Source organism: Saccharopolyspora phatthalungensis (assembly GCF_014203395.1).
Classification (GTDB): Bacteria; Actinomycetota; Actinomycetes; order Mycobacteriales; family Pseudonocardiaceae; genus Saccharopolyspora; species Saccharopolyspora phatthalungensis.
This window is the reverse complement of the sequence record NZ_JACHIW010000001.1, coordinates 1-115,343: the sequence shown is the minus strand read 5'-3', so window position 1 is coordinate 115,343 and position 115,343 is coordinate 1. Positions and strand designations below refer to the sequence as shown.

The window sequence follows — 115,343 nt, the reverse complement described above, 5'->3', positions numbered from 1 at the left end:
GCGCGTTCAAGGTCACCAAGGGCAGCGAAGAAGCGAGGAAGGTTCCATCCGGAAGGAACAGGGCAAGAAGTCATGGGTGTGCTCCCTTGCGTCGGCACGATTGTGCTCATGACGGTGCCGGTGCCGACCACGCCCGAAGACCCCCGAGCGCCTGGTCCTCACTGAACGCTTGCCGATGAGCAGGTACGGATCGATCGACAGTAACCCTGATTGCGGTGAGCAGCCTATGCGTTCGATACGGGGATTGGCGTAAGAGCAGGGACAAAAGGGCATGAAGACGGGATTTAAAAGGCAAGGTGGACATCCGTCGGTCCGGGCGTCACTGCCGCTTCAGAAGGCATCGGAGCAGGTGGTAGCCGAGCCATCGATTCAGGGTCACGGAGTGGACACTGAGAGTCGCCGAAATCGGTACGAGCCGGAAGGGCCGATGACCGAGCAGACACCCGAGCGGCGGATTGGCTTTGCGAAGACGAGCGCGAGCGGATCCGCGCCGCGATGGACTGCATCCTCGACCGGGTGCATCCACGGAAGACCCTCCTGGGCCGACGTATCGCCGTACGCGGCGCGCCGCTGGTTCGCGAGGAGGTTGTCCATCCACAGTGTGCGATAACAGCGTGTGCGATAACGGAGTGGACGATAACGCGAAAAGAGAGTACCTACTCCCTCCCACTCTCAACATATAGCGCACTGGGGGGCTTGCGGCAAGACCCGGGTAGTGCCGCAGAATCGCTGACCGAAGCCGGGACTTGGGGAAACGCAGAACTTGGGGAAACGCCAGAACTTGGGGGAAAGGGAGCGCGAAGTGCGTGTGTTGTTGTCGACGTATGGGTCGCGCGGGGACGTCGAACCGTTGGCGGGACTCGCTGTGCGGTTGCGGGAACTCGGCGCGGAGGTGCGGGTGTGCGCGCCGCCGGACGAGGACTTCGCGCAGCGGCTGGCCGGTGTCGGCGTGCCGCTGGTGCCGGTCGGCCAGTCGGCGCGCGCGCTGACGACTGCGGCGCCGCCGCCGTCGTCCCTGCCCCGGCGCGCGGCTGAGTTGATCGCCAGCCAGTTTGACGCGGTCACCGCCGCGGCCGAGGGATGTGACGCGCTGGTGGCGACCGGCGTGATGCCTGCCGCGGCCGGGGCGCGGTCGGTGGCCGAGAAACTGGGCATCCGCTCCGTGTCCGTGACCTTCCAGCAGCTCACCCTGCCGTCGCCGCACCACCCACCGCTGGCGTATCCCGGCCGGCCGTTCCCGCCGGAGGTGACCGACAACCGGGTGCTGTGGGACCTGGACGCCCAGAGCATCAATGCGCTGTTCGGTGCGGCGCTCAACACGAACCGGGCTTCGATCGGCCTGCCACCGGTGGACAACGTTCGCGACTACGTCATCGGCGACCAGCCGTGGCTGGCGACGGACCCGATCCTGGACCCGTGGCAGGAGACGCCGAACCTCGACGTCGTGCAGACAGGCGCGTGGATCCTGCCCGACGTTCGCCCACTCCCGGCCGAGTTGGTGGCATTCCTGGACGCTGGTACACCACCGGTGTACGTGGGCTTCGGCAGCATGCCCATGCACGCATCGACGGACGTCGCCCGGGTGGCCATCGAGGCGATCCGAGCGCAGGGCCGTCGCGCACTCGTCGGGCTCGGCTGGGCCGACCTGGCCCCGATCGACGACCGGGACGACTGTTTCGTCGTCGGCGAGGTCAACCAGCAGGCACTGTTCGGCCGGGTGGCCGCCGTCGTGCACCACGGCGGCGCGGGCACGACGACGACGGCCACCCGGGCCGGCGCGCCTCAGGTCGTCATACCCCAGGGGACGGACCAGCCGTACTGGGCCGGCCGGGTGGCCGACCTGAGCATCGGCGCGGCACATGACGGTCCGGCTCCGACCTTCGAGTCCCTGTCGGCCGCGCTCAGGACGGCCCTGACTCCCGAGACCCGGGCACGAGCAACCGCCGTGGCCGGCACGATCCGCACCGACGGAGCGACGGTGGCCGCGACGCTGCTGCTCGACGCGGTAAGCCGAGAAAGGCCGCCAGTGTCCGCGTGAACCGCGCAGGGATCGTCGAGCCCGCAATAGGAGAGAGTCCCTCGTGGTCCAGGCGACCTTGACCAAACGATGGCCTCGTCAGATCCAACGGCCGCACGAACATTTCGGCGCCGAACCGAACATCAATTTCGCCGCTGTGAGGGGCATGTGTCAAATCTGGGATACGAAGACGAATTGCGGTCCGAACGGAGCTACGTGGCCGGGCTCTACGCGCGGCTCGACGCCGAACGCGCGCGAGTGAAGGGTGAGTACAACGCGGCGTTGCGGGGAAATGGCGGGACACCCGTGGAACGGGATGTCGAGGTGCGCGCGCTGGCCAAAGCGGCGAAGCGGCTGGATGTGGCGGACAACGGGCTGTGTTTCGGTCGGCTGGACGCCATTTCGGGCGAACATTCCTACATTGGCCGGATCGGCCTTTTCGACGAGGAGAACGAGTACGAACCGGTGTTGCTCGATTGGCGGGCGCCGGCGTCACGCGCGTTCTACGTCGCCACCGCCGCGACCCCGGAGAACATGCGTCGGCGCCGCCAGTTTCACACCCGCGGGCGTCAAGTGGTCGATTTCACCGACGAGGTGCTCGGCCGCCCCGGCGGTGGCGAGCGAGGGGACGCGGCCCTGCTCGCGGCGGTCAACGCGCCGCGCGGTGACGGGATGCGCGACATCGTGGCGACGATCCAGGCCGAGCAGGACAAGATCATCCGGCTCGATCACCCGGGGGTGCTGGTGATCGAGGGTGGCCCGGGAACCGGGAAGACCGTGGTGGCGCTGCACCGCGTCGCGTACCTGCTCTACACCCAGCGGGAGCGGATGGAACGCCACGGTGTGCTGGTGGTCGGGCCCAACTCGGCGTTCCTGAACCACATCGGCCGCGTTCTGCCGTCGCTGGGCGAGTCCGACGTGGTGTTCATGACCACCGGCGACCTCGTGCCCGGTCTGCGCGTCGCCGCCGAGGACACCCCGGAAGCCGCGCGGCTCAAGGGCTCGCTGAAGATCCTGGACGTGCTCGCGGCGGCGGTCGCCGATCGGCAGCGGCTGCCGGAGCATCCGCTGCCGATCGAACTGGCGGACGTCACGGTGCGGATCGACGCCGAGACCGCGGAGTGGGCCAGGGAAGAGGCGCGCGCGAGCGGGCTGCCACACAACGAGGCCCGCGCGGTCTTCACCGAGATTGTCACGTATGTGCTTACCGAACGGGCGATAGCCCGGATCGGCCGGGGCTGGCTGACCCGGGCGGACCGCGAAGCATGGGAGCAGTTGCGGGCCGACCTGCTCAAGGAGCTCGCGCAAAACGACAAGTTCTCCGCCGCGCTCGACGAACTCTGGCCGGTACTGACGCCGGAAACACTGTTGGCGCCGCTGTACATGTCTCCCGAACGGCTGCGAGCGGCAGGCGCCGACCTGGCGTTGTTGCGCGCCGATGGCGACGCCTGGACGGTGTCGGACGTGCCGCTGCTCGACGAACTGGTCGATCTGCTGGGCCGCGACAAGTCGGCCGACCAGGCCGCCGAGCAGGAACGGCAGGCGGAGGCCGAGTACGCCGCCGGCGTGCTGGACATCCTCCAGATGGACCGCAAGGACCTGATGGACGACGAGGACCACCTGCTCGCCCAGGACCTGCTTTACGCCGAGGACCTGGCGGATCGCTTCCTTGAGCGCGACACCCGTGAACTCGTCGAACGCGCCGCCGCGGACCGGGACTGGACCTACCGGCATGTCGTGGTCGACGAGGCCCAAGAACTGTCCGAAATGGACTGGCGGGTGCTGATGCGCCGCTGCCCGAGCCGATCCTTCACGGTGGTCGGCGATCTCGCCCAACGCCGGTCGGTTGCCGGAGCGACATCGTGGGACACGATGCTGGAGCCCTATGTGCCCGGCCGTTGGGTTTACCGGTCGCTGTCGGTGAACTACCGCACCCCGGCGGAGATCATGACCGTCGCCGCCGCGCTGCTCGCCGAGTTCGCACCCGCGCTCAAGCCACCGGAGTCGGTCCGCGCGTGCGGAGTCCAGCCGTGGTCCAGGCGGGTCACCGGGGACGAACTGCCCGCTGCCATCGAGGAATTCGTACGAGACGAAGCCGGTCGCGAAGGCACCAGCGTCGTGATCGGGCCACCGGGTGTGCCGGGCACCGTGCCAGCGTCGGAGACGAAAGGCCTGGAGTTCGACGCCGTCCTGGTCGTGGAACCAGAACGGATCCTCGCCGACGGCCCGCGCGGCGCGGCCGAGCTCTACGTCGCCCTCACCCGCGCCACCCAACGCCTCGGCGTCCTGCACCGGGACCCATTGCCGCGGGCCCTGACCGGACTCGTCGAAATGGGTCCGAATCGTTACCCAATGTCATCGGTGGATCGAGGTTTGGTCTTGGGCTGGCGTGACTAAAGTCCCATGTCGCCCGCATTAATCAAATGCGCCACCCGGTGGCCAGGTTAAATAATCACGATTTATTGTGTACTCTCGGAAGGTCGCATCACTTGTTCGAACGTCGGCGGATTGATATCGGTTTACGATTACTCGGGGTGCATAATTCCGTCCGGCCGATCAAGAATGTCCTTCGATTGAGTTAGTTGCAAAGGCTCGGCGAGCGATCATTGTCTGGCGCCGCGACGATTGGGTGCGAGCGATATTGCTCCGCAGTCGTTCACGTCATTCATCATCATCAAGACATTAGGGGAAAAAATGTCAAACCACACCAGAACCTACCCGTTGTCCACCAAGGGTCAGGGCGAGTCCGTTACGACCAGCGACTGGAATGAAGCTGTCGCCGAGATTAACAATCTCAGGGGCGAGGTCGATCGACTCAGTCGAGGTGCGGAGGATGATCTTGAGGCGAGGGTAAGGGCCCTCGAAGCTAAATTCCCGCTCAAGGCGGCTAGCCTCGACATTGACTCGGTGACAACCGAGAAGATTGCGGAAAACGCTGTCACTTCCAAGGAGATCAAGGATGGTTCGGTGACGACCGCCAAGATTGTCAATGATGCGGTCACTAACGACAAGATCGGGGAGAAGGCCGTCAACACCAAGGAGATCTATGATGGTGCGGTGACCAACCTCAAGCTTGCGGACAACGCTGTCTCCACCTCGAAGATCGTGAAGGGTGCGGTGACGGAGGCCGAGCTTGCGGACTACTCTGTCCTTACCTCGAAGATCGCGGGTCAGGCGGTGACGAAGGACGAGCTTGCGAACTATTCTGTCACCAACTCGAAGATCGCGGAGAAGGCGGTGGACGAGGCCCAACTTGCGGACGACTCTGTCTCCACCCCCAAGATCGTGAATGATGCGGTGACGGAGGCCAAGCTTGCGGACAACTCTGTCTCCACCCCGCACATCATGAAGGATGCGGTGACGAAGGACCAGCTTGCGGACAACTCTGTCTCCACCTCGAAGATCGCGGAGAAGGCGGTGACGGAGGCCGTGCTTGCGGACAACTCTGTCTCCACGTCGAAGATCGTGAATGATGCGGTGACGGGCGCCAAGCTCGCGGACAACTCTGTCTCCACCTTGAAGATTGCGGATGGTGCGGTGACGGAGATCAAGCTTGCGGACGGCGCTGTCGCGGGTCAAAAGATTGCCGTCGGCGGGGTTCAAAGCATGCATATCGCTAATAGCGCGGTGACCGCTGAAAAGATCAACAACGGCGCTGTCGGGAGCGACAAGCTCGCCATCAATTCGGTGACGACCGAGAAGCTGGCCGACAAGGCCGTGGATGAGAGTAAGATCGCCGACGGTGCCGTATCGGAGAAGCAACTCAAGAACGACGCGGTCACGACCGCTAAGATCAAAGACAGAAGCGTCACACCAGCCAAGACCACCTGGACATAATTCCGGGCGAGCGAAGCCGGCCTGCGCCCTAGCGGCGAATAGCGCGTAGCCAACAGCGGGACGGCTGCTCGATCCGACTATGTCGGGTACCGCCGTTCCGTACGAAATTCCAATTGCTCGGGTATGTGATCAGTACCTAGTTGCGGCAAATTCGTCAGTCGCACACTGTGGTCCTGAGCCGGACAGTGCTAACCGGAGCGACCACCGCGTAATCGACTTCAATCAAGGTGTGTGATCTTGAAGCAGGCGCGGTGGTCGCCTCAGGATTTCGTCGCGGGTTGGGTTAGGACAAGGAAAGCGAGACATGGTGAGCATGCCGGGCCATGCCACTCGGTCGGCCGAGCGCCGGTCGAGCAGCGTGCCGGCCGCATGGAGCGTGGCGCGGTGGCGATGATCAGGCGGGTTCTTCGTCCGGTAGGCCGAGCTCCGTCGCGGCCGCGTAGAAGGCGCCCAGACCGGTGAGCAGCGCACCGCGGCTTCGTGGGCTCATGGCGCCCAGCACTTCCTTGATGTCGGCCTGGCGTTCCCGCCGGAACTGGCGGAGGAGTCGGCGGCCGTCCTTGGAAAGCCGGAGCATGACCTCGCGTCGGTCGCTGGCGCTGGCGGCGCGGACGAGCAGGCCGGCGGCTTGGAGCCGGTCGCACAGCCGGCTCGTCACGGACGGGATCGAGCCCAACTCGTCGGCGAGGCTCGTGAGGGTGATGGCGTCATGCCGGTCCACCACGACCAAGGCTCGGAGCTGCGACGCCGAAACCTTCGGCTTGATGCGCTCGGTGCTGCGTCCCCACACGACCAGCAGCGCCCCGATGCCCGCCTCCAGGTCGTCAAGGACCTCGGGGGAAAGCGGATCAGCTTGGCGCACCAGCGCAGCCCTCCTATCCGGGTGCGTCCACTCGCGCGCGGACACCCTGAAGCATTCTGTCACGTCAAGTCCCAAAGTCCTCGCCATCGACGCGGGTTCGCCGCGGATTTGGCGGGTCCGCGCGGGAAAGCGTCAAGCAGATCGAACTGGACGCTGAAACGGGTTATGCGGGTCCTTGGTTTCGTTGTGCCGCTTTTTTCTCGGCGGTAGTGAGGATGTTGCGTGCCATGCCACCGAAGACCAGGCCGTGGAACGGTGCGACCGCCCACCAGTAGGCGTGCCCGGCGAGCCCGTGCGGGGTGAAGATCGCGCATTGCCGGTAGCGGGTCCCGTGTGGATCCCCGGGCCGCACCGACATCTCCAGCCACGCCCGTCCCGGCACCTTCATTTCGGCGCGCAACCGGAGAAAACGGCCTTCGTCGAGCCGCTCGACGCGCCACCAGTCCAGTGCGTCCCCGGTCCGCAGCCGGCGCGGGTCGCGCCGTCCGCGACGCAGCCCGACACCGCCGGCCAACCGGTCGACCCATCCCCGCACGGCCCACGCCAGCGGGAACGAATACCAGCCGTGGCGGCCCCCGATCCCCTCGATCACCGGCCACACGTCCGCCACCGGAGAGTCCGTCCAGTGCTCGCGCACGTCCCGATACGCGGTCCCGCCGGACCACTGCGGGTCCGACGGCAACGGATCGGCCGGAGCATCGCCCGGGGACGCGTCCGACCACCTCGTCGCCACCTCGCCCTGCCGGATCTTGTGCAGGGCGAGGTCCACCGACCGCCGGTAGCCGGTCAGCCCGCCCTCGGGCCTGGCGAGGTAGTCGTCGATGTCGCGCTCCGAGCACACCGCCTCGTTGATCAACGACTCGATCAACGGTGCGCCGATGCTGAAGGGCACCGGCGTGACGATGTTGATCCAATGTGAGCTGAGCTTTGGTGAGAGGGCCCGAACGGGGAGCATCCGCCGCCTCGGCAAAGCGGCCACGGCCGCGTACCCGTTCATCATCTCCGCGTAGGTCAGCACGTCGGGACCGCCGATGTCGAAGCTCCGGTTGACCTCGGCGGGCAGCTGCGGCGCTGCTGCCAGGTAGTGCAGCACGTCCCGCACCGCTATCGGTTGGACGCGGTTGCGCACCCAGCGGGGCGTGACCATCACCGGCAGCCGTTCGGTCAGATAGCGCAACATCTCGAAGCTGGCCGACCCCGAGCCGATGATCACGGCCGCCTGCAGGACCGCGGTGGGCACGCCGCTGCGCAGCAGGATCTCGCCGACCTCGGCGCGCGAGCGGAGGTGCTCGGAGAGCCTTCCGGAAGCGGGATGCACGCCGCCCAGGTACACGATGCGCGCCACGCCCGCCTCCCGGGCGGCTTGCCCGCTGATCAGCGCGGACCGCCGGTCGCGTGCGGCGAAATCCCGGCTCGTCAACGAATGCGCCAGGTAGTAGAAGACGTCGACGCCCGTGCAGGCGGCGCGGACCGATTCGGCGTCCAGGAGGTCGGCGCGAAACACTTCGACCTGGTCTCGCCACGGCACGTCGCGCAGTTTCTCCGGGTTGCGGACCAGGCAGCGCACCTGATGCCCTTCGGTGAGCAGGCGAGGCACCAGCCGCCCGCCGATGTAGCCGGTCGCGCCGGTCACCAAGCACAACGACACGCCACAACCATAGGGGCGGGGCACTCACTCCTCAAACGCGCGGATCGCCAACGGGATCAGTCGAACACAGGTTTCGCACCGACGTCGGCCGATTTTGCCTGAAGTCGGGATCTTCGTACAGACCGTCCACATAGGACCGAACAGGCACACGGGAGCACGAACCGCGCCCGAGTGCAACACTGGGACCGCGCTCGGCGCGGTGACCCGGCCCAGGACGTTCAACCGGGTTGCGATGAACCGGTGCTCAACCTGTGCAAACAGTCACGATGTCGAGGAAGTCCAGTGCGCACAGCGATCTCGTTGTTCACCCGCGATCTCCGGGTGCATGACAGCCCCGTCCTGCGGCAGGCCGCCGAGGCCGACCGCGTGGTCCCGCTGTTCGTCTTCGACGAGCAGGTGCTTTCGAGCAGGTTTAACCGGCCCAACCGGATGGCCTTCCTGCTGGACTGCCTGCGCGACCTCGACCGGTCGTTGCGCGACCTCGGCGGCAAGCTGGTCATCCGACGGGGCGACCCCGTCGCCGAGGTGGCCGAGCTCGTCGATTCCCAGCACGCGACCGAGGTCCACATCGCCCGCGATGTGAGCACCCGTGCGCTCACCAGGGAGCAAGAACTGCACCACGCCTTGACGGAGCGGGACTGCTCCCTGCACGTGCACGACGCGGTGATCACTGCGCAGCCACCGGGGCGGGTCGTTCCGGTGGGCAACGACCACTTCGCGGTGTTCACCCCCTTCTTCCGCAGGTGGGCCGAGTTCCCGCTGCGGCCGGTCTTGGCGCCCCCGCGCGCGATCCGGTTGCCCAGCGGCATCCGCACCAGCCGGCTCCCCGCGCGATCGAAGCTCTGCGCCGGCGACGTGTCGCCCCGGCTGCCCTCGGGCGGCGAGCGCAGCGCCCGGGACCGGGTGCGGCAGTGGTTCGACGCCGGGATCGGCGAGTACTCCGAAGGCCACGACGACCTGGCCGGCGACGCGACCTCGCGGTTATCGCCGTACCTGCACTTCGGCTGCATCTCGCCGGTGGAGCTGATCGAACAATGCGGGCCGAGCGAAGCGGAACGGGACTTCGTCCGCCAACTCGCCTGGCGGGAGTTCCACCACCAGGTGCTGGCCGCCCGGCCAGCCTGTAGCCACCGCGACTACCGCCCCAGGCAGGACCGGTGGCGGCACGACCCGCAAGCCCTGCAGGCGTGGCGGGACGGCCGGACCGGCATCCCGATCGTCGACGCCGGCATGCGTCAACTGGCGTGGGAAGGCTGGATGCACAACCGCGCCAGGCTGATCACCGCCAGCTTCCTGACCAAGACGCTCCACCTCGACTGGCGGCTCGGCGCGCAGCACTTCCTGGACCTGCTGGTCGACGGCGACATCGCGAACAACAACATGAACTGGCAATGGGTGGCCGGCACCGGCACCGACACCCGGCCGAACCGGGTGCTCAATCCGATGCGCCAAGCGGCCCGGTACGACCCGAACGGCGACTACGTGCGCAAGTACGTTCCCGAGCTGTCCGGCCTGCCGGTGCGGGCGCTGCACGAGCCGCACCGGATCAGCGCCGACGAACTCGCCGACCGGGGCTATCCGGCACCGATCGTCGATGTCGACGAGGCAAACGCCCGTTTCCGCCAGTCGCGCGGCAAGCTCTAGCGCCGGCCGTGATCGAGGCGCGACGCAAACCACTTCGAATCCCGCTCTAGGTGGCTGGTGTCGAACGGGGTTTTGAGGTGTTTGCTCTGGTCTTAGCGTGGCGGGCGGTGGGTGTGATTGCCGATCGTTTTCGAGTGTGGTCGGTGGGTTTGTGTGTCGCGTGTGCCGGTTATCGGTGGGGAGGACGTGTGGTGTTGGTGATGGGCTGGGCGTTGGTCTGGTCAGGCGGTCGTCACGGCCCATCCGCCTGCCTTGCGGGTTATCCCGAGCACGCCCAGTCGAGCGAGGTTGACCGCGGCGGCCAGCAGCGAGAAATCAGCGGCCACTTTCCGCAGTCCTCGGACACGGGCCCGTCGTCCGCCGTGGCGGTGGCGCATCAGGTGGCCGATCTTGCGTTCGACTTTGGGCCTGGTGGCGCGGTAGTCAGCCTTCCAGGCGGGGTCGGTCTGGCGGGCACGACCGGCGGCCAGTGCGGCTTCGTGGGGGCTGATGGTGATGGTGCGGCCGGTCTTGGCGGTGGTGCACTGTGCGGCCAGCGGGCAGGTGGCGCACACGACGCCGAAGTTGGCCGCCCCAGCGTGACGCTCACGGGCGCGAATGGGTGCGGTATGCCCGGCCGGGCAGGTCACGGTCTGCTGCTCAAGGTCGATATCGAAACGGTCCTTGGGAAAATGGCCTTTCACCGCAGCCGGCGGTTGCACCTTGAGCCCATTGTGGATCCCATTCTCGTCCAGCCTTTCCAGCAATTCCCCCGCCCCATAGGCCGCATCCCCATATACCGCGGCCTGACCCTCATCCCCGGCTTCGGCTTCGGCTTCGGCTTCGGCTTCGGCTTCGGCTTCGGCTTCGGCTTCGGCTTCGGCTTCGGCTTCGGCTTCGGCTTCGGCTTCGGCTTCGGCTTCGGCTTCGGCTTCGGCTTCGGCTTCGGCTTCGGAGGGCAGGATGTCGGACAGGAGGGTCTCGGCGGTCTCGGCGTCGCCGCTGTTGCCGGGGGTGACTTCGGTGGCGGTGACGATCTCACTGTCGGGGTCGATGGCGAGATGTCCTTTGTAGCCGTCGAAACCGCGGGCCTGCGTTTTGTGGCCATGGCGGGTTTCGGGATCGACGGTGGAGATGACCCGGTCCGGGGCGACCCGGCGGGCGATCCGGAACACCCCGTCGCTGTCTTCGGTCAGGTCCTGGCCCAGCACCGTGGCCAGCAGGCGCGCGGCCTCATCCACGCACTTGGTCCACTTCTGGCCTTCCATCAGGGTCAGCATCGCGAACCCGTCCCGGGCCCGGGAGTCGATCAACGCCTCCCGGGCGGCCTGGTCGTCCCAGTCGATCAGGGGTTTGCCCGCTCCGGCGTAGTCATCTCCGGAGGTGAGCACCGCCCGCAACCGGGCGGCCAGTCCGGCCTCAGCGGTGGCCAGCAGACCACGGATCGCCGAGCGGATCAGGGTGATGGTGTCCATCGTCGCGACCGCGTCATACAACGGGGTCGAGTCCAGCACCCTCCTGCACCCGACCAGACCCGCCTGACGCGCGACATCCAGCACCGTCTCGAAGATCCGGTCCGGCCGAGCCGAGCGGGCCAACCGGGCCCGCATGTCCACCAGCACGGTGTGCACGAACCCCGGATAGTCGAAATCCAGGCCACCGGCGGCGTACTTCCAGCGCGTGTCAAATGCGAACCGCTCCACCGCCTCCCGATCCGACAGGCCCTCGACACGCTGCAACACCATCACCACCGCCACGATCATCGGCGGCACCGACCGGCGACCCACATCGGTGAACAGATCCGCGAACATCTCATCCGGGAACAGACTGAAGCACTCCCGATGCAACACCCCATAAATCGAACCCGCCGCGACCCGGCCCTCACAGTAATCCACCGTCGATCGCAGCAGATCACCCTGCCGCGGCGCGCGTCCCAACGTCACCCCCGACATCCTGCCAAACGATCACCCCGACGGAACACCGACACACCCCGATCCTTAGCAACCCAAAACACCAGCCACCTAGGGGGTCGGGTATTCCTCGACGAGGGCTTCGGGGGCGGACAAGCGCCACGCTTCGTAAACCAGCTCGGTGAGCTCGTCGGCGTCGATCTTTGGCAGGTGCACGACGACCCAGCCGAAGCCGCCGGCCGTGAACTGCACCTCGAACACGTCCGGTCGCTCGGAGACCAGGGCGATCTGCTCGGACAGCGTCTGCTTCAGCCCGACTGTCTTGGTCCGCGGCCAGTAGTAGCCGAACCGCTTGCCGCGCACGCTGAAGGACGTGTAGTCCCTCGCCTCGGCACACTCGACCTCGGCGAGCTTGTCCACCATCCGCAAGAACCGACTGCTGGCCACACCCATGACGGTCATTCTCGCGCACGCCTCCGACATCCCGTGCCGACCAGAGCCCTTGGCGCACCCGGCGCACCAGCAGTCGCTTGCACGACACAAGTTTGACCCGGCGGGGTAAAACGTATCAACCACCGGACCGGCACAGTAGAAAAATAATTCCCTTGCGCTCGCCGGAGTTGGTGAATCGTTTTACCGGGCAAGGTAGGTCGCCGCGAGCCGTTGTGCGGTGAAAACGCCGAGGTCGCTATCGGTGCGTCCGGCCCGAGACGCCTCCACGGCCGGTCCGGTGACGGCATCGGCCTCGATGGCTTATGGCGGACGTGATTGCGCGCGCGGCCGTTTTGAATCGTTTCATTAATGGTAGGCTCTCGAAGAGTCGCGGGGCAGGGTGAACATGGTCGGCATCAAGGATGTGGCCCGTCGGGCCGGAGTTTCCATCGGCACGGTGTCCAATGTGGTCAACCGGCCCCACGTGGTCTCGGCCGCGACCCGGATGCGGGTGCTGGCGGTGATCGAGGAACTGGGCTACGTCCGCGACGAATCCGCACGCCAACTGCGGGCCGGCCGCAGCCGGATCATGGCGTTGCTGGTGCTCGACCTGGGAAACCCGTTCTTCGCCGACCTCGCACGCGGCGCGGAGGAGGCGGCGCAGGCCGAAGGCCTCGCCGTCATCGTCTGCGAAAGTGGTCAGCAACCTCAACGGGAGGAGTCGCACCTGGCGATGCTGGCCGAGCAGCGGGTGCGCGGGGTGCTGCTGAGCCCGGTCGATACCTCCGGTGACACGCTGCAGAGCTTCCGCCGCAGCAGGACCCCGTACGTCTTCGTCGACCGCAAGGTGCCGACCGACGAGGCCAGTTCGGTGTCCGTCGACGACGTGGCCGGGGGCGCGTTGGCGGCCCGGCATCTCCTGGACACCGGGCACACCACGATCGCCTTTGTCAACGGGCCGGCGATCCTCGACCAGTGTCGCGACCGCGAGGCTGGGGTGCGATCCGTGCTCGACGGGGCGGGTGTGGAACTCTCCGTGCTGGAGTCGGTCGCGCTCGACGTGCCCTCGGGACGCGACGCCGGGGCGCGGCTGCTCGGCATGAGCCCGCGGCCGACGGCGGTGTTCTGCGCCAACGACCTGCTGGCCATGGGGGTGCTTCAGACGATGGTCGGCGCGGGCGTGCGGGTCCCGGAGGAGATGGCGATCGTCGGCTACGACGACATCGAGTTCGCCGGCGCCGCCGCGGTCCCGCTCAGTTCGGTCCGCCAGCCGGCCACCCGACTGGGCCGCACCGCGGCGGAGATCCTCATCGCCGAAACCTCGGGCGGCGACGAACGCCCGGAGCGCCAACAGATCGTCTTCCAGCCCGAGCTGGTCGTCCGGGCCTCCACGCGCGCCAGGTGATGCGGACGCAGCCCCGCCGAAGTAGAGGTAACGCCCGCCGGGCACTGCGCCGCAGTGGTACGAATGCCTCCTGGCGGCTGGCTGCGGCCGTGGTAGCCGCAAAGCCCAGGGCGCCGGTCAGCTGACCGCCGCTTCGGGACGCGAGCGGCACGATTCGCCCGCCGGGTCCCGCTGGGTGGGGATGAGGTCCCGGAGGTGTTCGCGGTGCTGGGCAGGCAGCGCCTTGCCGCCTGGTCGCGGTCTTCGGTCGATGTCCACGGTGGACGGTGGGATGAAGACGGGTCTGCCCTCGCGCATCTGGATCTCCCACCGCTGGCTGTGCACGGTCCGGTGGTGGTGGCCGCATAGCATTGTCATGTTGGCCAGTTCGGTGGGGCCACCATCGATCCAGCTCACGAGGTGGTGCGCGTCGGGGGTCCCCGGCGGCCGGTCGCAGCCGGGAAACGAACAGACACCGTCGCGCTGAAGCAGCGCGGCGCGCAGGTGCGCGGGTGCGGTTCGCCTGGCCCGGCCGACCTCCAGAGGCAGTCCGTCGCCGTTGAGAACCATGGGCAGTACTTCGCTGTCGCAGGCGATGCGCCGCGCGTTCTCGGCGGTGATCGCACGCCCGGTGTTCAGCGTGCCGGGCATACCCTGCTCATCGAGGAAACCCAGCCCGCGCTTGAGATCTTCGAAGTCGATGGCGATCGTCAGGTGCGGCCGCTGCCCACCGGCACGCGGCACCCCGTCGGAGTCGGTGGCAAGATCGAGCAACGCGGCGAAGCCGTCGGCATTGCGCTGCCCGACACTGCGAGGATCCTTCTCCCCGTCGACCTCCGGGCACGGGGCGGCCAGCGGCTCGATGAGCGCAACGAATTTCGCGCCGGTCTCGCGGTCCAGCCGGGCCTTGATGACCGTCATCCCGTCCCGGGCGGTCGCGTAGTGCAGTTCCCGAGCGTCGTGCTGGTCGGCTTCGTCCTGGTAGGCGCCGTCCTGGTCGAGTAGATACCTGATTCGTTCGGCGATTGTCTCCAGTTCACGCGGCGGCATCTGGCGGGCGTAGCCGGCCAGGGTCGCTTCGACCTCCCCCACCCGGTGACAACGGGCGTACTCGGGCAGCCGGTGAATGCCCGCCACGATCACCCGCGCATGCTCAAGACTGATCGCCCCTTCCGACAAGGCCGCGGCGGTCTGGGGAAGCTCGGCGGGCATCGTCTCGCCATACAGCGAGGCCCGGTCCTCAACGTTATGGGCGACCGTCACCCGGGTTGTGGCGTCCCAGTGGTCGATATTAAGCAGTTCCCGCAACCACACCTGCATCGACCTCGCGCCACGCTCGGCGTGCAGTCCTCGGCGGTCCGCCTCGGCGATGACCTGCAACTGCTCCATCATCGCCATCCGCATGGCCTGCTCACAGCGCTGAATGCGGGCGATGAGCTCGGCATCCGAGCACGACACCACAGACGACCGTGAAGACATCATCTCCACGTTCGCGTCCTGGGTGTCCGTCAACGGTGCCATGCCTCCATTCTCCCAGATTCGAACACCCATTCGCACCCATTTCAGCATCGCTTGATCAGGTGAAAACCCCCACCAAAACCCCGAAAACCCCCACCCAGCAACAAAAACCCTCCACGACACGCCGAAGGCGCCCGCCAGCACGACCGATCAAAGCCTTACGGAACAACCCCAAGCCGACCGGCACCAGTCCCAGCCACGGCCGAATCCGCCAACCCGGCAACGTAACCTGCCGGTTGCGCCAGCCCAGTCCGGGGCCATCCCCGCGATATAAAGCCGAACCGGGGCTGTGGGCCGGATGTCAAGCCTGAAACCTCGAAGAGGCGGCCGCCAGGCCGGGCTTGACCTCCGGAACACAGCCCCCACACTCCACCGATCGCGGGGATGGCCGATCCAACACGGAACCTCCCACAGCCCCAACCCCCTCCAAAGGCGCCCATTCCCCCGAAAACGCGCCCGCGAACCATGCCAACACGGAACCTCCCCCAGCCCCAACCTCCTCAAAAGGCGTCCATTCCCCCGAAAACGCGCCCGCGAACCCTGTCAACACGGAACCTCCCACAGCCCCCACCCCCTCCAAAGGCGCCCATTCCCCCGAAAACGCGACCGCGAACTCTGTCAACACGGAACCTCCCACAGCCCCCACTCCGCTCGAAAGCGCACTCACCGCTCGGTTCGAGTATTCCGTCAAATCCTGCTATTGAATGGGACGCGGCCTGAACGCGGCGGGCGTATGCCGACCGAGGTACGGACTGGCGGAATACTGGCGTGCTCAGGGCTTCGGCAACCGAACGAAAGCGAATTATAGTTCCTCGTCCAGGAACCTTGATTGCGGTATAGATCACCTTGGGCGCGCACCCACTGCACTGTTCGGGTTGCCCTGGGGCCGTGTTCGTTGCCTGGGGCCGTGTTCGTTGCCAGGGGGCCGTTTTTGCGCGAAATCGTCGCCAGCTCCGCACCAGGATCGTCGGTCTCGCGTGAAAACGCCACGGCGCACGACGGTCGACGGTGGGCGCCATGAGCGAACGGTCCGGACGCGTGTAGCACGCCTGCGGGCGCACCGGCAGAGCATTCTTTCTGTTTTTGGGGTTGAACGTGCATAGTTGTTGCACGCGTGGCGATCTTGGTTTGCGGGTGTGTACGGCGGGTTCATACTATCGGCGTATTGATCTGTTGGTCTTGTCCGCGTGCGGCGTAGCTGAATGGGTGTTTTCGCGTGTCCTTGATGGTGCCGGAGGAGGTGAGGCGGCTTTTTCAGGTATTGACCGGTGAGGACATGACGGATGCGGATGAGGATGCGTTGTTCGCGGTGGCGGGGCGGTTGGAGTCGGACGCGGCGACGGTGGAGAGTTTGGCACCGGTGGTGGGGAATGTGGTGGAGCGGGTGCGGGGTGGGTTTTCGGGCAAGGCGGCGGACCGGTTCGCGCAGCGGTTAGCGGCTTTCGGACCGGTTTTGGAGGCCGGTGCAGTGGGTGTGCGGCAGTTGGCGGAGTTCGTGCGGAATCTGGCGTTGCAGGTGCAGTATTTGAAGTTCGTCACGGTGGGGGGTTTGCTGCTGCTGGTGGCCGAGATCGCCTGGGCGGTGGCGATGGCGGGGCCTACTGGTGGGGCGAGTATGGCGTGGCTGGCGGCGCGGTTCGCGGTGATGCGGTTGTTGCTGACCCGGTGGTGGGGCCAGTTGTTCATGCGGCTGGCGATGAGCCAGGTGGTGGGTATCGGGTTGCAGGTGGTGATGGATGCCGGGGCGCAGGGATTGCAGTTCGCGTTGGGGACGCGGAAGAAGTGGGATGCGGCGATGTCGGAGATGGCGGTGGGGGTCGGCTCGTTCAGCGGGTTGCTGGCGGTGCCGCTCTCGGCGTTGGGCAATGTGGTGGGCAACGCGATCGCCAAAGTCCTGGTGCGGGGTTTGGGTGACAAGATCGATGCTGAGGTGTTGGCGGCGGCGGCGCGGCAGGTGGCCGAGGAGCATGCGGAGCAGTACCCGGTGGCTTCGATGGCGAGATTCGCCGATGTGGTGTCGAAGAACCTAGAGGATTACACGGGTATGTCGGTGCGGGCGATGTGGGTGGCCCGGTTCGGTCACGGCCTGGGCGAGTCCCTGGAAGAGGGCCTGACCGAGATGCTGGGCGAGGCGGGGTATGGCGCGATCAGTGGTCAGGGGGCGCAGTGGAATCCGTTCTCGTTTACCGCCGGGGTGTCGGAGGCGATCGGTTCGGGTATCGGGAATCTGGCGGGCTTGGCGGTGCGGGGCGAGCTGATCCCGGCGGGCCGGGCCCGGGAGGACACGGTCGGGGAGAAGGATTCCGCCAGCACCGACACCGACACGGCCGGCGAGTTGCAGGCCGAGTCCGGGGCGCAGGCGGGCGAGAAGCCCGGTTTTGCGGAGACTTTCAGCGAGAAGCCCGGATCCGCAAAGGAAATGTCCGATGTGGATTCCGGGATTCCGGCGCCGGGTTCCGAAAAGGTGGTGGCCACTGAGCTGGAGAAGGGTTCGGTGGGGCCGGGTGTTGCGGTCACCTCGGCTGTCCTGCCAGACGGCTTGGCCCCCGGGAAAACGTCGCCGGGCGATTCCTCCGGCGCGGCGCATCAGACGTCGGTACCGGATGCCGGGATTGCCACGCCCGCTGGCGCAGACCCGTCTGGCGGACCGGGCCAGGTGGGCGCGGGCGCCGTGGCGGGTGAGGACTCCGAGACCGGTGTGCCCGGGACAACGGTCGTCCCGCCGGTGCCGCGATATCCGGGCGAGGCAGGAGCTCCGGGTGCTTTGCCGGGCCCCGGCAGACTGGGCACCCCGCCGCCGCTCTACAGCTCCCATCAAGGGCAAGATCACGTCCACGGCGAGGCACCGGATACCGGCGAGCCGACCGGGTTTTCCCGTGCTGCTACGTCTCCACCGCCCTACAGCCAGGCCACCGGCGACACCGGTCCCGCTCCGTCTGATGTGGACGGTGTTGATGGCCCGGCGGGACACTCGGCTCCGTCCTCGCCGTCCTCGCCGTCGGGGCCGGAGTCGGTGCCGGGGTTGGGTTCGGTCAGCCAGGGAGGTACGCCGGTCTCTGCCGGCGGGGCAGCGGCCGGGGATTTCCGTACGGACACTGGATCGTCTGGTGTGGACAGTGAAAGTGACAGTGACGGCCGGGCCCGTTCCCCGGCTGCTGATGGCGGGGTAGCGGCGGGGGGCTTTCGTGCCGGCGCACCGCCGATGCACGGCCCGGCTGCTGGGTCCGGCCACGCGGATGCTGGCGGGGCTGGTGCGGGCAGCGCGGGTGCGTCGGTGCAGCATCCGGCACCGGTTCCGGGGGCCGGATCGTCCGGTCCGGGCGGTTCGCTGGTCTCTGACGGTGAACTGACCCGCGGGGAGTCGGGTACCGGTTCACCGCCGCGCAGCGAGCACACGGACACAGGACTGTCTAGTGTGGACAGACCTAGCGCTGGTGTGCGGGCGGTCGAGCCCACGGAGAGCGCGCACGGCCCGCTGGTGGACAAACCGGCAACGGGCGCTGATGTGCCCGGTGTGTCTTCTGGCGGCGTGGTGCCGGAGACGACGTCCCTGGTCGCCGGGTCGGTTGCGGCCACTGACGGGCAGGAATCCACCCGGGGCGGGGGCGGTATTTCCGGTGCGTCGGCGGGTGCGGGTTTGGTTGCGGGCTCTGCGGATCCGGCACGCGGTGGCACGCCGCACTCGCCGATATCGCCGCAGTCGCCGCAGTCGCCGCAGTCGTCGATATCGCCGCAGTCGCCCGTGCAGCCGGGGCCGGTGTCCCCAGGTGGCCGTCTGCCGGTTGCGGCGCCGGTGGGGTTGCCGGCAGACGCCGTACGGGTGCCGGTGCCCGCTGAGGTGGTGACCGGCGGTGGGGTTGCGGAGTTCGTGCGTGGCCAGGTGGGTGATGCGGAAGCGGACCTTATCGTGTTGGCCCCGGGAGAGGGTTCGGGCTCTGGTGTCGCGATCTCGCCGGGTCAGGCAACGGAGGTGGCGCTGGGTCTGGGGCGTGATGTCGTGGCGCTGGTGCCGGGGCGTGGCAGGCGTGGTCCCCGGTGGATGCGGTTCGGGTCGGACGGGACTCGCCCCCGCCCGGTCGGCAGGCCGGGACCGGTTGTGGCCCCGGAGCAGACCGGCCGAGGCCGCGATGAACTGAGTGCCTTGACGGGTTCCTCGGCCACTGTCCCGGCAAGTGCGGCGGAGGTGGCACCGCGTCCGGCGGGACAGGAGCGTGGTGCCGAGACGGTGCCGGCGGTCGCGGAGGCCCAGGCCACGGCGACCGGCCCTAAGGAAGAAACCCGAGGGCACACCCAGGACGAACCGACGGCCCGGCCTTCGGTGCCCGCCGTGCTGGCGGTGCGGGGGTCGGACGAGTCGGTGACCTACCCGGAATGGACAAGATCACCGGGATACGCGGAAGCCGCACCGGACCGGGAGCGGTTGCTAGTGGTGCTGGGCGGTGACCGTGCGGCGGTGTCCGGTGACTCGGTGGCTCAGGCACGGCGCTCGGGTGCGGATGTGCTGGCCCGGACCGGCACCGCAGGCGGTCCACAATGGATGTTGTTCCGGGCGGACGGGCGCGAGCCGCAGCCGGTCGAGCCGCCGGCGGAGATAGCTCGCTTTGCGACTCCGGAACCGTTGTTGGTCTTCGGACCGGATGATGGCGCGGTGGCGGCCGAAGCGGCGGCGCTGGCCTCGGACATGCCGGGCGTGCAGGTGGTGGGCATGCACGTGACCCCGCAGGGGGGTGCGCGGTGGCCGGACGGAGTAGTGGATCCGGAGGAATCCGCCAACCGGATACGGCGGGACCGGCGTTTCGTGGCGGGGTTGCCGGTGGCGTTGTTCGGATGCGGTGCGGGGCGGCGTTCGAGGCCGGTTGCGGCGTCGTTCGCGCAGCGGTTCGCCACCGGGCTGCGCGCGCAGCTATGGACCACGGAGGCCAGTGGGGTCTGGCAGACCGACGATGGCGCGGTGCACGCCACCGAAACAACGGTGACCGCCGATGGGCGGATGCTGCCGGTGTTCGTCGACGGCCAGGGGACCGGCCAGTGGTCGCTGCTCGGTCCCGACGGACAAGAACTGCGCACCCATGGCCCGGAATTGCGCGCCGCACTGACCGGAGCGGCCCAGCCGCGCTATGCCGACCACACCCGCCCCGAACCGGTGATCAGGTGGGCAGACGACGAAGATGTCGCGCTTACTGATGCCGATGAGGGTGGGACGAGGGGCAACGAGCTGTTGAGCGGGTGGTGGGACGCGACCGATCGCGAGGATGCCGCGGCGTTCGTTAGGCGCAGGCTATCGGATGAGGATGTGCGGAGGCTGGCTGATGAGGTGGAGTTGCGTTACCGGGATGGCGTGGGTGGGCCTGGTACGCGCAGTGGGCAGCGGTTGCGGGGCAGGCTTGTTCACCTTCTCCAGCTGACCGAGGAGTTGGGTGGGCGACCGGACGTCGCGCAGGCGCGGGATGTCCGGTTGGTGGCGGACTGGATTCGGGATGTCGGTCGGATGCGGGGGCCGACGGTGTTCCCTGCGGATGTGCACGGTCTTTTGCAGGAGCTGACCGGGACCACCACGAACGCTCGCCTGCATGAAGTGCGGTTCTTGGCGGATGTTGTTCGGCGAGCCGAGGAGGGTTTGGAGCAGCGGCGGGCGACGGTGGACGAAGTGCGGGAGCAATGGCGGCGTGGGGCCACGCGGGCCGTGACATTGCGGATGGGGGGTCAGGCCGAGAACACCGTGGTGTATCCGGTCAGTATGGCCTCGTCGCGGTGGTGGCGAGATTTTCACGGTGGCCGGGTGCAGATGGATCAGGTGCGGCGTGAGATGGGGATCCCCGGTGATCGGGATCCGATGGTCGTCGTGGTGGAGGCGAGGCGGCGGACGGCTGGTGCGGAGAAATCGTTCCTGATCGGTGATGCGGTTCGCGGTTCGACCGCGCATCTGGAGACGCCGTGGGAGCTTGGCCAGGGGGTCGCCGGCACCGAGCAGTACCAGCGGATCGCCGGGAACAACGCGGACAGTCCGGTCGTCTTGGTGGTGTTGGGCGGCAACGCCGGGCTTGGGGTGCATTTGAGTCGTGACGAACTCGCTCGGAGATTCGCCGCGGGGCTCAGTGCGGGCGGGGATGGTGTCCGGCAGGTTCTTTTGGCGGAGGGCTACATTTCGCATGATCCTGCCGGGTTCGGGTTGGCCGCCGTGGGGCCACCGACCGGTGCCCGCCAGGATCCGGGAGTGGTGCTGCCCTCGGGTGTGCGGCCGAACGTGCTCGCGCTGCGGCTGCGTTCCGCGCCGGGGCACACGATCGCCTATCCCGCCGATGCTACGACCGAGGGTCGACTGCTTTCAGCGGCCCGCGAGGGTTCGGGAAGGCAGGCTATTGACGCTGGTTCGCCCATCTCGGTGCTGACGTGGATCGCACCTTGGGGCGGGTTCATCGTCGCTGACCGGCACACGTGGGAAACGCAGGAGGTAACCCCACGGGAGTTCGCTCGTTGGGTGGTCGAAGACGCGCGATCCCACGGGATCGTCGGGCACGACGACGACCGCCCGGTCGTCGTCCGCACTTTCCTCAGAGAGCGTGTGCAAACGCTGCCAGCGGCGGCGCGGCGTGAGCTGTTCCGGCAGCATGAGCGGATCTGGCATGAGTTGGCCGAGGGCTTCCGTGAGGCGGGATATCACGGGCCGATTCACGTGACCTCACTAGACAGAGCGACACACGGCCCCGAGGCCGATCTTGTGGTTCCGTGGTCGCCGCAATTGCGGCTGACAATCCGGAATGGTGTAGACGTGATCGACGCGGTCGCGTACCCGCGCGACAGTGCTGAGGAAGCCGCTTGGCGGCGGTGGGCGCAGTCGGCGGGGCCTGGCCTGGATTGGCTGCTGGCACAGATGGGTTATGAACCACCGATCCTCGTGCTGGCGTGCCGGGCGGATCGTGACACTTTCGCCTACGTCGATCCCGAAACCCGCGAGACCAGCCGCCTGAGCGCCGGGGCGTTCGGCCGGATCGTGGCTGGAGCAGTGGGCGAGATAGCGGCCTCGAATCCCAGCAAGACCGTCGTCGTGTTCGCCGTGCGTCCGGATTCCGGGGGTGCCCTGCGCGAGCAAGAGCGTCGGCAACTCGCGAGCGGGATACACCGATACGGCCACGAAGGGCCGGTTTATGTTGCTTCCGTTGTAGAACGCCATGTGGGCGAGAATATTCGGTTTGTACCGTGGGGCATCACTCTCGCCGGAGGGCATCCGCACGCCGCCGAACTCCAAGTGCGGCTTGTGGGTCAACACTCCCGGTCGGAGCATATCGTGTTGGCGGCAGGCGGAACCTCGGCGGATGTGAACTGGTGGTCCCAGTGGAACTCCGGCGATTTCCAGGTGAATGTTCGGCAACGGTTCGGGTTGCAAGAGACGAACGTTGTGCTCGCGCGGTTGTGGGGTGATGAGTTCGTCACGCCGTCGGGCACCGTGTCGGCCTTCGAATTCGGCCGCCGGCTGGCGCTCAACGCGAATTACAACGACTATATCGTCGATATAGCCCCTGTCTTGTTGGCGACGTTCGGAGCCGAGACCGGGCTCGGCGAGCACGCCGCGCGTGAGTTCGCCCGTGGTGTGTGGAGCAATGACCCGGATCGTGAGGTTTGGGTGACGGATCGGGATTTCCGGGTGCGGCGCGATGCGGACGACGTAGCCGTCATACCCCTCGATACAGATCCACCGAGGTTCGTGCCGTCACGGAACTGGTCTCCGGTGGCTAGGTTGAGCCGGCCCGCGGACGACGACTTCGGGCCGGTGCTGGTGTACCCGTACCGCCCAGGATGGGCGCCACCGCTTGCCGTGGATATGGACTGGTTTGTCTCGGAGGCCGGCCACCGGCGGCCGGTGGTCGTGGTGGCCCGGTCGGTGCGCGGACGCTTCCATGTGGTTGATCCGTCGACTGACGAGACGAGGGTTCTCGGGCCTTCGGACTTCGGTACGAGTGTGCTCAGGAACGAGGAGTTCCAGCAGTCTGTCAGCGATGACCCGGCCCGTCCGGTGGTGGTGGTGTTCGACTGGTGGCCGTCGGGTTTGACCGAGGGGGAAGCGCGGGCCTTGGCGGAGGGGTTGCGCGGCGACGGGATCCGGCGGCCCGTTTTCCTGTCGATGGGCCAGTTCCGGGTACACGAGTCCGGGCGGCGGCCGTACGCCTTGGTTGAGGCGCCGTCAGCGCAGTCCGCCCTGCTGACACATCCGGCCAGTGCTGTCGATGCGCAGCGGCCGCTGCTGCTCTCCTATGTGGATGATTCCGATGCGGGTGTTGCCGACCAGGTTCGCTCGTTCGGGGTTTCCCGGTTGCTGTCGGAACTGGGGTATCGGGGTCCCCAACAGCCGATTGTCATCCTCACGAGCACGATTTCCGGTTCTTTCCTCGCCTCAGCATCAGGGCTATCACCTGCGAACTTTGGCGAATTCCTGGCGGCAGAACCGAAATACCTTGAGGCGACCCGAGGTGACTGGCGGCGACCGGTCGTGATCGTCCCATTAGGGGGACGGTTCGACTCCGTTTCGGTGGAGGATCTCACTCCATTCACCGCACGCCTGCTGGGCACCCCCGACGCCGACCGGCCTGTCTACATTTCACACGACAACATTCCGGCGGACGGTCTCGCCATGCTGGAAGACGGGGTCGTTGCGTTGCCCGGTCTGAGACTGCTGACGCCCGACCGAATGCAGCTTCCCCGGATGCGGGAGGAATTGGAGTCCCAGCCCTTGCGTGTTGGCGTTGCCGAGGAGTCGGCGCTCAACGCCGTGGGTTTCCCGGTGGAACCGGAAGACGCGGGCCACTGGGAACAATGGGGCTCATTGAATTTCGCCGGGTACGGGCCCATGCTGCGGCGCGCAGTAAGCGAGTTCGATCCGGATCCGCTGTTCGTCTTTGTGAAGGTGTCGGGCGAACGAATCGTAGTAATGGCTCACGATTCTGACTCGGAGCCGGAGCCGGAATTCGAGGCTGCGTATGCCCCTGAGGCCGGGCGTAGGCGCGAGTCGCCGGATCCTGTGGAGGTGGGCATGCTCATCCAGCATTCTCCGTATTTCCAGGACCTTGAGTACCCGTTTTCCGACCCGGTGGATGCCGGGCAGCTCGGGCGGACGGTGGTAATCGTGCCGATGTCGTATGGTGAGTCACTTCCGGACTGGTACGAAAGGGCTCTCGCCGAAGGTCTGCGCCGGGTTGGTGGGCCGCCGCGACCCGTGTACGTCTACGACGGCTACCGCCATGAGGCTTTCGGCATCGATGACGTGCTGGATCGGTTGCGGAATGTGACGCCGGAGTTGCATTGGCGGCGGGCTGGGGAAGTCCGTGATCTGGAGGAGCATCGTGAGCTCGTGCCGCGTTATGAGCGGGATTCCCCGCCGAGTTATGCCAGTGCCGGGGAGGTGGCTTCGGCGGTCGCGGCGGTCGACAGGCGACGCGCGGCGGCCGTGCCGGGTGCCCCCGCTCGACCCGCTGAGGTGACGGAAACCGAGATCGCAACCTTGCACCAGCGGTGGAGCGGGGAGTTCCGGGAGGCCGAGCGGGTGCTGAGCGCGCTGCCGGCTGATGGGGTGGCGGATCTGCAGGCCCGGGCCGGGACAATCCTCGAAAGCCTGTGGGAACGCCCGAGGCAGGGCGACACATCCTCGGCGATGGCGATGCAGGCGTTGTGGGACCGGATGGCTCAACGGATCGCGTTCCGGCTCTCCGGCGACGCGTCGGAGACGAGAGCATGGGCGGAGGCCGCGGCGATGGCGGCGAGCGTTCCGTCTTTGCCTGTGGTGCTGGCGGTGCGGGGGTCGGACGAGTCGGTTGTCTACCCGGAATGGACTAGATCGCCGGGGTACGCGGCGGTTTCGCCGGAGCAGGGGCGGCTGTTGGTGTTGGGTAGTGACCGCGTGGTGGTGCCTGGTGAGTCGGTGGCTGAGGCACGGCGGTCGGGTGTGGATGTGCTGGCGCGGACCGACACCGAAGGTGGTCCACAGTGGATTTTGTTGCGCGCGGATGGGGGTACGCCGTTCCGGGTGGAGCCCTCGGCGGAGGTGGGGCGGTTGCCGAGTCCGGCGCCGTTGATGTTCTTTGCCGATGATGAGGGCGGGGTGGCCGTTGAGGCGGCGGCGTTGGCTGCGGATGTGCCGGGTGTGCAGGTGGTGGGTCTGCATGTGACACCCGAAGGGGGTGCTCGGTGGCCGGATGGGGAGTTGAGTCCGGAGGAGTCGGCCGAGCGGGTGTGGCGCGACCAGCGCTTCGTCGCCGGGTTACCGGTGGCGTTGTTCGGGTGTGGTGCGGGGCGGCGTTCGGGGTCGGGTGAGCCGTCGTTCGCGCAGCGGTTCGCGGCAAGGCTGCGGGCGCAGGTGTGGACGGCGGATGCCAGCGATGTCTGGCAGACCAGGGATGGTGCGGTACACGCCACGGAGTCGGTGGTCTCCGGTGATGGGCGGATGCTGCCGGTGTTCGTCGACGGCCAGGGAACCGGCCAGTGGTCACTGCTGGGTCCAGATGGGCAGGAGGTGTTCTCACGCGGTCCGGAGTTGCGGGCCGCGCTGACCGACTCGGCCGCGCCGCGCTATGCGGAGGGAGCTAGCCAGGAGGCGCTGATCAGGTGGGCAGACGATGCCGATGCCGCGCCGGCCGCTGGAGGACGGCCGATCGATGAGTTGTTGAGGGAGTGGAGGGCCGCGCGTGGGCAGGAGGATGGTGAATTAGCCGCTGGGCGGGGGCTGGCTGATGAGGATGTGTGGCGGGTGGCTGATGCGGTGGAGTTGCGTTATCGGAGTGGGGTGGGTCAGCGGCCGGGGACGCGTAGTTGGGAGCGGTTGCGGGTTCGGCTTGTTCATGTTTTGCGGTTGACCGAGCAGTTGGGCGGGCAACCGACCGTCGCGGATGCGCGGGATGTTCGGTTGGTGGCGGACTGGATTCGGGATACCGGTCGGATGCAGGGGCCGATGGTGACGGCTGCGGATGTGCACGGCGTCGTGCAGGAGTTGACAGACGATCCCAGGAACGTTCGTTTCCACGAGGCTCGCTACCTGGCCGGTGTTCTCCGTGATCAGGGCGTGGAAGGAAGGCGTGAACGGCAGGCGAGTGTGGCCGAGTTGCGGGCGCAGTGGCGGCGTGGGGCCACGCGGGCTGTGACTTTGCGGATGGGTGGGCATGCCGAGAACACCGTGGCGTATCCGGTCAGTATGGCGTCGTCGCGGTGGTGGCGGGATTTTCACGGTGGCCGGGTGGATCTGGATCGGGTGCGGCGGGAGATGGGGATCGCCGGTGACCGGGATCCGGTCGTCGTCGTGGTGGAGGCGCGGCGGCGGACGGCTGGTGCGGAGAAGTCGTTCCTGATCGGTGATGCGGTTCGCGGTACGACCGCGCACCTGGAGACGCCGTGGGAGCTTGGTCAGTGGGTGGCCGGTACCGAGCAGTACCAGCGGATTGCCGGAAGCAATCAGGACGGTCCGGTCGTCTTGGTGGTCACGGGTGGCAACGCGGGGCTCGGGGTGCATCTGAGTCGTGACGAGCTCACGCGGCGATTCGCCGAGGGGCTTACCGCGGGTGGGGACGGCAGCCGGCAGGTTCTGCTGGCGGAGGGCTATATCTCGCAGGATCCTTCCGGGTTCGGGTTGATCGCTGTGGACTCGGGGACTGGTCGTGCGCAGGACGCGGGGCTGATGCTGCCCTCGGGTGTGGGAGCGAGCGTGTTGGCGTTGCGGATGGACTCGGCTCACGAGAACACGATCGCTTATCCCGTTAACGCCGAGAACAGGGACGACTTCCGCGCGCTGGCTGGCTCGGATTCTCTTCGCATGGATTCGGTGCGGCAGGCTGTCGAGGCCGATTCGCCGATCTTCGTGCTCGCATGGACCACACCGCAGGGCGTATTCATCGTCGCCGACGAGGATACGGGGGAAATGCGGGATCTGACCCCACGCGAGTTCGCTCGTCAGATGATCGAGGACGCGCGCTCCCACGGGATCGCGAGCCGCTACGACGACCGCGCCGTCGTTGTCTTCACTTATGCCAGCACATATCGGGTACCAATGCCGAATCAGGCACGGGAGGAGCTGGCTAAGGCCATGCGCGATGCGGGGCATCGCGGACCGGTGCACGTGGCCACCTGGGACAGTGCGACGAACGGCCCCAGGCTGGGTCCCGAGAGCGAACCGGTCCTGGATCAGTCCTTCGAACTCGTGGACCCGTGGTCGCCGCGATCGTGGCTGGCGATACCGGCGGAATCAGGCGTGATCGATGTGGTCGCGTATCCCAAGGACAGTGCCGAGGCGGCGACTTGGCGGCGATGGGCGGAGTCGGGGCCCGACCTGGACTGGCTGCCGGCCCAGGCGCGTGATGATGGAGCACCTGTCTTCGTGCTGGCGGGCCAGGAGTCGGACGGAATGTTCGTCTACGTCGACCCCGCAACCCGGCAGACCGGTTGGCTGAGCCCCGGGGCGTTCGGCCGGGAAGTGGCTGGAGCATTGGGCGAGATAACGACCTCGAACCCGGGCAAGGCCGTCGTCGTGCTTGCCGTGCAGCAGGATGTAGGGACTGCCATGAGCGAGCAGGAGGGCTGGCGGCTCGCGAGCGGGATACGTCGAAATGGTCACGACGGCCCGCTTTACATCGCCAACGTCGAGGATAACCAGGATACTTGGCTTGCGGTTAAGGACATCGCTCTTGCCGGAGGACTTCCGCGGGTCGCGGAACTTTCGGTGTCGGAGCTGAATTCCGCCAACCCGTCGCATGTTTTGCTGGCAGCCGGTGGGACCTCGGCGGATGTGGATTGGTGGTACCGGTGGTCATCGGGTGGCTTCCGGGTGACCGCTGCCCGATGGGTCGGGCTGGGTTCGACGACCGTTGCGCTGGCCCGGTTGTGGGGCGAGGAGTTCGTCACGCCATCGGGCACCGTGTCGGCTTTCGAGTTCGGCCGCCAGCTGGTACTCAGCTCGAATTACGGGATCTCGGCTCTGCGCCCGGGTGTTCCCGTCCTGTTGGCGACGGTGGGAGCCGAGAGTGGGCTCGGTGCGGACGCCGCGAGTGAGTTCGCCCGTGGCGTGTGGAGCAACGACCCGGATCGGACGGTCCTGGTCACGGATCGGGATTTTCGGTTGCGGCGCGATGCGAACGGTGCGGCCGTTCTCCACTTCGACGAAGATCCTCCGCGGTTCGTGCCATCGCGGAACTGGTCGCCGATGGCTGCGCGGATCCGGGCCGGGGACGAGGACTTCGGGCCGGTGGTGACGTATCCGTCCCGCCCGGGACCGGTGCCACGGCTTTCCGTCGACATGGACTGGGTTGCTTCGGAGACCGGTCGCGGGAAGTCATTCGTTGTGGTGGCCCGGTCGGTGCGCGGACGTTTTCACGTGCTTGATCAGACCGGCGAGACAAGGGTTCTCGCGCCTTCGGACTTCGGTAGCTGTGTGATCGGCAATGCGGGATTCCCGCATTTCTTCCGCGATGATCCGAACCGGCCGGTCGTGGTGGTGTTCGATCGGTGGCCATCGGGTTTGACCGAACGGGACGCGCGGGCGTTGGCGGAGGGGCTGCGCCGCGACGGGGTCCAGCGGCCCGTTTTCCTGTCGATGGGCGAGTTCGCGGAGCGTGAGAGCGGATGGCGGTCGCATGCCTTGGTTGAGGCGCCGTCGGCGCAGTCGGTGATGCTAAGGCATCCGGCCGGTGCCGCCGGTGCGCAGCGGCCGCTGCTCATCTCCTATCTGGACCCGTCCGAAGCGGATGTTGCTGACCAGATTCGTTCGTTCGGGGTTTCCCGGTTGGTGTCGGAGTTGGGGTATCGCGATCCCCAACAGCCGATTGTCGTCCTCGCAAGCGCGGGGGGAAGTAGTTTTTTCCGTGGCGGGGTGCTGTCGCCTGCGCGTTTTGGCGATTTACTGGCGGCGGACCCGGAATACCTTGCGGCGACGCGAGGGGACTGGCGGCGACCGGTCGTGATCATTTCATTGGCGCGGCGGGACGACGTCCGCCTTGCTGGGATGGCGGATCTCACCCCCTTCACGTCGCACCTGCTGGGTAGCCCTGACGCCGACCGACCCGTCTACATCCCGGAAGACAACGTTACGCCGGCCATGCTGGAAGGCGGGACGGTCGGTTTGCCGGGCCTGAGACTGTTGACGCCCGACCGGATGCGGCCTCCTGCCGTGCGGGACGAATTGAAGCCGGAGTATCTCAAAGTTGGCGGCGTGTCGACGCCAAACGGCGTGTGTTTCCCGGTGCAGCCGGAAGAGTTGGGAGCCTGGGCAAGCTGGAGCTCGTTGGACTACCAAGGGTGCGGGCCCATGCTGCGGCGTGCGGTGGGTGAGTTCGATCCGGATCCGCTGTTCGTCTTCGTGAAAGTGGTGGACCAACAAATCGAGGTCATCCGCCACCTAGCGGACGAGTCTGGGGCTGAGTCCGACTCCGGGTCCAGGGCTGAAGGTGGATTCCGCCGTGAGTCGCCGGATCCTGTCGAGCTGGGCATGCTCATTCAGCGTTCCTCGGCTTTCCAGGTTCTGGAGAACTCGGCCTCCAGAATTGCGGATGCCGGTCAGCTCGGGCGAACAGTAGTGCTCGTAGCGGACTCTTTAGACAACGTGCCGCTTCCGAACTGGTACACCAGAGCACTCGCCGAGGGCCTGCGCCGGGTTGGTGGGCCGCCGCGAGCCGTGTACGTCTACGACGGCTTCAGCCACGAGGCCGCCGACACCGACGCCGCGCTGGACCGGCTGCGCAGTGCGACACCGGAGTTGCATTGGCGGCGGGCTGGCGACGCCCGTAACCCGGAGGAACCCCGGGAAATCGTGCCACCCTATGAGCGGGATTTGCCGCCGGATTATCACAGTGCCGGGGAGGTGGCATCCGCGGTCGCGTCGGTCGACAGGCAACGTGAGGTAGCCGGTGTCGCTCGCCCGGCCCTGCCCGCTGAGGTCACGGAAGCCGAGATCGCGAGCGTGCACCGGCACTGGAGCGGGCAGTTCGAGGAGGCCGAGCGGGTGCTCAGCGCACTGCCGGCTGATGGGGTCGCGGATCTGCAGGCCCGGGCCAGGGCGGTCCTGGGCAGTATGTGGGAGCGCCCGAGGCAGGGTGATACGCCCTCGGCGATGGCCGTGCAGGACTTGTGGGACCGGATGGCCCAGCGGGTCGCCTTCCGGCTGTCCGGCGAGGGGGCGGAGACGGGAGCATGGGCGGAGGCCGCGGCGATGGCGGCGAGTGTTCCGTCTTTGCCTGTGGTGCTGGCGGTGCGGGGGTCGGACGAGTCGGTTGTCTACCCGGAATGGACGAGATCGCCGGGATACGCGCAAGTCTCACCGGACCGTGGTCAGGTGTTGGTGGTACAGGGCAGCGATTCCATGATCGTGACCGGTGAATCGGTGGCTGAGGCGCAGCGGTCGGGCGCGGATGTGCTGGCGCGGATGGACACCGAAGACGGTCCACAGTGGATGGTGTTCCGAGTGGGCGGGGGTGTGCCGCTCCGGGTGGAGCCGCCGGCGGAAGTGGCGCGCTCGGCGAGTCCGGTGCCGTTGCTGGCCTTCGGCCCGGATGAGGATGCGGTGGCGGCTGAGGCGGTGGCGCTGGCCTCGGACTTGCCGGGTGTGCAGGTGGTGGGTGTGCATGTGACACCCGAGGGGGGTGCGCGGTGGCCGGATGGGGAGTTGGGTCCGGAGGAGTCGGCGGAGCGGGTGTGGCGGGATAGGCGTTTTGTGGCGGGGTTGCCGGTGGCGTTGTTCGGGTGTGGTGCGGGACGGCGTCCTGGGGCGGGTGAGGCGTCGTTTGCGCAGCGGTTCGCGGTGGGGTTGGGGGCGTATGTGTGGGCAGCGGGTGCGAGCGATGTGTGGCAGACCCGTGATGGTGCGGTGCATGCCACGGAGTCGGTGGTGTCTGGTGATGGGCGGATGCTGCCGGTGTTCGTCGGGGGCCGGGGAACGGGTCATTGGTCGCTGCTTGGCCCCGACGGGCAGGAGGTGTCCTCGGGTGGTCCGGAGCTGCGGGCCGCCCTGGCCGGGGCGTCACAGCCGCAGTATGCCGAGCAAGCACGCCCCGAAACGGTGATCAGGTGGGCGGACAGCGAGGCTGCGGTGCCGGGCCCGGTGAGCCTGTCGGTGCCGGGGGCGAGGCAACGTGCCGAATACGTCGGGTGGACGCTATCGCCGCATCATGCCGCCGCCGCCCCGCAGGGCGCTCGGCCGCTGCTGGTGCTCGGGCACGAGGAGACGGTCGTTTCCGGTGACGCCGTTGCCGAGGCGCGCGATATCGGGGCGGATGTGTTGGCGCGGGTCGACCTTGGCCGGGGACCGAAGTGGATGCTGTACCGGGCGGATGGAACCCGGCCTCGGCCGGTTGATCCGCCCACCGAACTGAGTCCTCAACCCGTGCCTGGAACCGTTGCCGACCCCAAGGTCCGGTGATTCCCGCGAGCATGCCGCGCGCGATGTGGGCGTGTCAGTGGGCGGGTGGCAGGGGGTACTGGGGCGGCGTGATGATGTAGGCGATGCCGCCGGAGTCATCGGCCACATTGCCGGTGGGGTCGTGGCGCTTGGTGCGTTGCCAGACGTTCTCGAACTGGTTGCGGGGATAAATGTTGCGCACCGCCGCGTCGTCGGAGGATGCCGGGTCGTTGGCGATGACGTCCCCGTTCGGCGTGAACCCGACGATGACCATGATGTGGCCGTCGGTGTCATAGTCGGCGCCGGTGAGCTCGCCGGCGCGGAACGACTGCGAGGTGATCACGGGGATGCCGCTGCGGATGTATCGTTCCGCGTCCGCCAGCGAATGCAGGCGGGTGATGTGCGCATCGAGCCCGTAGCTGGCGGCATAGGCGGCGTTAAACGACCAGTTCCCGGTTCCGTCGTAGGCGTCGTCGTAGGTCTGGCGTGCGGCCTGGTCGACAACGGGGTCGGGGTGCTGCGGTTCGATCCAGGTCATGTCCTGCTCGGATGGCCGCCTTCCCCAGTACTCGACGACCATTTCCGTCGACGTGGGGCTGCACCACGCCTCGCCGCCGCCACCGTACTGCGGGAAGTGTCCTTTGTGGATGTTCTGGGAGTAGCGCGGCACCGGGAGTTCGATGCCCCAAGCGCCGCCGGGCCCCGAGGTCGGCACCTCGAAGCGGTCCGGGATCCGCGAGCTCATCGCGCCGACCATCGACAAGGCGGGTGAGGCGGGCGTGCCGACGGCGCGGTAGAGCGTGGCGCGGAGCTGGTAGCCGGAAAGCGTCGTGCCCGGGGTCGCGGTGAAGGTGTCCACGTTGACGCTTCCGTGTGCGTCGGACTGGCCGTCGATGCTGGTGCGGTGGATGTCGGTATCGCCCGACGCCCACTGGCCCAGCGTGTACCAGCCGGTCTCCGCGCCGGTGTCGGTATGTCCCCGCATCTCGACCTGCAACCAGGTGCCGGGAGGCGTCGACGCGTTCCACGAGGCGACCAGCTGGGTCGCCTTGAAGTCGGTGCGACGCGGCGGGGACGTCCAGCGCGCGTACTCGTAGTCGCGTGGCGTTCCGCCATCAGGGGCGGGGTGGGCGACGGTGCCGACGGGCCCGTCGATGTGGATGCCGGCCCCGTCCTGGCCAATGCCCTCGGCAGTGCCCGCCTGGAAATCCTGCGCGGAGCGCCACTGGTGGAAGTCGATGGCGGGCGGAGCCGGGGGAGACGCGGGCTGAGCGCAGGCGGTCATCGTCAGCGCCAGCACGCCTGTGAGCCCCGCGAGTGCGCCGCGATGGATCGTTCTGTATATGCGCATGCCGAAACCTCAATCGGCCCGCCGCCGGGTGGGCGGCTCTTCCGGATCGGTTCGGAGTGTAGGTATCGCAATTCCTATCGACTATGCGGCGTCCCACAGCACAGGTTAGGGGGACCGCTGCGACGGCCGTGGTGTGTCGTGGTGGGTGTTAATGCTGGGGCTGCGGTGGCTGCCGCTACGTGGTTTGCTCGCGGCACCTGATCGAACGTGGCATGAATTCCGCGTGGGTCGCGGAATGCCGGCGCGGCCGCAATGCCGCGCAACATGCCGCTATTTTCGAGTTCTGCGGAGGTGGTCGCCCGGCAAACAAATATTTCGAGCACGGCCGACTTGACGGCACCGAAACCAACTATTGCCGAAACCGGAAAATGTGCTGGTCGAAGGGGTCCTCGATGTTGCGGGGCGAAACAGTCGAACTCACTAGCAAAGTGCGGGGAGCTGAAACCGGGCTGCGGGCGCTGATTCGACGTCGCTCGCACCTGAGCCCAGTTTGCAACCGGGACAACCGCGATTCGTGCGGCAATTGGAACAAGCGCTATAGCTATAGTATCTCCAGACGAATACGAGGCCGCCTGCACACCCGCCAGGCAGCCCAGTCCGAGGCAGCTACGATCTGTCAACGGCGTCTGAATTTTTCACCCGCCGCCGACACGATCGCAATGTCCCCGATCGGAACCAGGTAACCAACCCTCCGAGTCCCCGGGGAAACCTCAGCGACAGTAGAAGGCCGGTTCGGGTTTGGCCTCTCCTGGACGCCGGATGATCACCGCTACCTCGTTTACCAGGTGCTGCGCTTGGGGATTGAAGCGTCCTTTGCCGCGTCCGTGCTGGCTCGCGCTTCCGGCTTTCATCGCTATCGCTCTCGGAGCACGGGACGCGTGGGCCGCAAAGGGCACGGGAACTGGTGCTTATCGACGAACTCATAGACTTAGCACAGCTGCTCTGCTCATGATCCCTGTGCGCCGTCGAAGGCTTCAATACCGCATGAGATCGTCTCGGAGAGGCCCCAGGAGGCATCATCGAGACGAAGGTCATTTAGGATCGGATTCCAGAGAGCCTTCCGTGTGGGCCCTAGGTGGGCGGTAAGGCCGTAAAGTTCGATCAGGTAGCCCGGCATGGCGCGGCCCCAACACTGGCTGTTGTCGTTCCACTCCTTCAGGACCTGCTCCAGCTCGGATTTGTTCAGGTACTCGGCGCAGGGAAGAACCGCCTCCCTGGCGATGGCCTCACCACAGTCGTAGCTTGTTGCGGCCTTGAGGAGGCCGGGGAGGTACGACGTGAAGTAGCGACAGGGGTGCTGCTCGATGACCTGAGCTTGCTTGCTGGCCGGAAGGCGGTCGAAAGCTTCGATGAGCGCTGGCAGCGTTTCACGAAGCTCGGGGTGAGCGACGAGCGCAACAGCTTTGGCCTCATCTGTAATGAGTGTTACGCCCCAGGTCTCCTGAGCCTTTCCGATCTTTTCGATCTTCGCATTCAGTCGGTTCTGCCTTCTCGAAGCGGCCCATCTGCTTGGCGACGGCCTGCGTGGCGAGGTAGGCATCGCGGCGAGCGAAGCTGCGAAGGCACTTTGCCATCCGGTTGGCGAACTCCTCTGGTGAGATCGTGATCGCATCATCGTCGATCGCCAGGACAGCGAATTTGGCCGCAGCTTCGACAACCTTGAAGCGGCTCGATGGTCGTACGCGGTCGAAGAACGTGTACGTCAGGTACTCGGTATCGAAGATGAACCCGGGATCGACTACGTGAGTAAGAAAGCTTTGAACGATCTTTCGGCCCTGGCTCGGCGGGTGGACCAGCACCGCTTCCAGCGCAGCGACCAGGTGGGCTCGGGCGTATTCCATCGTCGGCTCGTAGAGTTCACCGAGCGGCCGGATGGACGGATGTGCGCACAGATGCCGGTCGTCGCGGATCCTCTCCAGCTGCTTGCGCTGGGTGAAGTCGATCAGCTCCAGCTTCTCCGTAATGGCGAGCAGAGTCTTTTCGAGGTTCAGCATGATCGGGATCGCTTCGCTTTCCTCGCTACTCTGCGCCTTCTCAACCTGGGACACCAAGTCCGCAGCCTCGCCCTCACCTTCTTCATGGAGGATCTGTGCCTTTGCGATGAGGTCGGCGCAGATCGCTGTCCAGGTCAAGACAATGGCCCCACGGGCCGAGCCGGAGACGTAGCAGCGGTACGCCTCCTGCACCAGCGGCCGCACATCCGGGTTGAACACCCGGTTGACCCGGTCCTCAAGGTCGAGCATCGTGCCTCCCGCTTGTGAATCCGGGGTGATGCCTATGCATCCCCTTCGACATAACACATCCCAGGTCAGTCGGGTTGCCTTCCCTTCGCGATGTCCGCCTGTCCGACTCGAGCTCGGGGCGGCGGTTTCGTAGTGGTCGAACTGATTGTGACCCGCGAAAAATTGGTCGCTTTGCCGTCGTCTGCCACGGTCATGGGACCGGTTTGAGCTCGGTTTGGCCATGAGCATGGGCCCTGGTGCGATCTTGGTGGTGTGCCTACCCGTTGCGCGTGTCTTGATCCAATTGGGCGATGTGTGCAGAAACCGGCCTGGGGCTGGCGGGCTGTCTTTAGCTTTTAGGGCGATCAGATTGCACAAGCGTAGGGAGATCGGAACCTGTGGCGGATGGATTCCGCGTCGATCTAGCGGCACTGAAAGATGCAGCGGATGGGGTGTCCGGAACGCTGGAGCAGGTGAGCCGCCGCAGGGTCAGCGATATCGACTGTGACAAGGCGGCGATGGGCCACAGTCGGCTCGCCGACACGGTCGAGGATTTCTGCAGTCGCTGGTCTTTGGGGGTCGACAACCTCGCCAAAGACGCAAAGGAGATCTCCGGGCGGCTCACCGAGTGCGTCAAGTCGTACGAGGAAGTGGATCAAGGGGCGCAAGACCGCTTAGACCAGATCCTCCAAGGCGGCGGCCCCGATCCGGCGGCGCGGTGATGGCGGAACTCGGCGAGACCAGCGATCCCAAGGCCCTCGTGCCGGGGAACGCGGAGAGCATCCACAAGACAGCCTGGTCGATGACCGTGTACGGCGACCTGCTGCACGAGGCCGGAGTGGGACTCCAGCGCATCGACACCACCGAGGGCTGGAGCAACCCTCGGAAATTGCATCAGATGGGCGACAAATCACTGGTCGCCTGGTGAGCGTGCTGACCTGAGGCTACCGCATCTCGCTGGGCGAGAGTGCTGTGACCTGCCAGTTTGCCTCGACGATCCCGTTTGATGCATGATCCGCTCATTAAGTGGGCGGATCGGAGGCTTGGTTTTGGGGCCGTCGAATCTCGCGGGTGCTGCGCATTTGGAGCTGGTTTCCGGCGTGGTGCACTTGCGACCGGAGGATGCGATGGTCGAGGCGATGCTGCGCGGGTTTCGGGCCCAGCAGGCCTCTCGCGGGCTGCGGGAAGAGACGATCGCTGCTCGTGAGTGGCTGGTTCGCCGTTTTCTGATCTATACCAATGAGTTCCCGTGGCGTTGGACGCCATCTCATGTGGATGAATGGTCGTCAACGCTGACCAGCGAACACCATCTGGCTCCCTCTACGATCCGCGGCTACCAATGTGACCTGCGCTTGTTCACCGAGTTCATCACCGACAACGCACGGTATGGCTGGGGCGATGCGTGCGAGAAGGCGTTCGGGCCGGGGGTGCATCCGATGCCGATCGTGCACGAGTGGAACTCGATCGCACACCTTAACGGCTACGAAGGCAACCCGGAGGCGCGTCCGTTTACGCGGGAGGAGTTGCAGAGGTTTCTGGATTACGCCGACGACCAGGTCGATCGGGCTGTTCGCGCGAGACGCAAGGGCGCGCTGGTGGCGTACCGGGACGCCACGCTGTTCAAGGTCATTTACGCCTGGGGCCTGCGGCGGACGGAGGCGTCGAAACTGGATGTGGTGGACTGGGGTCGCAATCCGGCAGCGCCGGAGTTCGGCCGGTTCGGGATGCTGCATGTCCGCTATGGCAAGGCCAAGCGCGGTCAGCCGCCGCGGCGGCGCAACGTGGCCTCAGTGATGAGTTGGGCGGTGGAGGCGGTGGCCGACTATGTGGAGAACATCCGGCCCCGCTTCGGCTGCGCCGATCACCCGGCGCTGTGGGTGACAGAGCGCGGTGGGCGGATCAAGCCAGCGGAGATCAACGCACGATTCGAATCTTATCGGGACGCGTTGAAACTGCCGAAAATCCTTACACCCCATAGTCTTCGCCACTCGTATGTAACGCATCTGACCGAGGAGGGGGTGGACCGCAGGTTCATCCAAGTCCAAGTAGGACACGAGTGTGACAGCTCGACGGCGATCTACACACACGTCAGCGATGACTTCATGAACACCGCACTGCGTAACGCTATCGCGCCAGCGCTGGAGCCAACCGCACCGTATGGGAAGGGGCGTTGATGGAGCAGAAATTGGACTACCGATGGCACCTGCGCCGGGTCATGGCAGATCGAGGCATGTTTTCCACCACCGATCTGATCCCGCTGCTGGCCGAATGCGGGATCACCCTGTCGTCGAGCCAGGTCTACCGGTTGGTCACCGAACGGCCCGAACGCCTGAGCCTGAAAGTTCTGATGGCCTTGCTGGACATCCTGGACTGCTCAATGGAGGACCTCATCGAGCCCGCCGCCACGGGCGAAACCGCAAGGAAACCTAGAAAGGCCGCTGCAGGCGGCACCTCGGCTGGTGAAGGTGTCGGCTTGTTGAGGCCGAAGAGGGCCCGGATCACTGCGGTGGACCAGTGACCAACACCGACCACGAGGTGCTGCCCGACCCCATCGGGCTGATCGTCGAGCTGATCAACACCATCGAACCCCGCATGGATGCGGCGGCTATCCGGCAAGCTGTGTGCTCCGTTGTTCGCGAGCGAACGAGTCAACGACGCCTGGCCCGGGCTCTCCGTGACGATCCATCGGTGTTGCGCACAGGCCGGCCACCGGCGCCCTACTGCGTGGCCAGGATGCTGGTAGCACTGCACGACGCTGGCGCCCAGGAGATTTCCCTTCCTCACTGCGGTGTATGCGGACAGACTCGTCGTCGAGTCAGCGGTCGGCAATGGAGATGTTCGTCCTGTTCGGACACACGCACCACCTGCGCAGGTTGCGGCCAGCGACGCCCCGTCGCCGGCCGGGATCGTCACGGCAGGCCTCGCTGCTCCCGCTGCCCTGACACTGCAGAGGACTCGCTGGCAGATCTCACCGAACTTGTCACCGAACTGGATCCAGCACTCGAGGCGGACATCGTTCGCGCGGCGCTCAGCGCCGCCGCGAAGCGCCCAGCCGAGCAACGACGAGTGGTCTGGGCCGTGCTCGCCCAGCCGACCCTGCTGACCGGGGCCGGTCACAACGCGCCCACTCCAGGGGTACTGCGGTTCGTCGACGAGCTCGTTCAAGCAGGCGCTACGAACGTGATCAAGCCAGCCTGTCCGCAATGCCAGCAGATCAAGCCACTCGTCAAGGTGCGCAACGGCCAGCGGCTCTGTCGCAGCTGCTTCGCCCGAACCACAGCACTGCCCTGCGCCCGCTGCGGCGCCGTGCGAACGCCTGCCGCCCGCGACGATCAAAACGCACCCCTGTGTCACACCTGCTGGGTCAAAGACCGTACCACCTGGGAAAATTGCGTCGAGTGCGGACGCCACAAGCCCGTCTCCGTCCGCCAACCCGACGGCCCGCGTTGCAGTGTCTGCCGGCCCAGGTCCGCAACCACGTGCGCGCTCTGCGGGCGCACAGCACCATGTGACATCTCCCGGGCCACCGGGCAACCATGGTGCCTGCGCTGCAAACAACGCTGGGCGACCTGCACCGGCTGCGGCAACACCGCGCCGGTGCGCGGAGGCACCATGCAGCAGCCGTTGTGCGCCCAATGCACCAACCCCGACCCCGAGTTCTGGGACCGCTGCCCGGTCTGCCGCACCACATGGCAGCTCAGCCAGCAACCCTGCCAACGATGCATCCTCGACCAGCGCCTACGCCATTTGCTCAGCAACGAAACCGGCACGATCCGTTCCGAGCTGACATCACTGCACAAGGCAATTGACCGGCGTTACACGCCCCGACAGCACCCTGACCTGGCTCTCCCGATCGAAAGTCCGCGAACTCCTCGCGCAGATCGCCGGGAACACCGGCCCGCTCACTCACGAGATCCTTGACCAACTACCCGACGGCAAGACACTCGCGCACCTCCGCAGCATCCTGGTCGCAACCAACGTCCTGCCCCCACGCGACGAACGCCTCACCGCGCTGGAACGCTGGATCACCACGACCGTCCAAAACCGCACCGACCCTGCCGAGCGCCGGATCCTGCACAACTACGCCGTCTGGCACCACCTACGCCGACTGCGGCAACGCCTCGGCGAAAACCACACCACCCGCCTCCAGGACCTGAACGTGCGCTGCCATGTCACCGCCGCGACGAACTTTCTCAACTGGCTCGGCGACAACGCACTGACACTCGACACCTGCACCCAGGCCGACCTCGACCGCTGGATCACCGCGTCCACCTCCAGCCACCGGGACGAAACCAGCCATTTCCTCCGCTGGGCCGTCAAATACCGGCACGCCCACGGACTGACCTACACCACTCCCTATTGGACAGCACCCCAAGGGACCCCGGACACCGAGAAACGCTGGACCGACGCTCGCCGACTGCTCCACGACGACACCCTCGCCACCTCCGACCGCGTCGCCGGGCTCTTACTTCTTCTTTACGCCCAACGCATCGCCACCATCACCCACCTCACCATCGACCACGTCCGCTTTCACGAAGACCGGGTCGAGATCACGCTGGGCACCTCCCCGATCCACCTCCCGGAACCACTGGGAGCAATGGTGCGCAGGCTGGTCAGCACCCGCCGCGGCCATGCCATGACCGGCGCCCCCGATCACGCCCCGTGGCTGTTCCCCGGCGGGCACCCTGGCCGGCCGATCAGCGACGAACGGCTCGGCCAACGTCTGCAGGACATCGGCCTCAATCCTCAACAAGACCGCTCCACCGCGCTGTTCACCCTCGCCGGCGAACTCCCGGCCGCGATGCTGGCCCGTATGCTCGGAATCAGCGTCAAAGTCGCCGTCGCATGGCAACGCGCCTCCAGCGGAGACTGGACCAACTACGCCGCCGACGTCGCCAGCCGCAAGCACCCGTGAGCCTCGCCTCATGCATTTGACCCGAGACCGCCATTGCTCTGGAGAAGCTGGCCGTTGATCCATCCGCCCTCCGCCGAGCAAAGGAACGTGACCAGATTCGCGCAGTCCTGCGGCACACCGAGACGTCCCAGGGGTGTGGAGCGAGTCATGTCTGCCTTTTGCTCTTCGGTCATCCACCCGGTATCGGTCGGCCCGGGATTGATCGCATTACAGGTCACTCCCAGATGAGCGAGCTCACGGGCAGAGGCCAGCGTGATCCGGTCCATCGCCCCCTTACTCGCCCCATAGGGCAAGTTGCCTGCGGTGTGGTCGCTGGTCAGACTGACGATACGCCCGCTTCCGTACTGCCCGCGGAATCGCAACCCGTACTCCCGGATCAGCAGCCACGTTGCCCGTGCATTGACTGCAAAGTGCAGATCGAAGCTCTCCACCGTGGTATCCAACAGACCAGAGTCGACCGACTCGCAGTGGCAGAGCACCAACGCGTTGACGTTTCCCAACTCGCGCTCAACACTGTCGAAGAGCCGAGCCGGCGCATCCGAGTCGCTCAGATCCGCCTCAACCGCAACTGTTCTCGCTCCGAGGGAAGCCACCTTCCTCTGCAACTCTCCAGGTGCGCCCGGCTCCATGCCCCACTGCATCCGCGCGTCATAAGGCGTCCAGTACGTGAAGGCCACGTCCCAGCCAGCCTGCGCCAGATTCAGTACTACGGACGCCGCGATCCCGGCCGAACGTCCCGCCCCCGTGACCAAGGCGAGCGGACGCCCCGCCTTCTCCACGTCCTGCTGACTCCCCACGCGCGTCCCGCCACTCATGATCCTCATACTGACGGGCCGCCCCTCACAAAGCACCCGATTTCTCAGACACGCCCACGTGTCAACTTTGAGGCGGCAACGGCCGAGCCACCACCACGCGGCACCGAGGGCTCGAATCAGGCAGGTATTCGGACCGTTCCAATAACCGACTCCACCATTAGGGGAAGCCGCCGACCAGTTCCGGTCGGCCTTCGACGGCGAGCCGACCAAGTGGCTGGAGGCCGGGGACTGCTTTCACGCGGCTAGCAAGGCACTGGATGCCTACACCTTCACGCTGACGTGGGCTCAGGGCCAGGCGGTCGAGGCGATCCGGTTGTGGGACGAGGGGCAAGTCACCACTCGCCAAGCCGCCGCCGAGCACGACAAGGCCGTGCAGCAAGTGCCACCCGGCCTCCCAGCGGTTCCGTTCACCGATCCTGGCGAAGCCAAACGACAAGCCGCACGCGAGACCCTCGACCGCGCCCGGACCCAACTAGCCACTGCGGGCGAAGTCGCGGCCGACGCTGTGGGCAAGGCCCGCGACCAAGCGCCGGAGGAACCCGGTTGGCTGGAGCAAGCGGCGAGCGCGGTCGGCAGCGCCGGAGCGCATGCGCTTAACGCCCTCGCATCACTAGGCAACGCCGCAATCCAGAACCCCGAGTCGGTCGCCGCGATGGCGGCGGGCATCGGGCTGACTGCCCTGAGCTCCACGGGTGAGGTCGTCGGGGTCGCATTGGACGCGACCGGGGCAGGCGCGGTCGTCGGCGTCCCGCTGGGCGCGGTCTCGACTGCCGGGATCGTCACGGGCGTGGGAATCGCCGGTGCGGGCATGGGCAACATCGCCTACCACGCGACCGGTGATGACGCGGTTGAGCTGATCGACACCGACGACAGCGACGACCTGCCGAGCCAGTCGGTCGAGGCCACTGCGTGGGACCATGTCATCGGCGACACGCCGAATCCGGCAGACATCCATACCCCGGACCTCAAACAAATCCACATCCTCGACGGTGAGGGCGACGGAAGTGGTGGCCACGTCGCAGGAACAGGAAACCCGAACAAGACAGAATTCCCCGAATCCTGGGACGACGACAAGATCATCAATACTGTCGAGGACGTGGCCAAGAATCCGGACCGCCCGCCAGTCATGTCGGATGAGAGCGGGAACTACAAGTTCAGCGGAACCAGGGACGGCGTGGAGATCGAGGGTTATGTAACCCCGGATGGACAGGTCCAAACTGGCTACCCGGTGCGTGGCGAGGGCGTTCTTCGGAACGATGAGTTCGGCAATCCGCACCCCGTACCCTGAAACGAGTGAACGGAGACAGAACGACAATGGATGCTGCCAGGCTGAACGAGGCGGCACGCGAGTTGCTGGAGCAACTCGCCGATCGGCTCCCGCAGCGTCGGTTGGCCCCGTACCGCGCTCTGGGCGAAGCTGGCGAGTCGGCGTCGTTGCTCAACGAAATCTGCAAGATCCTGGTCAATCGTCACACCGAAGTGACGCCCGCGGAGAAGGAGACGCTGACGCGGCTGCTTGACGTGGTCCCCGCCGACGCCGGCGACTACGACTACATCAACCACCGTGACCGGACGCTCGCCGCGATCCACGTCGCCGATCGACCACGGGTCGTTACCCATGACGACATGCGCAAACTCAGTGCGGATTCACGTGCCCTTTTGGAGCGGTTTGCCGATCGGCTGCCACCTAACCGGTTGGAGGAGTACCGCACGCTGAGCGACGTTGGTGAATGGGGGATGTTGCTCCACTTGTTGTCGGCGAGTCTAGTCACCCGACAGATCCCAGTGAATCCTGCGGAGCGGGATGCACTAGCTGCTCTGCTGAACTGGTTCCGCCCGGCCACGGTCGCCAATCTCGCATACATTCGCGACCGCGAGAACACGCTCGCCTCGCTGAATGTCACCGACCAGCCTTGAGTGGTTTTGGCAGCAACCAGCTACCGAGATCGCTTGCTCTGCGGTGACCCGTGCGCCCCGCAGGCCGATCAAAATTCGAACGGCGACAACTGGGCACCCGACAAGTCGACGGACCGCACAAAGCTATATGCGAGAGACCCCGCACCCTTGAGGTCGGTGAATTCAGCGGGCTGAGCGCAGGCGCTCATCGTCAGCGCCAGCGCGCCTGTGAGCCCCGCGAGTGCGGCGCGACGGATCGTTCTGTATATGCGCATGCCGAAACCTCAATCGGCCCGCCGCCGGGTGGGCGGCTCTTCCGGATGGATTCGGAATGTAGGTTCGGAGTGTAGGTATCGAAATTTCTATCGGCTATGCGGCGTCCCGCAGCACGAATTAGGGGGACTGCTGCGGTGATTGCCGTGTATCGTGGTGGATGTGAATGATTGGGGCTGTGGTGGCTGGCTAGGTAGGCGGCGAGATCGTCGCGCACAGAGCCGCTGAGAGGCACGGTGCGGATCTTCTCGCCCTTCGGGAGCGCGAACACGCGCCGGTTGCGGACGATCTTCACAGTCGGCGGATCGTCACCGTGCCGCGAAGCCAGTCGACGTCATTGGGCGACAGCCCATACACCTCGCCCGCTCGCAGTCCGAGCCCGGCGCCGAGCGTGATCAGCGGCCGGTCCGCTCCGCGATGTTGGCGCGCATCGCGGCGACCTGAGCGTGTGTCCAAGGGACGATCGGCTCGCGGGTCCGCTTCGGCGGCTTGACCGCCTTCGACTTGCACGGGTTGCGCCCGATGATCTCGTCGTCGACGGCGGCGGCGAGGATCGACGAGACGTGATCGAAAACGACACGCTTCGTCGAGTCGGCGAGCGGCTTGGAGTCCGCACCCTTCAGCCCCTCTAGCCATGCCTGCACCGTGCTCGGCCGGATCTTGCCAATCGGTCATTTGCCGAGTCGCGTCCCCGTTACGTATCGGCGGAGTCGGGCTTCGGTGTTCTGAATGGTGAGCGGGTCCGAGGTTCGGTCGCCGACCCATTTCGCCGCGAACGCATCGAAGGTTATTTCCCCGGCCTTCGGATCGACGTATTTGCCGCGCAAAAGGTCAGCTTCGATCTCCTTGCGCTTGTTGTTGGCGTCGGTCCATTTCTCAAACGACAGGTTGTCGGGTTTGCGGTCCGGGCCGTAACACCGGACGCGCCAGCGCATGCCCTTCCCGCACCGGTCGGTTTTGACCTTGACGACGACTTTGCCGTCTTCGTCTTTGACCTCTTTCCACCACCGGTCTTCAATGCTGGCCACTGTTTCCCTTTCCAGTTATCGCGTTCTGAAGTTGTGCGACGAGCTCGCGGACGCCGCACCATCGCCGACGCGACCGTGCAGGTCGACGTGAACGTGCAACGCGGGAACGGTCGCGCCGATGTCTGACCAACTGCGCTCGTGGCTACGCACCGTCGTGCCTGCCGCATGGTCCGCCCTGATCGCTTGGCTGATCGCGGTCGGCGCCCCCGAGTGGCTTACCAGTCCGCTCGGCGAAGCCCAGGACGTGATCGTGGTGCCGCTGGTCCTTGCAATGGTCTACGCAAGTCTTCGCAAGTTGGAGCCGCACATGCCGCCTGACTCGCGTTCTGCTCGGCTCCAACACCCCGCCGAGCTACCCGACCGACGACACCAGCAACGGGCGGCACACCGCCGCATGAACCGACGCGCCCCGCATCCTTCCGGTTCGCCGGTCGGGTGCGGGGCGCGTTCGTCGTTTCTGGAGGCGGTCAGTTGGTCAGGCTCCATTGGTGCTTGCCGTGTGGTTCGTCGATCCACACCCATTGGGTATCAGCAGTGACGGTGAGACCCAGCCGCGACCAACCGGGGCTGCCGAGATCGCGCCAGAGCTCATGGGCCCGCTCGACGATTGGCCACAGCGGCGTTGGCCCGTGCTCAACCAGTGGCCAGGATCCAATGCTGGTGTCGGTGAGCGAGATCTCGACCGTGGATCCGTCCGCTGCGGTGAGGGTGGCGGCCGTGGGCTGCCTATTGGCGGGATCCAGCACGTAGCCGATGGTCACCGACGGCATGCCGATCAGGTCGGCGAGGAACCACACCACCCGGTTGTCTTCCCAGGGACGCGGTGAAACGTCCGTGGCCCGCGACCGCGGCTCGCCGCCCGGCTGGTGCGTCGCTGGTGCCTGCACGTCGTCGGCCTGGTTGTGCCGCATGGCCATGAACGACGCCCACCGGGCCGTGAAGCGCCCCTGCAGGCAGTCCTGGTGTCTGTGCAGCAGGGCGAGGTTGCCCGCGTTGAAGTTCCGCTTGATATCGATGAGTGCCAGGCCGCCGTGACGAAGCTGCTCCGCCCAGGCCCACGGAACGGTGGGGACCGCGCAGGTCGCGATTATTCGGTCGTAGGGAGCGTGGTCGGGCAGACCGTCCGCGCCGTCCTGGGCGGCGAGCGTTGGGTGCAGTCCAATGGTGGCGAGGCGTTCCCGCGCCAGGCCGACGAGCTCGGCATCGACGTCGACTGAGTGCACCAGGTCGTCACCGAGCCGGTGCGAGAGCAGCGCGGCGTTGTACCCACTGCCGGTGCCGATCTCCAGCATCTTGTGGCCGTCGTGGACGTCGAGCTGGTCGAGCATGCGCAGCATCAGGCCCGGAGTGGTGCTGCTGGAGATCGATGCCTCGTAGTCCCCGCGGGATTCGAGTGCGGTCACCAGCGTTTGCGCCGCGTACACGCGGTCCAGGTGATCGGCGGTGTCCCAGCCGATCCACGCGCCGGTGTGGTCCTGGTCGTAGGCGCGGGGCACGAGGACGTGCCGTGGCGTGGCTGCGACTGCCGAATGCCAAGCGGCGGACCGGATGTCGCCCGCCTGCTGCAACTGATCTGCCAGGCGCCGCGCGTGCGCCGGCCATTTGAGGTCTATCGTCGTGGTCACGGCTGTCCCTTCATCAGGAGATCGGCCAGTTGGCCGGTCAGATCTACTCCGGTGTGGTGCTCCAGCCATCCGTATTGGCCGGCGGGATTCAGTTCCAGCAGCGTCCACTCGCCGTCCGCGCCGATGACGAAGTCGAACGCGCCATAGACCAGGCCGAGTTCACGCAGCATGCCACGGACTCCGGTCGCGACGTCGGCCGGCGGTTCGGCGACGGCGTAGCTGTTGGTGTCGTAGTCGGTGCGCCAGTCGACATATCCGGCGTCGCTGCCCGCGTGGATGGTGAAGGCGTTGATGCGGTTGCCGATGACGACGACCCGTGCTTCGTGGGCTTTGTCGACCCACCGCTGGAACTGGTGGGTGGTGTGCTCGACGCCGTGCAGGTCAGCGAGATCAGCATCGGTGAGAACTGCGGTGTGGGCGAACTTCCGCCGCCCGTCTTCCACGATGGAGACTGCGCCGAGCATCTTGGTTACCGTCGGCTCGGCGGCGAATTCGCGCACGTCGTCCGCTTCGTTGGTGATCAGGGTTTCCGGCACCCGCAGCCCGTGAATAGCGCCGATCACCAGCTGCAACGGCTTGTAGGCCGCGGCTGCGGTCCTCATTGGATGGTTGACCCACAGCACCAGCAACGACGCCAACACCCCGCCAAGTCCGTATTTGGCCTCGGTGCGGGCGTGCCGTTCTTCGACGGCGTTGAGCGCATGGAACTGGTAGGAGCGAGGGGCGCGATACCACACCGCCGTGATGGCCTGCAGATCAATGACATGGTGCTCGGTGCGGAGATTGCCGACCCAGCGGCCCCCGCGCAGCCGAGCGGAGATGCTCAGCTGCGCGGGAAACCAGGCTGTGTCGACCCTGTGCACCTCGGTCTCGCGCTCCTGGAGCGCCAGGACCATCGCGTCGGCGCTGGGATCGTGTTCACCAGCCAAAATGAGAATGGACATCAGTCGTTGTGGTAATCCTCGGACGGGTCACCCTCGGAACCGTCCTGGCTTCCGGTCGTGGGCGCCGTCGGCGGCCCCGCCACGATGACCGGACGACCATCACCGTCGACTCGGATCTGGCGGACCGGGTTGTAGGTGCCCTGCGGGCCCGGGGCGCACTCCGGCGGAGTCACCGTCGTCATGCGGCGTAGGCCCCACGGACGTACACCGGTCTCTGATGGCACCACCTCGGCGGTGGCCGTCTCGTCGGTCCGCAAGGGGAACTGGGCGCTCTCGGGTGCGATCGGGTCATCCCCGAATCGCGTCAACATGCTCGTCATACAACCTCCATTCACATCTGACCGGAATGCGGCCAGAGTTCTTGATACGGCCAGTGGTGTCGTGTTCACCGACCGGGTTCTCTTGACGTGCTGGTCGGCGTGCGAGGGGCGCACGCCGACCAGCGTCCGGCGCGGTGGGGCCGGTTGCGGCGAATGCCGCGCGTCGACCCCGTGCCGTGCCGGAGATCGGGGGATGACCGGACCGTTGCTGATCCGATCCGGTCATCCCGTGCCCCGCGCGCTGCGGGCGCTTCGCGCGCTGCTAGGGCACAGCGGTGCGCACACCGGGCGGAGGAATGACGGACGTCCGGTGCTGCTCGCACCGCGTCTAATGGTCGCTTCCCCTAGATATAATTACGGTAGATGTTTTCGACATGAAGGCTTGGCCGTGCACCTGGTATTCGTGCGGCCCCATCACATCCGGGTCTTGGTGCGAAAACGGGCAGCCACTTGCAGGGCACTCCCACACTATGGGTTCATCGGTATCGATCGTTTCAGCTTGCTCAAGCATGAAGCCCCTCATCATCGACTTGTGGCGCGTGCGGTAGAGTCCTTGACGGTCCCTGGCAGGTAAGAGCTGTCAGGGGCCTTTTTAGCCCGGTCTTTCACGTCTCTCCTTTCCCCGCCTCAAGGTGTCGCTTACACTTCGAGCACATCTTGATATGCGGCAAGGGTTCCGTTTTCACAACTGGTGAGCCGCATAGCGAGAAGAGGGAGACCCGGCCGTCTAAATTCACTTCGTAGGAGTCGGGGCCAAGCCGGTGTTTGAGCGCCTGGAATACACCGGGATACCAGGGGCCGCCGTACAAGTCCCCGGACACAGAGAGCCATTCGCTCACGGCGGGTCTCATCACAGCTCTAGGTTTCGGAGCCTATCGGCTATCTCGGTCAGAGTGTTAGCTAGCGTGCTCCGGTCATCCTGAGATGGGGCCGGATCATCGATGATCCGGTAAGCAACTCGGATGAGATCCCAGGAGATTTGATCCAGGACTGCATTGGCCAAAGCAACACCTGCCTAGTGTCGTCTATTTGGGTGAGCGGACCCGGTCCGGCCGGGGGGAAGGCGCCGGTTCGCTGCTGTCTCCGTTGACGCAGCTCCCCGGTTTTGTGCGAACCGGGTCCGCTCAGGCTTACACAATGATCAGCTGCCGTTATCCTGGGAAGTGGACAAGTGTTGACAGGGGTTTGCAGAGGGGGAGCCTTGGCCCATATGGGTGCCACACTCAGGGCGGCGCGCGAAGGCGCTGGAGTCAGTCTCCGCGAGATGTCGCAGCGAGTTCACATGGTTTCTTCATATTTGTCTCTGCTTGAGACCGGCAAGCGACCGGTACTCCACAAGCACATAAAGGCGTACGAGCGGGCCCTAGGTGTGAAAGGACTAGCAGACGACATGGACAGGAGAGCACTCCTCACGGCGCTTGCCACAGCTGCGGCGAGCGAACCGCTTGCGCGGCTTCTGGACGGGCTAGTCTCCCCCGGGGAAACCGGTCAAGTCGGTAGGATCGAGGTCGAGGCAGTTAGGGAATCTGTCCAGCACCACTCAGCGATGGATCTCCAGTACGGCGGCAAAGTCGCAGCCAGTGTTGGCGGGGATTCTCTAAGGTGGGCCGTAAGCCTCCTAGGCCGGCCGATGACATCCGGTACCCGCAAAGCCCTTTCGAGCGCCGTAGCATCCCTCTCAGACCGTCTTGCGTGGTCTTTCCACGATTCCGGACTTAAGTACCAGACTCGGCGTCTGTCTGAGTTGGCGATCCGTACCAGCAACGAGGGGAACGATCCAACCCTTACCGCGCATATTCGGCTGAACGTTGCCGCGTTCATGGAGACGATGCCGCGAGACGCGGCTGCGATGCTTACGGGGATTCCCCAAGAGAGCGGGGTGCATCCGTTGGAGCGTGCCAACGTGGCTGCTGGAAGTGCCCTCCACCTTGGCAACGCGGGGGAGATTCGAGAAGCCAAGAATCTGCTGGGGCTAGCTGAAGACCTGATCGGCAAGGATTACCCAGACGAGTTGCCTTCGTGGGCAGGATTCCTGTCGGAACCGCACCTGTGCGCGATACTGGGCCACTCGTACAAAGCGATAGGGGAGTACGAAAAGGCTGCCTCGTACTGCCAGCAAGCCCTCAGGGGCTTCGGCCCAGAGAGGGGCCGGGGGAGGGTCACGGTCATGGTCCGTCTCGGCCTGGTCCGTCTAGCGCAGGGCCGGGTCGAGGATGCACGAGAGCAGGCAGAAGCGGCCCGGCGGGCGATGACCACCGTTAACTCTGTACAGACGCAGCGGACCCTAGATCAGCTGACCCGCCGGCTCGATGTGTTGACATAGCCGCAGTTCAGGGGGATGTCACATTGCTTAGGGACGTCCGTATCATCATGCGGGGCACTGCTGTACGTGCGGTTCGCCCTGCGCGCTTCTCGCCGCGGAGTCTGCCGGACGCGCCCTGATCGAACGGTCTTAAACAACAGCACCCCCGGCCGAGTGCCAGGGGCGCTGTCGTTCGTGGCTTACCAGCGCCAGTAGTAGCGGCCGTGCGCCGTCCACGGGGTCGGGGCGTACTGGAAGATGTGGAACGCCATGCCCTTGCGCCGCGCCGCTGGTCAAGGGGATTTCCCCGGAACTGCTGTTTTGGTTCGACGAAAATGGTTGCTACTGGCACAGTGCCCGGTATGTCTCCCGCAATTCGCCCGCCACGTGCAGGCCACGCGTCTCGATAGCACGCACGACCTCGTCGGCCCTCCAGTAGTTCGAGGGCGCAACTCGACCGGACTCCAGAGCCTTTCGCGTAACCTCGGCGGCTTCGTCGAGACGATCGCTGCCCAGCAGCGACAACCCCAGGTCGATATGCGCCGAGGCGACGCGGCGGGGCCATCGGTGGTGGTCATTTTCCGCGCCGAGTCGATCAATGACCGTGCGAGCGTAGCCCTCGGCAGCGGGGTCGGCGATCCAAGCCAGGGTGGTGGCGGTGTACGCGATGGCCTTGGTGGGGTCGTAAATGTAGTGGTGGTCTGGTCGCTCCGGCTGGGGTAGGCACTCGGCCATGCGGTGGACCTCGCCCAGGACGCGGCGGGTTTCCTGAGCATTGCCCAACCGAGCCCACGAGCGGCCTTCCTGGGCCGTCGCCTGAATCATCGCTGAGGATCCCGTGGGCGCATGGTGTCGGGCAGACTGTGACAGTGCGACCGCTTGCCGGTAATCACCGTTGGTCAACACGCGCCATGCAGCGGTCTCGTAGCACCATGCGATGATCTCAGCGTGGCCGGTGTCGCTGGCGAGGCTCGCGGCCGTCCGCAGGTACGCCGTCGCCGCCGGTTGCTGGTCAAGGTCGACATAGACGGTGGCAGCCAGCAGGGACAGCCACGCGCCGACGTTGAGCAGCCGTGTGTGTTCGGACAAAGATGCCCGGGCATCGAGCAGGTTGGTCACATAGTCGATGTGGGTGCGCAGACGGGACTCGAGTTCACCGGGTGGGGTCGCCGGGTAGGCGCTTGCGAGCTCATCAACGGTGGCCTCCAGGTGCGCCAGCGTGGTGCTACCGACGTTGCTGGACGCGGCGCGGCGGGCGAGTTCAAGGGCGCCCAGTTCGGTATCACCGTGGGATTCCAAAGCGCTGTGCTGCGCTGAAGCGCTCTGTCTCTGGAGTGTGCGGGGTCTCTGGAGTGTGCGGGCGAGTGCCCCGTCCGCACCGACAAGTTCATCGAGGCGTCCGGCAGTTGCTGGATCGACGGTCTGGAGACCGGATTCATACCGCGAAATCGTGGCCTGGCTGATCGGCACGAGGCGGGCCAGCTCCCCCTGGCTCAACCCCGCAGCACGCCGGAAGCGGCGCAGCTCAGTGCCAAATTCGGTGCTCATGGTCCGCTGCCCCCGGTTGGTCGGCGTCTAGTCTGCCCCGGTGCCCCGGTGCCCCGGTGATCAGCTGGGGCGCGTGAGGCTTGGGGCAGGGTCAGCACCGAGCGTATCGACGCCATCACCATTGGTGAACCACTGACCGACCACCCACTCCTCATGCGTATGCCCATGCGCATGGCGTACCTCCTACACGCGCAGTGATCGGGTGACGACGGTTAAGGCATGCCGCAATGGTCACTGGTCACCCTCGATGGCTCGCCTGCCGTGCTGGTTCTCGACGGCAGTGGCGTCACCTTGCGCGGATCGGTGAACACCGGCGCGGCTCGCCGATGCCGCTTCTCCGCCCGTCCCTCCCAGTGCAGGCGCAGCGTCGGCACGCGGCGGGAACCGGTCCGGCATGGATCACACATGCCGCCGGTTCTCGTCGCCCACTGTCGCGACCACCCAGGGAATCGTCGTGGCCGTCCAAAACTTGTGTCCGCCAACGGGATTGAGCATTGGACCCGCCGCGCTGTGCCGCTCGGGTTACTGGTGCCGCCCGACCGAGCCGGAACAGATGGCACGAAATCCGCTGGTGTTGCAGAGCGTTCTCGCCGGCGTGCGGCGCTAGTAGACCCGGTGTTCGGTGTCGATGCCCCGACCTTCGGCACCGGGTCGCACGGCTGGTCTGGTGCGTGGCCCTTCGACGCACCAGCCCAGCCGTATCCAACCTGGCAACTGCAAGGGAAGGACATCGTCGTGCCAGGACAAGGACGAGTTACCAACACCGTTCCCGTCGCCCAGCCCAACAGCGTCATCATGCAGCCTACGACGTTGTGCAACCTTGATTGCCGCTACTGCTACCTGCCGCACCGCAAACAGAATCGGCAAATGACACCTGCTGTCGCGCGGGCGGTCGCCAAGTCCGTCCGGCCGTGGACGAAGGACAGGGCAGTAGACATTGTGTGGCACGGAGGCGAACCGCTAGCCGCCGGGCGAGAAAGGTTCGCCGCTCTGCTCGGTCAGTTCGAAGAGGTCGAGGTCTTCCACAGCGTGCAGACCAACGCCGTGCTGATCGACGCGGCATGGTCGGCGTTCTTCGCGGAACGTAGAGTACGGGTCGGTGTGAGCGTGGACGGTGCAGAGCACGACAACACCGGCCGCGTCGATCTCGCTCGCCGGCCCGCATTTCCGCGCATTGAACGCGGCATTCGTCGGCTGGTTGCTGACGGGCATTCGGTCTCGGTGATCGCTGTCGTGTCCGACCCGACCCCGGAGCGAGCACGACGCCTGTACTCGACCGTTGCGGACCTCGGTGCACGGTGGCTCGGTGTGAACATCGAAGAATGCGAGGGGGTTAACAAGCGCAGTAATGCGCACCACTTACCGCACGTCCGTGCGTTCTGGTCAGCGTTGCTAGAAGCGTGGTCGCAGGACGGGCGAGTGGGGTTGCGTGATGTGGACCGTGTGCTCGGCTACGCCGTTTCCGTTCTAGACGCCCCGACCGTGGACAGTCGATCACCGCTCATTGACCCGTTGCCGACGGTCGCATGGAACGGTGCCGTGACGTTGATTTCACCGGAACTCGCGGGGTTCCATTCGGAAAGGCTTGGGGCTTTCGAGTGCGGCAACGTACTTGCGCATGATCTCGATTCACTGATCGAACGTGGCCTGAATTCCGCATGGGTCACGGAATACCGGCGTGGCCTCAATCGGTGCCGCGCGATATGCCGTTATTTCGAGTTCTGTGGAGGTGGTCACCCGGCAAACAAATATTTCGAGCACGGTCGACTTGACGGCGCCGAAACCAACTATTGTCGAAACGGGAAAATCGCGTTAGTCGAAGGGGTCCTCGATGTTGCAGGGCGAAACGGTCGAACTCGCTAGCAAAGTGCGGGAAGCTGAAGCCGGGCTGCGGGGGCTGATTCGCCGTCGCCCGCACCCGAGCCCGGTTTACAACTGGGACAACCGCGATTCGTGGGACAACAAGACGGGTGGGGGCGGTTTCGATAATCGCCCCGGCTGGGACAACTGGAACAAGCGCTAATCGCTTACCGTGAGACCGGCCTCGGCGGCAAGCTGAATTGCTACCGAGGTCGCTTGCTCTGCGGTAACCCGTGCGCCCCGCAGGCCGATCAATCCACGGGCACCGGTGATCTGCGAAGTGGTCAAGTCGCAACCCATAGCCTTGGTCGACTCGAACTCGACCCCGTCGAGGGAGCAATCTTGAAACACCACATTGGACAGATCTCCGCTGATCGTGGCCTCGCGGAACAGGCACTCATTGAACGCAAGCGCACCCTTGACCGCCTCGACATGAATGCTCGCGTAGTCCAGTCGGCAACCATCAATGTAGACGTCACTCGCCGACTCAAACGACAACCGGAACCCCATCGCACGGCTACGGATGATCTCGATTCGGCGAGCCTTCACCGACTGCCAAGAGGCGCTAGAAAGTTCGACATCTTCAAACCGCACGTCCGACAATTCCAACGGCGACAACTGGGCACCCGACAAGTCGACGGACCGCACAAAGCTATGCGCGAGAGACCCCTTGCCCCTGAGGTCGGTGAATTCGCCGGACTCGACACGGATTTCGTCGCCATCGAATTCTCCGTGAAAGGTGAACGTTGCGTTGCTCAAATAATCGGGATCAAACGAGGGGCGCTGAACGGTTAGACCGTTTCCCAGTTTGCGGAAGTCCATATCGGGACCATACCGGAGCCGGCTGATCGCCAAACATCGGGACACGCCAGAAATTCGCCAGCAACATATGCCGAATGCGACACCACCGACGCAGCCAACGCAACGACGAACCAGGCTGACGAGCCGCCACCCGCACAGCGGCCACCGCAGCCAGCAGGCACAAGCGCGACCCTGCGGACAGGACCGTTCGTGGCAGTTGACAGGACAGGTTGACAGGACAACGAAGAGGGTGTCGAAGGTCTCCGAAAGCTCGCCGTGATCGGCGACCGGCTCACCACCCGTCACGGCGGGTGCTCGGGCTGCACCGTTCAAAAATCTTGCGGGACGTGTATGCCGCTGGCGAATCTCTACCGGCAGGCACAGGCACCCCTAGAGACCTACTGCCAGCACGGCAGTAGTGGCCCGCTGAGCGCGAAAGACATCCCAGGAGCTGAAATGTCAAGCCGCAACGTTCTCGGCGTGATGCGACCAGGCAGTCGTCTCGTCGTAGAGGGTGCCGGTCTTGAGGCATCCGTGGAGGATGCCGACGAGTCGGTTGGCGAGTTGACGCAGGGCGGCGTTGTGGCTGGAGCCGCGGGCTCGTCGGTCGTAGTAGGCCCGGGCTCCGGGCGAGGCTTTCAGCGCGGCGAACGCCTGGGTCATCAGTGCGTCGATGAGCCGGTCGTTGTGGATGAACCGGGCCAGGGCGACTTTCTTCTTGCCCGACGCGCGGGTGATCGGGGACGTGCCCGCGTAGTTCTTGCGGGATTTGGCGCAGGCGTAGCGGTGGGGGTCGTCCCCGAACTCGGCGAGCACCCGGGCACCGCACACCTCGCCCGGTCCGGGCTGGGAGAGGATGATCTGGAGCGGCCGGGTGCTGCCCAAAATGGACCTGCACCTGCCCTTGCAGGGCCGTGATCTGGGTGTTGAGCACGGTCAACACGGCGATCAGCGCCTGGATGGAGGCGGCGTAGGCGTCGGCCACGACCTCGGGCTGGCCCAGATGCTCGGCGCGCAGCGCGGCCTGGATCGCGGTCGCCTTCTCCGCGATGTCGCGGCGGCGAGCGCGCTTGAGCGCGGCGTTGATCTGCGGAAGCGTCAACCGGGCGGCCTTCGCCGGGATCGGGGCTTTGGCCAGCAGCTCCAGGGTGTCGGCGGCGTCGAGGTCCTCGAACGCGACCAACGCGGCCGGGAAGTAGTCCCGCAGGGCGTGGCGCAGCCGCTGGGTGTGCCGGGTGCGTTCCCAGATCAGGGTTTTGTGGGTGCGGGCCACGACCTTGATCGCCTCGGCCTCGGCGGAGTCGCCCGCGACGGGGCGCAGCTCGTGGGAGTGGGTGCGGACCATGTCGGCCGGCACGTGTGCGTCACCGGCGTCGCTTTTGGCCCCGGAGACCCCCAGCCGGCGCCGGAATTCCGCTGCCTGCAACGGATTGACCGCCATCACCGTGTAGCCGGCCGCGACCAGCGCCGCGACCCAGGGGCCCCGGTCGGTCTCGATCCCGATCACCACCTCCACGTCCTCGTCGGGTTCCTCGCCGACCTGGTTGCCGATCATCGCGTGCAGCCGGGCCATGCCGACCACGCCCTCGGGCGGCCGCGCTTTGGCCAGCCGCCGCCCCGAGGTGTCCATCAGCTCGATGTCGTGATGGTCCTCGGCCCAGTCATCACCCACGAACAGTCGCAACGGTCCTCCCGCTCTCGAACCCGGTCACCCTGTCGATCACCTACGTGCAGCCAGCGGGAGAACTCTCAGCGACCTAATCAAGCAGTGCTCACACCACCAGCGGGTGGGCACGACATCCCAGCAGCGATCAACTCTCCCGGCCTACCGGCAGGGGCACTGTCTTTCGTCAGGACTCGAAGTCCAGGAGGCAAGAGTGCTCACCTGCCGGCCGGCTACCACCAGGAGTTTGCCGGATGGCTCACTCCCAGAACTGATTAGGAGGTGAATCATGACCGCTGTTGCCGTCGAACTGCTCCCGGCTCCGCCGGAGTCCGACATGCTGGACCCGGACGCCGTGGAACTCACCGGGGAAACCGATGGTCTCATGACGATGTGCGCGTGCAGCTCATCCAGCGACGCCCCCTACCAGTGATCGAGTGACCAACCGCTGCTGGCGACCCGGTGATCATGCCGGGCCGCCCGTCCTATTCAGCAGGGACCACCGTTGGCAAAACGTATCCAGTGGGCCGACCTTCCCGGCTCTCTCATCGAGTCGATCAGTGCCCGGACGGGGCCGATCATTGCGGGACGCGCCGTGACTGACGGGCAGAACTCGCCGCTAGCCGCCGTGCTGGAGACCCGCAACGGCCGGGTATTCGCGAAGGGCTTGCCGTCTGATCACCGGATGGTCATCACTCAGGCTCGTGAGGCCGCCGCCGCGCCGCTGGTCAAGGGGATTTCCCCGGAACTGCTGTTTTGGTTCGACGAAAACGGTTGGAAAGTCAACGGTTTCGAGCATATTGACGGCCGGTCGGCGCACTACCAGCCGGGCTCACCTGACATTGATCTGGTGGTTGATCTCATGGGCGTTTTGAGCGCCATTGAGATCCCGGCTGGTCCTGGTCCGTGGAAGCCCATAGAAACGCGCATGCGGACCTACGTCGATGATCCTGCCGACGCGAAGATTTTTGCCGGGTCGGCACTTACCCACACGGACTGGGTGCCGGACAACATCCTGATCTCACAAGGACAGGCGTGGCTGATCGACTGGGCATGGGCGACCCCGGCGCAATCCTGGACCGACCCGGCATTCTGGCTGCTGCGACTCATGGCCCGTGGACACAGCATTGCGCAGGCCGAAGCGATCGCGGCACGACTTCCCGCCTATGCCGTCGCTGATCCTGAGCATGTTGCCGTGTTCGCCCACGCGAACATGAACATGTGGAACGAGATTGATCGGGATCACCCCAGTCCGTGGGCAACGACGATGGCGGCGACCGCCCGTGCCTGGGCTGAGCACCATAGGGCGTAGCAGCAGCACCACGTCGAAACGCCCCCGGATCTCCCCGCGAAGCACACGGGAAATCTGGGGGCTTTTCGTGTGCCCGGTCGATATGCGCAGCTCAGAGCCGTTGCGACCTAATGCCGGCGGCAACCGCGGGGCCGATCATGAAATCGGGTGTCGGTGATCCCCGGCATGATCGACCGTCCGACCGTGACAGCGACAGGATCGGGGCGCACGGATGTCGGTGGAGGATGTCGACCGGAAGCTAGCGACGGCCGTCGGCAAGCTCGACGAGGCCGCCGAGAAGATCACGACGGCGGCGCTCTTGTGCTCGGAGGGCCAGGATGCTCTCGGGTACGCGTTGACGGGTGCGACCGATCCGGAAGCACTCGAAGCACTCGGCTTGCAGGAGACGGCAGCCGACCAGCTCGACGAGACGCGGGCGAAGGTGAAGGCGATCCGGGAGCGGATCGAGCAGTACCGCCGGAGCATCGGCGCGGGGACGAGTTCAGCCGCCGTGAGCTCGCCGCCAGAGCCAGAACGCCCGAAGCCGTCGGCGCGCCCGCCCGACGCCGTCGGCGTCGACGGGTCGCGGTACCCGCCCGAAGCCGCTTGGGCGGTGCCGGAACTCCCGCCAAGGGTTCAGCAGGGCGGAGATCGGACGGTCGCGAAGATCAAGATTGGCGATCAGCCGCTCCCCGGCTCGTTCCAGTCCGGTCAAGGCGACGTCTGGTCCGACGAGGCGCGGCAACGGATCAACGATCTTGGCATCCGAACGGCGCGGTACGTGCCGTACCACGTCGAAATGCGCGCCGCTGCGATGATGGTTCGTAGCGACGTGACCTCCGCCGAAGTAGTGATCAACAATGTGCCGTGCGGCTACCAGACGCGCCCGCCAGGGTGTCACCAGACGCTAGGTGGCTGGTGTTTTGGGTTGCTAAGGATCGGGGTGTGTCGGTGTTCCGTCGGGGTGATCGTTTGGCAGGATGTCGGGGGTGACGTTGGGACGCGCGCCGCGGCAGGGTGATCTGCTGCGATCGACGGTGGATTACTGTGAGGGCCGGGTCGCGGCGGGTTCGATTTATGGGGTGTTGCATCGGGAGTGCTTCAGTCTGTTCCCGGATGAGATGTTCGCGGATCTGTTCACCGATGTGGGTCGCCGGTCGGTGCCGCCGATGATCGTGGCGGTGGTGATGGTGTTGCAGCGTGTCGAGGGCCTGTCGGATCGGGAGGCGGTGGAGCGGTTCGCATTTGACACGCGCTGGAAGTACGCCGCCGGTGGCCTGGATTTCGACTATCCGGGGTTCGTGCACACCGTGCTGGTGGACATGCGGGCCCGGTTGGCCCGCTCGGCTCGGCCGGACCGGATCTTCGAGACGGTGCTGGATGTCGCGCGTCAGGCGGGTCTGGTCGGGTGCAGGAGGGTGCTGGACTCGACCCCGTTGTATGACGCGGTCGCGACGATGGACACCATCACCCTGATCCGCTCGGCGATCCGTGGTCTGCTGGCCACCGCTGAGGCCGGACTGGCCGCCCGGTTGCGGGCGGTGCTCACCTCCGGAGATGACTACGCCGGAGCGGGCAAACCCCTGATCGACTGGGACGACCAGGCCGCCCGGGAGGCGTTGATCGACTCCCGGGCCCGGGACGGGTTCGCGATGCTGACCCTGATGGAAGGCCAGAAGTGGACCAAGTGCGTGGATGAGGCCGCGCGCCTGCTGGCCACGGTGCTGGGCCAGGACCTGACCGAAGACAGCGACGGGGTGTTCCGGATCGCCCGCCGGGTCGCCCCGGACCGGGTCATCTCCACCGTCGATCCCGAAACCCGCCATGGCCACAAAACGCAGGCCCGCGGTTTCGACGGCTACAAAGGACATCTCGCCATCGACCCCGACAGTGAGATCGTCACCGCCACCGAAGTCACCCCCGGCAACAGCGGCGACGCCGAGACCGCCGAGACCCTCCTGTCCGACATCCTGCCCTCCGAAGCCGAAGCCGAAGCCGAAGCCGAAGCCGAAGCCGAAGCCGAAGCCGAAGCCGAAGCCGAAGCCGAAGCCGAAGCCGAAGCCGAAGCCGAAGCCGAAGCCGAAGCCGAAGCCGAAGCCGGGGATGAGGGTCAGGCCGCGGTATATGGGGATGCGGCCTATGGGGCGGGGGAATTGCTGGAAAGGCTGGACGAGAATGGGATCCACAATGGGCTCAAGGTGCAACCGCCGGCTGCGGTGAAAGGCCATTTTCCCAAGGACCGTTTCGATATCGACCTTGAGCAGCAGACCGTGACCTGCCCGGCCGGGCATACCGCACCCATTCGCGCCCGTGAGCGTCACGCTGGGGCGGCCAACTTCGGCGTCGTGTGCGCCACCTGCCCGCTGGCCGCACAGTGCACCACCGCCAAGACCGGCCGCACCATCACCATCAGCCCCCACGAAGCCGCACTGGCCGCCGGTCGTGCCCGCCAGACCGACCCCGCCTGGAAGGCTGACTACCGCGCCACCAGGCCCAAAGTCGAACGCAAGATCGGCCACCTGATGCGCCACCGCCACGGCGGACGACGGGCCCGTGTCCGAGGACTGCGGAAAGTGGCCGCTGATTTCTCGCTGCTGGCCGCCGCGGTCAACCTCGCTCGACTGGGCGTGCTCGGGATAACCCGCAAGGCAGGCGGATGGGCCGTGACGACCGCCTGACCAGACCAACGCCCAGCCCATCACCAACACCACACGTCCTCCCCACCGATAACCGGCACACGCGACACACAAACCCACCGACCACACTCGAAAACGATCGGCAATCACACCCACCGCCCGCCACGCTAAGACCAGAGCAAACACCTCAAAACCCCGTTCGACACCAGCCACCTAGAGCCATTCCTTCCGGAAGGCTCACAGGTGACCGTGATGGGCACGGACAACAAGGGGCGGCCGTACCGGCGGACCTATCAGGGGAAGGCGAAGCGATGACGACAAGACTCGAACTCGACGACGGGACGTCGCTCGACGCGGCCGACGTGCGGGAAACGCTGATTTCCCAGTCGACGCGAGACCGGGCGGTCGTCTACCTCGTCCACGACAACGAAGCGGAACTCGTCGTCGGCTTCCGTGGCGACCGGGGCGTGTGCCTCTGGGAGAGCGACGACGGCATGGTCACGACCGGCGGAACGAATGCCGAAACGATCATCTACGGCGGGAACGAGATCCCGTTCCCGCCGGGCTCGGAGATCGACGCGGCGACCGTGATAAATGCGGCGGAGGAGTTCGCGGTGACCGGGGCTCGGCCGACGGGCGTCGATTGGACGAGCTACCACGAGGCGATGCCCGTCACGGAAACGACCATGACGCCGGAGGCGCTGCAAGCGTTGCTCGGTGAGCCCGACGCCGGTCGGTAACCGGCCGCCCGGCCGCGCAGAAACGCCCCCACCCGCACCCCGCGAAGCGAGCAACAACACGGGTGCAGGTGGGGGTGTTCTCGTGCCCGGTGCAGCCATACCGGGCGGGCGCCGAGCGTCCCTCACTCGGCGAGTCTGGTAGGCGGCGGCGCCGGAACGAGCGGCGTCCCGTCCGCGTCGCGTGGGCGGGCGGCCGGAGTACGGGTCCACCACGTCAGGCTGACCGACACGACGAGCCCGAGCACGGTCGCGCCGACGGTGTACGTGTTGGCCTGCCCGGCGGTGATCCACCCGGCGCCGACGGCGAGCCCGACCAATACCCACACGGACTGGATGCCGGACAACATCCTGATCTCACAAGGACAGGCATGGCTGGGTTGCAACGGCGACAGGATCGGGGCGTACGGATGTCGGTGGAGGATGTCGACACGGGGTTAGTGAACGCCGGCGCGCACCGTCGGGCGCTGGAGAGCAAGCGGCGCGTGCTCGACGCGATCGACAAGCTGATCGAGGCCGACCCGTGCGAGGGCATGCCGGGCTACCAGAGGTTCTGGGATCTGCGCTGGGTGGTGTTCGGCTTCGCCGCCGAGTACGAGGACCACCCGGACTTCCACGACGATTACCGCTTCTACCAGCGGTGACGCCGAGCTAGACCAGGCAAGACGAACCCCCGGCGCATGGGCCGCGCCGGGGGTTCGTCGCGTGCAGGGGTGATCAGCCCGCTTGCTGATTACATCTCGCCGCGTTCCCACGCCTTGATCTCGTCGTCGAGATCATCCGTGGTGTAGGTCGGCGGGTGGGCCGCCACGTACCGCGCCCAGTCCGACAGCACCTGCGCTGCGCCCTCGATCTCGTCATCGGTGATGCGCTCGTTGAGCGTGAAATACGCGCTCACGCCCTGTACCTCGGGCGCGGGGTGGTGACGGTCGCAGTTCGGGCACACCGTTGCCGTGACGCGGTGCGGCGCGGTGTGCTCGGTGTCGCGCACGGGCACGGTGACGGCAGCCAGGATCGGCGACCCGCAGCGCACACACCGTTGCTGCGGTGTGTCCGCTCGACCTTCGGCTCGTTCGTCATGCTGCTCCCACGCGTTCGATCGCGATGCCCCGCACGGACTTGAGCTCGGACACGAGCTCGGTGCAGACCTTGACCCGCCACGCGGGTAGTTCGAGTCGTGTTGTTCCCAAGTGGACGTGCACCGGGGTCGCGCCGCGATAGGCACCCAGCGTGTTGCGTAGCTCGGCGATCGTGTCCTTGCTGAGTTTCTTGGCGTCGGCGCGCAGCACCAACGGCGGCTCGGACCCAGGCGCGTGCTCGGCCGCGGCGATGTCCACCAGCACAGCGTCCGAAGCGAACACACTGATCTCGCCCTCACGCTCGTTAACCCGACCCTTGACAGCCAACGCGTTGTCCTCGATCAGGCAGTCGGAGAACATCTCATAGGACTGCGGGAAAAACAAGACCTCCACGCTGGCGTCGAAGTCCTCAAGCGTGACGATCGCCCACGGCTTCCCGTTCTTGTTGAGGCGCCGCTGAATCCCCGAGATCATCCCCGCGATCTTGGTCTGTTCCTTGCCGTCGCCGCCGGGCTCACGTTCCCCGCCAACGAGCGCGGCAATGCTGGTGTCCTGATACGGCGCCAACAGCCGCTCGGCCCCGTCCAACGGGTGAGCCGAGACATACAGGCCGAGCATTTCCCGCTCATAGGCGAGTAGCTGCTTACGCGGCCATTCCTCGTCAGTGAATTGCAGATGCGCGAGCGGTGAGGTGTCCTCGCTTGGCGCGGTGTCGTCGGCACCGCCGAACAAGTCGAACTGGCCCATCGCCTCGTGCCGCTTGAGACCGATCACAGCGTCAACCGCGGCCTCGTGATGCTGGACCAGCGCCATCCGAGTGTGCCCGAGCGAGTCGAACGCACCCGCCTTGACCAGGGATTCGAGGACCCGCTTGTTGCATGCGGTGATCTCAGCCTTATCGAGGAAATCGGTGAACGAGCTGTAGCGTCCCTTGTCCTCACGGGTCTTGACGATCGACTCGACCACGTTCGAACCGACGTTGCGGATCGCACCCATCCCGAACCGGATCCGGCCGTCGACCGCAGTGTGCTCGACAACGGATTCGTTCACATCCGGCGGCAACACTCGGATGTTCATCCGGCGGCACTCGGACAGGTATACAGCGGTCTTGTCCTTGTTGTTCGCGTTGGCGGTGAGCAGCGCGGCCATGTACTCGGCCGGGTAGTGCGCCTTGAGGTAGGCGGTCCAGTACGTCACCAGGCCATAGGCGGCGGCGTGGGACTTGTTGAACGCGTATCCGGCGAAGGGCAGCACCGTCGCCCACAGCTGATCGACTGCTGCCTTCGAGTAGCCGCGCTCGCTCATGCCGGCCTCGAACCGGGCGAACTGCTCGTCCATCACCTCTTTCTTCTTCTTACCCATCGCGCGCCGCAGCAGGTCGGCTTGTCCGAGGGTGTATCCGGCGACTTTCTGCGCGATGGCCATGATCTGCTCTTGGTAGACGATCAGGCCGTAGGTCTCGCCGAGAATGTCATTCAGAGGTTCGTCGAGTTCGGGGTGGATCGGCTCGACCGGCTTCCTGCCGTTCTTGCGGTCGGCATAGTCGAGGTGCGCGTTGACGTCCATCGGGCCCGGCCGGTACAGCGCGTTTGCGGCCACGACGTCCGGGAACTCGGTGGGCTGCAAGCGTTTCAGCAAGCTCTGCATTCCGCCGCCTTCAAGCTGGAACACGCCCAAGCTATCGCCGCGGCCCAACATCTCGTACGTCTTGAGATCGTCCAGGGGGATATCGAGCGGTTTGACCTCGACGCCGTGATTGGCCTTCACCATTCGCACGGTGTCGTCGATGGTGGTCATGTTGACCAGCCCAAGAATATCGATCTTGAGCAGGCCAACCGCCTCACACTGCGGACCGTCCCACCCGGTGATGATCTCGCCGTCGTCCCGCTTCCACAACGGCAGCACGTCTAGCAGCGGCTCGCGAGAGATGATGTGCGCGCATGCGTGTACACCGGCGTTGCGGATCAGTCCTTCAAGGCCGCGAGCGGTGTCGAAGATCTTGCCGATCTGCGGGTCGTTCTCGATCAGGCTGCGGACCTCGGCGGCCTCTGAGTAGCGCTCGTGTTGCGGGTCGACGATCCCGGACAACGGGATGTCCTTCGCCGCGATCGGTGCCGGTAGGGCCTTGCTGAACTGGTCGGCGAGCTGGAAGCCGGGCTGGCCGAGGTGCACGCGGGCAGCGTCCTTGAATGCCGCCTTGGTCTTAATCGTGCCGTAGGTGATGACCTTGGCGAAGTACTCGGTGCCGTACTTTTCCTTCGCGTACTGGATGACTCGTTCGCGCAGACGCTCGTCGAAGTCGATGTCGATGTCCGGCGGCGAGTCACGTTCGGGGTTGAGGAACCGCTCGAACAGCAGCCCGTGCTGGAGCGGATCGATGTCGGTGATGTGCAGCACGTACGACAGCAGCGCACCGGCCGCCGAGCCACGACCCGGGCCGACGCGGATGCCGTTGTTCTTGGCCCACCGGATCATGTCGCCGACGACCAGGAAGTACGAGCTGTAACCCTTCTCGGTGATGACCTTGAGTTCCCACTCCAGCTGGTCGCGGTACTCCTGTGTGAAGCTGTCGCCGGGGAACCGGGTCGGGATGAACTCCTCGACCTCGTCGCGTAGCACCTCGACGTCGGTACGACCGGGCTTGATCTTGGCCTGGGGCATGCGATTGGTCGCCGCGAACGCGTCTTCGTAGCCCTCAACCATCTCGGTGATCAGCAGCGTGCTGTCCGCCGCGCCGGGCACCTCGGTGTCCCAGTATTCGCGCATCTCAGCCGACGACTTGATGTGATAGCCGTCACCGTTGAATTTGAACCGCTCGGTGTCGGCCAGCATCGACCGGGTCTGAAGGCACAGCAGCGCGTCATGATGCCCGGCCTGATCCGCGGTGACGTAGTGGCTGTCGTTGGTCGCCACCGTGCGCAGTTCGAGCTGCGTGGCCAGGTCCAGCAGCTCGCCGCGGATGTTGCGCTCCATCTGGATGCCGTGGTCCATGACCTCGATGAAGAAGCGGTCGGCGCCGAAGATGTCTTTGTAGTCCGAGGCGGCCTGCAACGCCTCTTGCTTCTGGCCGAGCCGAAGCCGAGTCAGGATCTCACCGGCCAAGCACCCGCTCGTCGCGATGATCCCCTCGGAGTGCTCGGCGAGCAGTTCCTTGTCCATGCGCGGCTTGCGGAAAAAGCCCTGCATGGACGCCAGCGAAGACAGCTTGAACAGGTTGCGCAGCCCGGTCGAGTTTTGGGCGAGCATGGTCATGTGGGTGTAGGCACCCGCGCCAGAGACGTCGCCGCTCTCGCCGTACTCGTCTACCTCCCGCTTCCCGGTCCGAGCTCGCTCACCCCAGAACACCGGCTTCTTGTGGAACCGGCTCTCCGGAGCGAGGTACGCCTCAATGCCGATGATCGGCTTGACACCGGCCTTCTTGGCGTGCGAGTAGAAGCTGTGCGCGCCGAACATGTTGCCGTGGTCGGTCATGGCCACAGCGGGTTGTTCGAGCCGGGCGACCTCGGTGAACAACGCGTCGTGCTTGGCAGCACCGTCGAGCATCGAGAACTCAGTGTGCACGTGCAGGTGAACGAACCGATCAGACACGCCGTCATCTCCGGAAGCATCAGATAGGGAGCGGGATGGGTAGCCGGTTCCCGCGACTCTAGTCGGCCTACTCGGTGTAGCCGGGGAGCGTCGGGCTCGTGTTGCTCCCCGGCTACACCGAGCCTGTGGGCGGGCGGTTAGATCTCGCCAGTGCCGCCGCAGGTGTTGCAGTCGTCGTCGCCCTGCTGGCCGCTGCCGCCGCAGTTCGGGCACGTGTCCGCCATTCGTTCACACCTCCTTTCCCAGCATCGAGTTGATCAGGCTATGGCCACATGTGCAGGTGTTGGCACCTCCACATGCCATGCCCTCTGATCTTGTTGGGCACCCTCGCGGCTACGCCTGGTAGTAGGGCCACCCTCTGGGGTCGAAGTCCTGCTTCTCGTCCGCCGTGGACTCGGCCTCGGCTTCGTCTTCGGGCATGCACACCGCCTTTCGTCGTTCTGGGTCTTTAGATCTGCTCCAGGACGGTGAGGACTCGGCGCAGCATGCCCGGATGGCGCGCGCAGTCGGCTTCGCCCAGCGGCAGACCGGTTTCGACCAGCGGCAGGAACCTCGTATCCACAACGGCGAGGTCGTCAGCCAAGTCGCCGCGAAGCGTGACCGGTTCGCGAAGTAGATGCCGGGGTCTGCGCGCTGACTCGGCAGCTGCCTGTCCAGCAGGTGGCGCACCGTCAGCGCGCCTTCGCCAGCCCCGCTGTGCTTGCCCCTCTCGACGTAGATGCTCAGCCACTGAGCATCGTGGCCCGTTCGTTATGATCGTGTTTAACGCTGCGAAACCCTTGCCGCACAGTGGTTTTCGACCACGGGGTCCAGTGGAAGAAAAGATGTCACAGCTGGGGTATTGCGGAAGGCAACGAGTTCTGCCTGCTCAAGGCCCGCCTTAGCCAGCTCTGACGACCCTTGTCGGCAGGAGCAATCCGTGCCTGTGCCTCGTGAGCGCGGTCATCGTCCCCTCATAATCGGCCTATGGGAAAAAGCTACGAGCGGTTAGACGGCAGGCTGCGTGCCTTCATCGAGGCGCAGCACATCTTCTTCACCGCGACGGCGCCGCTGGACGGCGACGGCACCGTCAACCTTTCGCCGAAAGGCTTGAACGGCTCGTTCGCCGTGCTTGACGAACTCACCGTGGCTTACCTCGATTTCGCTGGCAGCAACGCCGAGACAATCGCCCATTTGCGTGAGAACGGCCGCATCACGCTTATGTGGTGCGCCTTCGATGGTCCGCCCAACATCGTGCGTGTGCACGGCCGCGGAGAACCGGTCTTCCGGGACGATCCGCGTTGGGCGGAGCTGATGGGGTATTTCCCCGACATCGACCCGACCCTGCACGGCCTGCGCGCGGTGATCGTCGTGACCGCAGACAAGATCCGCGACACGTGCGGGTACGCGGTCCCGTTCATGACCTATGACGAGGACCGCCCGCTGCACGCGTCGCGCTTCGGGCGCGAGACCGACGAGTCGCTCGACGTGTACTTCCAGAAGAAGGAGCACGTCGCGACCAGCATCGACGGCCTGCCGGGGTTGCCGTTGCCGCTGCCGCCGCTGCCGCGCACCGAATAAGACCCAGCCCATCGAGCACACCAACCGGTTTCGCAGCTAAACCGGACCACGGGTAACGCATGGCGCCCGATCACCTGCCATCGTCATAACGGTGTCAGAACTGAGGTATTGCGGACGCTTAAGGCATGCCGTAATGGTCACTGGCCCTCGATGGTTCGCCTGCCGTGTTGGTTCTCGGCGGCAGTGGCGTCACGGTTCTCGGATCGGTGAACACCGGCGCGGCTCGCCGACGCCGCTTCTCGCGCCCGTCCCTCCCAGTACCGGCGCAGCGTCGGCACGCGGCGGGAACCGGCCCGGCATGGGTCACACATGCCGCCGGTTCTCGTCGCCCACTGTCGCCGACCACCCAGGGGAATCGTTGTGGCCGTCCGAAAATTTTTGTCCGCCAACGGGCGCCAGCGAGCAGTACCACCGACCCCGCCAGCACGGGCAGCCAGGCACCAGAGCAGCAGGAAGCAGAGCAGCAGGGCAGGTTCCAAAACGACCGATCCAGGGGCAATGAACCGAGCTAGCTAGGCGACCACCAGCAGCACCGCGCGCGTCACATACGCCACGTTGTCTCCAGCCCTTCACTTGTGGACTGCCGTTTTCCCTGGTCAGGATGCTCGGCGTCGATGAGGAGGCCCGAGGTGTTCGCGAGGGTGCATGACCCTGCGGACAGGACGGTTCCTGGCAGTTGACAGGACAAGTTGACAGGACAACTGCGCGGAGCCAAAAATTCGGCAGGCCCTACTGGCCGAGCCACGGAGGCATCTCATGGAGACTGCGTCCACTGTTGATCAGACCACGCGTACCCAGCGACGCCGGGCGGTGGTCGCCAGCGTCGTCGGCACGACCATCGAGTGGTATGACTTCTTTCTCTACGGGACGACCGCGGCCCTGATCTTCCCGAGGGTGTTTTTCCCGCACTCCGATCAGAACACCGCGATCCTGGAATCCTTTGCCACCCTGTTCGTGGGGTTCGCCGCGCGGCCGGTCGGCGCCGCGGTGTTCGGGCACTTCGGCGACCGCATCGGCCGCAAGGCCACGTTGATCAGCACGCTGGTCCTCATGGGCGTGGCGACCATGCTCATCGGCGCCGTCCCGGGCTACGCGACCATCGGGCTGGCCGCCCCAGTGTTGCTCGTCGTGCTCCGGGTCCTGCAAGGAATCGGCGTGGGCGGTGAGTGGGGCGGATCGGTGCTGCTGGCCATGGAATGGGGCGCGAAGAAGCGCCGGGGCCTGATGGCCAGCTGGCCGCAGATGGGCGTGCCCATCGGCCTGGTGCTGTCGACCGGCGCGGTGCAGTTGTTTAGCGCCACGACCGGTGGCGCCTTCGAGACCTGGGGTTGGCGCATCCCGTTCCTGGCGAGCTTCGTGCTCATCCTGATCGGCCTCTACGTGCGGTTGCGGGTACTGGAAAGTCCCGATTTCCGCGAGGTCAAGCAGGCTCGCGCGGTGGTGAAAATGCCGGTGTGGCGCGCGCTCCGCGATCATCCGTTGGAGGTGTTCACGGCCGCTTTCGTGCGTCTGTCCGAGCAGGCTCCGTTCTACCTGTTCGTGACCTTCGTGCTCACCTACGGGACCGTGGAACTGCAGATGCCGCGCGGCCAGATCCTGAACTACACGCTGATCGCCGCGGCCATCGGGTTGATCAGCATCCCGTTTTTCGGGCACCTGTCCGACTGGCTCGGGCGCAAGTGGGTTTACGGCGCGGGCATCGTGCTGACGGCCCTATTCGCGTTCCCGTACTTCGCGCTGCTGGACACCAGGATTCCCGCGCTGGTGCTGCTCGGGATCGTGGTTTCGCTGATCGTGCACGACATCCAGTACGGACCGCAGGCGGCGTTGATCGCCGAAGCCTTCGGAACCAATGTGCGCTACAGCGGAGCGGGCCTCGGCTACCAACTCGCGTCGGTCATCGCCGGTGGCCCGGCGCCCCTGATCGCCGCGGCGTTGCTGACCAGCACCGGTTCCAGCACCAGCATCAGCTGGTACATCGTCGGGTGCTGCGTCCTGGCGTTTGGCGCGCTGCTGCTGATGCCCGGGCCGGCGATCGGCAGGGTGGCGAGCTCGGGCCCGCTCGGCCCGAGCGCCTGACGCGGCCATCAACCCCCGCCCGCACCCGCCGGGATGGTGCTGGACTCGACCGCACGGTTTAGTTAGGTTAGGCGTACTTAACTTCTCCGATGGGGTGTTGGATGCGTTTCTCCGGGCGGCGAGTGCCAGTGTTGATCATGTCGGCTTTGTTGGGGGCGGTGCTGGCGCTTGCCGGCTGCGGGGGACCCGAACCAGAGCACCGGGACGCGGGCGCCGCCGACGCCGGCGGCCAGTTCCCGGTGACCATTTCCACCGCGTTCGGTGATGTCACCGTGCCCAAGCGACCACAGCGAGTGGTCGCCCTTGGTTGGGGAGACGCGGAGGTCGCGCTGACGCTCGGTGTGCAGCCGGTGGGTGCGGCGGACTGGCTCCCGGTGGGCGGTGATGGTGTTCCCGCGTGGGTGCCGGGGGACAAGAAGTACACGACCCCGCCCAAGATTCTCGGCACGATGGAAGTCGATATGGAGGCGGTGGCCGCCCTCGACCCCGATCTGATCCTGGACACCCGCGCCAGTGGCGAGCGGGATCGCTACGACCTGCTGGCCAGGCTGGGCGTGCCGGTGGTGAGCATTCCGCGCGACGGGCAGGCGTACCGGACGAGCTGGGAAGACCAGCTGGCCATGATCGGCAAAGCGCTAGGCAAGTCGGCCGAGGCCGAGCAGGTCCGGGCCGACGTGGAGACGTCATTCCGCGAAGCGGCGGCCGCGCACCCGGAGTTCGCGGGCAAGACGGTGGTCGTCGGCTCCAAGATGCCCGGTTCCTACGGGGCCTACGTCAACGGCGGCTCCCGCATCGATTTCATGAAGCGCCTCGGTTTCTCGCCGTCGCCGCAGGTGGAGTCCCTGGCCGGGAACAGTTTCTCGGTCACCATCTCGCGGGAGCGGATGGATCTGTTCAACGCGGATTTCGTGCTGATGTCCCCGATCGGCGTGAGCCCCAACGAGATCAGCGATGATCCGCTGTTCCGGTCGGTGCCCGCGGTCCAGGCCGGACACGCGGTCGTGCTGTCCGACCCGGAGATCGCACGGGCCTTTTCCAGCGGCACTCCGCTGGGCATGTCCTACGCGGTGGACAAGGTCGTCCCGCTGATCGCGCAAAGCCTGGCTTGACCGCTGCGGAGAGCCGAACTGCGGAGCGGCGGCTAACTCGCCTGGACCTCCTCCTGGGACTGATCGTGGTGGTTCTGGTGCTGGCGGCCGTGGCGAGCGTCTCGGTGGGGGCCAAGGCGCTCCCACCGGCAGCCGTATTGGACGCGTCGTTCCACGGACGCACTTGCAATCCGGACGATCTGATCATCTGACAAGTGCGCATCCCCCGGACATTGGTGGGCCTGCCGGCCGTGGTCGGTTCGCTGACCACCGCAATCCTCGTCGCCGACAATGCGACCTTCGAGCAGTTCCGGTTCTGGTAGGTGGGTTCGCTCTGGGGGCGGGAGGCGAGCATCGTCTGGCAGGCTTTGCCCTTCCTCGTGGCCGGTTTCGGTCTGGCCTTCGCGTGCGCGAGAATCCTCAATGGACTCAATGGACTCTCGATGGGAGATGACGTGGCCCGTGCGCTGGGGCACAACATCGCGGCAGGGCGAGCGATCTGCGCGCTGGCGGTGATGATCCTCTGCGGGACCGCGATGGTCGGTTCGCGGTGCCGGCCGCAACCGCCTTTAGTGCATCGGTTAGGAACCTTGGTTGGGGTATCGATCACCTCGGGCGGCAACCCACCGCACTGTCCGGGTCGCCCCTGGGAACGCCGTTTTCGCGCGAAATCGCGCCAGCTCCGCACCAGGACCGCCGTTTTCGCGCGAAAACGCCAACCCTGCCGGGCATGAGCAGCCTGCGCAGCATAAATATAGGCTGGCAGCATGAGCGTGGAACTGCGGCAACTGCGCTGCTTGGTCGCGATCGTCGATGCGGGCACCTTCACTGACGCCGCCATCGAGCTGGGCATTTCGCAGGCGGCAGTCTCGCGCACACTGGCTTCCCTGGAAACCGCCCTCGGCGTGCGGCTGCTGCGCCGCACCAGCAGGGAGGTCGTTCCCACCGCAGTCGGTGTGCAGATCCTCGGCCGCGCCCGAAGACTGCTCGCCGAGGCCGATGATCTGGTGCGAGAGGCCACCACGGGCCACGCCCGGCTGCGCCTCGGTTACGCCTGGTCCGCGCTGGGGCGTCATACCTTGACGTTCCAACGCCGTTGGCCCGACCTGCATCCCGACGTCGAGTTGCAGTTGGTGCGGACGAATTCGGCGACCGGTGGGCTCGCCGAAGGCGCTTGTGACGTCGCCGTCGTGCGCACTCCTGCCGACGAGCGACGCTTCGACAATGCCATCATCGGACTGGAACGCCGCTTCTGCGCGATGGCCGCGGACGACTCGTGGGCTCGTCGGCGGTCCGTGCGGTTGGCCGAGATCAGTGACCGCACCCTGGTCATCGATCGGCGCAGCGGCACGACCACCACGGAGCTGTGGCCGCCGGGCAGCAGACCCGCCGTGGAGTACACCCACGAGATCGATGATTGGCTGGCGGTCATCGCGACCGGCCGCAGTGTCGGTGTCACCACCGAGAGCACCGTGAACCAGTATCGACGCGCCGGCATCGTCTTCCGGCCAGTGCGCGATGCGGCGCCGGTACCGGTGCGGCTCATCTGGTGGCGTGATGACCCCCACCCGGCCATTCCCGACGTCGTCGCGCTGCTGACCGAGCTGTACCGACGGGACGGGTGACAACTCTGCCGCAGGGCCTCCTCGAAGGGGCCGGTGTGGCAATACCGCGAAACTAACGAGAAAACGCGGGCAATGAGCCGTGTACTTCTGGGCAAGGCTCCTCGGCGGGGCCTTCATGTCGTTCCGCGGACAGCTCAGAATGAACCCGCGAGCGGATTCAAATTATCTTGAAACAATTCGATGGTATTTGCGAAAAACCCATCTGCTTCACTTCTTTCGTGCTGCGCACCGGTGCCTTGAAGTTCCAGAAGGGTGGCGATTGACGGGTCAGGATCTTCCACCCGGGCTGCGCACCTCCGACGAAATTCCGCCCCAGGCGGGCGGAAAATTGCGCGAAGCGCTGGAGCGCGACGACGAATCAGCGGCGGCGGAGCACCCGTACGTGGTCGGGGTCGCGCTGCCGCAGCAGGCGCTGGATCGCTTGGGTGGGTTGGTGTGCGGCGGCGAGCGCACCGAACTGGACGGAACACCTGTCTTCGTCCAGCCCACGGTCGTGCGCTGGACGGTCTCACCGGTGCGCGCGTACTACCCGATTCTCAAAACCTCGCACTTGCAAGGCGTCCGCATCGCCGCCGATGTCAGCCCGAGGCACGAGATCTTCGTACGGCAGCGGTTCCACCCGGCTGAGGAGAATCCGCTCGGCCGACCGCATTCACCCCGGTTGATCCAGGAGAGCGAGGCAGGAGCGAGATGAGGCACGTCGAACTCCAGATAATCTTCGAGCGGGAGCAGCTCAGCGACGTCTTCGATGCGATTCTGCGCCGGGAGCCGCCCAACCCGGACGGCGGATCGAGCTGGGAGTGGAGCTCCGCGGCATCGCCACCGCCGCCGCAGATCACTTCGGGAGTCCGGCCACGATGGCTCGAATTCCGCACCGGAACGCTGCGGTGGAACGAGGAGATCAGTTCCGTGCGGCCGGAGTCGAGGATCCGGTTCACGCTGACCGACGGTGACTTCGCCGAGTTCTCCGGGGCGTGGACCTTGTCCCAGGTGGGCGACGACGTTTCCGTGGCTTTCGAGGCCGACTTCGACTTCGGCCTACCCAGCATGGCCGGAATTCTCGACCCGATCGCCGAAACGGCCATCAAGGAGACCATCAGCCGTGCCGTAGCGGGGATGTTGCCCCGCGTGCGCGTCGTGCACGAGCCTCAGATGGCTTGACTCGGTGCCCTCAATGGACAGACGTGCGCGCTTGTGGCTGGAAATGTCCCGCTCCTACCATCAGAAAAAGGACAGCTTGGCCGCATTGCAGACCCTTCAGCGCGCCACCGATATCAGCGAGGAATCCATGCGCTGTCACCCGCTGAGCAGGGGTATCGCGGGCGAACTGGTCGCTAGAGGTGGCCGCTTGGTGGAGCGCGACGCACGCAGTCTCGCGACCCGCCTGGGGCTCATCGTGTAGCCCACCAGACGCCGACCAGGCAGTGCTCTCGCGCGAGGGGGTTTACCGTTTCTCCGCGGTGACCGAACGGGGCCAGCCAACTCAGGGCTCTTGACCGCGACGGTCGCCACTCGATCATGTTGCCGATACGCTTCTCTTCGCCGAGGCCGAAGCCCCTGAGGCAGCTCGCAGGGGGCGCGGCGAAGGGAACCACACGGCGAAGTAGGTGGCTCATGGAAACGTTCGGCCAGGCGCTGCGCAGGTTGCGCAAGTCGGTCGGCTTGTCCCAACCCGGACTGGCCCGGCAGGTTCCTGTAGACCAATCCACCCTGTCTCGGTGGGAAAACGGGCGCATCATCCCCGACTCGGCGAGCATGGAGCGACTCGATCAGCTATTGAACGCACGCGGCCAACTGGCCAGCTTCGGCGCACCAGCCGCGCTAACCGTGCTCGATCCGCCGCCGGATACCGCAGAGCCCGTCACTGCGGATTACATCGACTGGTTGCGGCACAGCATCACCCACTTGGTTACGCTCGATGGCCAGCACGGCGGCGCCGAACTCGCGCCGATGGCGGCACGGCTGTTCCGAACCGCGTCCGGCCGCTTGGCATCCGGCGAATACAGCCAGGCAATCGAACGCGACTTCGCCGCAGTGGTTGCCGAGCTTGGCGAAGTGGCGGGGTGGCTGGCGTTCGATGCCCTACAGCACGAGCAGGCCAGGAGCCTGAACTTGGAGTCGCTGCACCTGGCCCGCCTCGCCGGAGACCGTGACATGGAACTGTTCCTGCTCGGGAACATGGCCATGCAGGCGCAGGAAACCGGACGACCGCGAGAAACGCTGCGCACAGTGCAACTGATGGAGACATTCAATCTGTCGCCGCGAATGCGAATCATGACCGGGATACGCCGCGCCCGCGCTGCCGCTGACCTAGGCGACGAACGCGCGTTTGAGGTGCTGCATCGCGCACAATCCGACCTATCCAGCAGCGTGCACCGTACCGAACCGAGTTGGGCATGGTGGATCAATGCCACCGAGGTCCAAAGTCACGAGGGCGGAGTGTGGCGTGCGATCGGTGAACGTTCCCAGGCGGTGGACTGCTACAGCGCTGCCCTGGAATCCATAGCGCCTAGGTACAGGTGGGGGCGGTTTATCACTGGCGCGAACCTGATCAACGCGTTGGTCGAGGTGGCCGACTGGCCCGAAGCGGAGCGAATCGCCGCCGAGGTCTACACCCTCGCCAGCGAAGTGTCATCAGCCCGCGCTATGCACCGTATCCGTACCGCAGCCGACACCGCTTACCGCAGCGGCGCCCCCTCCACGCTGGAAGGCATGTTGACCGCGCTCGCGCGGCGCACGACGTAGCGAGCACGCGGCCCATGCACACCTATGCGCATAGCCCGCAACCCCTCCACTGGCAGTGATCCGGTGACGACGTTGAGGGCATGTCGCAATGGCTGTTGATCCTCGCCGCTGTACTTCTGTGGGCCGCCATGCATGGCACTGGGCTGCTGCCGTGGTGGTTGGTTAGCCGTCCTGGCGCGACTGCCCTCGCTCTGACGCGACGCGGCTCCTTCGTTCCCATCACAGCGCGCTGGTACCACCGGGACGGTGGCGTGATGTACCAACCCCATCCGTTCCACTGGGTGCGTGCAGACGGGAAGCGGCACGCCAGCACCGACCCCAAACCCCGCATGGGCTACCCGACAGGTTGCGTGGTGGGCACCCTGTGCGGTCACCAGTTGGCAGCGGAAAACACCGATCCGGCGTGGTTGTGGGAGACGTGCCGGACCTGCGACGACAAGGCCCACGCGCTTGCTAAGGCCTCGACGCCGCCTGCGGCGAGTGCGCGATGAGTGCGGAGGATGCCGACCGGGCGGTTGCTCTCGCCACGCTGTTGACTAAGGCGGCCGTCGAGCTGAACAGCTTGGCCACGTCCGTCCTCATGGGACGAGCGACGGATGACGCTTATCTGGACACCGAACGGCTGTTGTCCGAGTTGGTCGACACGCTGAGGGACCAGTGCAAGAGCTATGTGCCGCCGCGTGTGGTCGACTCGAAACGGGGCGAGCGGTGACGGCCGCGCTCGTCTCCCTCGGCCTACTGGCTGTCGGTGCGCTCGGGGTGTGGGCGGGGTTCTACTACGCCCCGCGCCGTCACTCCGGAAGCGGCGAAGGCGCGTTGACGGTCTCCTACCTGATCGAGCGGGCGGAGGCAGAAGCCGGCGGCGGCCGGCACCGGCTCCGTGAACGCGAGCCGCGCACGCTTCAGCTGCGCGGTGATCTCGGCGAGGCGCTGGCGAACGAGACCACCCGGATCTTGCCGCTGGCCGAGTCCGGTCTGCCGGTTGAGGACTATGCCGCGCTGGCCAGGCATCCGGGGCTGTTGCGGCGAATGCTGGTCGGGCTCGACCGTATTGAGGTGGATTGATGAGCGATGCGCGGGAAAGGCTCATGGCAGTGAACGCGGCGTTAAGGGGCGTGCTTGAGCACGCCGAGCAGTTGCATCGGATCTATGAGTGGGCCCGCCAGGAGGTAGCGGCGGTGATGTGCGATGAACCGGGCGCGAACACCGTGGCAGGTCATGTCCTGCTGGCACACCTTGATGTGGGAAGCCGCGTCGGACTGCGACTTTTGCGGCATGAGGTTAAGGCGGACGAGCTGGTGATCGGTGTGCTGAAGGGATTGCCGACCGAGGAATAGACCCGGTGGGAGCACCGCTGCCGACTCGCTCACTCCTGGCGCGTGCTCTCACCACTATGTGCCCTTGCGGCGCCGACCCCAGCGGCGCGCGGGGGTACGGGATGACCGGACCGCTCCCATCACCTGGTCACGGTCCGGTCATCCCCCCGATCTCCGGCGCGGCACGGGGTCGACGAGCGGCATTCGCCGCAACCGGCCCCACCGCACCGGGGCAGCTGCCACGCTATCCGGCGCGGCGAATTGCAAGAGGGGGCGACATGTCGGCGGTCGGTGATCTCGATCAGGCATTGGCGCAGGTGGTTGATCGGATCACTGCCGTCCTCGGCCTTCTGGTCACCGCACAGGACGCGTGCGATGAAGCCGGTGAAGTCCTGGGGTTCGCACTGGACGGCACCGCCGACCCGGAAGCGCTGGAAGTCCTCGCCGCGGTGGAGCCAACCAGCGATGAGTTGATCCACGCCTACCAGGCGGCACACCACGTGATTGAGCTGATCGTGACCTACCGCCGATGTCTGGAAGTACAGCACGCCATCGACACCACCCCGCCCAGCGCCGCACATCCCTCAACCGCGGGCCGGATCCCCACCGACGCCGCCCACGACCGGTGGTGGGTAGAGCAGCTGCGCCAACGGCTACCCCGGTGGGAAGGCGGTCAGACCGTCGGGTTCGGCTATGACCGGGAAGGCACCGAGTTCCGCATCGCCAGTGGGCGGGAGGACATCTCCGAGCGGGTGCGGTTGACACTGCATAACTCCGACGTGTTCCCGCCGACCGACGATCGTGGCCCGCCCGCCGTGTTCACCCACGTAGAAACGAAATACGCCCAAATGATGAAGGAATCGGGGCAGACGTACGGTGTCGTGGTCGTCAACAATCGCATGTGCCCTGGTGACCAGGGCTGCGAAGCGGCGGTGCGCGCGATCCTGCCGTGCGGTTCGGTTCTCGTGGTGTGGACGCCGGGCCGTGATCGACCGATCGAAATCCATGGAAAGGCGAGACCATGAAAACCCAGGTGCTGCCTGTGGTGACGGGCATCCTTGGCTACGAGTTCCGCTACGCGCAGGCTGCCGAGGAAGTGCGGGACCTGGTCGAGGCGATCGTCACCGAGGCGCCCGTGCGGTACTCGCAGGTATATGTGTGGGATCGTCCCTGCCGTCAGTCCGATGACGGCAGCGTGCACGAGTTCCCGCGAGGTCGCCTGCGCATCACGACCAACCGAACCACCGGGTGGGGCGCGCTCAATTACATGCATCCCGGAGCCCCGTACGGCGCCCTGGTCGACTCGCTCAATCCCGACGCCACCGAGCACACCCCGGCCCTGTTGTTCGATCCGGTGGGCGACCTGTGGTTCCCGGCCTCGGCGTCCCTGCCGCTGGAGAAGGTGCGCGAAGCGGTCGCCGAGTACTGCCGCACCAGTGCACGGCCGACGTGCGTGCAGTGGCAGCCCGGCGCGTGGTCTTAACCCGGATACGACGAACGCGCCCCGCACCCGATGAAGAGAGACGCTGTTGGCGAATTGCGACACGGCAACATCCCGCTGTGACCGCCCCGCTGTGCTGAGCGCTGCGGCGGGCTGTTATTGCTGGTGGGGTGGGCTGTGGTCGAGGGCCGAGGGTGGCGGCGCGCCTTCGTCGGGATGGGGCGTCGGCGGGCTGAAGACGCCGTGAAGGCGGTATATATGCGAGGTGGGCATGCTTGAGCTCGGCAAGGAGCCGAAGCCCGAGGAGCGTGCGACATGATTGCCCACGACCACAGGACCGTCCGTACCGACATGGTGTTCAGCCTGGTGGCGGCGGAGGGGGCAGTCGCGCCGGTTGCCGTGCAACTGCGGTATGACAGCCGCAACCCGTACGAGGTGTGCCTGAGCTTCAACGCTGGTAAGAGCGGCCGGGTGGACTGGGTGTTCGGCCGGGACCTGCTGACCGACGGCTTGGTGGTCAACAGCGGTGAAGGCGATGTGCGCATCGGTCCTCGCTTGGATGCTCCCGCGCTGGTCAACATCTCGCTTCGGTCGCCGAGCGGGCAGGCCACCTTCGAAGCCGACGCCGAGCGGCTGATGAAGTTCGTGAACGAGACCTACGAACTCGTCGCGCCAGGTGCCGAACACCAGTGGATGAGTGTTGACGAGGCGCTGGTTCGGCTATTGCCGCACGACCTGTGAGCGATCGCCGGGTTCACCGGCGGTGCAGTGTACGGGCCAGGCTCGGGGCATTGTTGATGATCTTGGCTGCCGACCAGCATTCCGGGCAGCTGTCCCAGAACCAGTCGGTCTCGTCCGGCCGAACCAGCACGATCGCCTCGCCGCAGAGTGCGACTACCCTGGTACCGAGCTCGTTTTGGTGTTGCTCCTTGCGCATGGCATGTCTCGCGCCATTCACCGGCAGCCACCGAACATCACTCACGCTGATCGCCTCCACATGTCAATGTTTCGCTGCCAACGTCTTCCGGCCGTACCAGACGAGCCGACACGCCACCGTTGCGGGGTTCAGGTCTGTCCAGTTTTTTCCCGATACCCTTGCGCAAACAGGGTCGTGGGCCAGACGCTACGCAGCAGGTGCACGATTCGCGACGGCTGGGAGCATATGTGCACTTTCACACCGCGCAAGATGACCCGGTTGTGGTGCCGCCGCGGCGGTGGTTTCCGGGTTTGTTAAAAATGGGGTACTCTGACGTGGCGTAGATCACCTCCGCGAGTTTGCTCGAAAAACCCGACCGCCCCAGGAGATCTAGGGCAAGGCGACCACGTCAGGCGCATATATCAGGGGCTTGTCGGCGTCCGGGATTAGGGCGGCGTCGGCGCACAGGTAAATCAAGGGCAACTGTCGATGTTCTTCCGGGCAACCGCGCGGGGACGCATGCCGGGTTTGCCCATTCCGGTGCCTTCGCGTGCTAGTAGGATTGCCCGGAAGTCCTGCCCTTGCGCGGGGTTCTTGACGGAGTGCGACGTGAGTCTCAGCATTGCTTTCCATCCGCCATGAGCGAAAATGATCCTGGCGATCCGCCGTGCGTCACATTCGTGCGTGAGGAAATAACACCAGAAACGAGTGGACTTCAGTGACTGACCGAACTGTGCAGGGCGAACCCCAATCAGAACAGCGGGAACATGTCGACGTCGGCGACATCGGATACAGCAAGTCCCTGAAAGCCCGGCACATCAACATGATCGCGATCGGCGGTGCGATCGGCACCGGGCTTTTCCTCGGAGCGGGTGGGCGGTTGGCGCAGGCTGGTCCGGCGCTGGCGATCGCATACGGCGTCTGCGGCCTGTTCGCCTTCTTCGTGGTGCGCGCGCTGGGTGAGCTGATCCTGCACCGGCCCTCGTCCGGCGCCTTCGTGTCCTACGCACGGGAGTTCATGGGCGAGAAGGGCGCTTTCGTCGCCGGGTGGATGTACTTCCTGAACTGGGCGACCACCGGAATCGCCGACATCACCGCGATCTCGCTGTACGCGCACTACTGGAGCCTTTTCAGCCCGATTCCGCAGTGGGTGCTGGCGCTGGTGGCCCTGGTGGCGGTGCTCGCGCTGAACCTGGTCTCGGTGAAGCTGTTCGGCGAGATGGAGTTCTGGTTCGCGATCATCAAGGTCGGCGCACTGGTGGTCTTCATGGTGATCGGCATCGGCCTGCTGGTCATGTCGCATCCGATCGGCGGCACCGTTCCCGGACCGCAGCTGATCTTCGACCACGGCGGGGTGCTGCCCAACGGCCTGGTGCCCTTGATCCTGGTGATTCAGGGAATCGTCTTCGCCTACGCCGCCGTCGAACTGGTCGGTGTCGCCGCGGGGGAGACGGAGAACCCGGCGAAGGTCATGCCCAAGGCCATCAACTCGATCATGTGGCGAATCGGCATCTTCTACGTCGGTTCCGTGATCCTGCTGTCGATGCTGCTGCCGTGGAACGCCTACCAGAAGGGCGAGAGTCCGTTCGTCACGGTCCTGTCCCAGCTCGGCATCCCCGCCGCCGGCGACGTGATGAACCTGGTCGTGCTCACCGCCGCGATGTCCAGCCTGAACTCGGGCCTGTACTCCACAGGTCGCATTCTGCGGTCGATGGCGGCAGCCGGTTCGGCGCCGAAGTTCACCGGCCTGATGAACCGCAACCAGGTTCCCTACGGCGGAATCCTGTTGACCGGCGCGGTCTGCGTGCTCGGGGTGGGGCTGAACTACGTGGTGCCCGCCGGGGCGTTCGAGATCGTGCTGAACTTCGCGGCGGTCGCGATCATCTCGACCTGGGGCATGATCATGCTGTGCCACCTGCTGTTCGTGCGTAAGTCGAAGACGGGCGCGGTGTCGCGGCCGACCTACCGGCTTCCCGGATCGCCGGTCACCCAGATCGTGACGATCGCGTTCCTGCTGGGCGTCGTGGTCCTGATGTGGTTCGACGTCCCGGCCGGCCGCGTCACCCTGTATTGCATCCCGTTGATCGCGGCCGCTCTGGTGATCGGCTGGTTCGGCGTCCGCAAGCGAGTAGATACGGCGAAGGCTCTGGAGGAAGCCGGCGAGCGTTTCTAGCCGGATTCATCCAGATCGTCGGCATTCTTCACCGCGCCCAGAAGAATACCGGCACGGAACGCGATCACGATCGGCTCGTTGCCACTCGTGATCGCGTTCTCATTTGCGGTGATCAGGGGCCGCGTGCGGGCCACCGGGCCCCGGTCCGAGCGGGTGCCTATTTGGCTGCTGAGTGGTGGGTGCTATACTTTCAGGGTCATTATTGGTGTTGCGGCACAGCGGGTTTGAGGGGCTGAAGCGGTGGAAACGGGTACGATAGTTCGCTTTGATGGAATCAAGGGTTACGGGTTCATCGAGCCGGACAGCGGTGGCGAGGACGTCTTCCTGCACGCGTCCATTCTGGACGATGCGGTGAAGCAGGTGCTCCGGGGCGGCATGCGAGTCGGGTATGCGTCGGCCCCCAGTGGCCAAGGCACCAAGGCCCTGGCCGTGCAACTGCTCGGTGCGACTTCGCCGGCTCCGACGGCTGTCCAGGCTCCGAGTCCGGAAAGGCCCGTGAGGCGCGAAGACGATGAGCTGTGCGACGTTCTTCGGGAGACCGAGTTCGCGCAGAAGATTACGGATGTACTGATCGAGGCGGCGCCCAGCATGACGGGCAGTCAGATCCTCCAGGTACGCAAGCAACTCGTCACGTTCGCGCAGCGCCACGGCTGGGTGGAAGCCTGACAACGGCCGTCAAGGCGCATTCGAGCTGATCAGCACGGCTGATCGCGCTGAAGTAGATCCGCATACCCGGTCGGGGCGCAGTGCGCTCCGACCGGGTATGCGGCGTTGCTGGCCCGGTCGGGGCCGCTAGGCGGCAGTGTGGTCGCCTAGACGGGTATCCCGTGGCCGGTCGAGTGATTCGCGGTCGAACCGCGCCCGCTTCGCCCGGGCGATCTCCGGGCTCTTGAATCCGGGACGACCAATCCGTCTTGGGCCGAAGCGCGTATTCCCTGTGACTAGAACGGTCCCTGCATTCGCATTAACGAAATCTGCGTTCGTATCAACGAAATCCGCATTCGCATCATTGCTTCGCACGTTCCTTGCGCGAATGGGCAAAGAAACCGGGCCCCAGTCCCTGAAACCTCGCTCGGAACTGTCGTCGGCACTCGCCTGGGCCTTGAATGGCCCGGCAATCATGTTGGCGACGTTGTGCGCCGGTGCTCAGGTGAGCGCGATTCCGGATGGTGCCGGACCGACAACGGTGTTGAGGAAGGTGCGTTTCGTATGCGGGCTGCGATCGTCAGCCAGCCGCAATCGATCAGCGTCAGAGAACTCCCCGATCCGGAACCGAGTTCAGGGCAGGTCGTCGTCCGAGTCCGCGCCTGCGGGGTCTGCGGAATCGATGCGCACCTCGCCGACGGGGAGTTCCTTCCGGTTCGATACCCCATCGTGCCGGGCCATGAGTTCAGCGGCGAGATCGTCGAGCTGGGCCCGGATGTGCCGGGACAGTGGCAACTCGGGGACCGCGTGGCGGTCGATCCGATCCTGTCCTGCGGGCAGTGTCCGAAGTGCTGTTCGGGTTGCGCGACGGAGTGCGAGAAGCGGGGTGCCATCGGCGATTCCGTGAACGGCGCGTTCGCGGAATACGTCGCGGTGCCCGCTGCCAACTGCTACCAGTTGCCGGACCGGATGACCTGGGAGCAGGGTGCCATGGTCGAACCCACCTCTCGCGCGCTCACCGCCGTACGCCGGTTAGGCATCGCGGCAGGCCAGCGTGCACTCGTGGTGGGGGCGAGCACGACCGGGCTGCTGTTGCAGCAATTGCTGCTACTCAGCGGAATCACGGTGACGATCGTTGATCGTGACGCGGCTCGGCTCGACCACGCGAAGTACCTCGGCGCCCATCACGTATCCGCGGAACTGGCCGACGTCACCGGCGAGAAGTTCGATGCGGCGATCGACTGCACCGGCGATCCGGACGTGATCGAGGTGGCGTTCGAAGCCGTGCGGGCCGATGGCCGGTTGTTGATGTTCGGCACGCCGCATGCGGATGCGCGATGTCAGTTGTCGCGGTTTCCCTTTTATGAGGAGGAAGTCAGGTTGAACGGTTCGATGGCGGTGCTTGACGACTTCGGTGTTGCCACCGGTCTGATCGCATCGGGTTCGGTGAGAACTGATTCGTTGCTGTCCCATGCTTTTCCGTTAGCACGTGTTGGGGAGGCGTTGATGTTAACCAGTAGCGGGGCTGGGGCGAAGGTCCAGGTGCTGCCGGACTTCGAGGTGCTCGGGCCGGTGCGCTCCGGTGTTGTGGGGTGGTCGCATGTTTAGGCGCATGTTTAGGCGTGGTGTGCGTGTGGTGTCGTTGTTGTTGGTGGTGTTGGTTGGGTTGAGTGGGTGTGCGGGTGCTGGTGCTTTGGGTGGGGGTGATCGGGTGTTGGTGGTTGGGATTGTGGCGAATCCGCAGATGAAGGATGCTATTGCGTTGTCGCGGGGGTTTGAGCGGGATAATCCGGGGATTCGGTTGAAGTTCGTGCAGTTGCCGGAGAATCAGGCGCGGGCGAAGATTACGGCGTCGACGGCGACGGAGGGGGGTGAGTTTGATGTGGTGATGATCAGTAATTTTGAGGCTCCGCAGTGGGCTGCGAATGGTTGGTTGGAGAATTTGCGGCCGTTTATGGATGCGAGTCCGGGTTATGATGCGGGTGATTTTATTCCGTCTATTCGTGATTCGTTGTCGTATCGGGGTTCGATGTATGCGGTGCCGTTTTATGGGGAGTCGTCGTTTTTGGCGTATCGGAAGGATTTGTTCGCTAAGGCGGGGGTGACGATGCCGGAGCGGCCGACGTGGCGGCAGGTTGCCGAGTTGGCGGCTCGGTTGGATGATCCGGCGGCCGGGGTTGCCGGGATTTGTTTGCGTGGTAAGCCGGGGTGGGGGGAGAGCCTGGCGGTGTTCGATACGGTGGTGAACACGTTTGGTGGGCGGTGGTTCGACCGGGATTGGAATGCGCGGTTGACCTCGCCGGAGTTTCGGGCTGCCGCGCGTTTTTATGTTGATCTGGTTCGGGCGCATGGTGAGGTGGGTGCTTCGAGTGCGGGTTTTTCGGAGTGCGGCACTCGGTATGCGCAGGGTCAGGCGGCGATGTGGTATGACTCGACGGTGATGACCAGCACGAATGAGAAACCGTCGGATAGTGCGGTGGTGGGTAAGTCTGGTTATGTCCCGGCGCCGGTGGAATCGACTCCGGCCAGTGGCTGGTTGTATACGTGGGCGTTGGCGATGCCGAGGGTGGCGCCGGATAAGCAGGCGGCGTGGCGTTTTATGCGCTGGATGACGGATAAGGAGTATGTCCGCACGGTGGGCCGGTCTTTGGGGTGGAGTCAGGTTCCGCCGGGTTCCCGGGTGTCGACGTATCGGATTCCGGAGTATCAGGCGGCCGCGGGTGGTTATGCCCGGGCGACGCTGGAGGGGATCGATTCGGCGAATCAGCGGGCGACGATGACCGGGCCGGTGCCGTATCCGGGGATTCAGTTCGTGGGGATTCCGGAGTTCCAGGATTTGGGGACCCGGGTTTCTCAGCAGCTTTCGGCTGCGATCGCGGGGCAGATTTCGGTGGATGAGGCGCTGGAACGGTCCCAGGAGTATGCCCAGACGGTTGGTAAGTCGTATCAGGAGACGCGATGACTTCGACGTTGTCGGGCCCCTCGGCGGGGGCTGCGCAGGTGGTGGGCCGCCCGGCGGGTTCGCGTGGTGGTGGCGGGTCGGTGTGGCGGCGCAGGCTTCCGTTGTTGCCGGCGTTGGTGTTCACGATCGCGGTCACGCAGGTCCCGTTCGTGGTGACGGTGTTCTATTCGTTCCAGTCGTGGAATCTGGTGCGGCCGGGTTCGCGGCATTTCGTGTGGTTGCGGAACTATCTGGATGTGTTCGCCGATTCCCAGTTCCGGACCGCGATGCTCAACACGGTGGTGTTGACGGTGGTGTGTGTGCTGGTGGCCTTGCTGCTGGGGTTGGGTCTGGCGTTGTTGCTGGACCGGTCGTTTCCCGGGCGGGGTGTGGTGCGCACGTTGTTGATCACTCCGTTTCTGATTCTGCCGGCGGCGGGGGCCCTGTTGTGGAAGACCACGATGTTCGATCCGACGTTCGGGTTGCTCAATTTCGTGCTGGAGCCGTTCGGGGCCGGTGAGGTGGACTGGTTGTCGGAGTTCCCGCTGGCCTCGGTGATGGCGCAGGTGATCTGGCAGTGGACGCCGTTTATGATGCTGCTGGTGCTGGCCGGGTTGCAGAGTCAGTCCCGGGAGGTGCTGGAGGCCGCGCAGGTCGATGGTGCGGGGCGGTGGCGGACGTTCGTCTCGATCACGTTGCCGCAGTTGTCCCGGTATCTGCAGTTGGCGGTGTTGTTGGGGGCGATTTACATCGTCAACAGTTTTGATGCGATCTTTTTGATGACCCAGGGCGGGCCGGGGATCGCGAGTACGAATCTGCCGTATTACATCTATCAGCGGGCGTTCGAGGGTTTCGATGTCGGGCAGTCCTCGGCGATGGGTGTGATCGTGGTCGCGATCACGCTGGTGGTGGCGACGTTCGCGTTGCGGTTGATGTTTAGGGCCTTTGATATCAGTGACGGGGGGAAATAGCGATGAGCGCGCAAACAATCGCCCGAGCCCGGGGTCGGGGTGGGCGGGGGTTGGTGACCGGGGTGACCTGGCTGGTGGCGGTGCTGTTCGTGTTCCCGTTGCTGTGGATGGTGATCACGGCGTTCAAGCAGGAGGCCGATGCCTACACCGATCCGCCGCGGGTGATCTTCTCCCCGACGTTGACGCAGTTGGCGGGGGTGCTGGAGCGGGGGTTCGTGCCGTATCTGGCCAACTCGGCGTTCACCACGGTGGTCTCGACGGTGTTCGTGCTGCTGCTGGCGGTGCCGGCGGCGTATGCGCTGTCGATCGCGGCGGTGCCGGGCACCCCGAACGTGCTGGGGTTTTTCCTGTCCACCAAGATGCTGCCGGTGGTGGCCGCGATCATCCCGTTGTATGTGATCTCGCAGAATCTGGCGTTGCTGGACAATGTGTGGATCCTGGTCATTCTCTACACGGCGATGAACCTGCCGCTGGCGGTGTGGATGATGCGGTCGTTTTTCCTGGAGATGCCCAGGGAAGTCATCGAGGCCGCCCGGGTCGACGGGGCCGGTCTGGCGGTGATGCTCTACCGGGTGATCCTGCCGGTGGTCGCGCCCGGTATCGCCGCGACCGCGTTGATCTGTGTGATCTTTTCCTGGACCGAGTTTTTCTACTCGGTCAACCTCACCGCCGCCCAGGCCGGCACGGTGCCGGTGTTTCTGGTCGGGTTCATCACCAGCGAGGGCCTGTACTGGGCGCAACTGTCGGCGGCGGCGCTGCTGGCGTCGCTGCCGGTGATGATCGTGGGCTGGATCGCCCAGAACCACCTCGTGCGCGGCTTGTCCATGGGCGCGGTCAAATAACCCCCCCACACACCCCACACCTTTTCCCGGACGCCCAGGGGACAGCCGAACGTCCCGGGCACAGACTTGGAGGCAGCACATCATGGCAGAAGTCGCCTACGCGGAGGCTTCCCGCATCTACAGCGGCACCCACGCCGTGCGCGCGGTCGACCGCCTCAACCTCTCCATCGACGACGGCGAGTTCCTGGTCCTGGTCGGCCCCTCAGGATCGGGTAAATCCACCGCCCTGCGCATGCTGGCCGGGCTGGAAGCCGTCGACGAAGGAGAGATCCGCATCGGCCACCGGGCGGTGAGCACCCTGGCACCCAAAGACCGCGACATCGCGATGGTCTTCCAGTCCTACGCCCTCTACCCCCACATGAGTGTCGGGGAGAACATGGGCTTCGCCCTCAAACTCCGCCGCATGCCCGCCGCCCAGATCAAAGACAAAGTCGCCGAAGCCGCCGCGATGCTGGATCTGACCAAATACCTCGACCGCAAACCCAAAGCCCTCTCCGGCGGCCAACGCCAACGAGTGGCCATGGGCCGGGCCATCGTGCGCGAACCCAGCGTGTTCCTCATGGACGAACCCCTGTCCAACCTCGACGCCAAACTCCGCGTGGAAACCCGCGCCAACATCGCCGCACTCCAGCAACGCCTGGGCACCACCACCCTCTACGTCACCCACGACCAGGTCGAAGCCATGACCATGGGCGACCGCGTCGCCGTGCTCGCCGACGGCGTGCTCCAGCAATGCGCCAGCCCCCGCGAACTCTACGACCACCCCGCCAACTCCTTCGTCGCCGGCTTCATCGGCTCACCCGCCATGAACCTGCTCACCCTGCCCCTCGACGCCACCGGCGTGCAGATCGGCGGACTGAGCATCCCCCTGCCCCGCACCGTGCTCACCCACGCCACCACCCACCAACTCGCCGAGGTCACCTTCGGCATCCGCCCCGAATCCCTGCGACCGGCCACCGACACCGAAAACGGCTTCGACCTCACCATCCGCCTGGTCGAAGAACTCGGCTCCGACGCCTACCTACACGGCCTCATCGGCGACACCGACCACAAAATCGTCGTCCGCGTCGACGGCCGCACCCCACCCCAAATCAACCAGAAAATCCGCGTCACCATCCGCAACACCACCGAAATCCACACCTTCGACCCCAACACCACCCAACGCATCACCGGCTGACCAGCGGTGCCCGGTTGCCGGGAATCGATGTCGCTTGCCGTGCGGATCCGCGGTAATTCCGCCGCGGATCTGTTTACCCACAAGGAGGAAACGCTCAGATGGCCGCGTTACAGTTCATAGGTCGCTTGTTGGTGGCAGGTGTGTTGTTATCCGGGGGCAGTCAGCTTCCCGCTTCGGCGGCCCCTGGCCCGGCGAGCCGGATCATCCTGTCCTCGCACGAAGAGGGGCAGAGCAAGCCATCCGTCGTCACGCTCACCTGCGACCCCGCTGGTGGCTCGCACCCGAATCCGGCTGACGCCTGCGCGGTTCTCGCTGAGGTTTCCGGGGAGTTCAACGACATCCCCAAGCAGTCGCCGGACGCCATTTGCCCGATGATCTGGCATCCGGTGGATGTGACCGCCACCGGCCGGTGGGCCGGCAAGCCGGTCAACTACTCGCACACCTTCGGCAACGACTGCATCAAGCAGTCCGAACTCGGCGTGGTCTTCGATTTCTGACCCACGCCGTGCGCGGCTCGGCAGGCTATCCCCGTGGCATGCCGGGCCGCGCGACCACAGGCCTGATCGGCATCTCCGCGCTGCGTCCACACGCGCGCGACGAGGCAAGATGGGTTACTCGAAAGGTCAATGCTCGGCACCGGACCTTCTCTCGCTCCTGACTATCAGGCATGGTTAATCGACAGTATCGGAGAGGGAGGTACCTGTTGGTCACGACCGATCTGTCCGAGGAAATCGGGCCCGCGCTGCGGCGGTTGGAGTCGGAGATGGCGGACGCTCGCGAGTACGTCCGATGGTGCCGTGCCTCGGGCAACGATGAGGCGGCTCAGCTCCACGTCGTCTGGATCGACCTCCTGCTCGATGAGTGGAAACGTTGCTCGCTGCCCGACAGAGGGGCCTGATCAGGGCAAACGCGCGTATAGGCGACGTAGAGATTCCATGAAGACGGTCTTCGCACACTGAGATCACAACATCACGGAACATGTGGGAGACCCTGATGGACCGAGTGCGAGTGGCCGTCCAAGCCGCAGATCCGATCACCCTGGCCGGTCTGACGAGCTACCTCAACACGCGATCGGAGCTGTATTTGCTGCCGAGCAACGCGGAGGCAGACGCAGACGTGATCGTGTACGCCGTGGATCGCGTCAACGCCAAGGTCCTGGCCGAACTGCGCCAGTCGGCACAACAGGTGTCAGTGCCCCGGGTGCTGGTGACCAATGAACTCAACCCCGCCGACGTGCTGGCCGCGGTGGAATCCCGCGTGGTGGCGGTGCTGCCGCGAACGGCCGCGACCGGGACGCGCCTGATCAACAGCGTGGTCGCCGCCGCCGAGGGCGGCGGTGTGATGCCCCCGGATCTGCTGGGCGAGTTACTCAAGCAGATCGACCACTTGCAGCGGGAAGTGCTGACGCCGCGCGGTTTGAGCGCTTCCGGGCTGACCAACCGGGAAGTCGACGTGCTGCGGTTGATGGCCGATGGCATGGACACCGCGGAGATCGCGCAGAAGCTGTGCTACTCCGAACGGACCGTCAAGAACGTCATCTACGGCGTGACCAGCCGCCTCAACCTGCGCAACCGGCCCCACGCGGTGGCATACGCGATGCGTGCCGGCGCGATCTGATCGCATTCCGTTGACCACGTTGTGTGCAGGCGGCCTACCAGCGACCCTGGACGTCGCCTCGCTTCCAGATTCCCGGCGCGTGCACGAACGTCAGCACGGCCGCGACCGGAAACTGGCGCCCGCGTTCACGCGGGCGATCGCTGGACCGCCGCGGAGCACACCGAAGCGGTCCAGTACTCCTCGGCAGGTCGCACGGTTACGCGCGACCTGCTGCCGGGCATCGAACCGAGCCACCATCAGTGGCGTCGGGCTACGAGCCGACCGCGACGTGGCTGCGGACTTCGTCGACGATGGCGACCCGGGAGTGCGCGTTGAGCTTGGCCAGCACGCGGGCGACGTGGCCTTGCACGATGCGTCTCGGCACGGCCAGTTCGGCCGCGATATCCGGGTTGGAGCGGCCTTCGGCGACCAGGGTCGCGATCCGGACTTCCTCCGGGGACAACGCCTCCCATCCCTCGGCGGGACGGACGAGCGAGGTTTGCGCACTCGGGCGAATGTCGAACGAGCGCAGCCGGGACTCGGCCCGGCGGATGTCCCAGTGGGCCGACAGTTCGGCGAAGTGCAGAACCGCCTCGTCCAGCGCGCACTGCGCGTCCTCGCGCAGATTCCGCTGTGCCAGCAGCAAAGCGGCGTCTTCCAACGCTGCCGCGAGTTCGACCACGCGGCCTACTTCCCGGTAGTGTTCCACCGCGACCATGATCGGTTCCGGATCGCCCGAGATGAGCCCCTGGCAGCGCGCGACCGCGGTGAAGGCCCGGCCCGGCCGGCTTTCCTTGGCCGCTTCCTCCTGGCACACCTCCAGCGCCTGGTTCGCCCGGTCGAGGTCACCGATTTCAACCGCCAACCGCACCAGATCCGGCAACCACTGGTGGCGCAGCATCAACGGCGCGAAGCCAGGATTGAGCACCGGGTCCAGAATGGACAGCGACTTGTCCGGCTCGCCGCGTTGCTCGGCCGCCAGCGCCTGCGCGACCAAAAGGAAGTCGCAGCTTTCCCGCTCGGCGCCGGTGGACGGCGAGTATTCCTCGGCCGCGTCGAGATGACGCGCGGCCGTCTTCCCGTCATCCCGACGCCCGGCGATCAACGCGCTGACGCCGTGCGAAAGCAGTGTGGCCGGACCGGGCTCACGCAACCCGTAGAAGGAAATCGCCGGACCGTCCTCGGTCGAGGTCTGCAATTCGAGCACGGCTTCGTCCCAGCGGCCCACCCAGTAGTAGTGCACCGCTTCGGTCACCTGAAGGCCGCTGGACGAAAGATGCTGTGCCGCGACTTCGCGCGCCGTATGCATGGTCTCTTCGGCCTCGGTGAGGCGGTCCAGGTTCTGCAACGTGAACGCGCGGTTGTCGAGCAGGTCGAAGCGGAACTCGGAGAGATCGGCGTCAGCACCGACCACGTCGAGCGCCTTGTCGATGTGCTTGAGCGCTCGCGCATGGTCCCGGCGCACCGTGTCCACCAGCCACATGGTCTGAACCGCGTGGGCGATGGGGTAGCGGTCGCCGGTTGCCACCGCCTCCTCGTATGCCTCATCGGCGCTTTTCTCGGTTGCCTCCAGATCGCTGAGGTTGCCGCGCCGGAAGTTCGCCAGCAGGGATCTGTGCCGGGCACGCCAGATCTCCGGCACCGTGGGATTGTCGGCCGCATCCCCGAGAGTGTCGATGGCCGCGGGTGTTTCCCCTCTTCGATGCAGCATCGCGGCCAGCAGTTGGCGCATCTCCGCCGACCGGTGCGGGTCGGTCGCGAGGACGAGAGCCTGCCGCGCCTGCTGTAGCGGATCGCGTCCCGCCCGGAACAGCACCTTCACCAGCGCGACGAGCAGCAACTCCCGGTTGGGGTCGCCTATCGGGCAGCTTTCCAGCGCCCGTTCGAACAGGTCGATGGCGATCAGCGGCGCGCGGTTGGACACCGCGGCGTTGTTTTCCGCCAGCCACTCCAGCACCCAGCGGTCGTCGGCGTTCGGCGCGGCCAGGAGCTGTTCGGCGACCTGCTTGACCGGCGCGCCACCACGGGCTAGTGCCTCGGCAACCTGCCGGTGCAGCGCGCCCCGCACCGCCTTCGGGATTCCGTCGTAGAGGGCCTGCCGAAGCAGCGGGTGGCGGAACGCCAGTTCGGACTCGGCATCCACGAGGACGTTGGCGACGACGGCCTCTTCGAATGCCTCCAGCAGTTCGAACGCTTGCCGGCCCGTGGCGGCGGCGACATCGGCGACGGAGAATTCCAGACCAAGCAGCGCGCCCCAGCGGATGACTTCCCGCGTCGAAGCGGACAGCAGGTCGAGTCTCCTGCCGACCGCGGCCAGGAGTGACCGGGGGGCGTCGGAAACCGACGACGCGGGGACGTCGGCGGTGCCGTCCGCGATCTCCACGGCATCGGCGCGGATCAAGGCATCGGTCATTTCCTGCACGTACAGCGGGTTGCCCGCCGCACGCCCGGCTATCTCCCGCAACACCGGACCCGGTTTGGCCCCGACCATCTCGCCGAGCAGCTCTTCGGTCTCGTGGTCGGTCAGCGGCCCGAGGTGGAACACTTCGCCGTCCCGCGATTCGACGGCGCGACGCAGCTGCCCCACCTCGACCCGGTCCGGTGCCGGGCGGGTCGCCGCCACCAGCAACAGCGGCAACTGGCGCGTTGCCGCGCAAAGCCGATGCCACACCAGCACGCTGGCTTCGTCGGCCCACTGCAGGTCATCGATGACCAGGATCAGCGGCGAGATCGCACACAACTCGTCGACGAGTTCCAGCAGTAGGTTGACCGATTCCGTGGAACGCTCCCCGTGCAGGGCGGCGGCCAGCTGTGCCCGCCGCGTGTCCGGGGCTTTCGTCTCGACGCCAAGGCATTCCGTCATGACCTGCAGCGGAAATCGCTGGCTCAACTCGTCGGCGACCGCCCACGCGAGTTGGCAACCGCGGCGGCCGGCGTCGGCGAGGGTGGTCGCGAGCAGTTCCGACTTGCCGATGCCGGCTTCGCCCTCGATCCACACCGGTCGGCCGCGGCCGGAGAGCACCTCCGAGACCAGTTCCCGCAGTCGCGCGGCCTCCGACGCGCGTCCGACGAACCGGTCCTCGTCGCTTCGGTGCAGCGCACGGGCGATGTGCGCCGGAACGATCGACAGCGGTGCCGTGCCCGCGGAGGACTTCGGCGGCTTCGCCGGCGTCGGGTCCAACGCGGGATCATTGGCCAGGATCTGCTCGTGCACGCCGCGCAGCTCGGGCCCGGGTTCGATGCCGAGGTCTTCGACCAGCACCCGGCGGGCGTCCCGGAACGTCTCCAGCGCCTCCGCGGGTCTGCCGCTGCGGTAGAGGGCGATCATCAGCGCCGCGCGCAGGGACTCGCGCAGCGGGAATTCCGCCACGAGCCCGGAAAGTTCGGCCACCAGTTCCACGTGGCCGCCCATCCCGAGCACCGCTGAAGCCCGGTGTTCCATGGTGGCCAGGCGCAGCTCCGCGAGCCGTTCCCGGTGGAGCTGGGCGAAGGGGCCGGGAATCCCGGATAGCGCTTCGCCGCGCCACAAGCCCAATGCCGCGTCCAGGGATTCCACCGCGCCCTGGTGGTCGCCGGCGGCGAGCTGCTGGCGCCCCTGCTCACGCAGCCGGTTGAAGACGCTGACGTCCAGGGCTTCCGGGGGCTGCAGCCGAAGGGTGTAACCGGTGGATTCCGAAATCAGGACACCGTCGTTCGACCGGGGCGACCGCTCCGGCTCCAGACAGCGGCGCAGGCCCGAAACATAGGTATAGACACTGCCTTCGGCGCTGGCCGGCGGCGACTCGCCCCACAGGGCATCGATGAGTTCGTGCCGGGACACAACGTGGTTGGCGTGCAACGCCAGGACGGCGAACAAAGCTCGTTGGCGTGGCGGACCGAGAGCGATCTCGTCCTGCCCGAGCCAAGCGCGCGCCGGTCCCAACAACTCGACCTGAAGCGGGCCGCTCACGCTCGCAGGCATCGCCACCTCTCTCCCAGAGTCAAGGAAATCCCGCTCTTATCAGGGTAGTGCAAGCGCCGGTACCGTTTTGGGCCCGTGCTCGCTGATTGTCCGGTTAGTTGCCCATCTGTACACGTGTTGGGCGACCAAGCTCTCAATTTCGTTTCCGAACCAAGCGTCGTTGAAACGATTAATTGCGACAAAGGCGACCTGGCGTCCTCCCGCGATGATCGCACGGGAGTCCGGCTTCGGGTCGGCGGGGCGCTGCGTCGGCGGAGGTGCCGACCTGTCAGGGGGTTGCTCAGGTGCGCGACGCCTGGCGTGGTGTAGTCCACGCCGGTGCGTAGCGGTGGCGTCGCGCAAAGCTCCAGGCTTCAGACGCGCCAGAAAATGTTCAAGGCGGGCTAAATATCTCTTGTGGACGATCCGCCCATTAGCCGTTCGGCACTGCGGCCGTTCGCTGCATTAGCCGTTCGCCGCTGAGGGGGTTCGTCGCTGCCGCCGTTCGGGCTGTCGGAAATATCGGCATTGTGCCGCACGGCTTGGTGAACGGCTCAACTCGCGAGTTCGCTCGGCTCCATCGCCGTGCGCAACTTGCGGAGTGCGTGGTGCACGCGGGATTTGACCGTACCGACCGGAATTCCGAGCGAGTCGGCGGCACCGGCGGCGGTTCGGTCGGCGAAATAGACCTCGTAGAGCACGCTGCGGTGTTCGGGGAGCAGCGTTTGCAGCAAATCGGCCACCGACATCGAGGTGATCACATCGTTCGAGTGGTCTTCCAGCGTGCCGACTCCGAGGCCGGCGGACTCCTCCACCTCGGCGGGGCGCGCGCGGCGGGCGCGAACCTTGTCGATGGCGATGTTGCGCGCCACCTTCGTCAGCCAGCCCCACGCCGAGCCGAGTTCGGGACGGCTCAACGCGTCGGCATGCCGCCAGGCGCGCAGCATCGTCTCCTGGACGACGTCTTCGGCCTGGTGCGGATCGGAGAGCCACCGGCAGAGGTAGGCGTGCAGGGCCGGTGAGTAGTCGGCGTAGAGCTTGCGGAGCACGGCCTGCGGGTCGGACGCAGGCTCCTTCGGCGCACTCACGCTGATGACGCATCCCTTCTTGTTCGCGCTCTTCCCGTACTGGGCGAGGGAATTCACCGTGTTCACCGTCCCTGGTCCGATCAGTGGCAGTTGTCCGCGAGACCGATCGCGCTCGATCACCGTCTGCTTGATGACCAGGTTTCCTCTTGTAGTGCGCCGGGGAATCCGTGGACTCACGTACACCGCGAAATCGGGTAGATAAGGGCAACGTGAACCCTGGCCGGGGTGCGCGCCGTGATACCGAATGTGATGGTCCTGGCGTGCGGAGGTCACCTAACCGGCCCTCCTCCCCGGCCGCAGCACCGCACGGAGGCGCTGCGCGTCGCAGCCACCCTGACCTGGGCAAGGGTGGCAGTCACGCGCAGCGCCTCCGGGAACGTGCAGCGGTCAACGGTTCAGGACGAGGTCGGCTTCGAATCAACCGCAATATCGGTCCTTCTGCGGCAGCGGTCCGGATTGCCCGGAACGGGGGTGCCGGGTGGCCTCGATGGCGATCTCGACCCGGGAACGCACCCCGAGCTTGGCCAGGATGCGCGAGACGTGCACCTCGATGGTCCGTTTGGACGAGAACAGCATGGCCGCGATGTCCGCGTTGGCGTGGCCGTCCGCGACGAGCCGGGCGACCTCAAGTTCGGTGGGAGTGAGGGCGTCCCAGCCGGTGGCCGTGGTGCGGCTCCGGGCGCGCAGCCGGCGCATGCCGTGCGGTCGCAGCCGGGCGTCGGCGCGAAGCAGGTCCCAGTTGGCGCCCAGGTCGGTGTAGATCCTGGTCGCTTCGACGTATGCCGCGCGGGCGGCGCCGAGATCGCCGCGCCGGGCGAACAGGACGGCGGCGTCTTCCAGCGCCTGGGCATGCCTGGGCGGCTGATCCACCCGCCGGTAGGCCGTTTCGATCAGGAGGGGGTCGCCCTTGAGCAGTCCTCGGCAATGCTGGGCCGCCGCTTCGACTCCCGGAGCCGAGCCCCGGGCGGCATCGGCTTCGCAGGCATCGGTGGCGCGGACCGCGGTGTCGCGGTCGTCGGCCGCCAACGCGAGCCGTACCAGACGTGGCAGCCAGGTGTGCCGCGTACCCGGGTGCGCCCCGGACGCCAACGCCGTGCGCAGACACGCCACGGCATCCTCCGGGTGGCCGTTGCGCTCGGACTGCATCGCTTGCGCCAACAGCGCGAAATCGGTCCCGTCGGCGAGGTTCCCGGGCGACAGCTGTGCCCCGGGAGCGGCGCGATCGCCGCGGTGATTCGCGATGATCGCGATCAGCTCGCGCAACCGTGCCTGGTGCGTGGTGGCCATCCGGTCGTAGACCTGCATCGCCGCTTCCAGTTCGGCGACCGCATCGTTCCACCGCCCGGTGGCGTGGAAGTGCTCGGCTACTGCGAGCCGCGCCGCGCCGAGCCTGGGCGCGGCGGCGCTTCGCTCCGCGACGACCAGCATTTCCCGGACGGCCTGCTCGGCCTCGTCGACCTTGCCGAGTTCGAGGAGAACGGGCCGCTGATCGGCGAGGATCTGCAACCGCAGGCCGCCGTATTCGGGCTCATTGCCCAATTCGGTCAGGGCGCGATCGAAGTCGGCAGCCGCCTCCGCCAGGTCGTACCGCCCCGCCGAGACCATGCCCCGCACGTGCAGCGCCAAGCCGATCGCCAATCGATCGCCGCCCGGCCGCCCCGCCTCCAGCGCCTGGCCTGCCGTCGCCGCCGCGGGTTCGACATGACCGAGGCGAAACCTGATGGTGGCGAGCAAGCCTTGCAGGCGGGCGGTCCAGCGACTACCCAGTTCGGGCGCGCCGATGGCGTTTTCGAGCACGGTCCGGGCCTGGTCGTGCCGGTTCCGCGTGGTCAGCGACCACGCGAGGTGCCAGCTCGTCTCGGCGGCGGTCGCGGGGTCCTGGGTTTCGGCCAGCAGCCGCTCGGTCAGTTCCTGGGCTTGCTCCGGGCGCCCGAGCAGGAGAAGCACGGAGGCCAGCGTGAGTCGCAACGGTTCCAGGCGAGCGTCGTCGGGATCCAGCGCGGCAGAGCACGAAGTAAGGAGGTCGACGGCGATTTCGGGGGCACGGTCGGCCAGCTTGCGCGCATTGCGCACCAGCCAGTCGACGATCCGGTCGTCGATGCTGAGGGCAGCCTCGCCGGGCAGGGCGGCGAGCAAGTGCTCCGCGATGTACTCGATCCGGGCGCCGGTCGCGTCCAGCGCTCGGGCGGCTTGGTTGTGCAGCGCGAGCCGAAGCGCGTGCGGAATCCCTTCATACAGGGCTTGCCGGACCACACCGTGGCGGAACTCCAGCCGGGCACCGGATTCGAGCAGGATGCCGCAGGCCAGGGCCTCCTCGACGACGCCGACCAATTCCACCACGGGACGGCCGGACACCGTGCTCAGATCGGTGACCGAGAACGCCGGGCCGAGCAGTGCCGCCACCCGCAGCACTTCCCACGTGGTTTCACCGAGGAGGCGCAGTCGGGCGGCGATCAGCGCCGCCACCGGTTCGGGCAGCGTCGACCACTCGGAGGTCAGCTCGACGTCGTCCGCCGACCGGGTGAGGTGGCCGTCGCGGTTGAGCGCGTCGACGATTTCGCGGACATACCTGGGGTTTCCGGCCGCGCGTTCCAGGAATTGCCGCAGGGCCGGTCCTACCGCCGCGGTGTCGAGCAGGTGCCCGGCGAGCTCCGCCGTCGCGGCGGCGCTGAGCGGATCCAGCACGATGACCGATGCGTGCGTGGCGATCTGCCCGCGCCGAAGGCAGGCCAGTTCCGGGCGGCGGGGAGCCGGACCGGCGGCGGCGATCAGCAGCAGCGGCAGGTGCCCGATCATCCGGCCCAGGCGGTGCCAGACCTGCAGGTCCGCCTCGTCGGCCCACTGGATGTCGTCGATCATCAGAATCACGGGTGACGTGGTGCACATGCGGTCGACCAGTGCCAGCAATCGTTCGCTGACGACCGCCGACGGATCGGGGCAGGCACCGGACAGCATCTCGCTGATGGCCCGCCGGTCGGGATCCGGCGAATTCGCCGCGACACCGAGGCAGTCCAGCATGACGCGCAGCGGATACCGCTGCGCGAACTCATCGGCGGTGCCCCGGAACACCTGGCAGCCGAGTTCCTCGGCGTCGGCCAGACCGGCCGCCAGCAGCGCCGACTTGCCGATGCCGGGCTCGCCGTCGATCCATACCGATCCACCGCGCCCTTGCGAGACCTGCCGGACGGCGTCCTGGAGAGACCGGACTTCGTCGTCGCGGCCGATTAGGACGCTGTCGTCAGCGAAGGACTCCACGACCCGCTCCTCGCTCCGACCTGGGTGAGAGGACCAGTGCCTGCGCGGCGAGACCCACCCAGGTCGGCGATCGCTTCGCGTGCCGGGCGCTGTCGTTCCCGCTGGCGTTGAATCCGCGCGTCTTCCGGCCACGAAGGCAGCCCGAAACACGCCCGGTCCCAGCGGCACTGCTTTGAGGTCCCGGCCATGACTTTGCATCGCAAGATTCTGCCGCGGGCACGGCGGAGTCAAGCTCAGGCGGGATCTAGTACACGCACTCTGCCCCAACGGGCACGATCACTGATCGTTTCGGGAATCACCGCCGCTTATCGAGGGTCGCTGTGAATAGTCGCTGTGAATACCGGTCGTTCCTGCGGTCCGTCTAGTCGGTGGCCGGGGTCTCCGGCTTGCTGGCCGCCCAGGCAGAGCGCCAACCCCGTTTGCGGCCACGTCGGATGACCGCGGCCGTCGAAGCGCCGAGCACCATTGCGGTGACCACCACGATGGCGAGCGCCACCGCGATGTACTCCGGGGTGTGGTCGACGATCGGCACCGGAGGCACCCGGACCGGCGGAGCCGGCTCGCCCAGCGGCTTTTCCCCGGACTCCTCTGGCAGCACCCGCGCCACCGCCGCATACGGGTCGACAACGCCGAAACCGAGCGCGGGGTCCGGCAGGGCGGAGCCAGGGTGGTCGGCGGTGGCCTCCATCCGGTGCCGGACCTGGTCGGCGGTCAGCCGCGGGTGGTAGCTGCGGACCAGCGCCGCCGCACCCGCGACGAATCCGACGCCGACCCCGCCGCCGGAGCCGGTGATGTGCCCGGGACCGCTCGGGCCGATGCTCACCACGTTGTTCCCGGGCGCCGCCAAGCCGGGCGTCATGGCGGGTGCGGTGTTCGAGCCGCTGTGCCGCGGCGCCCCGGTCTCGTCGATGCCGGAAACCGCCAGCACGGAGGGAAAAGCGGCCGGGTAGGGGGTTTGCCCTTCATCCATGTCCAGGTCGGCCGCGGCGATCACGAGCACGTCACGCGCGGCCGCATAATCCACGGCCGAGCGCAGCGCCGGCGCCGGACTGGGCGTACCCATTGACACCGCGATCACTTTGGCGCCGCCATCCACGCCGCGCCGGATTCCGTCGGCCAGCTTCGACGGATCGACCTCGCTGGGACTCTGGGCGACCCGGATCGGCAGAATGGTGGATCCCGGCGCGATACCGGCGAAACCGACACCGGGGGTCGGAGCGGCCGCGATCAGGCCCGCGATGAACGTGCCACGGCCCGCGCAGTCGTTGTTCGCCGGGCCGGAACCGAGCAGGTCCGCCCCCGACTGCACCCGGCCGGCCAGCGTCGGCGCCGTCGCGCTCACTCCGGTGTCCACGACCGCTACCAGGATCGAGCCGCCCCGGCTGAGGTTCCACGCCCGTTGCGGCCCGAGCCGCTTTTGCGACCACGGCAACTCGCGGACGACGTTGTTCGCCGGCGCGGCGCAAGAGCCGGTCTGTGCGGAGGCCGGAAACGGCACGGCGACGAGCCCGGCGAGGATCAGCAGCGCGGTCGCCACTAGACCCGGCCGCCTCATGATGCGCTCCGGTCCGCCGCTCCGGCCGGCTCCAGCCAGGCCGTCTGCAGCAATGTCGCACTGCGCCGCGTGACCATGTACGCGCGTCCCGCGGGAAGAGTGCGCGGACGCATCCCGTTGAGCAGCGGCATTTCCGTGGGCGGGCAGGACAGCGCCAGATCCGGGGTGTTGGACTCCTGCATGCGCCGCACCACCGAATCCATCGACAACCGGCCGGAACCGGCGGCGCTGCGGGCCAGGATGACGTGCAGGCCGATGTCGGCGGCCTGCGGCAGCAGGTCCAGCAGGGAGTCGAGCGGGCCGCCCATCGAACTGGCGAGCAGGTCGTAGTCATCGACGAAGATGTAGACCTCCGGCCCCGACCACCAGTCACGGCGTTTCAGCTGCTGCGGTGTGACGTCCGGACCGGGCAGCCGCTCCCGCAGTTCGGCCGCGACCGGGCCGACGAGTTCGGACGCCGCGGCGCCGGAGAACGCGAAGCCGCGGCGGTATTCGTCCGGCACGGCGTCGAGCAGGGCCCGGCGGGAGTCGATGAGGATCATCTGCGCCTCGCCGGGCGCGTAATTCTGCGTGACCGCGTGCGCGATCAGCCGCAGCACGGCGCTCTTGCCGCTGGCGGTGTCGCCGAGCACCGTCAGGTGCGGCTGGCTGGAGAAGTCGTGCCACACCGGCTGCAGGTCGGATTCGCCCAGGCCCAGCGGCACCCGCAACTGGCCATCCGGCGCGGGCATTTCCACCGCCGGAAGCACGGCGGGCAACATCCGCACCGGCGGCGCGAGCGGTCCGCCCCAGCTGTCGGCGACCGTCTCGCTCAGCGAGCGGGCGGCCTCGGCCAGATCGTCGGTGCGCTGCCGGCCGTCGATGCGCGGCACCGCGGCCAAGAAGTGCAGCTTGTCGGGGGTGAGGCCGCGACCGGGCTGCTTGGGCACCCCGGCCGCCGCGCGCATGTCGATCACCGAGTCGATCGCGTCGCCCAACCGCAGCTCCAGCCGGGTGCCGAGTTGGTCGCGAAGCGCGCTGTGGATGTCCGACCAGCGGGCAGTGGTCAGCACCACGTGGATCCCGTAGGTCAGGCCTCGCGCGGCTATCTGCCGGATGGTCTCGTCGTGCTCGTCGAAGTCGGAGCGCACCGTCGACCAGCCGTCGACGATGAGGAACACGTCGCCGAACGGGTCCTCGGTGATCCGGCCGTCGCGGCGCATCGCGCGGTACTCGGCCATGTTTTCCACGCGGTGCTCGGCGAACAGCTTCTCCCGCGTCGCCAGAACGCCCTGCACCTCGGCCACCGTGCGGCTGACCCGCTCGGTGTCCATGCGGCCGGCCACGCCCCCGACGTGGGGCAGCTCGCTGAGTGTTTGCAGCGTCCCGCCGCCGAAATCGAGGCAGTAGAACTGCACTTCCACCGGGGTGTGGGTGAGCGCGAGCCCGGTGATCATCGCTCGCAGGAGCGTGCTCTTGCCCGACTGGGTACCGCCGGCGATGCCCACGTGCCCGCCGGACCCGGAAAGGTCCACCAGGTACAGGTCGCGAGCCTGCTCGAACGGCTTGTCCACCACGCCCACGGGCACCGACAGCCGGCCGCGTCCCGGCCAGCCGACCGCGCATTGCCCCAGCACCGGGTCGGGCGCCAACGGCGGGAGCAGCTGGTCCATCGTCGGCGGTTCGTCCAGCGGCGGCAACCAAACCTGGTGCGCCGGCGGGCCTTGGCCGCGCAGCCGGCCGACCGCGACCTGCAGAAGCGTCTCCGACGACTCCTCGGCACCGGAAGCCTCGGGTTCCACCTCGACCGGTTCCGGCGCGGCCTCCCGGTCGGGCAGCCGGGTCGCGCCGAACGGCACGACCTGCCGGCGCACCTCCTCCTGCCGCTGTTCGACCGTGCGCCGCTTGAACGGCGCGGAGACGTATGCCGCCTTGAACCGGATCAGCGTGGCGACGTCCGACCGCAGGTAGCCGTTGCCCGGCGCGCTGGGCAGCTGGTAGGCGTCCGGGACACCGATCACCGACCGGCTCTCCATCGCGGAGAACGTGCGAAGCCCGATCCGGTAGGACAGGTGGCTTTCCAGCTTGTGCATGCGGCTGTCGTCGATGCGCTGACTGGCCAGCAGCAGGTGCACGCCGAGCGAGCGGCCCAGCCGGCCGATCATGACGAACAGCTCGGAGAAGTCCGGGTGCGAGGCCAGCAGCTCGCTGAACTCGTCGACCACCAGGAACAGGCTGGGCATCGGCGCCAGCGGCGTACCTGCGGCGCGGGCCTTCTCGTACTCCAGCAGGGAGCTGTAATTGCCCGCGCTGCGCAGCAGTTCCTGCCGCCGCACCATCTCGCCCTGCAAGGCGTCCTGCATACGCGTGACCAGGGGCGCTTCGTCGGCCAGGTTCGTGATCACCGCGGAGGTGTGCGGCAGCTCGTCCAGGCCGAGGAACGTCGCCCCACCCTTGAAGTCCACCAGGACGAAGTTGAGGATCTCCGAGGAGTGCGTGACCGCCATCGCCATCACCAGCGTGCGCAGCAACTCGCTCTTACCGGAGCCGGTGGCACCGATCAGCAGCCCGTGCGGCCCCATTCCGCCCTGGGCGGACTCCTTGATGTCCAGCTCGATCTTGGAGCCGTTCTCCGCGATGCCGATGGGCACTCGCAGCCGGTCCGGGCCGTTGGTCCGCGGCCAGACCCTGGCCGGGTCCAACTGGTCCATCTCGCCGACACCGAGCAGCGCGCCGAGGTCGAAGTCGGTGACCATCGGCTCGACGATGTCGGCGGTCGCCCCCAACCGGAAAGGCGAGATGTGGCGCGCCAGGGCCTCCGCCTTGCGCACGCTGAGCGTGTCGGGTGTGGCCAGCTTGGTGCGGACCTCGGCACCGGATCGGTCGTTGCGGATCATCTCCAGCAAATCCGGGCTGACCTCCAACCGCAGCGTGGTCCGGTTGGCGGCGGTCGGCCAGCGCTCGACCAGGTTGATCACGATGGCGTTGCGGTATCCGGCGCCCATCAGCCTCGACTCGGTGGGTAGGTCCACGCCGTCGACGACCACCACGACATAAGCCTCGTCCCGGGACGGCGCGGCTCCCGCCTCGAATCGCCCGCGCTCGCCCAGTTCGCTGGCGAGCAGCGCCTCCAGGTCCGCGGCCGAATGGGCGGTGAGCCGCACGTTGCCCGCCCCGTCCTGTTCGGTGCTGTGCTGCGAGTGCGGCAGCCACTTCACCCAGTCCCAGTTTTCGGCTTGGTCGTCGCTCGTGCAGACCGCGACCTTCAGGTCATCGGGGGAGTGGAAGGTGACGAGCTGGGCCAGGATCGCGCGCATCAGCTTCCGGCCGGCCTCGGCGTCCCCGCGCAGCTGCACCTGCGCGAACCCGCGCAGGAAGACCGCGGTCGGCAGGTCGTTGACGGTGCCGTACGCGCGGATGAAGCGGCGCAGCCCCTTGGCCGAGAGCGGTTCGAGGTCCTCCACTGGCTTGCTCTGCGGCGGCGTGATGGTCATGGCCAGCTTCTGGGGGATCAGGCCGATCCGGATCTCGGCGAAGTCGGCGTGCGACATGCGGCGCTCCCACAACCGGCCGCTCATCGCCACCGACCACAGGCCGGCCGGGTCGGGGTGCCGCCACACCATCGCGGTGCGCTGCTCGGCGGCGGCGTCGCGCACCTGCTTGCGGACTTGTCCGAGGTAACGCAGGTAATCGCGGCGCTCGCCGCGCATTCGCCGCTTGCGTTCTCCCGCGGATCGGCCCATCTGCCCGAATCCCATGGCCAGCATGCCGACCGACATCAGGGCCACCGCGACCAGCGCGATGCCGCCGCGGTTGCCCATGAACATCAGCATCATGGCGCCGGAGCCGATTGCCATCGGCAGATACATGAGAAGGCCGCCGATGCCCCCGCCCGCCGATTCGGAAAGCGTCGGGGGTTCTTGCAGGGAGAGTTCTCCGCTTGGCATGTCCGGCGGTCGCTGCCGAGCTGGTCGGCGGAACAGCGTCACGCTCACCGCGATCGGTCCTTTCTCTCCGCCGCCGGCGGGCTCGCGGACCTCCGCGGAGAACGGCGACAGGTAGTCGGTATTCGTTACCCGTTACTTGAGACACGGATATAGAGGTCTCTGCGGATCTGCCCGTTTCTACCCGTCTTCAACTACGTGCGCCGTTGGGGTGAACTTAGCGCCGAGCGGCCTTCGTGTTTTGGGCATGACGGGAACGACGCAGCCCACAGTCGGCGCCGGCGAGGTGTGCCGGCTGACGGTCTACGGCCCGAAATCGCGCATCGAGCTGGCGGTACCTGCGCACGTGCCGGTGGCCGACCTGCTGCCGACCTTTCTCGGCCACCTCGGCCACGAGTTGGGCAACGCCGGTCTGGAGCACGGCGGCTGGGTGCTCCAGAAGCTGGGCGAGCCGCCGCTGGACGAGGACCTCGGCACCGCTGCGCTCGGCCTCTACGACGGTGACACCCTTCACCTGCGACCCCGCAACGACCAGTTGCCGCCGGCGGACTTCGACGACCTAGCCGACGGGATCGCGACCGGTATCTCCGAGCGCAAGGACGCCTGGCGGCCGGAGCTGACCCGGCGGTTGTTCCTCGGACTACTCGGCGCGGTCCTCGGCTTTGCCGCGCTGCTGTTGCCGGTCATCGCGATCGGTGGCGGTGTCGCTATCGCGGCCGGCGTCATCGCGCTCGTGCTGGTGCTCGGCGCCGCGGGTGCCTCCCGCGCGATGGGGGACAAGACCGGGAGCGTCTTGCTGTCGGCCGGTGCTATCGGCTTCGCTCTCGTGGCGGGACTGGCATTGCCCGCGGTCGGACGGTCGTTGTTCGACGGTCCAGGCGTGCTGACCGCACCTGCGATTCTTTCCGCCGGTTGCTGCATGGCGGTGGTCGCCGTGCTCGGAAGACTTGTGGTGGGCCCCGGTTCGGACCCCGGGTTCCTCTCCGCCGGGGTGTGCGCTGCGCTGGCGGCGACCGCCGGCGGGCTCTCGCTGTGGGACGTGGTCGGGGCGAAGGGTGCCGCGGCGATCGTGCTCACCTTGACGCTGGCGCTCGGCATGCGCGTCCCGGTTCTCGCGGCCCGCATGGCGGGCTTGGTAGTACCGCCGCTGCCCGACACGGCCGAGGAATTCCAGCAGGACATCGACCCCGAACCGAGCCGGGAACTGCTGGCACGCACGGCCCGCGCCGATGATTTCGTCACGGCCCTCTACATCGGCCTCGGAGTCGTCGGCGTCGGCTGTCTCGCCGTGTTGGCGTCGAGTCCCGGCTGGGCGCCGCTGACGCTGGCATCGGTGGCATCGGTACTGCTGATGTTGCACTGCCGTGAACTGCTCAGTGCCCGGCAACGTCTCGCCGTGCTGATCCCCGGAGTTCTCGGCCTCGCGATGGTGCTGACCGCGCTCTGCGTGTCGGGGACCCTGGTGCTGCGACTCGCCGTGATCGGGGCGCTGATCGCGGTCGCCGCGCTGCTGTATGCGATTGCCCGTCGGATGCCCGGACGCAAGATGCTGCCGCACTGGGGCCGCGCCGCCGACTGGAGCCACACCGTCCTGGCTATCTCGATCATCCCCCTCGCGCTGGCGGCGATGGATCTCTACTCCCGGGTGAGGGCCGGATGGTCGTGACCCGGATGGTCCAGACATCGAGGTGTCCCGAATCGGTGAAGGAGGTGTGCCATGCATTCGCGCAGTGATCAAGTCCAAGCGCACTCGTTCATGACCGCGCGACTGGTTGCCGCGCTGGTGCGCGCGGAACCGGACATGGCCACCCCGCCGCTGCGCCGGACCCCGGTGGGCATGGTGATCGGGTTCATGCTGGCCGTGCTGATCGTGGCCGGGTTCGCCGTGGTCTCGATGATCTGGCCCGGCGGCGCGACCCAGTGGACGCAGCCGGGAACGCTGGTCGTGGAGAAGGAAACCGGCACGAGGTACGTGCTGGCCAACGGCGTGCTGCACCCGGTGTACAACCTCGCTTCCGCCCGGCTGCTGCTTGGCGCGAAGATGACCGTCGCCAGTACGCCGCAGGCTTCGCTGGCCGGTGTGCCGCGTGGGACGCCGATCGGCATCATCGGAGCACCGGACTCGCTGCCGGACCCCCAGTCCGCCGGCGGTAGCTGGCTGGTCTGCGCGGGATCCACAATGGACCAATCCGGTTCGACCCGGCCGGTGCTGTCCCTGGGCATCGGTTCCCCGGCGGACGCGCCGCCCATCCCGGACGACCGAGCGGTCCTGGTGCGCGTTGCGGACGGCACGGATTACCTGGCGTGGCACGGTCGGCGCCTGAAAGTGACCGCCCCCTGGGTGGGCCGGGCGCTCGGCTACAGCGACAACGCGGCCATCCGCGTTCGCGATGCCTGGGTCAACGCACTGCCCGCCGGACCGGACCTCGGTGCGCTCCAAGTGCCGGGCCAGGGCCAACCCGGACCCGTGCTGGACGGCGATCCGTCGTCGGTCGGCCAGGTCTTCGTGGTTGACGGTGTCGGTGTGCAGGACCGGTATTTCGTCCTGACCCGGGACGGGCTGCTCCCGGTGACCAAGACCGGAGCGGCTATGGCGCTGGGCAACCCGGCCACCGCCGCCGCCTACGGTGGTGGCAAGGTGACGGCGAAGAAGCTGACCTCGGCGGCGCTGGCGTCTGCCACGGTGTTGCCCGCGGGCGACACGATGGCAGAGTGGCCGCCCGCTCCGCCGGACCTGATGACCGACCGCAAGCCGTGCGTTCGCGCCGTCACCAGCGGGCATGACATTTCCCAGAGCCTGGTGGCGATGCCGAAGTCGTGGCATGCCGCACCGGTGGACGGCCCCGGCCTCGCCCGCACCGCGCTGACCGCGGACCGAATCGCGGTGCAGCCGGGTAGCGGCATGCTGGTGCGCACCATGCCCGCTCCCGGGACGGACGGCGCGGGTCTGTACCTGATCGCCGAACCCGGAGCGAAATTTCCCGTGGCGGACGAGAAATCGGCCGAAGCACTCGGCTACTCGGCCTCGTCCGCCATCGGGGTGCCCGCGAGCCTCCTGGACCTGCTTCCCACCGGTCCAGTGCTCTCCGGAACGGGTGGGGGGTGACGCCGCTACATCAGGATGAACACTGAACAGCCCGGTGTCGGGCGACGCAGACCCACCGGTTCTTCAATTCCCAGTTAAAAGGAGCAAGAGGAATGCAAGACGCCTACGGCCTTAATGCCGAGCAGATGACGAAGATCATCCGGGCCACCGAGGACGCGCTGGGCAAGATGCGCCAGCTGAACAACAACGTCACGACTCAGGGCGCCGCCCTGGCCTCGGCGAACCAGTCGGACTCCGGTCGCATCTTCCAGGACAAGTTCAACATCTGGGCCCAGGACTTCTCCCAGATTTCGGGCAACCTGCAGAACCTGAACGAGAAGGCGAAGGCGCTGCTGAACATCCAGCTCGCCAGCACCGGCGACGCCATGGGCATCGCCAGCAAGGTCGACTGAAATCTTTCCGAACCCCCTACGTTGAGAGGGAAATACCTTGTCTGATTTCTTCGTTAGGCACAGCCAGTACAGCGACGTCAACCAGGTTCTCGCCCAGGCCGTCGGCTTCATGGGCAGCGTCCTTGAGGAGCTGAACACGTTCCTCAAGGGCATGGGCGAGGCGACCCAAGGTCAGGCCGCGCCCCTGTGGCAGGAACAGCAGGTGCAGTGGAACAAGACCTACACCGACATGCACCACCGCCTGAACACGGGTCACAAGGCGTCGAACGAAGCTCAGCAGATTTTCCAGGATGGCGACCGTCGCGGGGCGGCCATCTTCGGCTGATGCATTCCCCTTTGTGAATGCAGGGGCTTGGTCCGGGGCCTGCGGCGCAGCAGGCCCCGGGCTAGGCCCTGACCCACCCACCATCGGCGCAACGAAGGAGTAAAGCCATGCCGGATCCCAATGTCCCAGGTGCCCCGATTACCGCGTTCGACCGGGGGCAGTACGAAAAGCTCATCAAAGCCATCGATTCCGTCGACCATTCGCTGTCCCAGCAATTCCTGAAGCCCGGCGTGGACATCCGGCTCGACGGCACGTTGGGCAGCCGGATGCACGTCGGCGACCAGGCATGGTCGGCGGTGACGGACTTCATCAACTCCGCCAAGGAGTTCGGCTCGTCGGTCGACAAGGTCAACCGCCAGTACAGCAACGACTGGCGGGGTTTCATCGATGCGCTCAACAAGGCCAAGGACGTCTTCGAAGAGACCAACGACCTCGCGAATTTCAGTGCCGACAAGTTCGTGAACGAGTACCCGGACATCGCGGGCTCGGCGGGCGCCGGCGGGTACAGCAGCTACGGCGGTGGTGCCGGCGGCGGTGGCAGCAGCACTTACGGCGGCGGTGATACCGGTGCCGGCGGCGGTGGCGGCGGCCCGGCCGGTGCCTGATCAAGTCCGTCTGTGGGGCACGAAGACCCCGCGGCCGATCCGGAATGATGTGCTCGGGCACATCGTGATGTCCCCGGGCGACCACGGATGCGCCGGTATTCGAGCCCCACGGCGCGGGCCGTCGTTTTCCGGTGAAGCAGTACTCTTAACCAGCTAGCCGAACGGGCCATCGTTGTGATCGAGGAGAATCAATGTCTGAAGAGGAATCAGGCAATCTGAACGTTCCCGGCAACACCCACTGGACAGAGTGGAACTTCGGGCAGGTACTCCTCGCTCTCACCGGTGACAAAGTCGACTTTGGAGCTGCGGACAAGCAGTGGCTCAAGTACACCGCCGACACGGCAGGGAAAGAGTACGACAAAGGCTCGGGCATGGCCGATCAGATCGGCTACCACGCCTGGGACAAGCAGTACTTCGGCGCCAATTACAACTACGACGCCTACCGGGCATGGCGAGACCTGTCCAGCAGGATGGACACGATCGCACAGGATCTGTATTCCCTTCGGCGTGGTTCGCTGGATCTCCCGAGTGTTCGGGACGCGCGGCGGAAGGTCGAGGAGTACGAGCAGTGGCTGAAGCAAGCCTCTGACGATTACCGCGCCTGGGCCAAGAACCTTGAGGCGCCGGACTCGAACGTCAAGGGCCAAGCGGCGAACGTGATCCAGCAGCGGATGGAAACCAACGCCGATTCGCTCCAAGACCTGCACGAGCAGGTCACAAACAATAACGGTGTCAAGGTCTCCGATGCATTGTACGAGATGGAGACCCAGCTGCGGTTGGCCGCGGAAAAGCTCGCGCAAACGTGGTTTCGGATCAGCAGCGAGGGTATCGGCTCGATGCCGGAAACGGGGGCCGCGAACCACGCGCGAGAGGTAGTGCAACACCTCATCGACGGCACGATCGTGCACGGCCAGCCCAACTACTCGTTGGACATCCTGGTCGCCCTGGACGGGCGCAAGGGCGCGCAGAATCGCATTACCGAAGTGGTGAACACGTTCCGGCTGGGGAGTCTCGCGAATGCCGAGACCTGGACCAAGATGAACGACGAGATCAACAACCGGATCTCGCAAATGATGGACGAGCTGGACAACGCCGCGCGAGACGCCATGCGGGACCTGCACCCGGCCATGCTCACCGCGACCACTGCCCTGACCGCGCTCACGGAGCCGTCGACCAGCAACTCGGGCGGTGGCCCCGGTTCGGAGGTTCCGCCTGGTGGCGATACGAGCCTTCCGCCGCTTGACGGTGGCTTGCCGCCCGGTGGTGATTTGACCGTTCCGCCGCCCGGTGGTGACCTTGGCTCGAATGTCCCGCCGCCCGGCGGTGATTTGGGTGGTGGCCCTGGCGCCGGCGGTGGCTTGGGTGGTGGCCCTGGCGCCGGTGGCGGTTTGGGTGGTGACGTGCCTGCGCCTGGCGGTGATTTGGGTGGTGGCCCTGGCGCCGGCGGTGGCTTGGGTGGTGGCCCTGGCGCCGGTGGCGGTTTGGGTGGTGACGTGCCTGCGCCTGGCGGTGATTTGGGTGGTGGCCCTGGCGCCGGTGGCGGTTTGGGTGGTGGCCCTGGAGCCGGCGGTGGGGCGACTGTTCCGCCGCCTGGTGGCGGTTTGGGTGGCGGCGTGCCTGCGCCTGGCGGCGGCTTGGGTGGTGGCCCTGGCGCCGGTGGCGGTTTGGGCGGTGGCCCTGGCGGTGGCTTGGGTGGTGACGTGCCTGCGCCTGGCGGTGGCTTGGGTGGCGACGTGCCTGCGCCTGGCGGTGGCTTGGGTGGCGACGTGCCTGCGCCTGGTGGCGGTTTGGGTGGCGACGTGCCTGCGCCTGGCGATGGTTTGGGCGGCCCTGGAGCTGGCGGTGGCTTGGGTGGTGGCCCTGGCGCTGGTGGCGGCTTGGGCGGCGACCCTGCGGCTGGTGGCGTCGTTCCGCCGCCCATTCTCGGCGGTGGCCCTGGCGCTGGTGGTGGTTTGGGCAGCAGGCGGAACGTGCCGGATCCGAACGGCGGTGGATCCACTGGGTTGGATGCGAATGGCAACCCGCTGCCCGGGTTCGATCAGAACGGCAACCCGTTGCCTGGGCACGATGAGAACGGTAAGCCGCTGCCTGGATTCGACCAGAACGGCAAGCCGCTGCCCGGTTTCGACCAGAACGGCAACCCGTTGCCTGGGGGGAATCCGGCCGATGGTGGTCTTGGTGGCGGCTTCGTGCCTGGCTTGGACGCCAACGGCCACCCGCTGCCCGGCTTCGACCAAAACGGCAACCCGTTGCCTGGGCACGACTCCAACGGCCAGCCGTTGCCCGGCATGGATCCGGCTGATGCCGGTCTTGGTGGCGGCTTTACGCCTGGCTTGGACGCCAACGGCAACCCGCTGCCCGGTTTCGACCAGAACGGTCATCCATTGCCTGGGCACGATTCCAACGGCAACCCGCTGCCCGGACAGAATCCGGCCGATGGCGGTCTCGGTGGCGGCTTTACGCCTGGGCTGGATGCCAACGGCAACCCGCTGCCCGGCTTCGATCAGAACGGCCACCCGTTGCCCGGGTTCGACTCCAGCGGCCACCCGCTGCCTGGATTCGACCAGAACGGCAACCCGCTGCCCGGAAGCAGCCCGGCCGATGGTGGCCTTGGCGGCGGCTTTACGCCTGGGCTGGATGCCAACGGCAACCCGCTGCCCGGCTTCGATCAGAACGGCAACCCGCTGCCTGGCTTCGACTCCAACGGCAACCCGCTCCCCGGCTTCGACCCTGCAGGGGGCGGCCTCGGGTCCGGCGCAGGCGCGGGTGCAGGCGCAGGGGTGCCAAGTCCTGGCGGCGGGCTCGGCGGCGGCTCCGGACTCGGTGCCGGCTCCGGACTCGGCAGCGGCGCTTCCTCTGGCCTGAGCACCGGTGCCGGTTCGGGCCTGGGCGGTCCGGGCAGCGGCTCCGGGCTCGGCGGCGGCGCAGGCGCGATGCAGATGCCGCCCGCGCAGATGTCCGGTGGTTCGCCCGGTGGCATGGGTTCGCCCGGCATGATGCCCCCGATGATGCCGCCAGGCATGGGCGGCATGGGCGGCCAGGGCAGCGATCAGAAGGAACGCGAGCGCGAAACCTGGTTGTCGGAGGACGACGAGGTGTGGGGCGCCAATGAGGCCAGCGGGCTGAGCGTGATCGGTCGGCCCGATGAAGAAGGCTACGAACTGGACGAGGAGATCGTGGCCGCCGGGCCGGTTCGCGGTGCGCGTCAGCCGGCGCAGCAGCCCACCGAGGGCCAGCGCGAGGAGGAGACCGCGACCGGAAGCGCGTAGCGCGACAGTCACCAATCCCGAGCGAGGAAAGGACAAGTGCCATGTCATCGCCCATGTTCAATGAGATGGAGACGGCGCTCCAGGAGCTTCAGAGTCAGCAGAAGCGCATTCGCGAGGCTCAGGAGCAGGTCGAAAAGGAAACCACGTCCTTCCGTACCAAGGACCGCATGATCACGGCCACCGTCGATCACCGGCAGCGGCTGACCGGGCTGAAGCTGTCGGGTTCGCGCTATCGCAGCCTGGCGCCCGCGGAGCTGGCCAGCCGCATCGTCGAGGCGGTGCAGACGGCGCAGGACGAGGCCGCGAAGAAGTCCATGGACGTGTTCAACCAGCTGGCACCGACCGGCGTCGGTCTCCCGATCGGGGAGATCTTCAATGGTGACTTCGACCTGAAGCAGATGTTCGAAGAGGCCGTCAAGACCGCGGAAACACCGCTGTTCCCGGATAACAAGAAGCCGAGCGGCAACAACGAGGAGGCGGATACCAATGGCAGCAAGTGACGACTCGGCCTTCTGGGCCGACATACAGGGGATGCGGACCGGCGCCGGCACTGTCGGGGATCTGGCGGGGTCCGTAACGGCCAAGCTCCACAGCCTCCGCGTGACCCGCGAGCAGCTCAAGGAAGCCGCGGGGACGACGCCGGCCATCGCGAATCCGGTGGAGAAGCAGTTGGCGGTGCTCGACGGGGTCTTGCATGCTCTCGAATCGTTCGGTGAGGTGCTGCGCGGATCGGAACAGGATCTGGGCGACCTCAGCAAGGTCTACGACGACATGAACTCCGATGCGACGAACTCGGCTTCGAAGCGGACGTAGTCCCGTTGCCGTTTGTGACCGTCTCGGCGCTGCGCCACGGTCACGCGGCTGCGCTAAAAGTCGATAGCAGCATTGCTGACCGGGATCGGCGTCAGGGCGGGATTGATCGGATCCGCCCTGGCGCCGATCGGCGATATCCGGTCGGTATCGGGTGCGCGTGGTTCCGGGTCGCGCGTGCCCTTTTTTGCGTGGTTTTGCTATCAGAACGCGCAAAACCCCTGCGCATATGGGGGCAAATGGGTTAAGGGCGGGAGGGCTGGTTCATACTACCGGCGCGGCGGTCGTGTGACTTGGGTCGAGCGTGATCTGATTGGGTGGTTTGTGTGTCCTTGATGGTGCCGGAGGGGGTGAGGCGGCTTTTTCAGGTTTTGACCGGTGAGGATATGACGGATGCGGATGAGGATGCGTTGTTCGCGGTGGCGGAGCGGTTGGAGTCGGGTGCGGTGGCGGTGGAGGTGTTGGGTCCGGTGGTGGGGGAGGTGGTGGGGCGGGTGCGGGGTGGGTTTTCGGGGAAGGCGGCGGATCGGTTCGCGGAGCGGTTGGGGGCGTTTGGTCCGGTGTTGGAGTCGGGTGGTGTGGGTTTGCGGGAGTTGGCGGGGTTTGTGCGGAATTTGGCGGTGCAGGTGCAGTATTTGAAGTTTGTGACGGTGGGGGGTTTGCTGCTGTTGGTGGCGGAGATCGCGTGGGCGGTGGCGATGGCGGGGCCTACTGGTGGGGCGAGTATGGCGTGGTTGGCGGCGCGGTTCGCGGTGATGCGGTTGTTGCTGACTCGGTGGTGGGGTCAGTTGTTCATGCGTTTGGCGATGAGCCAGGTGGTGGGGGTGGGGTTGCAGGTGGTGATGGATGCCGGGGCGCAGGGGTTGCAGTTTGCGTTGGGGACGCGGGAGAAGTGGGATGCGGCGATGTCGGAGATGGCGGTGGGGGTCGGTTCCTTTAGTGGGTTGCTGGCGGTGCCGCTGTCGGCGTTGGGCAATGTGGTGGGTAATGCGATCAGCAAGGTGTTGGTGCGGGGTTTGGGTGACAAGATCGATGTTGAGGTGTTGGCGGCGGCGGCCAAGCATGCGGCGGAGGAGCATGCGGAGCGGTATCCGGTGTCTTCGGTGGCGAGGTTTGCTGATGTGGTGTCGAAGGATATTGATGATTTCACGGGGATGTCGGTGCGGGCGATGTGGGCGGTGCGGTTTGGTCATGGGTTGGGGGAGGCGTTTGAAGAGGGCCTGACCGAGATGCTGGGCGAGGCTGGGTATGGGGCGATCAGTGGTCAGGGTGCGCAGTGGAATCCGTTCTCGTTTACCGCTGGGGTGTCGGAGGCGATCGGTTCGGGTGTCGGAAACATCGCGGGTCTGGCGCTGCGTGGCGAATTGCTTCCGGCTGGGAGGGCCCGGGACGCCTGGGAGAAGGATTCCGGCAGCGCCGAGAAGCAGACCGAGGCGGAGACGTTCGAGGAGTCGAGGGCGGATTCCGGTTCGCAGACGGGCGAGAAACCCGGGTTAGCGGAGATCAACGGTCTTCCGGAGGCCTACCGCGAAAAGCCCGGCTACCTGACCGAAACGTCCGATGTGAACAATGACATTCCGGCCACACCCAGCGTGCCCCGTGATGTGCATGCCGGTGCCGCAGCGGGGCAGGACGCCAAGACCGCCGTTCCCGAGCAGGACATCGCGGCGGTGTCGCGGGATGGGGACGAATCAACGGTATCTGGTGCGCTACGGGGTCACGACAGACCGGGCACGCCGCCGCCGCCGTACAGCCTGCCGCAGGGCGCCAGCCTTTCTCGCGGCGATTCCCGGGGTTCCGACGGTACGGCAGGGGTGGGTGACTCCCGTGCTGGCATGCCGCCGCCTGCCTACAGTCCGGATACCGGAGATGGCCGCGCCGATGTCGCACCGTCTGGTGTGGACAATGCTGCGGGGTACCGCAACGGCCCGCTGGCCGCTGACGGTGGTGTCACAGCCGGAGCTTCTCGTGCCGATTCGCCGCAGCGTGACGGCCTCGGAACGGCTGGTATAGCGGAGTACCGGGGCGATCGGTCGCCTTCTGATGGAGCGGGCCCGGCGGGGAGCCCACGTGCCGGTGCACCGCCGGTGCATAACTCGGTCGCCGGCGGTGACCACGCGAGTGTTCTGCCTTCTGCTGCCGACGGCTCGGAGGCGCGTTCGGCTTCGGAGCCGGCGCCGGGTTCGCCTAGCCCGGGAGACCCGGCTGACCGAAGCGCCGCGCTCGTGGATTCCCGTCCCGATTCGTCGGCATACGACGACCACTCTGCCGAACTGTCCCAAGTGGACAGTGTTCGGATGGGAGATGGTGCGCCGCAGTCGCCGGTGCTTCCTGACACGTCGGTGCTGCCGGAGTCGTCGGGCGCGGTGTCTTCCGGTGGCGTGGTGCCTGGTCCGGTGGGGTTGCCTGCGGGTGCGGTGCGGGTGTCGGTTCCGGCGGGGGTGGCCTCGGGTGCCGGGATTGCGGAGTTCGTGCGCGGTCAGGTGGGCGATGCCGGTACGGGTCCGGTGGTGTTGGTGCCTGGGGAGGGTGCGGGTCCTGGTGTGGTGTCCTCGCGTCAGGCTTCGGAGGTGGCGCGGGGGTTGGAGCGTGATGTTGTCGCCTTGATGCCGGAGCGTGGCCGGCGTGGTCCGGAGTGGATGCGGTTCGCGGCCGATGGGTCTCGTCCGCGTCCGTTCGGCGCGCTGGGGCAGCTTCAGGGTCCACAGCAGACCAGTGCGCGTGCCGGGCTGGGCGGTTTGGCGAGTTCGTCGACTGCTGTCCCTGAACGGGAAACGGTGGTTGCGGGTTCGGCCGAAGCGAGTAGCGCGGCGACGTCGTCGGCGGGTATGCAGAGCCATGCCGAAGAACGACCGGCTTCGGCTTTTGTGGCTGGGTCGTCGGAAGAGGACTTGCGTAGGCAGGTTGAGTGGGCTCGGTCGGTGGGTGGGCCGCGTGCGGTCGCGGTGGGGATTGTGCAGGGTACGCATGATGTGGTGGCGCTGGCGCGGGGTGATGCGGGTGTGTCGCTGGATGATGTGGTGGCCCTGGTGGCGGCGCGGGCTGGTGAGATGGGTCGTGATGGGGCGGTGCGGTTTTCCCGGGAGTTGGCGGACAGGCTTGGTACCCGGGGGTCGGGGTTGGGCGTTCGTGCCGGTGCCGGCTCGCTGAGTGAGAGCAGAGGCCGCAAGCGGGGACGTGACGATGGTTCGGTCGATGACGGTGCGGCGCGCAGGCCCCTGGGTCCGCGGGATTTCACGATTACGCCGGAGTTTAGCGTTACCAATGCGTCCGATTCGGGGTTGTCGCTAGGGCCTGGGGGCGCGAGGGTGGATTCGGCGCCGGTTGCGGTGGACGCGGCCGGGGCGGCGTACGGGGAGTATGGGGAGTCGGTGAACGAAGCGGGGCGACAAGAGGCGCGTCGTGCTCGGGATGCGGGTAAGCCCTACAGCGGCCCTGCGCTGGGGAGGAAGTTCGGGAAGAGCCGGCAGTGGGGGTACACGCGGCTTACGGAAATCAGAGACGACGGTGGTCTGACAGAACGGCAGGGTGCGTCCGATTCGGGCTTGTCGGTGGGGCCCAATGACGTGAGGGTGGACCCCGCTCCGGTTGAGGCGGACGCGGCCGGGGCGCCGAATGGGGAGTGGGAGTCGGTGAATGCGGCGTCGGTGAATGAGGCGGCGCGGCAGGAGGCGCGTCGTGCTCGTGACGCGGGTGAGCCCTACAGCGGCCCTGCGTTGGGGAGGAAGTTCGGGAAGAGCCGGCAGTGGGGGTATGCGCGGCTTTTGGAAATCAGGGATGAGAGTGGTCTGACAGAACACGAGATGCGTAGGCAGGAACAGGAGTGGTCGCGAGAAGAGGTGCTGGCGGAGGCGCGTCGTGCTCGTGACGCGGGTGAGCCTTACACGGGTGATTCGTTGGCGGAGAAGTTCGGCATGAGCAGGCGGTGGGGTTGGGCGCGGCTTGAAGAAATCAAGGGTGAGGGTGGTGTCACTAGGTCCGTTATGCAGGCGCAGGAAGCGGAGCGGTTGCGCGAGGAGGCGCGGGCGGAGGCGCGTCGTGCTAGTGCCACGGGCGAGCCCTACACCGGTGCGACGTTGGGGAAGAAGTTCGGAATGAGCGCGTCGTGGGGACAGCACCGTCTTGCGGAGATAAGTGATGAGGTGGAATTGATCGGGCGGGTTTTGGCGGCACAGGGCCAAAAGCACGAGCGAGAACGAGAGGAGGCGCGAGTGGAGGCGCGTCGCGCTCGTGACGCGGGCGAGCCCTGCACCGGTGCGACGTTGGGAAAGAAGTTCGGGAAGAGCGGTGCGTGGGGGCGGGCGCGGCTTGCGGAGATCAACGATGCGGGTGGTGCGACACGGCGGGCCGACTGGGCGCTGGCGCAGGAGGCGGCGCGGGTGGAGGCGCGTCGTGCTCGTGACGCGGGTGAGCCGTATTCCGCTGCGACGCTGGGGGCGAAGTTCGGGAAGAGCGATGCATGGGGTGCGCATCGGCTTGTCGAAATCAGTGCGGAAACTAGGGCCAAGAGTGGTGCGGGGCAGCGGGTTTCTCGGAGACGCGAGTGGGAGAGGGAGCGGGCGGCGGCGCGGGTGGAGGTGCGTCGCGCTCGTGACGCGGGTGAGCCCTACAGCGGTGCGACGTTGGGAAAGAAGTTCGGGAAGAGCACATCGTGGGGCTCGCGTCTGCTTGCGGAAATGAGGGACGAAGGTGATGCGACTCGGTTGTCTTCGCCAACGCAGGAAACGGATTCGCGGTCGGCTGTTCCGCTGATCGAGGCTCCCGCGAGCAACGGTCAGGTCGGTGGTACGGCCGCCGACCCGGCGGATGATCTGGTGTTGTGGGGGTTTGATCCGGCCGTTGATGCTGAGTTGGGCCCGGCGGTTGAGGATTGGTCGTGGCCCGATGTGTTCGGGGCGGATGACGCGGGGCTGTTTGCTTTCGATGCGGACTTCGATATGAACGCGGTTGATCTCGGCTTCGGGGGGATGGATTCGGTCGATGAGAGTGTGGGGCGTAGGCCCTCGGGTCCGCAGGATTTCGCAAATCTGCCGGGGGTTTGGGGCGACGGCGCGGCCGTTGGTGGCTTGCCGGGGGTCGAGCCGTGGTCCTCGGGTCATGCTGGGGTGCCGGGTGGCGGTGTTCCGGATCTGGCGGCTAGCGGGGGTTATCTGGATCCCAGTGCGGCCAAGGTTTCTGAGGGAAGTGTGCCGGCGCAGAGTGTCTCGCCGGTGGATCTCACTGGGCGGTCACATTCGGGTGTGTCGCAATCGGGTGTTGAGTCGAAAGGTGTGGCGGGCTGGACGGAATCGCATTTGTGCATGGAGGTTGAGTGGGCTCGGTTGGTGGGTGGGCCGCGCGATGTGGCGGTACGGGTTGTCCAGGGCACACATGATGTGGTGGCGTTGGCGCGGGAGGACGCGGATGTGTCGCTGGATGATGTGGTGACCCTGGTTGCGGCGAAGGTCAACGAGGTTGGTCGTGGTGAGGCGGTGC

The 115,343-nt window shown here is 66.4% G+C and carries 83 protein-coding genes and 3 pseudogenes; 59 read left to right on the top strand and 27 right to left on the bottom strand.

All coding sequences use genetic code 11. The annotated features are described in order from the left end of the window. Positions 1-802: 802 nt before the first annotated feature. From BJ970_RS00415 to BJ970_RS00405, 3 genes are all read left to right on the top strand, one after another. A complete protein-coding gene (locus tag BJ970_RS00415; protein WP_184722059.1) occupies positions 803-2,038 on the top strand; it encodes a glycosyltransferase in 1,236 nt (411 codons plus the stop codon). 147 nt (positions 2,039-2,185) lie between these two features. Next, a complete protein-coding gene (helR, locus tag BJ970_RS00410) occupies positions 2,186-4,414 on the top strand; it encodes an RNA polymerase recycling motor ATPase HelR (protein ID WP_184722056.1) in 2,229 nt (742 codons plus the stop codon). Between the two features lie 228 nt (positions 4,415-4,642). Next, complete coding sequence (locus BJ970_RS00405) at positions 4,643-5,854, top strand: hypothetical protein (protein WP_184722053.1); 1,212 nt, start codon at positions 4,643-4,645, stop codon at positions 5,852-5,854. A gap of 394 nt (positions 5,855-6,248) precedes the next feature. Here the strand turns inward: BJ970_RS00405 and BJ970_RS00400 are convergent, their stop codons facing one another. Both BJ970_RS00400 and BJ970_RS00395 read right to left on the bottom strand, forming a co-directional pair. Next, positions 6,249-6,761 (bottom strand): MarR family winged helix-turn-helix transcriptional regulator, encoded by a 513-nt coding sequence (locus BJ970_RS00400; protein WP_312864045.1) that lies wholly within the window; start codon positions 6,759-6,761, stop codon positions 6,249-6,251. A 118-nt stretch (positions 6,762-6,879) separates the two neighbouring features. Continuing rightward, positions 6,880-8,364: an SDR family oxidoreductase gene (locus tag BJ970_RS00395; RefSeq protein ID WP_312864044.1), complete on the bottom strand. Its 1,485-nt coding sequence runs from the start codon at positions 8,362-8,364 to the stop codon at positions 6,880-6,882. Positions 8,365-8,646: 282 nt separating this feature from the next. Between BJ970_RS00395 and BJ970_RS00390 the strand changes: the two genes are divergently transcribed. Beyond that, entirely contained in the window at positions 8,647-10,008 is a 1,362-nt protein-coding gene (locus BJ970_RS00390) for a cryptochrome/photolyase family protein (protein ID WP_184722047.1), read from the top strand. A 221-nt stretch (positions 10,009-10,229) separates the two neighbouring features. Here BJ970_RS00390 and BJ970_RS00385 read toward each other — a convergent pair whose 3' ends face one another. Together BJ970_RS00385 and BJ970_RS00380 are read right to left on the bottom strand one after the other, a co-directional pair. Next, positions 10,230-11,930: a transposase gene (locus tag BJ970_RS00385; RefSeq protein WP_446689076.1), complete on the bottom strand. Its 1,701-nt coding sequence runs from the start codon at positions 11,928-11,930 to the stop codon at positions 10,230-10,232. Between the two features lie 78 nt (positions 11,931-12,008). Next, on the bottom strand, positions 12,009-12,350 hold the full coding sequence (locus BJ970_RS00380; RefSeq protein ID WP_184722040.1) for an MmcQ/YjbR family DNA-binding protein: 342 nt from the start codon (positions 12,348-12,350) through the stop codon (positions 12,009-12,011). A gap of 385 nt (positions 12,351-12,735) precedes the next feature. Here BJ970_RS00380 and BJ970_RS00375 point away from each other — a divergent pair, with 385 nt between their 5' ends. Then, entirely contained in the window at positions 12,736-13,734 is a 999-nt protein-coding gene (locus BJ970_RS00375) for a LacI family DNA-binding transcriptional regulator (protein WP_184722037.1), read from the top strand. 117 nt (positions 13,735-13,851) lie between these two features. Here BJ970_RS00375 and BJ970_RS00370 read toward each other — a convergent pair whose 3' ends face one another. Next, on the bottom strand, positions 13,852-15,234 hold the full coding sequence (locus BJ970_RS00370) for an HNH endonuclease signature motif containing protein (protein ID WP_184722034.1): 1,383 nt from the start codon (positions 15,232-15,234) through the stop codon (positions 13,852-13,854). Positions 15,235-16,456: 1,222 nt separating this feature from the next. On the opposite strand from BJ970_RS00370, the gene BJ970_RS00365 reads away from it, so the two are divergent. After that, complete coding sequence (locus BJ970_RS00365) at positions 16,457-31,612, top strand: DUF8616 domain-containing protein (protein WP_446689096.1); 15,156 nt, start codon at positions 16,457-16,459, stop codon at positions 31,610-31,612. A 34-nt stretch (positions 31,613-31,646) separates the two neighbouring features. Here BJ970_RS00365 and BJ970_RS00360 read toward each other — a convergent pair whose 3' ends face one another. Further along, positions 31,647-32,942, bottom strand: coding sequence for a C39 family peptidase (locus BJ970_RS00360; protein ID WP_184722028.1), 1,296 nt, complete (start codon positions 32,940-32,942; stop codon positions 31,647-31,649). A gap of 1,409 nt (positions 32,943-34,351) precedes the next feature. Continuing rightward, on the bottom strand, positions 34,352-35,185 hold the full coding sequence (locus tag BJ970_RS00355; RefSeq protein ID WP_221466989.1) for a hypothetical protein: 834 nt from the start codon (positions 35,183-35,185) through the stop codon (positions 34,352-34,354). A 377-nt stretch (positions 35,186-35,562) separates the two neighbouring features. Here BJ970_RS00355 and BJ970_RS00350 point away from each other — a divergent pair, with 377 nt between their 5' ends. From BJ970_RS00350 to BJ970_RS36890, 5 genes are all read left to right on the top strand, one after another. Next, the gene (locus tag BJ970_RS00350; protein WP_184722026.1) at positions 35,563-35,886 is read left to right on the top strand and encodes a hypothetical protein; all 324 of its coding nucleotides are present in this window, start codon (positions 35,563-35,565) and stop codon (positions 35,884-35,886) included. Next, the gene (locus BJ970_RS00345) at positions 35,886-36,092 is read left to right on the top strand and encodes a hypothetical protein (RefSeq protein ID WP_184722023.1); all 207 of its coding nucleotides are present in this window, start codon (positions 35,886-35,888) and stop codon (positions 36,090-36,092) included. The genes BJ970_RS00350 and BJ970_RS00345 overlap by 1 nt, the downstream gene beginning before the upstream one ends. A 199-nt stretch (positions 36,093-36,291) precedes the next feature. Then, entirely contained in the window at positions 36,292-37,338 is a 1,047-nt protein-coding gene (locus tag BJ970_RS00340) for a tyrosine-type recombinase/integrase (protein WP_221466988.1), read from the top strand. Continuing rightward, a complete protein-coding gene (locus BJ970_RS00335; RefSeq protein WP_184722017.1) occupies positions 37,338-37,682 on the top strand; it encodes a helix-turn-helix domain-containing protein in 345 nt (114 codons plus the stop codon). Before BJ970_RS00340 ends, BJ970_RS00335 begins: the two co-directional genes overlap by 1 nt. A 1,287-nt stretch (positions 37,683-38,969) precedes the next feature. Beyond that, a complete protein-coding gene (locus tag BJ970_RS36890; protein WP_221466987.1) occupies positions 38,970-40,079 on the top strand; it encodes a hypothetical protein in 1,110 nt (369 codons plus the stop codon). A gap of 8 nt (positions 40,080-40,087) precedes the next feature. On the opposite strand, the gene BJ970_RS00325 is transcribed toward BJ970_RS36890, so the two are convergent. Continuing rightward, positions 40,088-40,858, bottom strand: a complete 771-nt coding sequence (locus BJ970_RS00325) for an SDR family oxidoreductase (protein ID WP_184727599.1) — start codon at positions 40,856-40,858, stop codon at positions 40,088-40,090. Between the two features lie 208 nt (positions 40,859-41,066). Here BJ970_RS00325 and BJ970_RS39810 point away from each other — a divergent pair. From BJ970_RS39810 to BJ970_RS00315, 3 genes and pseudogenes are all read left to right on the top strand, one after another. After that, positions 41,067-41,423 (top strand): annotated as a pseudogene (locus BJ970_RS39810) (putative T7SS-secreted protein); the annotation flags it as partial. Between the two features lie 123 nt (positions 41,424-41,546). Continuing rightward, positions 41,547-42,182, top strand: a complete 636-nt coding sequence (locus BJ970_RS00320) for an EndoU domain-containing protein (protein ID WP_376775091.1) — start codon at positions 41,547-41,549, stop codon at positions 42,180-42,182. Positions 42,183-42,187: 5 nt separating this feature from the next. Beyond that, positions 42,188-42,811 (top strand): hypothetical protein, encoded by a 624-nt coding sequence (locus BJ970_RS00315; protein WP_184722008.1) that lies wholly within the window; start codon positions 42,188-42,190, stop codon positions 42,809-42,811. A gap of 647 nt (positions 42,812-43,458) precedes the next feature. Here the strand turns inward: BJ970_RS00315 and BJ970_RS00310 are convergent. The 5 genes from BJ970_RS00310 to tgmA form a co-directional block, all read right to left on the bottom strand. Further along, positions 43,459-43,707, bottom strand: a complete 249-nt coding sequence (locus BJ970_RS00310) for a hypothetical protein (protein WP_184722005.1) — start codon at positions 43,705-43,707, stop codon at positions 43,459-43,461. Positions 43,708-43,734: 27 nt separating this feature from the next. Then, entirely contained in the window at positions 43,735-44,091 is a 357-nt protein-coding gene (locus BJ970_RS00305; protein WP_184722002.1) for a hypothetical protein, read from the bottom strand. A gap of 467 nt (positions 44,092-44,558) precedes the next feature. Next, positions 44,559-45,716 carry a methyltransferase domain-containing protein gene (locus BJ970_RS00300; RefSeq protein WP_312864043.1) on the bottom strand — a complete coding sequence of 386 codons (1,158 nt, stop codon included), beginning with the start codon at positions 45,714-45,716 and terminating at the stop codon, positions 44,559-44,561. Further along, a complete protein-coding gene (locus BJ970_RS00295) occupies positions 45,713-46,660 on the bottom strand; it encodes an MvdC/MvdD family ATP grasp protein (RefSeq protein ID WP_184721995.1) in 948 nt (315 codons plus the stop codon). The genes BJ970_RS00300 and BJ970_RS00295 overlap by 4 nt, the downstream gene beginning before the upstream one ends. Continuing rightward, complete coding sequence (gene tgmA, locus BJ970_RS00290; RefSeq protein ID WP_184721992.1) at positions 46,660-46,980, bottom strand: putative ATP-grasp-modified RiPP; 321 nt, start codon at positions 46,978-46,980, stop codon at positions 46,660-46,662. Before tgmA ends, BJ970_RS00295 begins: the two co-directional genes overlap by 1 nt. Before the next feature lie 1,210 nt (positions 46,981-48,190). Between tgmA and BJ970_RS00285 the strand changes: the two genes are divergently transcribed. Continuing rightward, a complete protein-coding gene (locus BJ970_RS00285; RefSeq protein ID WP_184721989.1) occupies positions 48,191-49,303 on the top strand; it encodes an NsdA family TPR-like regulatory protein in 1,113 nt (370 codons plus the stop codon). A 321-nt stretch (positions 49,304-49,624) separates the two neighbouring features. Here BJ970_RS00285 and BJ970_RS00280 read toward each other — a convergent pair whose 3' ends face one another. After that, positions 49,625-50,830 (bottom strand): helix-turn-helix domain-containing protein, encoded by a 1,206-nt coding sequence (locus BJ970_RS00280; protein ID WP_184721986.1) that lies wholly within the window; start codon positions 50,828-50,830, stop codon positions 49,625-49,627. Between the two features lie 219 nt (positions 50,831-51,049). On the opposite strand from BJ970_RS00280, the gene amcB reads away from it, so the two are divergent. Together amcB and amcA are read left to right on the top strand one after the other, a co-directional pair. Continuing rightward, positions 51,050-52,693 (top strand): cyclophane-forming radical SAM peptide maturase AmcB, encoded by a 1,644-nt coding sequence (gene amcB / locus BJ970_RS36885; protein WP_221466986.1) that lies wholly within the window; start codon positions 51,050-51,052, stop codon positions 52,691-52,693. Beyond that, positions 52,662-52,853: a multiple cyclophane-containing RiPP AmcA gene (gene amcA, locus BJ970_RS00270; RefSeq protein WP_184729386.1), complete on the top strand. Its 192-nt coding sequence runs from the start codon at positions 52,662-52,664 to the stop codon at positions 52,851-52,853. Before amcB ends, amcA begins: the two co-directional genes overlap by 32 nt. Here the strand turns inward: amcA and BJ970_RS00265 are convergent. Then, a complete protein-coding gene (locus BJ970_RS00265; RefSeq protein ID WP_184721983.1) occupies positions 52,850-53,512 on the bottom strand; it encodes a pentapeptide repeat-containing protein in 663 nt (220 codons plus the stop codon). The two genes, amcA and BJ970_RS00265, sit on opposite strands and share 4 nt — an antisense overlap. A gap of 438 nt (positions 53,513-53,950) precedes the next feature. Next, positions 53,951-55,121, bottom strand: a pseudogene (locus BJ970_RS00260) (IS110 family RNA-guided transposase). Positions 55,122-55,443: 322 nt separating this feature from the next. Between BJ970_RS00260 and BJ970_RS00255 the strand changes: the two are divergent. From BJ970_RS00255 to BJ970_RS00235, 5 genes are all read left to right on the top strand, one after another. Further along, positions 55,444-55,587, top strand: coding sequence for a hypothetical protein (locus tag BJ970_RS00255; RefSeq protein WP_184721980.1), 144 nt, complete (start codon positions 55,444-55,446; stop codon positions 55,585-55,587). Positions 55,588-55,659: 72 nt separating this feature from the next. After that, on the top strand, positions 55,660-56,466 hold the full coding sequence (locus BJ970_RS00250) for a protein kinase family protein (RefSeq protein WP_184721976.1): 807 nt from the start codon (positions 55,660-55,662) through the stop codon (positions 56,464-56,466). 211 nt (positions 56,467-56,677) lie between these two features. Further along, positions 56,678-57,466, top strand: a complete 789-nt coding sequence (locus tag BJ970_RS00245) for a DddA-like double-stranded DNA deaminase toxin (RefSeq protein WP_184721972.1) — start codon at positions 56,678-56,680, stop codon at positions 57,464-57,466. Then, entirely contained in the window at positions 57,435-59,123 is a 1,689-nt protein-coding gene (locus BJ970_RS00240; RefSeq protein WP_446689075.1) for a transposase, read from the top strand. Before BJ970_RS00245 ends, BJ970_RS00240 begins: the two co-directional genes overlap by 32 nt. Positions 59,124-59,392: 269 nt before the next feature. Continuing rightward, positions 59,393-59,821 (top strand): Imm1 family immunity protein, encoded by a 429-nt coding sequence (locus BJ970_RS00235; RefSeq protein ID WP_184721965.1) that lies wholly within the window; start codon positions 59,393-59,395, stop codon positions 59,819-59,821. A gap of 122 nt (positions 59,822-59,943) precedes the next feature. Here BJ970_RS00235 and BJ970_RS00230 read toward each other — a convergent pair whose 3' ends face one another. Then, positions 59,944-60,168 carry a hypothetical protein gene (locus BJ970_RS00230; RefSeq protein ID WP_184721962.1) on the bottom strand — a complete coding sequence of 75 codons (225 nt, stop codon included), beginning with the start codon at positions 60,166-60,168 and terminating at the stop codon, positions 59,944-59,946. 21 nt (positions 60,169-60,189) lie between these two features. Between BJ970_RS00230 and BJ970_RS00225 the strand changes: the two genes are divergently transcribed. Further along, positions 60,190-60,462 carry a hypothetical protein gene (locus tag BJ970_RS00225; RefSeq protein ID WP_184721959.1) on the top strand — a complete coding sequence of 91 codons (273 nt, stop codon included), beginning with the start codon at positions 60,190-60,192 and terminating at the stop codon, positions 60,460-60,462. Positions 60,463-60,551: 89 nt separating this feature from the next. Here BJ970_RS00225 and BJ970_RS00220 read toward each other — a convergent pair. The 3 genes and pseudogenes from BJ970_RS00220 to BJ970_RS38720 all read right to left on the bottom strand — a co-directional run. After that, positions 60,552-60,857 (bottom strand): annotated as a pseudogene (locus BJ970_RS00220) (DUF6300 family protein); the annotation flags it as partial. Between the two features lie 37 nt (positions 60,858-60,894). Further along, positions 60,895-64,440 (bottom strand): DNA polymerase III subunit alpha, encoded by a 3,546-nt coding sequence (gene dnaE, locus BJ970_RS00215; RefSeq protein ID WP_221467330.1) that lies wholly within the window; start codon positions 64,438-64,440, stop codon positions 60,895-60,897. Between the two features lie 493 nt (positions 64,441-64,933). Continuing rightward, on the bottom strand, positions 64,934-65,068 hold the full coding sequence (locus tag BJ970_RS38720; protein ID WP_281399396.1) for a hypothetical protein: 135 nt from the start codon (positions 65,066-65,068) through the stop codon (positions 64,934-64,936). Between the two features lie 383 nt (positions 65,069-65,451). Here BJ970_RS38720 and BJ970_RS00210 point away from each other — a divergent pair, with 383 nt between their 5' ends. From BJ970_RS00210 to BJ970_RS00135, 17 genes are all read left to right on the top strand, one after another. After that, positions 65,452-66,045: a pyridoxamine 5'-phosphate oxidase family protein gene (locus BJ970_RS00210; protein ID WP_184721950.1), complete on the top strand. Its 594-nt coding sequence runs from the start codon at positions 65,452-65,454 to the stop codon at positions 66,043-66,045. 756 nt (positions 66,046-66,801) lie between these two features. Further along, on the top strand, positions 66,802-68,124 hold the full coding sequence (locus tag BJ970_RS00205) for an MFS transporter (RefSeq protein ID WP_184721947.1): 1,323 nt from the start codon (positions 66,802-66,804) through the stop codon (positions 68,122-68,124). Between the two features lie 137 nt (positions 68,125-68,261). After that, on the top strand, positions 68,262-69,233 hold the full coding sequence (locus BJ970_RS00200) for an iron-siderophore ABC transporter substrate-binding protein (protein ID WP_184721945.1): 972 nt from the start codon (positions 68,262-68,264) through the stop codon (positions 69,231-69,233). Beyond that, positions 69,230-69,424, top strand: a complete 195-nt coding sequence (locus BJ970_RS37500) for a hypothetical protein (RefSeq protein ID WP_246470615.1) — start codon at positions 69,230-69,232, stop codon at positions 69,422-69,424. Before BJ970_RS00200 ends, BJ970_RS37500 begins: the two co-directional genes overlap by 4 nt. 111 nt (positions 69,425-69,535) lie before the next feature. Further along, positions 69,536-69,946, top strand: coding sequence for an iron chelate uptake ABC transporter family permease subunit (locus BJ970_RS37495; RefSeq protein WP_312864042.1), 411 nt, complete (start codon positions 69,536-69,538; stop codon positions 69,944-69,946). A 33-nt stretch (positions 69,947-69,979) separates the two neighbouring features. After that, the gene (locus tag BJ970_RS00190; protein WP_184721941.1) at positions 69,980-70,837 is read left to right on the top strand and encodes a LysR family transcriptional regulator; all 858 of its coding nucleotides are present in this window, start codon (positions 69,980-69,982) and stop codon (positions 70,835-70,837) included. Between the two features lie 259 nt (positions 70,838-71,096). After that, the gene (locus tag BJ970_RS00185) at positions 71,097-71,531 is read left to right on the top strand and encodes a hypothetical protein (RefSeq protein ID WP_184729385.1); all 435 of its coding nucleotides are present in this window, start codon (positions 71,097-71,099) and stop codon (positions 71,529-71,531) included. Further along, positions 71,528-71,998, top strand: coding sequence for an SRPBCC family protein (locus BJ970_RS00180; RefSeq protein ID WP_184721938.1), 471 nt, complete (start codon positions 71,528-71,530; stop codon positions 71,996-71,998). The genes BJ970_RS00185 and BJ970_RS00180 overlap by 4 nt, the downstream gene beginning before the upstream one ends. 13 nt (positions 71,999-72,011) lie before the next feature. After that, complete coding sequence (locus BJ970_RS00175) at positions 72,012-72,239, top strand: hypothetical protein (RefSeq protein WP_184721935.1); 228 nt, start codon at positions 72,012-72,014, stop codon at positions 72,237-72,239. A 212-nt stretch (positions 72,240-72,451) separates the two neighbouring features. Then, complete coding sequence (locus BJ970_RS00170; RefSeq protein WP_184721931.1) at positions 72,452-73,582, top strand: helix-turn-helix domain-containing protein; 1,131 nt, start codon at positions 72,452-72,454, stop codon at positions 73,580-73,582. 80 nt (positions 73,583-73,662) lie between these two features. After that, complete coding sequence (locus BJ970_RS37490) at positions 73,663-74,073, top strand: HC3 family zinc finger protein (RefSeq protein WP_246470614.1); 411 nt, start codon at positions 73,663-73,665, stop codon at positions 74,071-74,073. Then, positions 74,070-74,294 carry a hypothetical protein gene (locus tag BJ970_RS00160; protein ID WP_184721928.1) on the top strand — a complete coding sequence of 75 codons (225 nt, stop codon included), beginning with the start codon at positions 74,070-74,072 and terminating at the stop codon, positions 74,292-74,294. The genes BJ970_RS37490 and BJ970_RS00160 overlap by 4 nt, the downstream gene beginning before the upstream one ends. Beyond that, positions 74,291-74,647, top strand: coding sequence for a hypothetical protein (locus tag BJ970_RS00155; protein ID WP_184721925.1), 357 nt, complete (start codon positions 74,291-74,293; stop codon positions 74,645-74,647). Before BJ970_RS00160 ends, BJ970_RS00155 begins: the two co-directional genes overlap by 4 nt. Then, a complete protein-coding gene (locus BJ970_RS00150; RefSeq protein ID WP_184721922.1) occupies positions 74,647-74,919 on the top strand; it encodes a hypothetical protein in 273 nt (90 codons plus the stop codon). The genes BJ970_RS00155 and BJ970_RS00150 overlap by 1 nt, the downstream gene beginning before the upstream one ends. A 257-nt stretch (positions 74,920-75,176) precedes the next feature. After that, positions 75,177-75,923 (top strand): DddA-like double-stranded DNA deaminase toxin, encoded by a 747-nt coding sequence (locus tag BJ970_RS00145; RefSeq protein ID WP_184721919.1) that lies wholly within the window; start codon positions 75,177-75,179, stop codon positions 75,921-75,923. Further along, the gene (locus BJ970_RS00140; RefSeq protein ID WP_184721916.1) at positions 75,920-76,381 is read left to right on the top strand and encodes an Imm1 family immunity protein; all 462 of its coding nucleotides are present in this window, start codon (positions 75,920-75,922) and stop codon (positions 76,379-76,381) included. The genes BJ970_RS00145 and BJ970_RS00140 overlap by 4 nt, the downstream gene beginning before the upstream one ends. A 273-nt stretch (positions 76,382-76,654) precedes the next feature. Then, positions 76,655-77,080 carry an SsgA family sporulation/cell division regulator gene (locus tag BJ970_RS00135; RefSeq protein ID WP_184721913.1) on the top strand — a complete coding sequence of 142 codons (426 nt, stop codon included), beginning with the start codon at positions 76,655-76,657 and terminating at the stop codon, positions 77,078-77,080. 13 nt (positions 77,081-77,093) lie between these two features. Here BJ970_RS00135 and BJ970_RS00130 read toward each other — a convergent pair whose 3' ends face one another. Next, a complete protein-coding gene (locus BJ970_RS00130) occupies positions 77,094-77,321 on the bottom strand; it encodes an HC3 family zinc finger protein (RefSeq protein WP_184721910.1) in 228 nt (75 codons plus the stop codon). Between the two features lie 757 nt (positions 77,322-78,078). On the opposite strand from BJ970_RS00130, the gene BJ970_RS00125 reads away from it, so the two are divergent. Beyond that, complete coding sequence (locus BJ970_RS00125; protein ID WP_221467328.1) at positions 78,079-79,428, top strand: amino acid permease; 1,350 nt, start codon at positions 78,079-78,081, stop codon at positions 79,426-79,428. Here the strand turns inward: BJ970_RS00125 and BJ970_RS00120 are convergent. Next, positions 79,425-79,562 (bottom strand): hypothetical protein, encoded by a 138-nt coding sequence (locus BJ970_RS00120; RefSeq protein WP_184721904.1) that lies wholly within the window; start codon positions 79,560-79,562, stop codon positions 79,425-79,427. The two genes, BJ970_RS00125 and BJ970_RS00120, sit on opposite strands and share 4 nt — an antisense overlap. 106 nt (positions 79,563-79,668) lie before the next feature. On the opposite strand from BJ970_RS00120, the gene BJ970_RS00115 reads away from it, so the two are divergent. The 9 genes from BJ970_RS00115 to BJ970_RS00075 all read left to right on the top strand — a co-directional run bounded on the left by BJ970_RS00115 (position 79,669) and on the right by BJ970_RS00075 (position 87,621). Continuing rightward, positions 79,669-80,094 (top strand): cold-shock protein, encoded by a 426-nt coding sequence (locus BJ970_RS00115; RefSeq protein WP_184721901.1) that lies wholly within the window; start codon positions 79,669-79,671, stop codon positions 80,092-80,094. 543 nt (positions 80,095-80,637) lie between these two features. After that, the gene (locus tag BJ970_RS00110; protein WP_184721898.1) at positions 80,638-81,681 is read left to right on the top strand and encodes an alcohol dehydrogenase catalytic domain-containing protein; all 1,044 of its coding nucleotides are present in this window, start codon (positions 80,638-80,640) and stop codon (positions 81,679-81,681) included. Positions 81,682-81,685: 4 nt separating this feature from the next. Further along, positions 81,686-83,035, top strand: coding sequence for an ABC transporter substrate-binding protein (locus BJ970_RS00105; protein ID WP_376775090.1), 1,350 nt, complete (start codon positions 81,686-81,688; stop codon positions 83,033-83,035). Continuing rightward, positions 83,032-83,985: a carbohydrate ABC transporter permease gene (locus BJ970_RS00100; protein ID WP_184721892.1), complete on the top strand. Its 954-nt coding sequence runs from the start codon at positions 83,032-83,034 to the stop codon at positions 83,983-83,985. The genes BJ970_RS00105 and BJ970_RS00100 overlap by 4 nt, the downstream gene beginning before the upstream one ends. Before the next feature lie 2 nt (positions 83,986-83,987). Further along, on the top strand, positions 83,988-84,827 hold the full coding sequence (locus tag BJ970_RS00095; RefSeq protein ID WP_184721889.1) for a carbohydrate ABC transporter permease: 840 nt from the start codon (positions 83,988-83,990) through the stop codon (positions 84,825-84,827). Positions 84,828-84,909: 82 nt separating this feature from the next. Continuing rightward, a complete protein-coding gene (locus BJ970_RS00090; protein WP_184721886.1) occupies positions 84,910-86,004 on the top strand; it encodes an ABC transporter ATP-binding protein in 1,095 nt (364 codons plus the stop codon). A gap of 98 nt (positions 86,005-86,102) precedes the next feature. Next, entirely contained in the window at positions 86,103-86,501 is a 399-nt protein-coding gene (locus BJ970_RS00085) for a subtilase-type protease inhibitor (RefSeq protein WP_184721884.1), read from the top strand. Positions 86,502-86,707: 206 nt separating this feature from the next. Next, complete coding sequence (locus BJ970_RS00080; RefSeq protein WP_246470612.1) at positions 86,708-86,902, top strand: hypothetical protein; 195 nt, start codon at positions 86,708-86,710, stop codon at positions 86,900-86,902. Positions 86,903-86,997: 95 nt separating this feature from the next. Beyond that, entirely contained in the window at positions 86,998-87,621 is a 624-nt protein-coding gene (locus BJ970_RS00075) for a helix-turn-helix transcriptional regulator (RefSeq protein WP_184721881.1), read from the top strand. Between the two features lie 250 nt (positions 87,622-87,871). On the opposite strand, the gene BJ970_RS00070 is transcribed toward BJ970_RS00075, so the two are convergent. The 5 genes from BJ970_RS00070 to eccCa form a co-directional block, all read right to left on the bottom strand. Further along, complete coding sequence (locus BJ970_RS00070; RefSeq protein WP_184721878.1) at positions 87,872-91,561, bottom strand: ATP-binding protein; 3,690 nt, start codon at positions 91,559-91,561, stop codon at positions 87,872-87,874. Positions 91,562-92,094: 533 nt separating this feature from the next. Next, the gene (locus tag BJ970_RS00065) at positions 92,095-92,685 is read right to left on the bottom strand and encodes a sigma-70 family RNA polymerase sigma factor (protein ID WP_376774979.1); all 591 of its coding nucleotides are present in this window, start codon (positions 92,683-92,685) and stop codon (positions 92,095-92,097) included. Between the two features lie 360 nt (positions 92,686-93,045). Further along, positions 93,046-95,883, bottom strand: coding sequence for an ATP-binding protein (locus BJ970_RS00060; protein WP_312864040.1), 2,838 nt, complete (start codon positions 95,881-95,883; stop codon positions 93,046-93,048). Positions 95,884-96,244: 361 nt separating this feature from the next. Beyond that, a complete protein-coding gene (mycP, locus tag BJ970_RS00055) occupies positions 96,245-97,438 on the bottom strand; it encodes a type VII secretion-associated serine protease mycosin (protein WP_184721872.1) in 1,194 nt (397 codons plus the stop codon). Then, the gene (gene eccCa, locus BJ970_RS00050) at positions 97,435-101,412 is read right to left on the bottom strand and encodes a type VII secretion protein EccCa (RefSeq protein WP_184721869.1); all 3,978 of its coding nucleotides are present in this window, start codon (positions 101,410-101,412) and stop codon (positions 97,435-97,437) included. The genes mycP and eccCa overlap by 4 nt, the downstream gene beginning before the upstream one ends. Before the next feature lie 196 nt (positions 101,413-101,608). Between eccCa and eccD the strand changes: the two genes are divergently transcribed. The 9 genes from eccD to BJ970_RS00005 form a co-directional block, all read left to right on the top strand. Further along, positions 101,609-103,027, top strand: a complete 1,419-nt coding sequence (gene eccD / locus BJ970_RS00045; protein ID WP_184721866.1) for a type VII secretion integral membrane protein EccD — start codon at positions 101,609-101,611, stop codon at positions 103,025-103,027. A gap of 51 nt (positions 103,028-103,078) precedes the next feature. Beyond that, entirely contained in the window at positions 103,079-104,467 is a 1,389-nt protein-coding gene (eccB, locus tag BJ970_RS00040; RefSeq protein ID WP_184721862.1) for a type VII secretion protein EccB, read from the top strand. 92 nt (positions 104,468-104,559) lie between these two features. Then, on the top strand, positions 104,560-104,859 hold the full coding sequence (locus BJ970_RS00035) for a hypothetical protein (protein ID WP_184721859.1): 300 nt from the start codon (positions 104,560-104,562) through the stop codon (positions 104,857-104,859). 37 nt (positions 104,860-104,896) lie between these two features. Continuing rightward, positions 104,897-105,184, top strand: coding sequence for a WXG100 family type VII secretion target (locus BJ970_RS00030; RefSeq protein ID WP_184721856.1), 288 nt, complete (start codon positions 104,897-104,899; stop codon positions 105,182-105,184). A 107-nt stretch (positions 105,185-105,291) separates the two neighbouring features. Further along, positions 105,292-105,789, top strand: coding sequence for a hypothetical protein (locus BJ970_RS00025; protein WP_184721853.1), 498 nt, complete (start codon positions 105,292-105,294; stop codon positions 105,787-105,789). Between the two features lie 191 nt (positions 105,790-105,980). Next, complete coding sequence (locus BJ970_RS00020) at positions 105,981-109,058, top strand: hypothetical protein (protein WP_184721849.1); 3,078 nt, start codon at positions 105,981-105,983, stop codon at positions 109,056-109,058. 41 nt (positions 109,059-109,099) lie between these two features. After that, positions 109,100-109,558, top strand: coding sequence for a YbaB/EbfC family nucleoid-associated protein (locus BJ970_RS00015; protein WP_184721846.1), 459 nt, complete (start codon positions 109,100-109,102; stop codon positions 109,556-109,558). Continuing rightward, a complete protein-coding gene (locus BJ970_RS00010) occupies positions 109,545-109,871 on the top strand; it encodes a hypothetical protein (protein ID WP_184721843.1) in 327 nt (108 codons plus the stop codon). The genes BJ970_RS00015 and BJ970_RS00010 overlap by 14 nt, the downstream gene beginning before the upstream one ends. A gap of 332 nt (positions 109,872-110,203) precedes the next feature. Further along, the coding region (locus BJ970_RS00005; RefSeq protein WP_446689095.1) for a WXG100-like domain-containing protein at positions 110,204-115,343 on the top strand (5,140 nt) is incomplete at its 3' end.

Coding starts and splice junctions, on each gene's coding strand:
- BJ970_RS00380 (WP_184722040.1), bottom strand. CDS start 12,350: ATGGGTGTGGCCAGCAGTCGGTTCTTGCGGATGGTGGACAAGCTCGCC.
- BJ970_RS00375 (WP_184722037.1), top strand. CDS start 12,736: ATGGTCGGCATCAAGGATGTGGCCCGTCGGGCCGGAGTTTCCATCGGC.
- BJ970_RS00370 (WP_184722034.1), bottom strand. CDS start 15,234: ATGGCACCGTTGACGGACACCCAGGACGCGAACGTGGAGATGATGTCT.
- BJ970_RS00365 (WP_446689096.1), top strand. CDS start 16,457: ATGGTGCCGGAGGAGGTGAGGCGGCTTTTTCAGGTATTGACCGGTGAG.
- BJ970_RS00360 (WP_184722028.1), bottom strand. CDS start 32,942: ATGCGCATATACAGAACGATCCATCGCGGCGCACTCGCGGGGCTCACA.
- BJ970_RS00355 (WP_221466989.1), bottom strand. CDS start 35,185: ATGCTCGACCTTGAGGACCGGGTCAACCGGGTGTTCAACCCGGATGTG.
- BJ970_RS00345 (WP_184722023.1), top strand. CDS start 35,886: ATGGCGGAACTCGGCGAGACCAGCGATCCCAAGGCCCTCGTGCCGGGG.
- BJ970_RS00340 (WP_221466988.1), top strand. CDS start 36,292: ATGGTCGAGGCGATGCTGCGCGGGTTTCGGGCCCAGCAGGCCTCTCGC.
- BJ970_RS00335 (WP_184722017.1), top strand. CDS start 37,338: ATGGAGCAGAAATTGGACTACCGATGGCACCTGCGCCGGGTCATGGCA.
- BJ970_RS00320 (WP_376775091.1), top strand. CDS start 41,547: ATGGCGGCGGGCATCGGGCTGACTGCCCTGAGCTCCACGGGTGAGGTC.
- BJ970_RS00295 (WP_184721995.1), bottom strand. CDS start 46,660: ATGTCCATTCTCATTTTGGCTGGTGAACACGATCCCAGCGCCGACGCG.
- tgmA (WP_184721992.1), bottom strand. CDS start 46,980: ATGACGAGCATGTTGACGCGATTCGGGGATGACCCGATCGCACCCGAG.
- BJ970_RS00285 (WP_184721989.1), top strand. CDS start 48,191: ATGGGTGCCACACTCAGGGCGGCGCGCGAAGGCGCTGGAGTCAGTCTC.
- BJ970_RS00280 (WP_184721986.1), bottom strand. CDS start 50,830: ATGAGCACCGAATTTGGCACTGAGCTGCGCCGCTTCCGGCGTGCTGCG.
- amcB (WP_221466986.1), top strand. CDS start 51,050: ATGCCGCAATGGTCACTGGTCACCCTCGATGGCTCGCCTGCCGTGCTG.
- amcA (WP_184729386.1), top strand. CDS start 52,662: ATGTTGCAGGGCGAAACGGTCGAACTCGCTAGCAAAGTGCGGGAAGCT.
- BJ970_RS00265 (WP_184721983.1), bottom strand. CDS start 53,512: ATGGACTTCCGCAAACTGGGAAACGGTCTAACCGTTCAGCGCCCCTCG.
- BJ970_RS00255 (WP_184721980.1), top strand. CDS start 55,444: ATGACCGCTGTTGCCGTCGAACTGCTCCCGGCTCCGCCGGAGTCCGAC.
- BJ970_RS00245 (WP_184721972.1), top strand. CDS start 56,678: ATGTCGGTGGAGGATGTCGACCGGAAGCTAGCGACGGCCGTCGGCAAG.
- BJ970_RS00235 (WP_184721965.1), top strand. CDS start 59,393: ATGACGACAAGACTCGAACTCGACGACGGGACGTCGCTCGACGCGGCC.
- BJ970_RS00230 (WP_184721962.1), bottom strand. CDS start 60,168: ATGTTGTCCGGCATCCAGTCCGTGTGGGTATTGGTCGGGCTCGCCGTC.
- BJ970_RS00225 (WP_184721959.1), top strand. CDS start 60,190: ATGGCTGGGTTGCAACGGCGACAGGATCGGGGCGTACGGATGTCGGTG.
- dnaE (WP_221467330.1), bottom strand. CDS start 64,440: ATGCTCGACGGTGCTGCCAAGCACGACGCGTTGTTCACCGAGGTCGCC.
- BJ970_RS00210 (WP_184721950.1), top strand. CDS start 65,452: ATGGGAAAAAGCTACGAGCGGTTAGACGGCAGGCTGCGTGCCTTCATC.
- BJ970_RS00205 (WP_184721947.1), top strand. CDS start 66,802: ATGGAGACTGCGTCCACTGTTGATCAGACCACGCGTACCCAGCGACGC.
- BJ970_RS00200 (WP_184721945.1), top strand. CDS start 68,262: ATGTCGGCTTTGTTGGGGGCGGTGCTGGCGCTTGCCGGCTGCGGGGGA.
- BJ970_RS00190 (WP_184721941.1), top strand. CDS start 69,980: ATGAGCGTGGAACTGCGGCAACTGCGCTGCTTGGTCGCGATCGTCGAT.
- BJ970_RS00180 (WP_184721938.1), top strand. CDS start 71,528: ATGAGGCACGTCGAACTCCAGATAATCTTCGAGCGGGAGCAGCTCAGC.
- BJ970_RS00175 (WP_184721935.1), top strand. CDS start 72,012: ATGGACAGACGTGCGCGCTTGTGGCTGGAAATGTCCCGCTCCTACCAT.
- BJ970_RS00170 (WP_184721931.1), top strand. CDS start 72,452: ATGGAAACGTTCGGCCAGGCGCTGCGCAGGTTGCGCAAGTCGGTCGGC.
- BJ970_RS37490 (WP_246470614.1), top strand. CDS start 73,663: ATGTCGCAATGGCTGTTGATCCTCGCCGCTGTACTTCTGTGGGCCGCC.
- BJ970_RS00160 (WP_184721928.1), top strand. CDS start 74,070: ATGAGTGCGGAGGATGCCGACCGGGCGGTTGCTCTCGCCACGCTGTTG.
- BJ970_RS00150 (WP_184721922.1), top strand. CDS start 74,647: ATGAGCGATGCGCGGGAAAGGCTCATGGCAGTGAACGCGGCGTTAAGG.
- BJ970_RS00145 (WP_184721919.1), top strand. CDS start 75,177: ATGTCGGCGGTCGGTGATCTCGATCAGGCATTGGCGCAGGTGGTTGAT.
- BJ970_RS00140 (WP_184721916.1), top strand. CDS start 75,920: ATGAAAACCCAGGTGCTGCCTGTGGTGACGGGCATCCTTGGCTACGAG.
- BJ970_RS00135 (WP_184721913.1), top strand. CDS start 76,655: ATGATTGCCCACGACCACAGGACCGTCCGTACCGACATGGTGTTCAGC.
- BJ970_RS00125 (WP_221467328.1), top strand. CDS start 78,079: ATGATCGCGATCGGCGGTGCGATCGGCACCGGGCTTTTCCTCGGAGCG.
- BJ970_RS00110 (WP_184721898.1), top strand. CDS start 80,638: ATGCGGGCTGCGATCGTCAGCCAGCCGCAATCGATCAGCGTCAGAGAA.
- BJ970_RS00105 (WP_376775090.1), top strand. CDS start 81,686: ATGTTTAGGCGTGGTGTGCGTGTGGTGTCGTTGTTGTTGGTGGTGTTG.
- BJ970_RS00100 (WP_184721892.1), top strand. CDS start 83,032: ATGACTTCGACGTTGTCGGGCCCCTCGGCGGGGGCTGCGCAGGTGGTG.
- BJ970_RS00095 (WP_184721889.1), top strand. CDS start 83,988: ATGAGCGCGCAAACAATCGCCCGAGCCCGGGGTCGGGGTGGGCGGGGG.
- BJ970_RS00090 (WP_184721886.1), top strand. CDS start 84,910: ATGGCAGAAGTCGCCTACGCGGAGGCTTCCCGCATCTACAGCGGCACC.
- BJ970_RS00085 (WP_184721884.1), top strand. CDS start 86,103: ATGGCCGCGTTACAGTTCATAGGTCGCTTGTTGGTGGCAGGTGTGTTG.
- BJ970_RS00075 (WP_184721881.1), top strand. CDS start 86,998: ATGGACCGAGTGCGAGTGGCCGTCCAAGCCGCAGATCCGATCACCCTG.
- BJ970_RS00070 (WP_184721878.1), bottom strand. CDS start 91,561: ATGCCTGCGAGCGTGAGCGGCCCGCTTCAGGTCGAGTTGTTGGGACCG.
- mycP (WP_184721872.1), bottom strand. CDS start 97,438: ATGAGGCGGCCGGGTCTAGTGGCGACCGCGCTGCTGATCCTCGCCGGG.
- eccD (WP_184721866.1), top strand. CDS start 101,609: ATGACGGGAACGACGCAGCCCACAGTCGGCGCCGGCGAGGTGTGCCGG.
- eccB (WP_184721862.1), top strand. CDS start 103,079: ATGCATTCGCGCAGTGATCAAGTCCAAGCGCACTCGTTCATGACCGCG.
- BJ970_RS00035 (WP_184721859.1), top strand. CDS start 104,560: ATGCAAGACGCCTACGGCCTTAATGCCGAGCAGATGACGAAGATCATC.
- BJ970_RS00025 (WP_184721853.1), top strand. CDS start 105,292: ATGCCGGATCCCAATGTCCCAGGTGCCCCGATTACCGCGTTCGACCGG.
- BJ970_RS00020 (WP_184721849.1), top strand. CDS start 105,981: ATGTCTGAAGAGGAATCAGGCAATCTGAACGTTCCCGGCAACACCCAC.
- BJ970_RS00015 (WP_184721846.1), top strand. CDS start 109,100: ATGTCATCGCCCATGTTCAATGAGATGGAGACGGCGCTCCAGGAGCTT.
- BJ970_RS00010 (WP_184721843.1), top strand. CDS start 109,545: ATGGCAGCAAGTGACGACTCGGCCTTCTGGGCCGACATACAGGGGATG.